Origin of the sequence: Empedobacter sp. UBA5924, assembly GCF_002431085.1 — a bacterium.
Classification (GTDB): Bacteria; Bacteroidota; Bacteroidia; order Flavobacteriales; family Weeksellaceae; genus Empedobacter; species Empedobacter falsenii_B.
The window spans coordinates 115,343-204,536 of the sequence record NZ_DJDM01000017.1 but is presented as its reverse complement, the minus strand read 5'-3'; the positions used below and the strand labels follow the sequence as shown (position 1 = coordinate 204,536).

The following is an 89,194-nucleotide window of genomic DNA, read 5'->3' as shown; positions in this document are numbered from 1 at the left end:
TCGAATCCAGTAGGGACCACAACAGAACTTCTTTCAAGAAATTGAAAGGAGTTTTTTATTTATTATTTTTTGTAATTTTATATAAATCAATTCTTATGAAAATTACAAAACTAGTATTACCATTATTTCTTTTACTTTCATGTTTCACTTTCTCCCAACAAAAAAGAAAACAACTTTACCTCCACCTAAAATAAAGAAAGTTCCACCTTTACCAGCTCCTCCAAAAGCTAAATTATACGAGCCAACTTTTGACAACGAATACTTTATTTGGAAACTAGAAAAAGACACGTTATTACCTGCTGAATCCCCTTATGAAATAGTTTTACAAGTCAATGATTACTCAGCTTTTATGAGAATAAATAGTTACCCAGAAGAAACTGAATATAAATCAAAAGTAGTATCCATTAAAAATGGTGATATTATCTCTAGAACAATATTAATGCAGGCTAATAATTATGACGTTGAAATAAAAAATAATATTCTAGAACTGAAAAATCGGAAAACGAATGAAGTTGTAAAGTTTAAAATTATAAAAAAGAGTGGAAAAATTATACAGTTACAAGATCTTAACTCTAAATTAATCTTTACAAAAGATGATAAATACGAATATTACGCTCCGCCTTCTTTGTAACTATAAAAAACTCCGATAACAAACTTCCTTCATTTAACTTGTTCTGAATTGATTAATAGTTGATTTTTCATTTCTTCATTAATATTAAAGATTGTTTTGTAGACCAAAAGGATTATATTACGATTAAATCATTCGTATTATTTTGCTTTATTGCTACGAATATTTCTAAAATATCATTTTGAATATCAATAGAACCTTTATTAACGATTGAAATTATATCGTCTAAAGAAATACTTTTATTTATAAAACTCTCGTCATAAGAACAGCTTTTGACATGATAGATTGCAACATATTTAGATAAATCATTCATGTCACAACTTTCAGTCAAAAGATTAAACCAACTATTCATCAAAATCAATTCTTGTACAAATAAATATAATAAAAAATCCCTCAGCGCTTGAACTGAGGGATTATCTTTTTAAAATCTTAATCTTACACCATTTTCGGTTGTAAATGCTTTTTTACGGAAAAGAAACAAAGTAAGTCCTCCAATAAAAATAGCCGAATCTGCGATATTAAATACAGGCTGAAAGAACTTATAATGTTGTCCGCCTATAATTGGAATCCAAGAAGGCCAATCGAACTCCACAATTGGGAAATAAAGCATATCTACGACACAGCCTGTAAACCAACCAGAATAACCAGCAAAGTTTGCTTGTGCGACACCTTGATATCCTACCCAATCCTGAAACATTTCATTGTAAGTAGTTCCTTTATCGAAAATAACGCCATAAAAAATTCCATCAAGTACATTCCCTATTGCACCTGCCAAAACAAGCGCAATCGGAATGATAAAGAAGTTATTATTTAGTTTTTTCGACCATGCATTAATATAGTAGATAATCATTCCGATTAAAGCAATTCGTAAAAGTGATAAAACTATTTTTCCTGTTTCTCCTCCGAAATGCATTCCATATGCCATTCCAGGATTTTCTACAAATGCTATTTTAAACCAACCCAAAACATCTACGTCTTCACCTAAAAAAAAGTGTGTTTTTACGTAAAATTTTGAAATTTGATCAATGATTAAAACCAAAATGGTAATGAGTACTACTTTTTTCAAAATACTTGATTAACGTTGCATATTTTTAGCTTCGATGCTTAATGTTGCATGCGGAACTAATTTCAAACGATCTTTGTTAATTAATTTTCCTGTTACACGGCAAATACCGTATGTTTTGTTCGAAATACGTAACAATGCATTTTTCAAATCACGGATAAATTTATCTTGGCGTGCTGCTAATTGTGCATTTTGTTCTTTCGACATGGTTTCAGAACCTTCCTCAAACGCCTTGAACGTTGGAGACGTATCGTCAGTACCATTGTTACTATCGTTCGTGTAAGCTTCTTTCAATAATTCGTAATCTTTTATCGCTTGATCTAATTTGTCTTGAATTATTGCTCTAAACTCTTCCAACTCTGCATCAGAGTACCTTACTTTTTCATCTGTTGTTGCCATACGCTTACAGTTTTGTAATCGCAATTTGCGTCATCAATCCATTAATTTCAACCTCTGCCCCATTTGCAACTAGGTCTTGTAAAACAAGATCTTCGGCTAATGTCTCAGAACAAATGTAATCTTTGTTTTGCTCGACTGCATTTACGATTGATTCATCATTTTTTAAGTTAAGTATAATTTTGTCGGTTACTTCTAGTCCGGTTTCTTTACGTAGATTCTGAATTCTATTTACCAATTCACGTGCAACACCTTCATTAATTAACTCTTCTGTCAATTGTAAATCAAGTGCTACTGTCAATGTAGAATTAGAAGCTACAGTCCATCCTGGGATGTCTTTTGTAGCGATTTCAAAATCTTCTAAATCTAAAGTTAATGTTTTGTTGTCAATTAACAAATCTATTTTACCTGATTGCTCTAATTTAACAATTTCTTCATTCGTCAATTCTGCTGTAGCAGCCGAAATAGCTTTCATTTCTTTACCATATTTTGGACCTAAAGTCTTGAAATTAGGTTTAATAGATTTTACTAAAAGATTTGATGCTTCTTCGTTTGTTAAAAGTTGAATTTCTTTAACGTTAACTTCTTGTTTCAATAATTCTGATACAGCTTCCAAATTAGCTTTCATCGTATCATTCAATACAGGAATCATTACTTTTTGTAATGGCTGACGTACTTTGTTATCACTCAATTTACGAAGTGATAAAATCATACTTGTAGCCGTTTGTGCTAAATGTGTTTGTTCTTCTAATTCTGCTTTAATTAAAGATTCCTCTACAAGTGGAAAATCTGCTAAATGCACAGATTCTGCAGGATTTTTACCTGTAGCTGCATTCAAATCTTTGTACAAACGATCCATGAAGAATGGTGCAATTGGAGAACCTAAAATTGAAACCGTTTCTAAAACTTTGTACAATGTTTGGTAAGCTGCAATTTTATCTTTCGAATAATCACCTCTCCAGAAACGTCTTCTTGATAAACGTACGTGCCAGTTTGATAAATTATCTATCACAAATTCTTGAATAGCACGAGCCGCTTTTGTTGGTTCATAATCTGTTAAAAAGGCATCAACTTTTTTCGTTAATGTATTCAATTCAGAAATAATCCATTGATCTAATTCAGCTCTTTCATTTACAGGAATTTCTTCTTCTTCAAATGTAAATCCGTCCACATTCGCGTATAATGCGAAGAATGAATAGGTATTATATAATGTTCCGAAGAATTTACGACGAACTTCGTCCACTCCAGCAATATCAAATTTTAAGTTTTCCCAAGGTTGCGCATTCGCAATCATGTACCAACGTGTTGCATCAGGACCATAAGTTGCCAATGTATCGAATGGATCGACAGCATTCCCCAAACGTTTTGACATTTTTTGACCATTTTTGTCTAATACCAATCCGTTTGACATTACATTTTTATATGCTTTCGAATCAAAAACTAATGTTCCGATTGCGTGTAATGTATAGAACCAACCACGTGTTTGATCGACACCTTCTGCAATAAAATCAGCTGGATACATTGTTCCATTATCAATCAATTCTTTATTTTCGAATGGATAGTGAACTTGCGCATAAGGCATTGCTCCAGAATCAAACCAAACGTCAATCAAATCCGCTTCGCGTTTCATTGGTTTTCCTGATTCAGAAACTAATGTAATTTCATCTACTACATTTTTGTGTAAGTCAATTAAATCATAGTTTTCTTCTGTCATATTTCCAACTTCGAAATTTTGGAAAGGATTAGAAGTCATTACGCCTGTCGCAATTGATTTTTCAATTTCAGCAACTAATTCTTCTACGGAACCAATTACTGTAACTTCATCCCCTTCTTCAGTTCTCCATATTGGCAATGGAATTCCCCAATAACGAGAACGAGATAAATTCCAATCATTGGCATTTTCTAACCAGTTTCCGAAACGTCCTTCTCCAGTCGCTTTAGGCTTCCAATTGATTTCTTTATTCAATTCAACCATACGATCTTTCACATCCGTTACCTTGATAAACCAAGAATCTAATGGATAATATAAAATAGGTTTGTCTGTTCTCCAACAATGTGGGTAACTGTGTTTATATTTCTCTACTTTGAAGGCTTTGTTTTGCTCTTTTAATAAAATCGCGATTTCTACATCAACCGATTTTTCAGGAGCAGTTCCATCATCGTAATATTCATTTTTTACATATTTACCTCCATAACCTTCTGGTAAATCAGCCACAAAACGACCTTGTAAATCTACTAAAGGAACAGCATTTCCATGCGTATCTAATACCAACATTGGTGGAACACCAGCTTCTTTTGCAACACGCGCATCATCCGCACCAAAAGTAGGCGCAGTATGTACGATACCTGTACCATCTTCTGTTGTTACGAAATCTCCAGGAATTACTTGGAAAGCATTCTCTGCATTTTCGTAAGGCAACGCCCAAGGTAATAGTTGCTCATAACGAGTTCCAACAAAATCAGCACCTTTGTATTCTCCTACAATTCTATAAGGAATTGTCTTATTTCCTGCCGCATAAACTTTAAAATCTTCTTCTGTTTCTGCTAAGAAATATGGTTTACCGAATTGTTTAGCAACCAATGGTTTTCCTAAAATTACGCGAATTGGCTCGAATGTATATTGATTGAATGTTTCAACTACAACATAATCGATATCTGGACCAACTGTTAACGCTGTATTTGATGGCAACGTCCAAGGTGTTGTTGTCCAAGCTAAGAAATACACATCTCCATCAAAATTATTGAATAGAGTCGTAGAATCTTTCTTTACTTTAAATTGAGCAACAATCGTTGTATCCGTAACATCTTGATAAGTTCCTGGTTGATTTAACTCGTGTGAAGATAAACCTGTACCAGCTTTCGGAGAATATGGTTGAATTGTATAACCTTTGTACAACAAATCTTTGTTATAGATTTGTTTCAATAACCACCAAACAGACTCCATATATTTTGGTTTATACGTGATATATGGATCTTCCATATCCACCCAATAACCCATTTTTTCAGTCAAATCATTCCACAAATCTGTGTAACGCATTACTGTACGTTTACACGCTTCGTTATATTCTTCAATTGAAATTTTAGTTCCAATATCTTCTTTGGTAATTCCTAATTCTTTCTCAGTTCCCAATTCTACTGGTAAACCGTGCGTATCCCAACCCGCTTTACGGAAAACTTGTTTTCCTTTCAACGTTTGGTAACGACAAAATATATCTTTGATAGAACGTGCTAAAACGTGGTGAATCCCTGGCTTTCCGTTTGCAGAAGGAGGACCTTCATAGAACACAAAAGATGGATTTCCATCACGCGTAGAAATACTTTTCTCGAAAACATTATTTTGTTTCCAATCTTCTAACGTTTCTTTTGAGACTTGTACCAAGTCTAAGTGCTTATATTCTCTAAACTTTTTTGCCATCGAATTCTTTCTTATTTCTTCTAAATCAAGGAGTGCGAATATAAGAAATTTTTACATATTTTTATTGTTATAGAAACGAAAATCATATTAATAATTGCTTAAATTTATCCCAATATTACAGATTTAACAATTCTTGAATAAAAATCAGATGATTTCAGATTTAATTCAGGATTAAACAAATAATTAACAACAATTTTTAAAGATATTTTTTCGATGAAAAAAGGCTTCAAATATTACTCAATTCTATTTCTAATTTTGCTTTTTGCAAGTTGTTCCAAAAACGAAGATTATACGGTTTTGATTCCTACAGATGTAGATTTTGTTGCGTTGATAAATCCAAAATCAATTGCAGAAAAAGGTAATTTTCAGAAATTAGAACAATATAAAATTTATCAATTAGCCGAAGGCGAACTTAAAAATCAAGATCCAACTTTTGATCAATTATTAAATGATATCAAAAACAATCCGACTTCAGCAGGCATAGATATTATCAGCCCTATTTACATTTTTGGACAAAAAATTAATGAAAAAAATATGGTTGCGTTGATTACAAATATGCGTGACAAAGATCAATTTGAAAAACATTTATCAACCATTTACAAAGGTTTATACAAAAAAGATATTTCGTTTGAAAAGAAAGATGGTTTTACAACAATTTCTGGATTCAATAAACCGTTTATGGCTTGGAACAAATCTCAATTTTTATTGATTGTTTCTGAATTTGGTGTTGGAGAAAAAGCGATTCAAGATTATTTCGCGAAAATTATCAACGACAAACATTCACTTGCGAAAGAAAATAACAGCTTTGGAGATTTTGTTAAAAACTCGCAGGATATCAACATTTGGTACACTGGAAATTTCTTGAAAAACTTCTCGAAACATGAAAGTTCTGAAAAGAAAAACCTTGATTTCACAAAAAGTTCTTGGGTCAATTTTATTTCATTTACTTCGGACGGAATTAGTTTTACACAGAAATTTCATCCAGATGCGATTACAAAAGTTAAATTACAAAAACATCCGATGTGGAAATCAAAAATCAATACTGATTTTTTCAAGTATTTTCCTGCGCAAAGTTACATGAACATTGGACTTGGAATTTATCCTGCCAACACGCGTTATGTGTTCGAAAATCAGAATTTCTTGACTACTTTTTTAGAACAATATGAAATTGATTTGAACAAATTAGAACAAAGTTTTGAAGGCGAAGCTTTGTTTAGTGTATATGATTTTGAGATCGGAAAAGCATTTAATCCAAATGACTTTTTTGGGAAGAAAGAAGCTTTTATCAAGCAAGTTGTTTATCCTCAATTTGTTTTGGGAGGAAAAATGAAAAACGATCTTTTCTTCAACGAATTTATTAAATCTCATCAAGAAAATATTCAGAAAATTGGACCTTATTACATGTTACCAATTTCGACAAATATGAAGATTTATATGACATACAAAAACAATTTGATGTACATCACAAATAATCAATCGATTATGAATCAATATTTGAACAAAATGGTAAGTTCTTCAAATTTTGTCACAACAGGATACGCTACAAACGCTTCAAATCCAATGTTTGGTTACGTGAATCTAAATTTTGATCAATATCCAAAAGAAGTTCAAAAATATATTTATCAACAAATTCCGTTCGGAAACACGAAAGAAATGCAAACGGTTTTATCTTATTTTGATCACATCGATTACCGCGTTTCGAATGAATACACAAAAACAGGAAAAATACATATGAAAAAGACGGATAAAAATAGTTTGGAAGTGATTTTCTTACTTTTGGACCAAGCTTATTCACTATTTTTCAATCAAGCTGCACAACAAAATGGAAATTAAAATCAGTCAACTTGTTCCGCATCCTTTGAAAGAATTTGGGTTCGAACAATCTGAAATTTGGAAAAATACATACACTTTTTCAAGCGGAAATATTTATCAAATCGTTGCACATTCTGGTGTTGGAAAATCGACGTTGATTAATATTTTGTACGGTGATAGAAAAGATTATGACGGAGAAGTTTTGTTTGATGGACAAAATATTAAGAATTATTCTTTGAATGATTGGACAAAAATTAGACGCGAAAAAATTGCGTATGTTTTTCAAGGTTTGCATTTGTTTGAAGAATTAACTTTGATGGAAAATATCCAATTAAAAAATGTATTAACACATCATCAATCCGAAAATCAAATTATTGAATGGATTGAAAAAGTTGGTTTAAAAAGTCATTTACATCAAAAAGCGATTCATCTTTCTTATGGTCAACGTCAACGAATTGCTGTGATTCGCGCACTTTGTCAACCATTTGATTTTCTACTTTTGGACGAACCTTTTAGTCATTTAGATGAAGTGAATCAACAACTTTTGACTGATTTAGTTACCAAAGAAGCTGCAAAAAATAACGCTGGAATCATCTTTACAAGCTTACACGAAATTCACGATAAACGCCTTTCAAATGTCATTCAACTCTAAAAATTTAATTGAAAAATTGGTTCGTAAAAACCTAAGTTTCTTGCGAATTACAACCTTTTGTTTTTTCTCTATTATCGGATTTTTCATCTTGATTTTGGCTGGAACAATTTATTTGGATTATGCCAAAAATTTTGGAGAAGATAGTTCAGTTTGGAAAGCAAATTATGTGGTCTTAAACAAAAAAATATCGTCTTTACAAACGTTGACTGGAGAAAAACCAAGTTTTAGTGAAAATGAAATTAACGATTTGAAATCGCAAAATTTTGTAGCAAAAGTCGGAACATTCAAAAGCAGTCAATTTCCTGTGAAATTACAAGTTGGTGGAGTTGCTGGAATTCGTGGTTTTTCGACTGATTTATTTTTTGAATCTGTTCCAGAAGACTTTATTGATGTAAAAGAATCTGATTGGAAATGGAAAGAAGGACAAGATTTTATTCCGATTATTATTCCGAAAAGTTATTTGAATTTATACAATTTTGGTTTTGCAACAAGTCAAGGTTTACCACAAGTTTCGGAAGGATTATTTACTAAAATTCCTTTTCAATTGATTTTAGGAAAAGGAGAAAATCAGAAAGTATATCAAGCAAGAATTGTCGATTTTACGACTAAAATTAATACCATTTTAGTTCCCGAAAACTTTTTGGAGTGGGCAAATCAAACGTATGCGCCTCAAAAAAATACAGAACCTTCACGAATTGTTGTTGAAACAAAATCTCGAGGAGATGAAAATGCTTCGACTTATTTTGAGCAACAAAATTATGATATCAACAAAGATGAATTGAAAAATAATGAATTGACATATTATCTAAAATTAGCTTTTTCGTTGGTTTTATTTATTGGTTTAATCATTGTTTTTGCAGCTATTTGGTTGATGATTATCAATTTTCAATTGATGATTGAAAAGAATAAACAAAAAACGAAAGATTTATTTTTGATAGGTTACAACATCAATCAATTGGCTCGTCCGTATCTTAAATTTTCGATGATTTTTATGTTAATCAGTTATATTATTTCGATTCCATTGGTTTATTGCGTCTTGAATATCATCAAAGAAAAAGTCGGAAAATTTATGGCAACAGAAACTTCTCACATTTGGGAAGTGTTCAGTTTTGGATTAATCGTCGTGATCATTTTATTCATCATTAATAAAATAATTTTGACACAATCCATCAAAAAAATTGCTTTGAAAGATTAATACTAAATTTTATAAAAACACAAAAAAGGATTCTGAAAATTTTCAGAATCCTTTTGTTTATGCTTAATATTCTCGATTAGAACGAATATCCAACTCCTACAGAAAACGAATGATTTTTTACATCTCCAACTTCTACATTGTTATTGTTTTTATTATCTCCTATTTTAGTTAATCCCATATAATATCTCGCTCCAACATTGATATTGTCTGTTACATTATATCCCAAACCGAAGTTAACACCAAAGTCAAAGTTTTTTACATCATCTTTTACATCAAACTTTTGTTCTGTTGTGTAAACGGTATTATTCGCATATGTACTTGTAGATTGTTTGTTGCTCGCATACAGATTAAATCCAAATTGAGGTCCAGCCTCTATATTAAAACGAGATGCAGCAGGATAGTATTTGAACATGATTGGAACTTGAATATAATCTAAAGTCGTTTTGTTTTTACTTTTTACAGTTGTATTTCCTACTTCCATTACTTCGTCTTTGTACTTCCCTCCCATTCTTGTAAAATTTACCTCTGGTTGAACTGCAAACTGTTCTGTAAGTGGAAAATGTCCATAAAGACCTGCGCTAAAACCTACTTTATAATCATTATCATTTACATCTTTTCCGTTAAAAGAAGACATATTTACACTTGATTTAATACCAAATTGTGACGATGTTGTTTTTTCTTGTGCGCTCAAACTTACAACTCCTAACATTGCAGCAGCAATAAAAAATATTTTTTTCATCTTTTAAATTTTATAGTTCTAATTATGATGTATGCATAATTTCAAGTCTTGTGCCAAATAATGTTAAAAAGTAGTACTACAAATATTAATTAACTCATTTTAAATATATTAATCATTTAATTTTAACATTCTTAAAAGCATATTAATAAAAAAAAGCTACATCTTTCGATATAGCTTTTATAAATTATACGTTATTTTTTATTTAGAATTTATAAGCGAAACCAACTGCTACTGCACTTGAAGCAGCATCAACATTACCTAAATATGTTTCTCTTTTAGATTCTAAACCTTTGTAAGCAGCATAGACATCAAAATTAGCACCTGAATAACCTACTTTTGGTTGGTAATATAATCCTCCTTTCCAGTCGTCACCAGTTGCAAAAGCATAACCTAAATCTGCTCCTAAGAAAAAGTTTTGAGCAACATCAAATTTAGCAGAAGCCGCTAATGGAATAAATCCATAATCCTCTCCTCCTAATAAATCTTTATAATCACTATCTGCAATAAAGTGATCATATCCTGTTGCAACCCCTAATCTTACATTAGAAGCTACTGGATGTAAGTAAGCTAAATCAACACCAAGATTGAAAGAAGAATAATCTGCCGCATCACCTACTGGAATACCAATATGAACACCTCCTTCTATACCTGTTGTTTGCGCTGAAACTCCTACCATACCTGCTACTGCGAAAGCAGCTGTTAATAATACTTTTTTCATTTTTATAATGTTTTAAAATATTTACAATTTTGTTAAACTTATTTGCATAATTTCAATTTATGTGCCAAAGTTAAAAACTAGATAATGATAAAAAATACTAAAATTAACAATAACCTAATATTCAGAACTTTATTTCACAAAAAAAGCTCCAAAATAATTTTTGGAGCTTTTCTGTGTTTATTGATTTGACTTATTGTCCGACCATTTTGTATAAAATATTCTGTTGTTGTTTCGCATAATTGGTATCAATTTCTGCAGCTACACCAATCATTTCGTCTAAATAATTAAACTGATTCATGATTTTTGCTTGATCAGCTGCGTCAACTTTTCCATCTGCCACTACTTCTTTATATAAGGTTTCGAATTTCTTTAAAACAGGATTATAAGCAGATTCAAAAACTTTCAATGCTTTGTCTTTATCACCTCTTTCTCCTAATGCAGAAGCTTCGTTGTAGATTGACATCATCAAATCATTTTTAGCTGCTGCTAAATCTGAACCAATTGAATATCCTTTTCCTGAAGGTAACGACTCGAAAAAAGCAATTTTTGCATTAGCTTCTTTACGAACATGCGCAAACAATTCTTGTGCTTTTTTATCCTCTCCAGCTTTCAAATAAATTCCAGCAATTCTACTTACTCCATAACCAATATCGTATTTCGCTAAAGCAGGAATTTCTAACATTACTTTATCTAAAACTGCAATTGCTTCTTTTTTGCGTCCTGCATTCAATAAATCATCTGCTAAACGTACCGCAGTATTTCTATATGAAGATGTGTAGTTACGCTCTGTCAAACTAAATGAAGCATCAGGATTATTGTATCCAGACCATTTATACGAATTGAATGTTCTTAACAACATGTCATTATCAGAAGCTCCAATAATTCCTCCTTTACCAAAAGGCGTATAAATAGGAACTAATTTATAACTCATCCCTGCATTCAATAAATAATCATTCATGTAGAATGTATTTTCTGGATCAGAAATTCCTCCACCACTAAAGTAAATAGGACGATCCCAATTGTATTTCGCCATCATTGACAACAACAATAAATTGTTTTTGAACAAACTTGACGCTTTGATATTAATTGTGATTGAATCAACCATTTTATCGGCATCTTTTGCACTTACAATTCCATATTTTAGCGCGTTTGCTTTATTTACAGGAACAACAATTTTAGAAACAGGTAAATAATTTGCTCCACCAATTGGATAACCAAAATAATCTGCTAAAGCTTGTTTCTCTGGTGATTTATTATCTAAAATAAAATCCATTGCTTCTTTAGCAGTCATACTATCTGTTGTGATATATTTTTGCAATGGTTTTAAACTTTTATAAACTGACATCACTTGGTTTGGATCAATTTCAGGATCAGATAAATACTGACCAACTTGCTCGATTGGCATTTGACTTAACGTTTCTAATGTTTGATTAGACCCTGGTTTAATGAAACCATTTATTTGATCAAAAATATTTTTAATTGAACCTCCAACAACAATAATTTGATCGTTAGTTCCAGATTGATAATCTTTCGGTTTCAAATCACTTGGAAGTGGTGCTGCATTGTACGTTCTGCGTAATAATTGCTCTAAATTCCATGGAGAAGCTGCCAATGTTAAATTCGCAATTTTTACATCATCACGGAAATTTTCGGTTTCTTGTAATCCCCAAAGCGGATAAGTATCATTGTCACCATAGACAAAAAGAATGGCGTTTTTATCGAGCGGATTCAGATAATTGTACGCCAAAGAATAAGCTACAGAACGCTCTGAACGATCGTGATCGTCCCAGTTTTGAGCACCCATTAAAATTGGAATACCAGCTAAAATTACAATCGTTCCAATTGCTAAAGACGGTTTCAATTCTTTCTTCATCAATTTTTGAAGTAATAAATAAACTCCTTGCACACCCAATCCTGCCCAAATCGCAAATGCATAGAAACAGCTTACTAATGCATAATCACGTTCACGAGGCTCGAAAGGTTTTACAGATGTATAAAAGATGATTCCGACACTTGTTAAAATAAACAATGACAACAATGACCACCAGTTGACAAAGTTTCTGTTTAATTGTGTAAATAATCCGATTAAACCTAAGAATAATGGTAACATGAAATACACATTCGTTCCATCATTTCTATATTCATCTGGTAATTTTGATTGATCACCTAAACGTGGATTATCAATAAATGGAATTCCTGAAATCCAGTTACCTTTTGTAATCTCGAAATTACCTTCTAAATCATTTTGACGACCAGAGAAATTCCACATAAAGTAACGGATAAACATATAGTTGATTTGGTAATCAATAAAGTAATTAAATTGTTCACCAAATGTAGGTGGTTCGATATCTAAAATCTCACCATATTTCTTAAGTTCTGCAACTTTTAATTGTCTGTTTTGACGTTTCTCTACTAATTGCGCGTACATTTGTTGCGCTTCTTTATCCCCTGCATATTGTGCATTCAAAGAGAATTTTGGAAAAGCATAAACTGCTGCATAATTCTCCATCACACCTGGGTCTGGACTGAACATTTTAGGGAAAAACTTCACATATTTATCTTCATATGTATAATCTAAACGATCCGAAACTTTCAAATATTTTCCTGTACGTTTATCCTTAATATATTCAGAACTACGAACTGTACTTTCTGGTGCTCCGTTAGTATCACGCTTGATTCCGTCACTTGCAATATGAGCCGTAAAAACTGGTCCGTACATCACAGGCCAAGAACCATATTGTTCACGATTAAAATAATCTAAAACACCCAAAGCTGTATCAGGATCATTCAAATTCATGTGAGGATTTGCGTTTGCACGAATCGGAATAACTAACCAACATGAGAAACCAATCAACATAAAAATCACACACCACGAAATTGTATTCAATAATGCTGAACCATATTTCTGAGTTAATTTAATCGCAAAATAGAAAACTGCAATTAAAATAATAGTGGCGATAATTGTTCCTGAATTAAAAGGCATTCCCAAATTATTTACTACATAAATCTCTGTTCTTCCAAAGAATGTCATCACAACTGGGAAAATTATTTTGAATACAAAAGCTAAGATAATCAACGTAATTACATTTGTGATTAAGAAACTTTTGATTGTAAATCTATATTTTCGAGCATAATATACAAAACAAACTGCTGGAATTGCTAGCATTGCCATTAAGTGAACACCAATCGATAAACCAATTACCAACGAAATAATTACTAACCATTTGTTTCCTCTAGGTGTATCTGCTACTTGATCCCATCTTGTAATCAGCCAAAATAATAGCGCAGTAAAGAAAGATGCCATTGCATAAACTTCTCCTTCTACCGCAGAAAACCAGAATGTGTCGCTAAACATAAAAATTGCAGCTCCAACTAATCCACTTCCTAATGTTATAATTTTTTGAGAAGCATTTAGTTCAATCGCATCAACATTCATTGGTTCTTGCGTTTTTGCAAACATTTTTCGAGCAAAATATGTAATTGTCCAAAACAAAAACATAATTGTTCCTGCACTATACAAGGCAGATGTACTGTTGATTAATATGGCGTATTTGCTTCCGTCACCAAAAGCTAAACCAGACCAAACTGCTCCCATTATTTGGAACAAAGCTGCCCCTGGTGCATGCGTAATTCCCAATTTTGCTGATGATACAATGTACTCACCACAATCCCACAAACTCAGGTAACGCTCCATCGACGCCAAATACAATATTGTCGCTATCAAGAACATCGCAACACCCAAGATGTTGTTCCACTTTTTGAAATTTATATCCATTTTGTTTTAATAAACTATCTTGCGAAAATAAGATAAAAAATTGATATAGCTTAGGATTGAAATGATTAAATTCTGATTAGAATCTCATCTAAACAATATAGATTTATCGAATATTTTAAAATTAATTTTAAAGTTTCTAATCGATTCATTTACATATTAACAAAACATCAAATCCTACAAAATAAAGATACATTTTATCAAATAGTTTTGATTCTAAACTTTTTTCATCTAAATTTGCAATGCAAAAAGCAATGCCTTTAACAGACAAAATTCTACAAACGGGCTTCACTTTTGACGATGTGTTATTAGTGCCAGCCTACTCAGAGATATTACCGAACCAAGTATCTCTACAAACAAGATTCACAGACAATATCACACTTAACATTCCGATAGTTTCTGCTGCGATGGATACTGTATCCGAAGCAAGATTAGCAATTGCATTAGCGCGTGAAGGAGGTTTATCTTTCGTGCATAAAAATATGTCTATCGAAGAACAATCGAACGAAATTGATATGGTAAAACGTTCAGAAAACGGTATGATTTCTGACCCAATCACATTATCGCGTCACCACACATTACAAGATGCTGTTCATTTAATGGAGAAATATAAAATCTCTGGATTACCAGTTGTGGAAGATGATAGAACATTGGTTGGTATTATAACAAACCGTGATATTCGTTACCAAGAAAACTTTGATCAATTGGTCGAAGATGTCATGACAAAAGAAAATATCGTTACATCTGATATTGATACTGATCTTAAAAAAGCGAAAGAAATTCTTTCTCGTTACCGCATCGAAAAATTACCAATCGTTGACGAAAACAATAAATTAATCGGGTTAATTACGATTAAAGACATTGACAATTTAACAGAATTTCCAAATGCATGTAAAGACTCTAAAGGTCGTTTACGTGTTGGAGCTGGAGTTGGTGTTGGAAATGATACGTTAGAGCGTGTTCAAGCCTTGGTTAATAAAGGTGTTGATATCGTTGCTTTAGATTCTGCACATGGACATTCTGCAGGTGTAATTAGTAAAGTCGCTGAAGTAAGAAATGCTTTTCCTGGATTAGATATCGTAGGTGGAAACATTGTAACTGCCGAAGCTGCAAAAGCATTAATAGATGCTGGTGCAAATGCTTTAAAAGTTGGTGTTGGACCTGGTTCTATTTGTACAACTCGTGTTGTAGCTGGTGTTGGAGTACCTCAACTTTCTGCTATTCATGATGTACATTCTTATGCAAAAACAAGAAATGTATCAATTATTGGAGATGGTGGAATCAAATTATCAGGTGATATTGTAAAAGCAGTTGCTGCTGGTGCAAACGTGGTGATGTTAGGAAGTCTATTCGCAGGAACGGATGAAGCACCAGGAGAAGAAATTATTTTCCAAGGACGTAAATTCAAAGCCTACCAAGGAATGGGTTCTTTAGCTGCAATGAAACGTGGTTCTAAAGATCGTTATTTCCAAGCCGATGCGAAGAAATTAGTTCCAGAAGGTATTGAAGGTCGTGTTCCTCACAAAGGTTCTATTGCAGAAGTTGTTTACCAACTATGTGGTGGTTTGCGAGCTGGAATGGGATACTGTGGAACTCCAACTATTCAAGATTTAATTGAAAACGGAAAATTTGTTCGTATCACAGGTGCAGGTTTAAATGAATCTCATCCGCATGATGTTGTGATTACAAAAGAAGCTCCTAATTATTCGAATTAAGAATTATCAATATATTAAACAAAATAGCAAGCTAATTGGCTTGCTATTTTGTTTTTAAAACGATATATCCTGTTTTAAGTGTCTCTTTATCATCTTTTATTATAAACCAATAAGTCCCTGTTGGCAATACAAAATTATTATGTTTACCGTTCCAAGGCAAAATATCATTTACGATTCCATTCGCAACTATTTTACCATATCTATCAAAAATCTGAATTTTAGCATTTTTATAAAAATCTTTATTTCTCAAACTCCAAGTGTCATTAATTCCATCACCATTTGGTGATAAAAAATTGAAGCCGTTTGCAATATCAAAAGGTATAGGTCCAAAAACACAACCTAATTTAGTTTTATACCAAATACTAATTAAATCTGCTGTTTGATTGAAAAATGTACCACTATTCTGAAAAGTAATGCCATCTAAAGAATAACTATCAATATTAGCATTTGGAAAAGGAATTATCGTAATACTATTAGAAGTTGCAGTTACTTTTTCTATACGCGATCTTTCTTTCTCCGGAATCACATTAATTTTGAGACTTGATTTACAACCCAAATCATTATCAAAATAGACAATCCACTCTCCCAAGGCATCAACTTTCACTTCTTTTTTAGTTGATTTTAAATCTCCATTAAAATACCATTCGTAATTAGATTGATTATCTGGACCATTAACCACAAAAGGAGTTCCACAAAACTCAAATTCAGTTTTATCCATTTGAGTGGAATAATCTTTTAATTTTAGCTCTATTACAGAATACGATACACATTGCTTTGAAAAATCTTTAAACGATATTTTCAAATAAACTTTATGCTCCTCTGTTGGATGAATCAGATAATTTCTCCAATCAGATTCTTGGATTAGATTCTTATCCAAAGTCATATCCAGTTGAGTTTTATAAAGACTAAATACTAAAATTCGTTCATCTGTAGGTACATTTATAAATGCTTCAATTAAAGAAATTTTGGTTAAATCATACTTTTCATAATTTGCTTCTATACAACCAAAAATAGATTCGCCGTTTAATCCAGGTGGGGTTCTATTCCTATTGTAAATGACTTGAACTGGAAAAGTTTCTATCGGATTATGTAACGTATTCTCTATAAATTTAAAATAAAATATCTTCCTTTCTTTATCTCCATCATCTATTGTAAAAATCCTTTTCACTCTAGGATATTCTATTGTAAAATTAGAATTTTTATAAACACGCCCGTTGTGTGTATATTTTATAGGATCTAAAGTTGGGTTTTGTCTATAAAATTCCGCTTGAATTTCATCTAGATCTGTAGGTGTTTCTATGATTAAATCATTATTAAAATTATAACCTAAACATTTATTAATTTCTACCTTTCTTATAGTCGATTGACCTAAAACAGTACATAGTATATTAAAACAACTTATAAAAAAAACAAACCTTATACCTTTCATAAACATTATCTTCTAGTGAAATTACGATTTTTTTTTCATAAAAAAACAGCTACTTCAGTAGAAGTAGCTGTAAAGTATTAAGAAAAATGTGATACTATTATTTAGCAAAAAATAATTTAGAATCAATTTCATCACCATTGCTTAATTTAGATGAAGCATCTTTATAATTCGCTCCATTTAACGATGGTTGTGTAATTGGATAACGTACACGTGCTGGCAAGTCTTTAGCAACAACATTACCTGACATTAATGGAGTAAATGTATAAGTAGCTCCATTATTATCTTTTGCTGTTTGACCTGGTAATAATAAAATTCCTCCATTTGGATAACCTGTTCTACGGTATTCATTCCAAGCTTCAGCTCCTTGCATGTATAATGCAATATATTTCTGCGTAATAACGTTTTCTTGATTTGCAGCTGGTAATGCATTTACATAAGCTGTAGCTTTAGTTGCATCAACACCCCATTTATCCATAGAGGCTTGTACACCTGCTTTATAATGAGTTGCATCCCATCCATTAATTTCTGATAAGATAAACTCTACTTCAGCATATTCCATTAATACTTCAGCAAAAGTAGGCGTCATTACATACTTAGAAGTAAATGAAAGTTTAGCTGTTTCATTATTTAGTGATAACATTGTATCTGGAAGACCATAAGGCATACCTTGATATTTTGTTAGATCATCAGTATCAGAATATGATGCTGGATATACTTGAGACTTTTTAAGACCAATAGGTGCTGCATAAACTTGTAAACGAGGATCCACTCCAAAGTTTTTTGTTGATTGACCTTTTAACAAGTTAATAAACTGTTTATTCGTCGCAAAATCTGTACGCATACTTCCTGTAAAGAAAGTTGCCCAAAATGGAGATCCTTCTGCAGCAGAACTACCAAAGTTTTGAGCTGCATTATCATCATTCGATGTAAATACTCCTTTTGCAATTGCATCTGTGATATGAGCGTTTGCTGAAGGCAATTTAGCTTTTACACGGTTAGCAATTCTTAAACGCAAAGAGTTTGCAAATTTTTTCCATTTAGCAACATCTCCTCCATAGATATTATCCCCACTAGAAAAACCAGACGCATTCACATCCAATTGCTCTGATGCCTCTTTTAATTCTTTTAACAAATCTTCATAAATAACTTGTTGAGAAACATATTTAGGTGCAGCGTAATCATCAATTTGTAAAGCTTGGAAATCTGCATTTTTATTCCCGTGAGACCAATATGGTACATCACCAAAACTTGACACTAATTGATCAAATGTATATGCTAACATTATTCTTGAGATAGCAATTTGATTATCTAAATCACCATACTGTCCCATTTGAGCTGCAGTCTCTGGATTTGTACATTTATCAATAATATCTTTAAAGTTAGATGCTGATCTATATAAAGCATTCCAACCTCCTGAAGTTTGAGTATCACGATATTGATACTTATCTTCTTCAGTATAGTTAATTTGTGCTGTATACTGCATCCAAGGCATTGACATACGTGCAGACCACCAACCATCTCTTGCTGTTGACATTAAATATCTTGTAGCTCCATTAAAAATAGTATATGTAGGTACAATTTCAGGGCTATTCGGATTTTCATTAAGCTCTGCTAATCCATTATCACAAGAAGTGAACATTGCAGTAGAACCTAATAAAGTAGCCATTAATAAATATTTTCCGATATTCTTTTTCATAACTCTTTTTCTAAATTAAAATTGTAATTTAAGATTCATACCAAAAGATCTTGTTGAAGGTAAAGACCCTCCTTCTAATCCTTGTACATTTCCTGAACCTCCTGTAGCAACTTCTGGATCAAAATTCTTATTATCTAACCCCCATGTAGCTAGATTTCTTCCAAATGCAGATACAACTACATTAGAAAATGGTCCAGCCCATTTTTTAGGGAAAGTATATGATAAAGTAACCTCTCTTAATTTGATGTAATCAGAATCAAATACGTTTTGAGATGTTGGTCCTGAATAATAATTTCCAAAATATGAAGATGCATCAACAACTTTTGTATTTTCTGCTGTATTTGTTACTGTATAAGTTCCATCTCCATTTGATTTTACTGAACCAGTAACACCCTGAGAAATTACACCGTTTTCACGCACTCCATTTGCTGCTGTTTCTTCTAACATACCTGAGTACATACCCCACATATTTGTTAAAGCAAAGTATTTACCTCCTTTTTGCACATCTACTAACGCAGATAAAGAAACACCTTTGTAAGTAAATGTGTTACGGAATCCCATGTTATAGTCAGGTAAAACAGAACCTAAATTCTTAACGCCAGAAGATAAATACAATCCGTTAGCCCCAACTACTTTATTACCTTGATCATCATAAATAAAGTCAGTTCCACGGATTTGACCATATTTAGAACCTAACATTGCATAAACCCCAGCTTTAAATGGTGCTTGAGCTAATGTAATAGATTGTAAGTCTCCGTATAATTCTACAATTTTGTTATCATTTTTTGCAAAGTTCCATGCAAAATCCCAAGAAAATTCTTCAGTTTGGATTGGTGTAATCTTCACCATTGCTTCAATACCTTTATTTTCCATTACCCCAGCATTATACCATTTAGCAGTAAACCCAGTTTCAGCAGGAGTTGTATTTTGTACAATTAAGTCGTTTGTTTTTTGTTGATAATAAGTAACATCAAATCCGAAACGATTTTTAAAGAATTGCATTTCTAAACCAACCTCCCAAGAATCTACCATCTCAGGTTTCAAATTTTTATTTGCTTTAGCTAATGGTAATAAATAATAAGGATCTCCTAAATTTGTAGTTCCTGTAAACGTAGAATTAGCATATGTATCAATTAAATTGAAAGGATCTGTATCATTTGCTACACGAGACCAACCTCCACGAATTTTACCAAATGTTAACCAATCTTGTTTAATCAAGTTTGAGAAAACAAACGCTCCAGATACTGAAGGATAAAAATACGAGTTATTTGCTTCTGGTAAAGTAGATGACCAGTCATTACGAGCTGTTACATCTAAATAGAATACATCATAGAATCCAAAAGAAGCACCTGCAAATACAGAATTTACTCTTTTCTTAGATCTATAATTAGATACAGTTGGTGATGCCATTGAGTTAGACAACGAATATAAATTTGGAACAACTAATCCTCCTGAAGTAGCTGCATTTACATTAGATCTTGTCTCATGACGTCTATTAACCCCTGCGAAAGCATTCACACTAAAATCAGTCCATTTCTTTTCATAGTTTAAACGCCCTTCGTAGTTCATCTCTGTAAATTGACGAGTATATAAACTATATCCTGATGTCGCTTGAGATCCTACTGCAACTCTTTCTTGAATTTGTAAGTTATAATGATCTCCATAAACAGCTCCAGTTGCATACAACCCTGGTAAGATGTCATATCTTAATTTTACGTTTCCATAAAAACGATCACGTCTATCGTCAGAAGTATTCTCATTAATAATCCAATATGGGTTATCAGAATATAATGGTGTGGCATTATTCCAAGCAGTTCTGTTCCAAGATAATTGTTCTCCTTTACTGTTTTTATAATTTTTTAAAGCAGCAAAATCTAACGAACGTTGTCCCCATTGATAGAACTTCTGAATAACTGAATTATCTCCATATCCAAACTCAGGACGATTAAATCCATCTGTTCTCACATAATTCATATCTCCAGAAACCTGAAATTTATCTCCAAATTTGTTATCAATCCCTAAATTAAGAGTTGTTCTTTTTAATGATGAATTAGGAATAATACCTGATTGATTAATGTTAGATATTGCTAATTTTGCATTCGTATTTTCATAAGATTTTGAAAAACTAGCAGAATTAGTATAAGTAATACCTGTATTATAGAATGAATCTACGTCATGAGCTGGAGCTTTCCATTCCCTTGCAACCATATAGTTTGTTGGATCTTCAGGATTAAATGCATTCCAATGAAGAACCATTTGACCATTATATTTTGGCCCCCAAGATTCATCCATTTGATACTCTACAATATTATATTGTTTTCCATCTACTGTAATTTTACTAAACGTATCCTTAGATCCACCTCCATAAGATTTTTGAAGCTTAGGACTAATTGCTACTTGATCAAATGAAACCCCCGTGTTAATAGTTATTTCATCACGACCTTTTTTACCTTTTTTAGTCGTAATCATAATTACACCATTAGCACCACGAGACCCATATAAAGCAGATGCTGGACCACCTTTCAATACGTTGATTGATTCAACATCATCAGGGTTCATATCAAAAGCCCCATCTCCATAATCGCGACCTCCACTACCACTTGAAGCACCAGAACCATTAACGTTGTTGTTACTCATTGGTATACCATCGATAACTATCAATGGTCTATTTTCTCCAGTAATAGAACGTAACCCTCTAAGAACAATACGAGTAGACCCTCCTAAGTTACCAGAGTTGTTAGAGATTGACAAACCTGCAACATTTCCTGATAAGGAATTTAAAGGGTTGCTCCCTCTTGCAGCAGAAATCACATCTCCTTTAACTTCTTGCGAAGCATATCCTAATGATTTTTTTTCACGTGTAATACCTAATGCGGTTACTACAGCCCCTTCTAACTCTACTGTATCAGAAGCTTTAAGAGTTACTTTATATTCTGAACCAGCACCAACTGAAAAAGTTTGAGTTGGTAATCCCATTGCTTCTACTGTTACTAAATCTCCTTGTTTAGCTTCAATACTAAACACCCCATTTTCGTCAGTGTAAGCTTCTTTTCCTGATGTTGTTTTTACAACAGCATCAGCTACTGGAAGTCCATCAGAGTCTGTTACAGTTCCTGTAACAGTCTTTTCTTGCGCATATAATGAAGTTCCTAAAAGAATACCTCCTAATACAAACAAGTTTTTTAAATTTCTCCTCATCTGTTAAAACATTTTTAAAACTTTCATAAACTTAAGATTTCTATAACATTTACAAAACTTTTTTATGCTAAATTTTGATAACTTTGTTAAAAATATAAAAAATTGTACAAAGTTTTATCAAATCACGAATATGAAATAGGTTGCGATGAAGCAGGAAGAGGATGTTTAAGTGGTCCGGTTGTAGCAGCAGCCGTTATTTTGGGAAATGATTTTGAAAATGAAATTATTAATGATTCAAAACAATTATCTGAAAAGAAAAGAAATTCGTTGAGAACATTTATAGAAGAAAATGCTAAATATTGGGCAATTGGAATTGTTTGGCCAAATGAAATTGACGAAATAAATATCTTAAACGCTAGTTTTTTGGCTATGCATCGAGCAATAGATCAATTAGATTGTCCGAAAGATTTGATTGTTGTTGATGGAAATCGTTTTAATAAATATCATGATGTCTCACACGAGTGTATTATAAAAGGTGATTCAAAATATATGAATATTGCGGCAGCATCTATTTTAGCAAAAACGTATCGTGATGAATATATGGAAAAAATCCACGAAGAATTTCCAATGTACGATTGGAAAAAAAATAAAGGTTATCCAACAAAAGCTCATCGCTTAGCAATAAAAGAATATGGAGCTACTCCTTATCATAGAATGACATTTAAATTATTACCAGATCAATTAAGCTTAGATTTATAGAAAATAAAAATGAGAGCATTATATAATGCTCTCGTTTTATATATAATATTATATAACGTTATTCTAAATCCTCACAACATCTGGAACTAATATCTCATACTTCCCTCCGTTTCGCATAACATCGCGAACAATACTTGAACTGATGTAAGCTTTACCAGAAGATGTTAATAAAAAGATTGTTTCGATATTATGATTGGTAATTGCTCGGTTTGTGTGCGCAATCGCTTTCTCAAATTCGAAATCGGCTGGATTACGAAGTCCTCGTAAAATAAATTGTGCATTTACTTCATCACAAAAATCGACAGTCAGACCTTTGTAAGCCATTACTTCTACATTTTCGAATTTCGCAACCGAATCTTCAATAAACTTAATTCTTTGCTCCAAAGAGAACATATAATTCTTTGATGAATTTGTACCGATAGCAACAATAATCTTGTCAAATAAAGGAACTGCACGCTCTATAATATCTAAATGCCCTAAAGTAATTGGATCAAAAGATCCAGGAAAAACGGCTATTCTATCCATGCTGAAGGTCTATTTAAAGCAAATTCTATTTCACTATCCATCAAATCTTCCAAAGCAATTCCTGCATGAGCAGCTTGCTGAGGAAAAATACTTGCAGGAGAAAAACCTGGCAACGTATTCATTTCAATAAAATGCGGCTCTCCGTTTACAATAATATATTCTGAACGCGAAAAACCAGACATATTAATACATTTATATGCTTTAGCCGCAATTTCTCTTACTCTTGCTTCAACTTCTGGTGTTAAACGAGCTGGTGTAATTTCGTCAGACAAACCATTATATTTTGCATCATAATCAAAAAATTCTGTGTGCGAAACAATTTCTGTAATTCCCAACACCATTGTTTCTCCTTTGTAATTTAAAACTCCGACCGATATCTCAGTTCCATCTAAGAAAGATTCGATCAAAACTTCTTTATCTTCAAGAAAAGCTTTTTGCATTGCAGCTTCAAATTCATCTTCTTTATGAACTTTCGAAATTCCTAAACTAGATCCTGAACGATTTGGTTTCACGAAACAAGGTAAACCAACTTGATCGATAATTTCTTTTGCAGAATATTGATCTCCTTGATTAAGATAAATTGATTTCGCGTGTGGAATTCCATATTTACTCAATACTGCGATACAATCTTTTTTATTAAATGTTAAGGCAGATTGATAAAAAGGGCATCCATTGTATGGTAAACCAATCATTTCAAAATACGCTTGCAAATAACCATCTTCGCCTGGCGTACCATGAATTGTATTAAAAACGACATCAAACGTAATTTTTTCTCCATTTTTTTCAAATGAAAAATCACCTTTATTGATTGGATATTTTTCGCCTTCAATTTCGGCAAACCAACCTTCTTTTAAGATTCGAACCCTTGTTCTGTCGTACTTTTCTGGATTTAGACTTGAGTAAATTAACTCGCAACTTTTCAACGAAATCACGCTTTCATCCGTATATCCACCTGCTACAACTGCTACTCTTAACATGTTTAATTTAAAATTTATTCAAATATAGAACTTTGACATCAATCATAAATATTATTTTTAAACTATATTTGTGCGACAATTTATCATTTCAATGAAAGGAGTAAAATCAATCATTCAAGTTTTGCTGAATGTAGCTATTGTAATAGCGCTATCATTTGGGCTTTACCATTTTATTTTTAACATTTGGTTAGATTCGTATACAAATCACAATGAATTTGTTGAAGTTCCGGATTTATCTAAAATGAATATTACTGATGCTACAGCTAAGTTAGAAGAACTTGGTTTGACATACGAAGTAGATAGTTCTCGTTTTGATCCAAATACGAAACCTTTTGCTATTATGGATTTTTATCCTGCAGCAGAATCGCGTGTAAAAGAAGGTCGTCGTATCTTTATTAAGTCAAATCCGAAAACATATCGTCCAGTTGAATTACCAGATTTAGTTGGAAAATCAAAACGTTTAGCCTTTACACAATTAGAAATTTCTGGTCTTAAAATTGGAAAAATAATTTACGAACCAGATTTAGCAAAAGATGCAGTTCTTAAAATATTATACAACGGAAAAATTGTAAAAGCAGGAGAACAATTACCTCGTTTTGCGACAGTTGATTTGGTATTAGGACGCGGAATGTTATCTGGTGTTAGAATGCCTAATTTGGTTAATTTAACATTGACAGAAGCTAAAAAATCAATCAAAGATAATTTCTTCGAGATTGGTCAAATCAAATTTATTGGAGCTTCTCATGATACAATCAACGCAAGAGTTGTTTATCAATTCCCATTTGCTACGGATACTTACGATCAAGGTCAACCAATTGATATTTGGTTATCAACAGAACCTCGCGATAAAATTAGAACGCAGTTAAAAGAATTGGATGTTCAGTACAAAAACTTTGGCGAAGATACAATTAGCGGTTCTCAATATAGAGATATTATAACACAAAAAGCTGAACAGCAGATCAAAGATATGCAACAACAGCAACAACAAAATAATCAGCCTACAGAGCAACAAAAGCCTACAGAAGCGCCTAAAGCTCCAGAAGAGATTATTATAGAATAGAAAGAGAATAAATGACAGAAGATTTAGAAGATTTCTTACAAGAGGAAAACGACAATAAATTATACGAGCATTTTTCAATAACGGTTGACAAAGGTCAATCGTTATTGCGTATAGATAAGTTCTTAATGATTAGAATTGAGAACGCAACAAGAAATAAAATTCAACAAGCAGCCGATAACGGAAACATTTTAGTGAACAATGAATCTGTAAAATCGAATTACAAAGTAAAGCCTGGAGATTTTATTCAGATTATGTTAGAAACTCCTCCACGCGAGAATGAAGTTATAGCAGAAGATATTCCAATCAAAATTATTTACGAAGATGATCAAGTTGTCGTAATTGATAAAGAACCTGGAATGGTTGTACACCCTGGACATGGAAATTATACAGGAACTTTGGTAAATGCCTTAAAGTTTCATTTTGATAATTTACCATCAATGTCAGATCAGATGGAACGTCCTGGTTTGGTACACCGTATCGATAAAGACACAAGCGGACTTTTGGTTATTGCGAAGACAGAAGTTGCGATGACAAGTTTAGCAGAACAATTTGCAGCTCACACAACAGACCGTTTATACAATGCTTTGGTTTGGGGAGTTTTGGCAGAACAAGAAGGAACAATTACAGGACATATTGGTCGACACTTAAAAGATCGTATGCAAATGGCAGTTTTTCCTGATGGAGATCAAGGTAAACATGCTGTGACACATTATAAAGTAATGGAGAATTTTTCTTATGTTACATTGGTCGAATGTAAATTAGAAACTGGTCGTACACATCAAATTCGTGCGCATTTCAAACATTTGGGTCATCCATTATTCAATGATGCTCGTTATGGTGGAGATCGCATTTTGAAAGGAACAACATTCAACAAATACAAACAGTTTGTTGACAATTGTTTCGCTGCTTGTCCTCGCCAAGCTTTACACGCACGCACATTAGGATTTGATCATCCTACAACAGGAGAACGTATGTATTTCGAATCCCCGATGCCTGCTGATATGATAGATATTTTAGAACGTTGGAGAAATTATTCGGCAAACTCTGTTCATGCAACAGAACCTGAGGAAAAAATTGATCGCAACGCAAAAGAAATGGAATAGATTTATTTTTAATTATAAAGCACTTCTACGGAAGTGCTTATCTATTTCTATATAAAAACTTACACGATTTTAATCAATGAATTTTTCAGAATTAAATATAATTGAACCAATTTTAAAAGCAATTGATGAGGCTGGATATACAGAACCAACCGAAATTCAAGAGCAATCTATTCCTTTAGTTTTAGAAGGAAATGATATTATTGGTTGTGCACAAACAGGAACAGGAAAAACAGCATCTTTCGCAATTCCTATTCTACAAAACTTAACAAATTCTCCGAGTAAAGGAAGAAAAATTAGAACATTAATTTTAACGCCAACACGTGAATTAGCCATTCAAATCAACGAAAGTTTTAAATTATATGGTAAAAATTTACCATTAAAACATTTAGCGATTTTTGGAGGTGTTAATCAAAATCCACAAATTGGAGCCATCAAAAATGGTGTTGATATTTTAATTGCAACGCCTGGTCGTTTGTTGGATTTGATTGGACAAGGACATTTAAAAATTAATCAAATAGAGATTTTTGTTTTAGATGAAGCCGATCGTATGTTGGATATGGGATTTGTTCATGAAATCAAAAAGATTTTAGAAATCATTCCAAAAGAAAGACAATCACTTTTCTTCTCGGCAACGATGCCAAAAAACATTCGAAAATTTTCTCATTCAGTTCTTCGTCGTCCAAAAGAAGTCAGCGTGGCACCTGTTTCTTCGACTGCCGAAACAGTTGAGCAATTTGTTTATCATGTAGACAAAGACATGAAAGTAAAACTTTTGGTTAGCATTTTAAACGAGCATCCAGAAGATCGTACCTTGATTTTTACACGTACAAAACACGGCGCAAATCGTTTGGTAAGACACTTGGAAAAAGCAGGAATCCCTGCTGCGGCAATTCATGGTGATAAATCTCAAAATGCAAGACAACGTGCTTTAAATGATTTCAAAGAAGAAAAATTAAAAGTATTAATTGCCACTGATATTGCTGCTCGTGGAATCGATATTGATCAATTACCTTATGTGATCAATTACGAATTACCGAATGTTCCTGAAACATATGTACACCGAATCGGACGTACTGGTCGTGCGGGACGCGAAGGAAAAGCAATTTCTTTATGTGCTGCTGACGAAAGAGGTGATTTGGCAAATATTGAGAAATTGATTGGTAATTATGTGACGGTGATTAAAACACCAAAAGAGTTTTATAAATTACCTGACGCAAATAGTAACAATAATAATTTCAAGAAAAATAATACAGGTTTTAAACCCAAAAAAGATACGAAACCAAAGAATCCTCATCGAGGAAGAAGAAAATAAAGCAAAAAAAAATCACTTCGAAATGAAGTGATTTTTTTTATATTTTTCATAGTTGAGTTAAAATTATTTCTCATCAGCATATTTATCTACAATCATGCTCAATGCGCCATCAGTTGTAATATTACACGCCGTTCCAAAACTATCCTGCAATGCGAAAATAGTCAAGATTAGAGCTACTCCAGCTTCATCAAATCCTAAAACATTTGAAATTAATCCTAACGAAGCGACAACTGTTCCACCTGGAACTCCTGGTGCACCAACTGCAAAAACGCCTAAAAGCAAAACAAAAGTTACCATTGTTCCTAAATCAGGAATATGACCATACAATACTTGCGAAACCGTCATCACAAAGAAAACTTCTGTCAAAACCGAACCACATAAATGTGTATTCGAGAAAAATGGAATCGTAAAATTAGCAATCGTTGGTTTAATTACTTTACTATCGTCAACTGCTTTCACAGCAATACCCAAAGATGCAGCAGATGACATTGTTCCAACAGCCGTTAAATAGACAGGAGGATAATGTTTTAGTAGTTTGAATGGATTTGTTTTATGATAAAATCCTGCGATTGTATACATTAATGTCATCCAAATAAAATGACCAATAATAACGATTAAAATTACTTTCAAGAAAACTGGTAATTGTTTTTCAATAGAACCTTCATAACTCAAAATTGCAAAATTTGCAGCAATGAAAAAAGGTAAAATCGGAATCAAAACTTTATTTACCAAAAGAATTACAATATCTTTGAATTGATCAAAAATCTTTTCTAATTCCTTCGCTTTTGTAATCAAAATTCCCATTCCTAGCATCAACGAAATAACCAACGCTGTCATCACCGAAAAAATTGGCGGAATATCTAATTGAAATAAAATTTTTGGAACTTCTCGCAACGAATCCACTGAAGTTGGAATAGATAAATTTGGAATGATTTGATAACCTGCAATCATCGAAAATAACCCCGCTCCTATTGAAGATAAATATGCAATTAATAATGAAAAACCTACTATTTTAGCAGAGCCTTCGCTTAATTTCGTAATTGAAGAAACGATAAAACCAATCACAATTAACGGAACCAAAAAGAAAATTAATTGCCCTGTAAAATATTTTAAGGATAAAACAACTTGAATTGTATTTTCGTTCAGATAATTTCCTAAAACCAAACCGGCAATCACACCCAAAAGCAATCGAAATAATGTATTGCTCGCAATCTTTTTTAACATTTGACACAAAATTTGCGACAAATATAAACTCTATTAATTTAATAGACTAAATATATTTTTGGAAATATTTAAATTTTTTCACTAAATTATATGACATTAAAAAATACACTATCACTCTGATTTCTATTTATAATCTTTTCATATCACTCTGGTTTGCCCAAGAGTCATTATTTTAACACTCCTCTCTCACAAACTGAATTGCTAAATTCAGCGCATTATTGGAAACAATTTTAATGAATTCTTCTCGATCTAAATAGGGATAAAAATATTTTTTATTCAATGTTGAATGACCATTTGTAACAGAAATCCAAACCGTTCCAACTTCTTTTCCATCTTCGCCTTTGTTTGGACCAGCGACACCAGTTGTAGAAATACTAATATCCGTTTTTAATTGATTTCGAACACCTTTAGCCATTTGTTCAGCAACTTTTTCCGAAACAACTGTAAATTCATCAATATCAGATTGATTTACATTGAGCAAATTTACTTTTACCGAAGTGTCGTATGAAACAATAGTTCCGAAATAATAAGCAGAACTTCCCGAAACAGATGTGATCAAACTTGCTATATTTCCTCCAGTACAACTTTCGGCAGTCGAAATTGTCAATCCTTTTTCTTTTAAAACATCACCCAAAACTTGTTGCGCATTTCCTGAATTTTCAGAAACTAGAAATTCTCCTGCAATTAATTTGAATTGATTAATCTGATGTTGAATTTCATTTTGTAAAAATTCTTTATCTGTTCCAAACGCTGAAAATCGTAAATCAATAGAAGTTCGATTCGGTAAATACGCCAAATGAATAAATTCGGGCAAATTATTTTCCCAATCTTCTAACAAAATTGCTAAATCACTTTCAGGAATTCCACTCACCAAAATATCACGATGAACAATAATTTCTGATTGAAATTGGTCTTGTAATTTTGGAATAATTTCGTCACGCATCAAACCTTTCATTTCAAAAGGAACGCCTGGTAAATTGATGATAATTTTATCATTAATTGTAGTCCAAAGACATGGTGCTGTTCCATATTTGTTCTGAATAAATATAGACTTTTCTGGAATTAACGCTTGATCTTGATTCAAACTATTTAACTCTTTTGAGTAACCTCTGGCAACAAATAATTGAACAATACTTTCTAAAATTTTAGGTTCTTGAACCAATTCACAATTTAAAAATTGACACAAAGCTGCTTTGGTTTTATCATCTTTTGTCGGTCCTAAACCTCCTGTTACAATTACAATATCTGATTTTGATATGCTACGTTGAAATCCTTCAATTATATGTTGCAATTCATCTTTTACAGAAATAATTTCTTCCACTTCAATCCCAATCGTATTCAATTGTTTGGCGATAAATGCAGAATTAGTATCTACAATTTGACCAATTAATATCTCGTCACCAATTGTGAGTAATGTCGCTTTAATTTTCATACATAAAAAAACTTGCTTAAAGTTAAGCAAGTTTGATTTCATTATTTATATGATTTTATTTTCTATCTACACCTTGATTATGTAATTCGCGCTGTTTTTGATTATCCTCTTCAATCATTCTCATAAATTCTGAATAGGATACCTTTTGTAACTTATTATTTATTGTAAAAATTGGTGCTTTTTTTAATTCTTTTTTCTTTGTCGCATTCCACGAAATCATCACTTCTACATCATCTTTCGTGTATTTATAATTCAATTCTAAAATCAAACCTTTTGTACCATAATATTTATCTGGCGAATACGAATAAGGAATTGAAGGCGCATACCAAGCAATAACATCAACATCTTTGTATTTCCCGATTGCTTCTTTGGTTTCGATTCCAAGAATAGTTTTACTTTTTCCAGTATCAGTAAAATTTACATAATTAAGCGAATCATAAATGATCATTTTCTTTACAAACAAATCTGTTTCATTGTAAAAAACTTTCTCTTTGTAATCAAAAATTGGTTTTTCTCCTATATCTGGACTAATTCCCATTGAACCTCCTTGTGCTTGTTGAGAATTATCTATTTTTTGAATATTCACTGATTGACTTTGAGTTTTATTATAGGAAAATTGATAATTAATCGAAGGAATATTTTTAGACATTTCTAAAACTTCGTCTCTTTGTTTTTGATCTGGATAATATTGTTTCAAATTTTCTAAAGCTTTATCCGTAAAATGAATTTGAGGTTGAACTTCGTATTCAATTTCATAAAATTGAGCATTTGCGATACTAGAAATCAGAATAATTAGTGCGATTATTTTTTTCATTTTAGTCCTTTTTTTCTATTCCTTGATTGTTAGCGTCATTTCTTTTTTTATCAAGGTCATCCCAAATTCTCTCTAATTCATCGCTCGAAACTCTATTTCCTTTTGTCGGAACAATAAATTTGAATTTAGGTTTTTCTTTGATGTAATTTGCTTTATAAACTCCAAAATATTTCCCCATTCCATCTTCATAAGAAATTTCAAGATCAAGGACTAAACCGCCTGGACTTTTGAAATTAATAAGCATCAAATCTGTTTTAATTTCTGGAACAAACCAAGCTACAAATATTCTGTCATTAAAATTTGCTGTTGCTTTTTGTACTTTATATCCGAGAATATTTTTTGTTTCATTTGATAATTTCCAATCAAGATTATTTATATTATCGTAAACAATATATTTTTTTCCATAAACATCTTGTTGCATCAACGTTTCTTGTTTTGCATGATTGAAATAAGTTGTTCCAAAATACATATATGGTGCACTTTTCTTGATAAAAACAATCTGTCCTTGCCCATTCTGAACTTTTGGTAATTCAATTACGTTTGCTTCATCTTTATTCAAAATAAATTTAAAATCTAAAGCAGGAGGATTTTCATTCTGATAGATATTTTGTTTTCTTACTTCAGGATCAGAAATCTCTTTATAAAAATCTAAACCTTTTTCATTGTATTTTACTTTAATCTGAGTCTCATATTCTACTTCATAAAACTGAGCTTGCGCAAAACTAGAAATGATGATAATTAGTGTTAATAGCTTTCTCATATTTATTTTTTATCAATTCCTTGAGTGTTATTATACATTTCGTTACGTTTCTTGTTGGCTTCGTCATAAATTTTTGCTATTTCTTGTTGAGATACAATAGGTAATTTTGAAGCTTTATCAGCTTTAAGAGGATTTTTGAATTTATATTTTTTTACATTTGGTTGAATAGCTTCTACACGAATAATATTATCCATTCGTCCAACTTTTTCACTTTCAACAAATAAATTCATCTCTAAAACAAATCCTTCAATTGGTTTTACATTTATCGGCATAAAATCAAAATCAATTTCTTTGGTATACCATGCTTCTACTTTATATTTTTTAAAATCAGAAGTTGCTTTATAAACTTTATAACCCAATATTTCTTTTGTTTCGTTTGAATATTCCCAAACTAACTCTTCTATTGGATTTTTGACAATATATTTTTTACCGTAAACATCTTCTTCTTTATAATTTTCATTCAATCTAAAATCTGAATATGTCACTCCTAAAGGCAGTCCTACAACTGATTTTTTAATTTCTCCCTGATAATTTTGATCGTTATTAATTTTTTCTTGTTCAACAGAATTTTGCTCATTTTTAGAAGAATAAATTAAAAAATCTATTGGTTTTGGATTTTCATTCTGTTCAATATTCCATTTTCTTTGTTCTTCATTTTTAATATCTGAAAAAACTTTTTCAATATATTCTGAAGTATACTTTGTATGATGTTTAAATCTTACTTTCACTTCATAAACTTGCGCTTGCGCAAAACTTGAAAAAATGATAATTAGTGTTAAGAAGTTTTTCATAATTGTAATTTATATTTTAAAAATAAAAAAAAAAGTTACAAATCATTGCAACTCTTCTAAATATTAAATTTAAATTATTTTTATAAAATATGTTTCTCAGCGTGGTAAGAAGAACGAACCAATGGTCCAGATTCTACATGACGGAATCCTAATCCACGAGCGAAATCTTCGTATTTTTTGAATTGTTCTGGCGTGATAAATTCTTTCAAAGGCAAATGTTTTTTCGTTGGTTGTAAATATTGACCAATTGTAATGACATCTACATTTGCATCAGCAACTTCCTGAATTGTTTCAAAAACTTCGTCTTCAAACTCACCTAAACCAAGCATAATTCCAGTCTTTGTACGATGTTGACCTGCTTCTTTTGCATAACGTAAAACTTCTAACGAACGATCATATTTCGCCTGAATACGAACTTCGCGCGTTAAACGACGAACCGTTTCCATATTATGAGAAAGTACTTCTGGAGCAGCTTCTACAATACGATCGATGTGTTTTTCGATTCCTTGAAAATCTGGAATCAAAGTTTCCATCGTTGTTCCTGGGCTAATTCTACGAACAGCGTGTATTGTTTCTGCCCAAATAATAGAACCCATATCTTTTAAATCATCACGGTCAACAGAAGTTAAAACCGCATGTTTTATTTGCATTAATTTGATAGAACGCGCTACTTTTTCTGGTTCTGCCCAATCAACTTGCTCTGGACGACCAGTTTTTACACCACAAAAACCGCATGAACGCGTACACACATTTCCCAAAATCATAAATGTCGCAGTTCCTTCACCCCAACATTCGCCCATATTAGGACAACTTCCACTTTGGCAAATGGTGTTCAATTTATATTTATCAACTAAACCTCTTAATTCGCGATGTTTTTTTCCCGTAGGCAATTTTACACGCAACCATTCAGGTTTTTTTACTCTTCCATCTGGTAATAGCTCAACACTCATACATTACTTTTCTGATTGGCTAATTTACAAAGTTTTTTCGAAAGCTATTACATCCTAAATAAATGTAATAAAAATATAGTTTTTAACATTTTTTGGAATATTATTTGGATTTTAATCAGTTAAAATCAATAACAAATGAAAAAATCAATTATCCTTACACTTATTTTTAGCTCAGTAATTTATAGTTGCGAAACAAAGACAGATAAAGAACTTATAAAAACTGAAGAAGCAACAACTGATCATAAAGATTCAACTATTCAAAAAGAACCAATAAACTCATCAGATACACATATTATTGATACGCATAATGCGAAAACTTCTATTGATTGGGTAGGAACTTATGATGGAATTTTACCATGTGCTGATTGTGCTGGAATTAAAACAACTGTAACTTTAAATAAAGATGAAACTATAAAAGTAGTTTCTGAATATATGAAAGGGAACCAAAAATTAATAGATGAAGGTCATTTCCAATGGACTGCTGATAATAATGCTTTGTATTTAGATACAAAAGATAAAAATCGACATTTTTATAGAGTAGGTGAAAATAAACTAATTATCCTATCTCAAGAAGGTGAAGATATCAAAGGTCCATTAGCAGATAAATACATTTTATTAAAAAAGTAAGATTATTAAATCAATATGAAAGACAGTAATTAAGCTGTCTTTCATATTAAAATAAGTTTAATTGTTGCGATTCTAATTCTAACAAAAATTTTTTGCGTTTCTTTCCGCCAGCATATCCAGTTAACGTACCATCTGAACCAATTACGCGATGACAAGGCACTACGATTGCAATTTTGTTTTTTGCGTTCGCATTTGCAACTGCTCGTATCGCTAATAAATCTCCAACAGCTATCGATTGTTCTTTGTATGATCTTGTTTCTCCAAATGGAATTTTGATTAATTCGTTCCAAACTTTTTTCTGGAAATCTGTTCCAATCAAATCAAGTGGAATGGTAAATTCTTTTAAATTTCCTTTAAAATAATCGTTCAATTCATTTTCTAAACGATTCAAAATATCATCATCCTTTTCAAAAATTTCACCCAAGTTTTCTATTTCTTTGAGTTGTTTTTCGGTCGATTTTCCATCAAAAAACTCTAACATACAAATTCCTTTTTCCGACTTTATTGCAAGCATTTCTCCAAGAGGTGTTTGTATTTTTTTTGAGTGAAACATTTTATAAAATTTTAGTTGAAAGTTAGAAAAATATAGTCGTAATTTGGTATCAAATTTGTTGTTAAAAATATCATAAAATTAATTTATGAAAAAATCTATATTCGCGAGTATTTTCGCATCCTTCATTATATTCTCTTGCCAATCAAAAGGTGTTCAACAAGAACAAAAAAACAATAGTATTGATAATGCTATTCCTGCTATTGTAGCTATGGCAGAACATAATTCTAAAAACTCTTTGAATTGGGTAGGAAAATATGAAGGAATTTTACCTTGTGCCGATTGCGAAGGAATAAAATATATTGTTGAATTGAAAAAAGATGGTAACTTTTTTATTGAGCAAGAATATTTAGGAAAAGAAACAGTTTATCAAGACGAAGGATTTTATAAATGGGATGCTTCTGGAAATGTTTTACATTTAAATTCTAATGTAAGTCCATTAGTGTTGAAAGTTGAAGAAAATAGATTGAAAGTTTTGGATCAACAAGGAAAAGAAATTACAGGAAATTTGAAAGATAAATACATCTTGAAAAAGACTAAATAATAAAAAATAAAAGGCAATCTCGATTACGGATTGCCTTCTATTTTTGAAATTATTTTAGTTCAATAAATGATCTTTTGTTAATTTTTCAAAAACTTTAATTACACCAATTACTTGAATTTCTTCTTGTAAATATTCTTCAAAAGTAAAATAGTTGTAAGCTTCAATTTCATTTGTTGGTTTTATTTCTTCGTTCAAATCGTACAAAAAACAATCTTGTTCCATCAAAAGATCCTGTTCTCCATATGCTTCAGCTGTAATATGACAATAAAAATTGAGCTCTTCTCTTACCAAATCCAAACTCAATTCTTCTTTTATTTCTCTTACCAAAGCTGTTTCAGAATTTTCACCTTTATCAATTTTTCCACCTGGTAAATACCACGCTTTTTTATTTTTGCTAAATGTCAAAAGCAGTTTATTATTTTTAATAACTAATAAACCCGCTGTTGGTAATTGAATCATCTTTTATTTTTCTAAACTTTTTTGCCATTCCCAGGCAGTACGCATACTTTCTGATAATTTTGTTTCAGGTTTCCAACCCAATTCTTTTTCTGCTAAAGAGTTATTTGCATAAGCTTCGATAATATCTCCTGCGCGACGCTCTTTGATTTCGTATTTCAATTTCAAATCATTGGCATCCTCAAATGCGTGAACAACTTCTAAAACCGTAGATCCTGTTCCAGTTCCAAGATTAAAGAATTCTAGCTTTGCTTTATTTTTATTTTCGATCAAACGAGTTACGGCTTTTACGTGTGCATCAGCCAAATCATTTACATCGATATAATCACGAATTGCCGTTCCATCACGCGTTGGATAATCATCTCCCCAAACCGATAATGCTTCTCTGATTCCAGCTGCAGTTTGTGTAACATAAGGAATTAGATTATTTGGAATTCCTTTTGGTAATTCTCCAATTTTAGCAGTTGGATGCGCACCTACTGGATTGAAATAACGTAAACAAATCACATTTTTATCAAATGCTGCTGAGAAATCTTCTAAAATTTCCTCTCCCATTTGTTTCGTTTTTCCATAAGGAGATTCAGGTTTTTTCAGTGGAGTTTGCTCGTCAATAGGCATTTTATCCGCTTGTCCGTAAACTGTACAAGACGAACTAAAAATAATATTATCTGTATCAAAATCTTTCATCGCATCCAAAAGATTAATCAAACCTAAAATATTATTACGGTAATACATCAACGGTTTTTCAACAGATTCTCCAACTGCTTTATGCGCTGCGAAGTTGATAATTCCATCTATTTTATTTGTTTTGAAAAATTCGTTTACTTTTTCTTGATCTTTTAAATCAATCTCGAAATAAGTTGGTTTTGTTCCAGTAATAGAAGTAATTTTATCCAACACACCAATTTCTGTGTTCGATAAATCGTCTATGATCACAACTTCATAACCTGCATTTTGTAAAGCTACAACTGTGTGCGAGCCAATATAACCCAAACCTCCAGTTACTAATATTTTACTCATTTTTAATATTTAGTTTTTATAGTGAAATCAAATTTAGGAAAATAAAAAAGCTTCTGAAACTAATCAGAAGCTTTTTCGTATTATTTTTAGGATAAATTATTTTCCAAAAAATTCGCGAACAGCAGAAGTGATGTAAGCCAATTGCTCCTCATCTAACTCTGTGTGCATTGGTAAAGACATTACTTCTTCTACCAATTTGTTTGTATTTGGAAAATCTGCATCATTATAATGCCCGTTATCATACGCTTTTTGTTTGCGTAATGGAACAGGATAATAAATCATCGCAGGAATTTCTTTTTCAGTCAAGAAAGCTTGTAATTCATTACGTTTACCATTTGTTACACGTAACGTATATTGATGGAATACGTGAGTTGTGTCTTCTCCTTTTACAGGCGTTAATAATGCATCAATATCTTTAAAAGCATCTGTATAATAAGCCGCAGCTTTGTTACGAGCAGCGTTATAATCATTTAAGAAAGGTAATTTACGACGTAAAACTGCTGCTTGAACAGAATCCAAACGAGAGTTAACACCAACTTCATCGTGGTAGTAACGTTTGTACATTCCGTGATTTACAATTCCACGTAAACGATGTGCAATATCATCATCATTTGTAAAAATTGCTCCACCATCACCATAACAACCTAAGTTTTTTGAAGGAAAGAAAGATGTACAACCAATGTGACCAATTGTTCCAGCTTTTCGACCTTTGTAATCCGCTCCAATAGCTTGTGCAGTATCTTCTACAACATATAAGTTATGTTCTTTTGCAATTGCCATAATCTCGTCCATATTCGCACATTGACCAAATAAATGAACTGGAATAATTGCTTTTGTTTTTGGCGTGATTGCCGCTTTTAATTTTTCTGTATCAATTGTAAAAGTATCATAATCAACGTCAACTAAAATCGAATTTAATTTCAATAAATCAACAACCTCTACTGTTGCAGCAAATGTAAAATCTGCCGTAATTACTTCATCACCTGGCTCTAAACCTAAGGCCATCAAAGCAATTTGCAACGCATCAGTTCCGTTTCCACAAGGAATTACGTGTTTTACATTTAAGTAATTTTGCAATTCAGTTTCGAATTGTTTTACTTCTGGTCCATTAATAAAAGCAGCCGAATCCAAAACATTCAAAATTGCTGCATCAACGTCTCCTTTTATTTTTTGATATTGACTTTGTAAGTCAACCATTTGTATTTTTTTCATAACTTAATGAATCTTTCAAAATCTACAACTTTAAAAAGTCGTTATTATTACAACAAATGTACAAAAAAAGCTCATTCTAAATTTTTAACTTTGCAACATTGTGCAAGGATTTTATAACACATCAATTAAGGCGTACGGAATGGCGCTAAAATTGGCTTCGAATTTTAACGAAAAAGCAAAACTTTGGGTAGATGGAAGAAAAAATTGGGAAGAAAAAATAGCTTCTAAAATTTCAGAAACCGATAAAGTTTTGTGGGTACATTGTTCATCTTTAGGCGAATTTGAACAAGGTAGACCAGTGATCGAAGCATTGAAAGAAAACTATCCAACACATAAAATTGCTGTTTCATTTTTCTCTCCTTCTGGTTATGAAATTAGAAAGAATTATCAAGGCGCAGACGTTATTTTTTATTTGCCTTTGGACACAAAATCAAATGCAGAAAAGTTAATAAAAGTGCTTCATCCAGAAATTTTGATTTTGGTGAAATACGAATATTGGTTTAATTTGATTATCGAATTACATCAGCAAAACATTCCTACAATAGTGGTTTCGTCAATCTTTAGAGAGAGTCAAAATTTTTTCAAAAAAGACGGAAATAATTGGTTTGCGAAAAAATTAAGTTTGATAAATCATTTCTTTGTTCAAAATCAAAAATCAAAAGATTTACTGGATTCAATCAATATCACACAAAATACAATTGCAGGCGATACGCGATTTGATCGTGTCAAACAGATCATTCATCAAGATAATGAATTGGATTTTATGAATGATTTTAAACAAAATTCGAAATTAATTGTTGTTGGAAGTTCTTGGCCAAAAGATGAAGAATTATTTGTGAATTTAATCAACCAAAAATTAAATAATGATTGGAAAATTGTTTTTGCACCACATAATTTGAATAATGCTGAAATCAATTCTTTTCAGAATAAAATCAACCAAAAAGCAGTTAAATTTTCTGATTTAGAAAAAACATCCAATCAAGAGTTAATCGATTCGAAAATATTTATTCTAAATACAATTGGTATTTTATCAAAAGTCTATTCTTATGCAGATATTACCTATATTGGCGGAGGTTTTGGTGCAGGAATTCATAACACGTTAGAAGCTGTAACATTTGGAAATCCTGTCGTTTTTGGTCCTAAATACAAGAAATTTCAGGAAGCTGTGGATTTGATAGAAGTTGGCGGAGGATTTTCTATTGCTAATCGACATGAATTTGATACAATTATGAATCGTTTGATGAACGATGAAAATTTCCGAAAAGAAAGTGGAAAAAAAGCTGGAGATTTTGTTCAAAATTCACCAAATGCAACTAAAATTATTTTAGAATATTTAGATGATATTTGTAAATCTTAAAATTTTATCAATTTTTAACAAAAAAGGCACAGAAATTGTGAATCAAAAAAGCATTATTGATTTTTTTAAAGTGTAAATCAATCTTCTGTATGAATAAAACTTTACTTTTGAATTAATTATTATAACTCAGACTTAAGTAATAAAAAAATGAAGAAACTTATTTTAGGAATAGCACTTTTCGGTGGATTAAGTGCAGCAAATGCGCAAATTGATTTAGGAGTAAAAGGAGGTCTTAACTTCCCGACTTTATCTGGTGATTCAAGACAAATATATCAAAATCAAACTAAATTCAGAACTGATTTTTATGTGGGAGGTTATGCCAACTATAAGATAACGGATCAAATTAGTTTTCAACCAGAGTTATTATATTCTAAACAAGGAGCTGGATTGAAAACAAATGATAACTCAAAAGCTAAATTAATTACACATAATATTAATATTCCTTTAATGGGACGTTATGAAATTATGGATGGATTAAATGTTGAATTTGGTCCACAATTAGGTTTCTTAGTTTCTGCTAAAAAGAAAACTGAAGAAGGAAAAATTAATGAAAAAGAAAAATTTGTAGATAATTTCAAAACATTTGATTTCGGATTAAATTTTGGTGCTGCTTATAAAGTAAGTGATGAACTAGAAATTAATGCTCGTTTTACGAAAGGTTTGTCAAACATCAACAATTATTTCCCAGAAGTAATGAACGACAATTACAAAATTACAAACACATACTTTAGTGTTGGTGTAGCATATAAGTTAATGGAAATGTAATTGCTTTAATTAAAAAAATTAGAAGGAGCTTTTTGCTCCTTTTTTTGTGCTTAATCGTTAAACAATTCTAAAACAATTTTGCCTTGTTAAATTAAATTCTATATTTGTAGTAATAAAAATACAGTTGTAGATATGAATGTTAAATTATCAAGAAGAGAAGAGGAAGTAATGGAAGTTATCTGGAGCGGAAAACAAGTTTTTGCGAAAGATATTATCGATTCTTATGACGATCCAAAACCTGCGAATACTACAATTTCTACCTTATTAAAAAGGATGCACGACAAAGGTTATATTGATTACGAGCAAATGGGAAACTCGCGACGATACTATGCTTTGGTGAAAAAAGATGATTATTTTTCGAAAGAAGTAAAAGGAATGATTTCGAACTTCTTTAATAATTCGGCAACACAATTTGCTTCATTTTTTGCAAAATCGAACAATATGTCGGTCGAAGAATTAGAAAAATTACGTGATATAATTGACAACGAAATAGATCGCAAAAAGAAATAACCTATGGTTGCTTTTTTTATAAAATTTATTCTTTGTTCCGGATTTTTATATTCGTTTTATAAACTTTTTTTGGAACGCGAAAGCATGTATAAAATCAATCGTTTTTATCTGTTGTTTTCGTTGATATTTTCGTTAATCGCGCCTTTGTACAAAATTGATTTGCCTATCACAGCGACAGAAACAAATATTTCGCCCGAATTATTGGCTTTTCTAATGCAAAACCCTGAATTGTTGCAACAAGAAAAAGGAATTAATTTTGGTGATATTTTGACTGTTATTTACATTTTGGTTGGCGTAATATTTCTTGTAAGATTTATCTACAATTTGTACGAATTGATGTTCAAAATTAAGACTGAGGAAAAAATCAAAGATCAAGAAATTACATATATTCTTGATTTAGATTCGAATCAGCCGTATAGTTTTTGGAAATATATTTTTATTCCGAAAAAGCAACTAAAAAGTTTACATCAAAATTTAATTGATCACGAAAAAGCGCATTGCATTCAGAAACATAGTTTGGACATTTTGTTAATTGAAATTTTTCAAATTCTTTTTTGGTTCAATCCGTTTATTTATTTCTATAAAAAATCAATCAAACTAAATCACGAGTTTTTGGCAGATGAATATGTATTGAAAAGAAACTCAGATTTAAAAACTTACCAACATCAAATTTTGGATTGTATTGCAACGCAAAATCCATCGATGATGGCAAGTAATTTCAATTTTATTCTAACTAAAAAACGCCTGCTTATGATGACAAAAAATACATCAAAACGAAAAGTGAAAATTCTATCTTTTGCTTCGTTGCCTTTTATATTGAGTGCTTTTGTACTTTTTAGTCAAAAATCGTTTGCGCAAGAAGTTGAGATAAAAGCTCAAAAAGTGGAACAAGCGTTGGAAAAACCTGTTCAATCGCAAGCCGAAATTCTTCTTGGACAAGCAACTACTTTGAGAGATTCGCTTCTCAAAACAGATCAAGCTAAAACAACAACTCCAATAGAAAAAGTGTTTACGAAAGATGAGTTAAAAACGATTTTGAAAAGTAATGAGCAAAACAAAATTATCTTGAATGATGCTGGAGATATTATTCTGAATGATTCTATCAAAATAAAAGATATTGTCTTGAAAAAAGAGTTGGCTCCAACGATTTTATATGGAACGGACGGAAAAATTTTGCAAAAAATTGATCCCAAAGAAATAGAAAAAGTTTTTGTAAAAAGTAATGAAGGTTTGATAGAAATTATCAAAAAAGATTCAAGTATCATCAAAATTTTCAATTCAAAAAAAGACATTCCGAGTATCAATAAAAAAGTAAAAACAGCTAAAATGCCAACAGTACAAAATAATATTACGTTGAAAAATGGTTATTCTATTTATACAGATAAAAATGGTGTTGAGCACAAAATTATTAGTTCTGAAATTGATAGAGTTTATATAGAGAATCAATTAAAATCAAAAGGAATTGATAATAGTTATAGTTTAAGTTTTTCAAAAAATAAAGTAGTTGATAATACAGAAATAGAAAAACAAGTAAAAAATGCGCAAGCAAGAGATTATGATATTGCAGCTGTAAAAACGGATACTAAAAATCCGTGGGCAATTACAGTAGAACCGCATTCTGCAAGAGAAGTAACGAAATTTAAAGTTGATCCCAAAAATCCCGAAATACAAAAATTAGGTACTTTTACTGTAAAAACATTTTATTCTGAAGATCCAAAAGAAATGAGTAAACATCTTGAGGAGAAAAAGAAAGAACTAGAATTACAAGAAAAAAATACTAAACAAATGCTAAAAGAGATTGAAAAAAGGCAAAAAGAATTAAAAAAAGAAATTAAGAAATAATAAAAATTTCATAGTATTTATAACATATTCAAAAAAAAGGGAAACTCGTTCAGGTTTCCTTTTTTAGTACGTCATGTTTTGGCATTCTGATTTTCTATTTTTGAGAAGATTGTTTAACTTTCCTAAAAATTAAGAATTTGTTACAAGCAGGCGATTTCAAAATTTACAATGCTTCCGCTGGAGCAGGTAAAACTTACACATTGGTAAAGGAATTTCTTTCGTTGTTATTGACGAATGAAAGCGATTATCATTTCGAGCATATTTTAGCCATTACATTTACCAATAAAGCGGCCGGCGAAATGAAGGAACGTATCATCGAAACTTTAGAAGAAATTGCCAAAAACCCTAATCCAAAAGAAGATGGCTATATTCTAGAATTAGCTTCAGAACTGAATTTGAAGCCTGAAATCATTAAGACAAAAGCATACAATATTCTGATTGCGATTCTTCATAATTATTCCAAATTTTCGATTTCTACGATTGATAAATTTAATCTTCGATTGATGAAATCTTTTGCACAAGATTTGGGTTTATCAATGAATTTTGATGTCGAAATGAATACGAATGAAATCATTAATGAATCTGTTGATTTGTTGTATTCAAAAATTGGGGAAGACGAAAAACTAACGCAAACAATGATCAAAATTGCGTTGGATAATATGGACGCAAATAAATCGTGGGATATTCGAAAAACGCTTTCTTCAGACACTTCGGACATTTCTAATGATAGACATTTACAAGATTTAGAAAAATTAAAAAACATTTCGTTAGACGAATTTATTCGTTACCGAAAAGTTATTTTTGATGATATAAAAACTTTGAAAGATGGTTTGATTACAATCGGAAATGAGTTTTTCGAATTGCTTGCAAACAATGGAATTTCGGTAAATGAATTACCAGGAAAAAGTCGAGGAATTGCTGCTTTTTTCCAGAAATTAAAAAACTTTGATGGTTTTGGTTTGATTTTACCAACCGATGCGAATACAAAAGATATTTTGGAAGAAGGTTATCTTTCGAAAGTGAAAGATGTAATAGCAGAATCTATTTTTCCTCAAGTGAAAGATTTGTTCGAAAAAGCTGCGAACATCAATGATCACTTACTTTTGTTAACCTCAATTCAAAAAAATATATCCTCAATTTCGTTGATTAATGAAGTTGAAAAATCATTGGATTCGATCAAAAAAGATTCAAATGTTTTATTGATTAACGAATTTAATACCATTATCAGTAAAAATCTGCAACAACAGCCAGCCAATTTTATTTACGAACGAATTGGTTCGCGCTACAATCATTATTTTATTGATGAATTTCAGGATACATCGACGTTACAATGGAATAATCTGAATCCGTTGGTCGAAAATGCGCGTGCGCAATCTGACACGATTATGTTGGTTGGCGATGCAAAACAGTCTATTTATCGTTGGCGAGGTGGAAATCCTGCACAAATGATTGATTTAATCGATCGAAAAGAGGAAGAAAATATTAAAGTTGAAGAATTAGAAAAAAACTGGCGAAGTCACGAAAATATTATTCAATTTAACAATGAATTGTATTCGTTTATCGCGCCACAACTCAATTTGCCGAGTTTTCAATATTTGTACGAGATTGGAAATAAACAATTAACTAATCATCAAAAAGATGGTTTTGTCAAAATAAATTTCATTGAGCAAGAAGGTCGTTCGAAAGATTTATTTAAAGAACAAAATTTAGAATTAGTTCTTAAAACAATTGAAGATTGTCGAGCAAATGGTTTTTCATTAAAAGATATTGCGATTTTGGTTCGTAGTAATGCGCAAGGGATTTTGTTAGCGAAATATTTGACCGAAAATAACTTGGTTGTGATTTCAAATGAAGCTTTATTGTTAAAAAATTCTTTCGAAATTCAATTGATTGAATATTTGTTCAAAATCACATCAAATCCACAAGACGAACAATCAAAAATTCGTTTTTTGATGGTGGCTTATGAATTAGAATTATTCAAAACAGATGATTTAACAATCGCAGTTGAAAAAGCCTTAAAAGGTGATTTGCCAAAGTTTTTAAAATTAACCAAATCACTTGGAATTGATTTAGATTTTATTCAAGATCAAAACCTTTCATTATACGATTTCACCGAAAAAGCGATTCGAACTTTACATTTACAAGAGCGTTCACCAGCTTATATTTTGAGCTTTTTGGATGTTATTTTAGAATATTCATCAAAAAACGAATCTGATCTTAATTCATTTCTTGAGTTTTGGTCAACAATCAAAGATAAAGCGAGTATCAAAACACCAAAAGGTGTCGATGCAATTCAGATTATGACGATCCACAAGTCAAAAGGATTAGAATTTCCAGTTGTAATTTTGCCATTTTTGGATTGGCAAAGTAAGAATTCTAAAATTTGGATTCCATTACAAAAAGATGAGGAAAATCCGTTCGAAACATTTTATGTTGGAATTAATAATGAATTAAAATCAATCAAAAATGAAGCGATAAAATCGAAGATTGACGAAGAAGAGAATTTGGTTCAATTGGATGAAATTAATACACTTTATGTTGCAACAACGCGCGCAAAAGAGCAATTGTATATGATTGCGCTAAAACCAAAAGAATCTTCGAAATCAAAAAATATTGCAAACTACTTGCACGAATTTGTTTTCAGTAAAGGTTTTTCTGAGGATGAAGTTATTTTGAAAGGTTCTCCAGAACGAATTTCAACCCCTAAAATCATAGAAAACTCTTCAGCTGAGTTAAAAATTTATTCTTCGGATTGGAATACGCGTTTAGTGATTAACACCAATTCAGAAAAAGCGCAAGAAAAGTTAAAATTCACCGAATTTGGAAATACAGTTCATAACATTTTATCGCAAATTGTTACACAAAATGATTTACCAAAAATCATCGAAAGTGAAAAACAGCGTGGTACAATTTCAGTCGAAAATGTAGAACATCTGCAAATAACCTTGCAAAATTTATTACAAGATGCTAAATTAGTTCCATATTTTGCTGAAGGTTTAACGGTTTTGAATGAACGCGATTTTATTGATGAAAATGGACAAATTTTCAGAGCAGATCGTGTAGTAATTGATGCAGAAAATAATTGTTCGATTATCGATTATAAAACTGGTCAACCCGATTTAGATCATCATTTTCAAGTGAATAGATATGCCGATTTTTTTAGAAATTTAGGTTATAATATTCAAACCAAAATCTTGATTTATATTGATGATGAGCAGCAAAAAATAAATGTTGTAGAGGTATTTTGATGAATGAAAATGTAAAGTTAAAATTAGCGAGTTTACCCGAAACGCCTGGTGTTTATCAGTATTATAACAAAAGAGGAGATTTGTTATACATTGGTAAAGCGAAAAACTTGAAACGTCGCGTGAATTCGTATTTCAATAAACAACACGATTCGAAACGTTTGCGTGTTTTGGTGAGTAATATTGATAACATCGAAACAATCAACGTAAATTCTGAATATGACGCGTTGTTGTTGGAAAATAATTTGATTAAAGAGCATCAACCACGATATAATATCCTGTTAAGAGATGACAAAACCTATCCTTGGATTTGCATCAAAAATGAACGATTTCCACGAATTTTTTCGACTCGCAATGTAATCAAAGATGGTTCGGAATATTTTGGACCATATTCTAACGGAAAAGCGATGAAAGTTTTGTTAGGTTTGATCAAAGAATTGTATCAACTAAGAACATGTTCGTATGATTTGAGCGAGAAAAATATTGAAAATCACAAATTTAAAGTTTGTTTGGAATATCATATTGGTAATTGTCTTGGACCTTGTGAAGCTTATCAAACCGAAGAAGAATACAACGAGCAAATTTCGGCAATTCGTAATATTATCAAAGGAGAATTTAATGAAGCAAAACAATATTTGGTCAATCAAATGACAAAATATGCATCGGATTTGAAGTTTGAAAAAGCGCAAATGATTAAAGAAAAAATTGAAGCGTTGCAGAATTATCAATCTCGTTCTACAATTGTTTCGCCTACGATTACCAATGTTGATGTTTTTTCGATTACGTCGGACGAAGAATATGCCTATGTCAATTTCATGAAAATTTATCACGGTGCAATTATACAGTCGCATACAGAAGAATGGAAAAAGAAATTGGATGAAACAGACGAAGATTTATTGGAACGTGCAATTATTGATTTTTCAGATCGATTTAATTTAACTTCGAAAGAAATTTATGTCCCGTTCGAATTGAGTTTAGAAATTCCGTTCAGAAAAATTACAGTTCCAAAAATTGGCGATAAAAAACATATTGTCGATTTATCGTTAAAAAACACACGGATTTATCGTTTAGAACAGCTCAAACAAACTAAAATCGTCGATCCTGATCGTCATACAAATCGTATCATGAATCAGATGAAAGTTGATTTGCGTTTGCCTGTAGAACCTCGACATATCGAAGGTTTTGATAACTCTAACATTCAAGGAACGAATCCAGTTTCGGCTTGTGTAGTGTTCAAAAATGGAAAACCAAGTAAGAAAGATTATCGCATTTTCAATGTTAAAACTGTAGAAGGGCCAAATGATTTTGCAACTATGGAAGAAGTGATTGAAAGACGATATTCAAGAGTTTTGGCTGAAGGAGAATCTTTGCCTCAATTAATTTTGATTGATGGTGGAAAAGGACAATTAAGTTCTGCTCTAAAATCGATTGATCGTTTAGGGTTACGTGGAAAAGTTTCCGTGATTGGAATTGCGAAACGTTTGGAAGAAATTTATTATCCAGACGATCCTTATCCGTTATATTTGGACAAAAATTCTGAAACCTTAAAAGTGCTTCAACATGTGCGAGATGAATCGCATCGATTTGGAATTACGCGTCACCGAAATCGTCGAAGTAAAAACGCTTATAATTCGGTTTTGGAAGAAATAGAAGGTGTCGGTCCGCAAACAATTAAAGAATTATTAACAAAATTTAAATCGGTCGAACGAATAAAAAATGCATCTTTGTTAGAATTAACCGATTGTATAGGAAAATCTAAAGCAAAAAAAATAAAAGATTATTTTTCGAATGATGAAAAATCTACTAATTGACAGAGATTTAACGTCTCTTTTGAACAATCCAAAGTTACAAGCTACTTTGGCAATTGTTCCTATCACTTTATTTATACTTGGCTTGTTAAGTTATTTTGGAATTTTTTATTCGATGTTTAGCACGCTCGATGCGCAGCTAGGACATTTAGGAAGTTCTAAATCACTATTGAGTGCCTTATTAGGAAATCTTATCATTTTTATCTTTTTGGTATTGATGAGTTTTTTCACTGGTGTGATTTCTTTTGTTTACTTTATTGTGCATGCTTTAAAGAATCCAAATTTGATAAAAAGTGATGATCGTTTGGTCTGGATTACGATTATTATTTTTGGAAATGGAATAGGAATTTTTGTCTATTGGCTAACTCAAATCAAGCGAAAAAAGCCTCGTCCAATTATTGATTTATACACAGACGATATCTAAAAATATAAACTGTTTTACTAAATTGTAAAGCAGTTTTTTTATGAATTATTTCAAAAATTTGTACCTTTTAACTACAAATCAAAACAACATGAAAATAGTAGAATTATTAGCAAAAGAATTGCAAAACGAGTATCAAATTACCAAAGAATTTATTGCAAGATTTCCTGAGGATAAAACGACATACAAACCTCATGAAAAAAGTATGGATATTACAACTTTAACAAATCATGTGGTTGAAATATTTGCTTGGCCAGCTTTGATCTTAACAACTGATAAATTAGATTTTGCAGCAGGGGATTACAAACCGACAAAATTTACCTCTATTGAAGATTTACAACAAAAATTGGATGATGATTATGAATTAGGAAAAGCGGCGTTAGAGAATGTGAACGAAGATCATTTATCAAAAAGATGGCAAGTTACAGAAGGAGAAACTGTTTTTGCAGATTTTACAAAATATGAAGCAATTCGTCATGCTTTAAATCAAATTACACATCACCGCGCTCAATTGGGAGTTTTTTATCGCTTACTTGGAATAGATTTACCTTCGAGTTATGGACCAAGTGCTGATTCTCAAAAGTTTTAAAAAATAAAAAAGACCTCTAATAGAGGTCTTAAAATCATAATTAGTGTTAATTGTATTACTGATCAGTAATATTATTATCTCAAAAATATAACATATATCATATTTAAGCAAATCTAAGTTATGTTTTTTTTAAGAAATATTAACAATTTTATAATATTCGTAGTTAATAATCTATTTTATTAATTTTATCTAAAAAAGACATCAATAAATGTATCAATTAATATGAATTCATAAAAAAAGCTTTCGAAATCCTCGAAAGCTTTTTTGTATTTTGACTTTATATTGTTTTAAACAAAAGGAGTTTTTACAACTTCTGCTAATACATTTTTATCACGAATTTGAATTCTAATTGTTGTTCCAACTTTAGCAAAATCTGTATGAACATATGCTAAACCAATTCCTTGTTTCAACATTGGAGACTGCGTTCCTGAAGTCACAATACCGATTGTATTCTCGTTGTCATCTACAACTTTATAATCGTGGCGAGGAATTCCTCTTTCGATCATTTTGAAACCAACTAATTTCTTCTCAACTCCAGCTTCTTTTTGAGCTTTCAAAATATCAGAAGAAATAAAGTTTGTATCCAATTTCGTTACCCAAGCAAGACCAGCTTCTAATGGAGTTGTGTCATCGTTGATATCATTTCCGTATAAACAGTAACCTTTCTCTAAACGCAACGTATCACGAGAAGCTAAACCGCAAGGCTCAATATCGAAAGATTTTCCAGCTTCCATTACTTTGTCCCACATTTCGTTTGCTTGCTCATTCGCGAAATAAATCTCGAAACCTCCTGAACCAGTATAACCAGTTGCAGAAATAATCACATTTTCCATACCTGCAAACGTACCAATTGCGAAATGATAGAACGGAATTTCAGCTAAATTAACATCTGTCAATGCTTGCATCGCTTCAATTGCTTTTGGTCCTTGGATTGCTAACAAAGACATCTCATCAGATTTGTTTGTTAATTCTGCACCAAACGTATTGTGTTTGTTCATCCATTCCCAATCTTTATCGATGTTAGATGCATTTACAACTGCCATCCACTCATCATCAGAGATTTTATAAATGATTAAATCATCTACAATTCCTCCTTTTTCGTTTGGCATTGCATTATATTGAGCTTGACCAATAGTAACTTTCGTTACATCATTCGTCAATAAGTGTTGTAATAAGTCTGTTGCTTTTTCTCCTTTTACAAAAAATTGTCCCATGTGAGAAACATCAAAAACGCCAACTTTTTCTCGAACAGCAAAATGTTCTTGGTTAACACCTGCGTATTGCACTGGCATTTCATATCCAGCAAAAGGAACCATTTTCGCACCTAAATCTTTGTGCTTTTGGTTTAATGCAGTTACTTTCATTGTTTGTTTGCTTTGATAAGTTTATAATTCTCCCAAAAATAAGGAATTAATTGTTAGGAAAATTTCTTTAATAGAAGATTATCTAATTTTATGAATAATTTTTAAATTCCCTTCCGTCGCTTTATACGGCTCGAAACGCATAACCGATTTTCCTTTACCAAATTTGTTCATAAACTTTTCGTTTATTTTTCCTGATAATTTCAATGGTTGACAACCTTCGCAAGGAATAATCAAAATGGTATCGTTTGTTTTACCTTTTACTTTTACAATTTCGTACGAATAATCTGTATCCAAACGAGAATTAATAACATTTTCAATTGGTTTATTAAAGCTCTCAATAAAGAAAACGCGTCGATCTTTGTTGCTTCCAATAATAATTGCAGCACCAACTAAAATCAATAAAACGACAATTGATATGGTCAAAATTTTTTTAAAATCCATCTTTTTGGTTAATTCGTAGATTAAAAGTAATAATTCATTCCGAATGAAAAAAATATTCGTTTTATTTCCTATCTTTTTACTTCTATTTACATTGACAATGAATAGTTGTACAAAAGCAAAAATATTAAAAGAAAAACATTCAATTTCATTACAAAATATCCAAAATGGAGATTTGATTTTTGTTGGTGCGCAAACAGAAGAACTTTCGGGCGCGATAAATAGAGTGACAAAAATAAATGACGAAACCAATTTTGATCATGTTGGTTTAATCGAAAAAACTGATGATTCTATTTTTGTTCTACATGCTGCTCCAATGGGCGGATCGCAACGAGAGGAAATTCATCATTTTTACATTTCTCAAACCGAAAAGAATAATAAAATTGTCATTTATCGTCTCAAAAATGAATATCAATATACAATTCCTCATGCAATTGAAAAAGCTAAAACAATGCTCGGAAAACCTTATAATTGGTTATACATTTTGAATGATGACGAATTATATTGTTCAGATTTTGTGGAAAGAGCTTTTCGTGATGATACTATTTTTGAATTGATTCCCATGAATTTCAAAAACAAAGAAACTGGAATTATTGATGATTTTTGGATAGATTTCTATCGTAAAAAAGGAAAAAAAGTTCCGCAAGACGAACCAGGAACAAATCCAAATCAATTGGCAACTTCTAAGAAATTAATTAAGGTTGGTGAGGTGAAGTTTTAAAATGAAACTCTGAAACAAATTCAGAATGATTCATAGAATCTTTATAACAAATAAATTAATCCCTACTTTTACCACATGAAACAAAATATCATTTATAGTATCATTTTCTTTTTCGTGTTATTTGGACTAAAATATTTGTTCGATAAAAGCGATGTGCAAACAATGTTGGTTTATTCGGCAATTGGAACGGTTATCTTTTTTATTTATCGAGTTGTCATAAGAAAAATGTTATACAAACAAAAAGACCAAGAAAACTAATTTCCTTGGTCTTTTTTTATTGCTTGCATTGCTTCTTCAATGTGCGTTTCGGCTACATTTGAAACAATGTGTTTAATTAATTTTCCTTGTTTATTGAATACAAAAGTTTCTCGCGGTGTGATTAAGCCAAATTTCTTTTTGATTCCCAACAACTTCGACAACTTTGCTCCTTTATCAGAAAGCAACGGAAAGTTTAATTGATGTTTTGTATAAAACTTCTCGTGAGAAGAAGTTGATTGTCCATTTATTCCGACAATCACAGCGTCTAAAGCATTGAAATCTGCATTTACATCACGAAATTGACATACTTCTTTTGTACACATTGGCGTAAAATCCATCGGATAAAAGAATAAAACAAAATATTTTTTGTATAAAAATTCGTCCGAATTAAACCAATTTCCTTTGTTATCCTCCAACGAAAAAGTTGGAATGTGATCGCCTAATTTCATTCGCCTGCGTATTCTACAAAATTACGTGGAGTTTCGTATAAGGTTACTTTCAATTCTAAATCAGTCGCTAATTTTGCTCTAATTTTATTCCAAATCAAAATCACAATATTTTCGGCAGTTGGATTGATAGTTTTAAATTCTTCAATATCAACATTCAGATTTTTATGATCCAAATAATCTTCAACTTCAATCGCAATAATTTTTCGTAATTCGTCCAAATTCATCACAAAACCAGTTTCTGGATCAACTTCGCCTTTCACCGCCACAATAATTTCGTAATTATGCCCGTGATAGTTTGGATAAGAACATTTTCCGAAAACTTCAAAATTTTGTTCGTTGCTCCAATTCTTGTTAAACAATCGATGCGCAGCATTAAAATGTGCTTTTCTGTTGACAGTAACCTTCATCTGTATAAATTTTTATTCTTCGATATACGAAACGTAATGTTCAAAAATTATTTTGAACCAAGCTGTATAATTCTGAGGATTTTTTTTCATATCTTTTTTCAAATCATCCAATTCTACCCAACGATAGGCCATCACTTCGTCAGGATTTAGTTTTGGTTCATCATCAAATGTTCCGATAAAAACATGGTCTAATTCATGCTCGATCAAATCATTTTCTAATTGCGCTTTGTAAATGAAATTAAATTTATATTCTAATTCGCAATCAAATCCCATTTCCTCTTCCAAACGCCTGTGTGCCGCTTGTTCGTAGGTTTCGTTATCGCGCGGATGACTACAACATGTATTCGTCCACAACGTTGGCGAATGGTATTTGCTCGCAGCTCGTTGCTGAATCATTAATTCTCCTTTGGAATTGAATACAAAAACAGAAAATGCACGATGCAACAAACCAGCTACATGAGCCTGTTGCTTCTCCATCAATCCTAATTTTTGATCGTCCTGATCAACTAAAACTACAAATTCTTCCATTAAATAAACAAAAATAACCTTTTCTATAGGATTAAAAAAGAAGTTCGATTTCTTTGTGCTTAAATTCTCTCAATTCTTGATTGATTTCTATCAGTAAATTTCCCGCTTCATTTACATCTCTAATAATTCCGTCCACTTCTATCCCATCTAATCTAAAATGCGAAATTTCATCTTTTCTAAACAGATTATCTAAATAAGTTTGATGAATTTGTTCAAAATTTTTCTGTTCTAAAATTGAATATTCATTTTCGAAATAATGTATTAAATCTGCCAAAATTTCCTCGATGTCATATTCTTTGTCAGTTACTTTTCGAATAGATGTTGCTTTTGGTAAGTGATTAAAATCAGCTTGATTGACATTAATTCCTATTCCGATTACAGAATTCATAATTCCATTGGAACGATGATTTTCGATTAATATTCCACAAACCTTTTTATCATTTAAAATGATATCATTTGGCCATTTTACGTTAGATTTTGGATGAAATTGTTTTAAAAATAGACAAATAACATTCGAAATCCATTCGTTAAAATAAATTAATTCTTGAAAACTATAATCCGTTTTCAGCAAAAAACTAAAGGTTAAATTTTCTCCAGCGACAACTTTCCACTCATTTCCTGCGTAACCTTTTCCTTTTGTTTGATTTTTAGCATGTATGACAGTCCAACTATTGGCATCTTTTTTGGACAAATCCACCAAGAACTCATTCGTATTAGGCAAAGAATCAAAACTAATTAAATACATTTTTTTTACTATTTTTATAGAGTGGTTAAAGTTATTTTAAAAAGTTTAAACTTTAATAAGGATTCACTAAATTTGCGAATTACAAAATAAAAGATGATAGATACTCAATATACAAAAGACTTGCTAGATAGCATTGTTGACGGAATTACAAATGTTAAAGGAGAAGAAATTACAATTCTAGATTTACGCGAAATTGAAAATGCATTTTGTCAATACTTCGTTATTTGTACCGGAAACTCGAATACACAAGTTAGTGCTTTAGCAGGTTCGATTGAAAGAACTGTAAAAACAGAAATGTCAGAAAGACCTTTTCATGTAGAAGGAACACAAAACAATCAATGGGTTTTGTTGGACTACACAAATGTTATTGTCCATATTTTCCAAAAAGAATACAGAGAATATTACGATATCGAAAGTCTTTGGGGTGATGCTGTAGAGACGCGTATCGAAATGGAATATTAATCATAACTGAAACCAAAAAAAAATTGAAAAAAAATAATTTTAAACCTTCGGGGTTTAATCCTACATGGATATATGCCATTATTGGATTATTACTGATTGCATTTCTATTATTTTCTGATAACATTGGAGGTGCCGGCGGAACTACTAAAAATATAGACCGTACGACTTTCCTTTCTTATGTAGAAAAAGGTTACGTAAAAGAAGCGAATCTAGAAAAAGAATCAGGACGTGTAAGTGTATATTTAACGGACGCAGCTCTGAATACTGAAGAATTTAAAAAGTTTAAAAAATCAAACGAAACTTTAAATCCTTTTGCTACAGGCGCTCCAAACTTTATTTTCAATGTTGCTGATGCAGGAAATTTTGAAAAAGACTTTTATGCTAACGTAGAAAAGAGTCCGAATAAAACTGCCGTTCTTAACACACAAATTTCAAATGGTTTTGGAAGTTTGTTTATGAATCTTTTCATTTCATTAATTTTCTTCGGATTAATCTACTTCTTACTATTTAGACGAATGGGCGGAGGCGGATCTGCTGGAGGTGGCGGAGGAATTTTCTCTGTCGGAAAATCAAAAGCGAAATTATTTGAAGGTGATGATCATATCAAAACAACTTTCAAAGATGTTGCAGGTTTAGAAGGTGCAAAAGAAGAAATCGAAGAAATCGTTGAATTCTTGAAACATCCAGAAAAATTTACAAAATTAGGTGGACGTATCCCAAAAGGAGCCTTATTAGTAGGACCTCCAGGTACAGGTAAAACCTTATTAGCAAAAGCTGTTGCTGGAGAAGCAAAAGTTCCTTTCTTCTCGTTATCAGGATCAGATTTCGTAGAAATGTTTGTGGGGGTTGGTGCATCTCGTGTACGTGACTTATTCAAAAATGCAAAGGAAAAATCTCCTTCAATTATCTTTATTGATGAGATTGATGCCATTGGTCGCGCACGTGGAAAATCAAACTTTACAGGTTCTAATGATGAACGCGAAAATACATTAAACCAATTATTAACAGAAATGGATGGTTTCGGAACAGAATCTAACGTAATTGTGATTGCTGCAACGAACCGTGCTGATGTATTGGATAAAGCATTGATGCGTCCAGGTCGTTTTGACCGTATTATTCATGTTGATTTACCTGAATTAAACGAACGTAAAGAAATCTTCGCCGTTCACTTACGTCCATTAAAATTAGGTGAAGATGTTGAAATCGAATTTTTAGCAAAACAAACTCCAGGTTTCTCTGGTGCAGATATATTCAATGTTTGTAACGAAGCAGCTTTAGTTGCTGCTCGTAAAAACAAAGACGTCGTAGAAAAACAAGACTTTTTAGACGCTGTTGACCGTATTATTGGTGGATTAGAGAAGAAAAGTAAAGTGATTAAACCTTCTGAGAAAAAACGTATCGCTTATCACGAAGCTGGTCACGCTACAATTGGTTGGTTAACAGAACACGCTGCTCCATTGGTTAAAGTAACTATAGTTCCTCGTGGACGTTCGTTAGGTGCCGCTTGGTATTTGCCAGAAGAAAGACAAATTACAACGACAGAACAATTGTTAGACGAAATGTGTATGACAATGGGTGGTCGTGCTGCTGAGGAAGTTGTTTTCAATAATATTTCTACTGGTGCATTAAGTGATTTGGAAAAAGTTACAAAACAAGCTTCTGCAATGGTTAGTATTTACGGATTGAACAAAGAAGTTGGTAATGTTTCTTATTACGATTCATCTGGACAAAATGAGTATGGTTTCAGCAAGCCTTATTCAGAACAAACTGCTCAGGTAATTGATAAAGAGGTAAAAACAATGATCGAAGCTCAATATGATAGAGCAAAAGATATTTTACGTGAACATCGCGATCAATTAGATGTTTTAGCTCAAAAATTAATTGAGAAAGAGGTGATCTTTAGAGAAGATTTGGAAGAAATTTTCGGACCAAGAAAATTTGTAAACGAATTAGATCAAATCGAAGAAAAACAAGAAGAGGCTATAGAAGCTGATTCAGAACAAGTTGTTCAACCAGAATCTGGAAATGATATTTAATCAAATTCATTCAAAATAATAGAAAAAATCGTCCAAATAGGACGATTTTTTTTTTACTTCTTATTATATTGTTAAAATTTATTACCTTTAGGCTGTAATTGATTAATTTCATATAAAATCATGAGTTTTCATGTGGAAAGCAATTAAAAACCTACTTAAAAAAGCTACTGAAAAATCAGCAGAGAATTCAGATGATAATCAAATTGATTTATTTCATCCAAATTATGCTGACCAAAAAATTTCTATAGATGAAGTATTTGCTACAAATTTTAATGTAGGTGGTGGACATTTTTTATTTTGTGATAATATAGAGGAGGCTTCTAAAAACCTTAAAGAGATTGTCAATTACGAAAATGTAACCGAATTAATTTGTCCTGATCCAAATTTACAACAGGTTCTTAATTCAGTCAATATTCCTTTTGTCGAAAATCCATGCGACTCTCGTTATACGCTTAGTTTTCTTAGTTGCGAATTTCTGATTGCTTTTGATGGAAGTATTATGTTATCGGCGCATCAAACTTATGGTAGAAATATTGCTGATTTTCCGTCAAATTTTATTATCTATGCACGCCCGTCACAATTAGTGGAAAATGTGAGTGTGGCATTACAGAAATTACGAACATTAAAAAAAGATAACCTTCCATCTAAAATAACTTCGATTCGAGGAAAAAATATGCACAAATTTCCCAACGTAGACAACGCGAAGAATATTTATTTGTTATTGGTTGAAGATTAGCTATGAAAAATTTAGCAATTAGAGCTTTCTCTGGACTTATTTACGCACTTATTATATTTTTCGGGACAACGATAGATCCAAAAGGTTTGATTGTTTTGATGATGGTTTTTGGACTTTTTTGTTTGTACGAGTTTTTTAAAATCACTAATCTTACCAATAAACTTTATCAATTAGGAGCACTTTTAGCTGCCTTAGTTGTTTTTGGATATTATGGAAAAGAATTTTTAGAAGCTTTCGAAACTTCAAATCATTACTATTTTCATTTAAAAAGTTTGTACTTCATCATTCCAGTTTTATTTGTTTTTAGTATTTATATTATTTTCAAATCAACCAATGAATTATTGAACGATTTTGGAAAAGCTACTTTAGGTTTAACATACGTTATCGCACCATTTGTCTTAGCATTAACTTTACCTAGTTTTGATTATAATTTAGGTGAAAAAGTGATGCATTACGAAGTGTTTTTCGTTTTCTTATTACTTTGGAGCAGTGATACATTTGCATATTTAACAGGAAACTTAATTGGAAAACATAAATTAGCACCTAAAATTTCGGGAGCAAAAACGTGGGAAGGTTTTTTTGGAGGAATTATTTTCACCATTATCGCTGGATTCTTAATTCAGAAATATTTTGGAGAGAACTTGCACGGAAACTGGATGATTATTGGTTTGATCGTTGCAGCATTAGGTCCATTGGGAGATTTGACAGAATCTAAATTAAAACGATTTTTCAATGTAAAAGACAGCTCTAACCTTATTCCAGGACATGGCGGTTTTTTAGATCGATTAGATAGTTTTATATTTGTCGTACCATTTGTTTATTTATATTATTTATTAGTATATACTTTATGAAACTTCACAGAGAAGGAACAGCAATTTTGATAGGTTGCTTAATTTTATTTGCAATCGCTACAGGAGTATTACATTACTTTTTTCCTGTATATGGTTTTTACTTTGCCTTACCATTATGGATACTTTACGGATTTATCGTTTGGTTTTTCAGAAACCCAATTCGTGAATCAGATTCGTCAGAAAATTGCGTAATCGCACCAGTTGATGGAAAAGTTGTTGTATTAGAAGAAGTATTTGAAAGCGAATTTTTGAATCAAAAATGTATTCAATTATCAATTTTCATGACGCCTCTTAACGTACATGTAACGCGTTATCCTGTGAATGGAAAAGTGATTTATTCGAAATATCATCCAGGAAAGTTTTTGGTTGCATTTCATCCAAAATCATCAGAATTGAATGAAAGAACAACTGTTGTTGTAGAGAATGCAGATCATACAAAAGTTCTTTTCAGACAAATTGCAGGTGCAGTTGCACGAAGAATTGTTTGTTACAGTAAAGAGAATGACGATGCTGTTGCGGGTAAAGAATATGGCTTCATCAAGTTCGGATCGCGTGTTGATATCTTTTTACCACTTGATACTGAGATTAATGTAAAGGTTGGAGATAAAACAAAAGGTGGAATTCAGAAAATTGCACAATTGAAATAAATCAGTTAGTTGAACTCAATGTTTTTAACTAATTTTGTCAAAACAATTATAATAATATACCCATACAATAAATTTTGTAAGACATGAAAAAATTAATTCTTTTAGTAGCTGTTGCAGCATTCGCTACTTCTTGTAACTCTAAAGCAAGTGTAAATCACGGAGTTCTTCCAGTTGTTCACGAACCAGCTACTGCAGAAGAAATGCACCACAAATCTGAAGCTACTCACGAAGGTCACGGAAAACATGAGGAAGCTGTTGAAGAAAAACACGAAGAAGTGAAAGATTCTACAAAAACGGCAGAAACTCCGAAAGTTGAGAAAAAAGATACTGTAAAAGCTGGTCATTAAGATTCAGCTTTTTTTGTTTTTATAGATTTATAATCTGCTTATTATCACCTATTAAATAATTTTTATTTTTAGGACGAATATAAAATAAACGTGAAGAAGAGTTGTTTTCAGAAATGATTGATAATATCTCTTGATAAGTAAAAAAACTTGCATCAATTGCAATTTCATTATTTGATAAAGATTTGAAATCTGATTTCTTATCAATCCAAAATAAATTTTCTGCTTTTACTTCTATTTTAGAAGTATTATTAGGTGAATGTAAAGAAAATTTAAATAATTGAATTAAATATTTAATCAAAATTCCCGAACGTAAAAGTTGATAATGCAACCAATTTTTTTGATAATATTTTGCTAAGAAAATCATCATGGCTTCAAAAAAATGTTTATAATATTTTTTATCTTTTTTCGTACTTTCTCCCTTGTAATGTAAAACCGTTATATCTCCTTTATAATAATTTTTATAACCAGCCAATTCTGCACTAAAAGACAAATCTATATCTTCTCCATACATAAAATAACGTGGATCAAATCCTCCAATTTCCTGATAGATTTTCTTCGTGGTGAACATAAAAGCACCAACTAAAATTTCGCAAGGAGCAATTTCAAATTCATCAACTTCTAATTTGTAATAATTATTTTTTTTTGAATGATTAAATCGACTATACAACTTAGAAAATGAATTTTTAGCTGTCGGAATATTACGTTTTGATTCTGGATGAAAATTTCCGTTTGTATCTATCATTCGTACTCCCACAAAACCTATTTTTTCTTTTGACTGATGAAATTCAATCAAAGATTCGAATAAATTCTCTGGAATAATTGTATCTGGATTAAGAATCAGAATATATTCTCCCAAAGCATTCTCAACCCCAATATTATTCGCTTTTGCAAAACCAAGATTTTCATTCTGAAGTAAAAAATTTACAGTAGGAAAAGTTTTTTTTAGGAATATAAAATCAATTTCCGATGAATCATTATCAATTACAATTATTTCGCCATCTACATTTTTTAAAGCTTCCTGACACGAATCAAGACAAAGCTCTAAATGTTTTGGCGCATTATAACTAACAATAATTATCGATAATTTCATCTAAAATTTATTTTCTGAATATGGGATTCGATGTTGTATAGAACGAACTAGCGTTGCTTCGTCCGCATATTCTAACTCATCTCCTACACCAAGACCTCGCGCAATAGTAGAAAAAATAATTTCGGCATTCTTTAATTGTCGGTACAAATAGAAAACAGTTGTATCTCCTTCCATTGTCGAACTTAAAGCAAAAATTATTTCCTTCACATTTTCATTTTGAACACGATCAACCAACGTTTGGATATTCAATTGACCAGGTCCAATACCTTCCATTGGAGAAATCTTTCCTCCTAAAACGTGATATTGTCCTTTAAATTGTCCTGTATTTTCAATCGCCATCACATCACGCACATCTTCCACGACACAAATTATAGTTTCTTCTCTCAATGGGTTGTTGCAAATATCACAAACCTCATCATCAGAAATTGTATGACAATGTTGACAATATTTAACATCATCTACCAAATGAGAAAGCGCTTCGGACAAAGCCGTCGTTTGAGATTTGGGACGATTTAACATATGTAAAACAAGTCGCAAAGCTGTTCTCTTTCCTATTCCTGGCAAATTTGACATCTCTTCTACAGCTCGCTCTAAAACCTTGCTTGGGTAATTCATTCGTTCAAAAAATTATAGACAACAAATTTACAATTTTATCTTCGGAAAATTAATCTATCATCATTCACTCAAAAATATTAAATTTGGGCTTATTTACTAAATAAATTATGAACTCAACAATTTTACTACTTTGTGTTATCGTATACTTTGTAGGACTTTTAGTGATCTCTTACTTCACCAGTCGAAATTCTGACAATCAATCTTTTTTTAACGGAAACAAAAAAAGTAAATGGTGGTTGGTGGCTTTCGGAATGATTGGGACAAGCCTTAGTGGCGTTACTTTTATTTCGGTTCCGGGTACGGTCGGAAAATTAACTGGTTCCGAATATATTTACGGAGGATTCGAGTATTATATGATGGTTATCGGATTTTTTCTTGGTTATTTTATCGTCGCGGGGGTATTACTTCCACTCTATTACCGAATGAATCTAACCTCAATTTACACCTATTTAGGAAAACGTTTCAATGTTGAAGCACATAAAATGGGATCGGTTTTCTTTATTATTTCTCGTGGAATTGGCGCAACAGCACGTTTATATTTAGTTGTAAATGTGTTACAAATATTTTTATTAGACAATTTAGGCGTACCATTTTGGGCAACAACATTTGTCTTATTATTGATGATATTATTATACACGTTCGAAGGTGGAGTAAAAACAATTGTCGTAACCGACACCTTGCAAACATCATTTATGATCATTAGCTTGATTGCTTGTATTTGGTTTATCCTTTCGCATCTTAATTTATCTGTTGGTGAAGCTTACGATAGGATGCAAGCCAAAAACTATACCCATTTCATTAATCTTGATCCAAATTCGAAAACTTATTTCTTAAAAACAATTTTGGGCGGAATGTTTATCACAATTGCGATGACTGGTCTTGACCAAGAAATGATGCAAAAAAATATTTCTGTTGATAATCTTCAAAACTCAAAAAAGAATATGTTGACGTTTGCTGGAACATTATTGATTGTTAATTTAGCATTCCTATTTTTGGGTGGATTGCTTTATTTATACGCAATGAGTGAAGGTGGTTTTTATACTGCTGATGGTTTCTTTATGGAACAAGGCGGACAAAATATTATGGGTGATGATATGTTTCCTGCGCTTTCGCTTTTAGGACATCATTTCCCAATGATTATTTCTGTAATTTTTATTATCGGATTAATTTCTGCTTTATTTCCTTCTGCCGACGGAGCTTTAACGGCGGTTACAAGTTCATATTGTGTCGATTTATTAAACATCAACGAAGACAAAGAAAAATCAGAAAAAGAAAAGAAAAAGATTCGTATTCGTGTTCACTTAATTTTCACGGTAGTTTTCTTTATCTTGATTATGGTTTTTAAAACGATTAACAACAAATCAATTGTTTATCTTGTGATGGAAATTGCAGGTTATACATACGGACCGTTATTAGGATTGTTTGCTTTCGGTATTTTAACGAAACGTAACATTTACAAAAAATATTCAATTATTACAGTTGCGATTTTAGCGCCTATTTTCACCTATATCATCAACGAATTAGTGATTAATTTTACCGATTACAAAATTGGTGTTGAATTAATCATTTTAAATGGTTTATTAACCTTCATCGGTTTATGGTTGGTAAGCTCTAATCGTCAAAAAGAATTAAATTAAAAATGGAAAAGAAATTAAAATTAATCTGGGATTTTTATGGTCCCGATGCTATACCAACTGCAAAACATCATGCAATTCACTTGAAACAATATGCAGAAAAAGAAAAGTTACAAAGTACATTTTCTGAATTTGTAGAGGTTGAACCAGAATATGCAGTTGCTTATTTGGTGGTGGTAGAATCTGAAATGATACAAGTCCGTGACGCTTTGATACCTCATCGTGGCGAATGGCATGTGGAAGAAGAATAAATAAAAAAGACGAAGTTTTGCTTCGTCTTTTTTATTAAAAAACATCTCTCTGTACCCTTTACAATTAGAAGATTACAAAAAGATAAATAAACGTTGTAAAACTCTTGCCTTCTTATTAACTAACTTCAAGCTTCTTCTTTATAAACTTCAGCGCTGGTTTTTATAGTCTCATAAGTAGGTTAGCTATTATTACCGATTATTCTCCCCAATTGTAGTGATTTATGTTCTACGATTTTTTTGCCCTACAAAAAAGAATTATTTTTGTTCAAATTTTTATAAACAAACAATGACACTTCAAGAACTTCAAACACAAGTACAACAAACAAGGAGAGATATTTTGAGAATGGTACATGCCGTAAATAGTGGACACCCAGGTGGATCATTAGGTTGTGCAGAATATTTTGCTGCATTATACGGTAAAATCATGACTTACTCTACAGACTTCTCTATGGACGGAAAAGGAGAAGATTTATTCTTCTTATCAAACGGTCACATTTCACCAGTTTTCTACAGCACATTAGCTCGTTCAGGATTCTTCCCTGTTAGCGAATTAGCTACATTCAGAAAATTAGATTCTCGTTTACAAGGTCACCCAACAACACACGAAGGTTTACCTGGAATTCGTATCGCTTCTGGATCTTTAGGACAAGGTTTATCAGTTGCTTTAGGTGCTGCTCAAGCAAAAAAATTAAACAACGACGATAAATTAGTTTACACATTACATGGTGACGGTGAATTACAAGAAGGTCAAGTCTGGGAAGCTTTTATGTATGCTGCTGGTAAAAAAGTGGATAATGTAATTGCAACGATTGACTACAATGGTCGTCAAATTGATGGTGATACAGACCACGTTTTACCATTAGGAGATTTGAAAGCTAAATTAGAAGCTTTTGGATGGATTGTTTTAGAAGAAAAAGATGGAAATAACTTAGAAAAAGTAATTGCTATTTTAGAAGAAGCTAAAACATTAACAGGAAACGGAAAACCAGTTTCAATTTTATTACACACAGAAATGGGTAATGGAGTTGATTACATGATGGGAAGCCACTCTTGGCACGGAAAAGCGCCTAACGACGAGCAATTAGCTTCTGCATTAGAGCAAAATCCTGAAACTGAATTGACAGATTATTAATAATTTCAACACAATCAAAATACTATGAAAACGTTATTTTATTCTATACTTACGCTTTGTTCTTTAACAGCCTTTGGGCAGGAAAAAACATATTCTTTTGACAAAAAAGTATCGTATAAAATCAATTTACCAGAAGAATATCAGACTTATTTAGATGGTCAAAAAGATTTATTTTTTGTAACCTATATTTCTAAAGACGCTGTTTTAGGAACTTCGGAAGGAGGTCCTTATACTTCAGGAAGCTTTAATAAAGATGCTTTCTTTATCAACAACAGCAAGTTTTTCGAAGTATATGCCAATTCATTAGAAAATCAATTATCGATAAAAGCCCCTTATTATTACGAAGGTATATCGGATGATAGTTTAAAACCTTATTCAGATAACTTGTTCGAGAAATTTATTTCAGTTAAAAATCTAAATTCATCTACAACGATCAATGGATATAAGTGTAATGAATACGAATTAACATCTAAAACAGATTTCGAAACAAAATCTTCTACATTATGTGTTGATGAAAAAAATGCAATTAATAACGTTGCGATTATGTTTCCTCAAACAAAATTGAAAGGGCTTTTAATTAGATATGACGCAGGAGATTTTAATGGATTAACGATTCAAAATATTGCAAATTCTAACGTAAAAGTAACTTTTGATGAGAAAAAAGAAATCGAAAGTTTTACTAACGAATTGGCAAAAAAGAAACAAGAATACGATAACATGATGTCGTCTGTAGATACGGCTTATGCAGCCGAAGCAGTAGCTTATTCACCAGACAATCGTTACGAGGATCCTATTATTAATTATTACAATTATCAAACATCAGAAAGTGATAACGTAAATAGTCTTTTTGGAACTGTTGCTTCATTAAATTATAGCTTGATTTATAATGATAGTGATTATGATGGAAATCCTGATATAGAGCGTTCTAAAGCTTTGGCAACTGCGCAAGGTTCTACAAATCAATTGGTAAAACAATTCAAAAAGAATAAATTAGCAAACAAAAGCGAAGTAAAAGAATTAAATAACCTTTTCAAAACGTATTTCGATGATGCTAAAAAGTTTAAATTAACAGAAGTTTCAACAGATTATGATGAAGCGGCTGTAGCAGTAGATTCTGCTGTTGCTGCAACAGAAGTTAGTTTAGCCGAATATTATGATCCTTATACATCTGCTTACAAAACGACAGATATTAGCAAAATCGATTTGGCAATCGACAATCCAGACATTCAAGATTTCATGAAAGTTGCACCAGAACATTGCAAAAATTTGAAAGCTAAAATTCCGACTTTTACAGATAAAGATTTAGGAAATTTGGTTTACAATTACGCAGGACAAGTGTGCGATATGTACATTTATCAAAGCGGAAGTGTTGCTCTTTCGGGAACAATTGATGCAATAAGAAAAAGTGTTTTAGAAATCAATAACAAATATGATAAACTGAAAAAAGAAGACAAAGATAAGTTAACTACTTTCTTGAATTCTTTGGATTAATACTTATCAAATCAATTCGATAATGAAAAAATCAATCAGTTTTATATTAACGCTTTTTACATGTTTAACTTTCGCTCAAATGCAATCGTATAAATTCGAAAACGTTATTCAATATCGTATCAAAAGTGATTTCTATTCAGATTTTTTGGACATTTTATCAACCAAAGATTACAAAGCACATTTGATGATTACGCGAACACCGATGGGAAACTTCGCTTCATTAAAAGTAAACGACAATATGTATTCTGTTTACAGCGAAGAAGAAAATCCGAAGGTTTTTAAAATTGATTTCGAAGGCACAAAAGATTTATTAGGAAATTCTTTTTTAGCGACTAATAATCCAAGTTTAACAAATTCCGCAATCGGAAATAGTTATGTTGCGAATAGAACTGGTCAAAAAGAAACGATTCTAAATAAACAATGTGAAGTGTATAACATTTTCAGAAAAGATAATGACAACGACAATGGTACAGAAATTTGCATCGATACAAATTCTAACATCAACACCGTTCCGTTTATCAATTCTGAACTAAATTTGAAAGGCTTGATTTATCGAGTTGGACATAATATTGTGTTAGAAAATGTTGAAATCTTAGAAAATTGGATAAAAAAGAGCGCCGAAGAGGAAGAAGAAATTAATGTTTCGCCAAATGATTTTATTTATCAATTTGATGAAAAAACAGAAGTAGAAAAATACAAAAACGAATACAAAAAACAAAAACAATGATAGACTTAACATACACAGAAAAAAAAGATACACGTAGTGGATTCGGAGATGGATTGACAGAGTTAGGAAGAACAAATCCTAACGTTGTTGCATTGTGTGCTGACTTGATTGGTTCATTGAAAATGGATCAATTTATCAAAGAAAACCCAGAGCGTTTTTTCCAAATTGGTATTGCTGAAGCAAACATGATGGGAATTGCTGCAGGTTTGACAATTGGAGGTAAAATTCCTTTCACAGGAACTTTCGCTGAATTTTCTACAGCTCGTGTGTACGATCAAATTCGTCAATCTATCGCTTACTCTAACAAAAATGTAAAAATCGCTGCATCGCACGCTGGTTTAACGTTAGGAGAAGATGGTGCAACTCATCAAACATTAGAAGATATTGGTTTGATGAAAATGTTACCAGGAATGGTGGTTATCAATCCTTGTGATTACAATCAAACTAAAGCGGCTACAATTGCTGCAGCTGAATATGAAGGTCCTGTTTACTTACGTTTCGGTCGTCCTGCTGTTCCAGTTTTCACACCAGCTGACCAAAAATTTGAAATTGGTAAAGGTATCTTAATGAACGAAGGTTCTGATGTAACAATTGTTGCGACAGGTCACTTAGTTTGGGAATCTTTGGTTGCTGCTGCTGAGTTAGAAAAAGAAGGAATTTCTTGTGAGGTGATCAATATTCATACAATCAAACCATTGGATGAAGAAATTATCTTAAACTCTGTAAAGAAAACAGGAAAAATTGTAACAGCTGAAGAACATAATATTTTAGGTGGTTTAGGTGAATCTGTTGCAAGAGTTTTAGCTCAAAAATTACCAACAAAACAAGCTTTTGTTGCGGTTAATGATAAATTCGGTGAATCTGGAACACCTTCAGATTTAATGAAAAAATATGGAATCGATTCTACTGCTGTAATCGAGAAAGTAAAATCTTTACTTTAATTCCATCATAATATTAAAAAGGAGCTAAAAAATTTAGCTCCTTTTTTTATAGGTTAAATATAAAATAGGTTGGTTGAAAAAGCAAAACTGCTTTAATCCTATATATATTTTGCAAAATTAGTTTATATTACTAACTTAAAAAATACTCATTTAATGGTATTTTATTAACTTTTACTTGTAAGCATATGAAAAAAGCAAATCAAAAATCTATTACTGAATATGCAAGTATTGTAAAAAAACTATGGAGTGAAAATACAGATCGTAGAACCTTAAACGAAAAAAATGAGAGTTTTCAATCGATTAATGATTATTTACAAACTTTAAGAAGTCTTGCTCTTGGTGAATCTTTTATGTATTTCATCAATCCTAATTCTGCAACATTCGAATATGTTTCTCCTCAATGCGAAGATATTTTGGGTTATCTTCCTGACGAATATACAGCTGAATTATGTGTTCAAATGGTACATCCCGATGATTTGCAACATGTGATTGATATTCAGCAACGAATTGCAAATTTTAGTATGGAAATTGTTCCAGAAGAAAGAATCAATTATAAATTCACCTATGATTTTCGTGTGATAGATAAAAAAGGTGAAATTCATCAAATTCATTTGCAACATTTCTTTTACGAATTAAGTAAGAATTTTTTACCAAATCGAGTTTTTTGCTTAGCGACTGACATCACACAAATAAAGGTTGGAGGGAAACCGACCATGCATATTTACAACATCAAAGATGGATTGAATAATCTTCTTAATTCAAAAACAAATTCATCTTTACAACTTACAAAAAAAGAAACGGAGATTATAGAATTTCTGATCAAAGGTTACACAAGTCAGGATATTGCTGATGCAATTGGCTTAAGTAAACATACTATTGATACACATCGAAGAAATATTTTGAAGAAAAACGATTGTTCTAATACATCAGAATTATTTAGTCTTTACTTCAAAAAATAGAAAAAAGCAAGCCGATAAGCCGGGTTCTGTCACCTTAATAAATCAAGATGCTTTGTCATTTATCTAGTATTTTAGTTACCTAAAATATCAATCTGCCTACCCCCCAGCAACGAACGAGTAGCTCTTAACTGCTGGTATACATGGCATTGCTCCGCATAGAGTTTACCTGGTTTCACTACAGCCGAACTGTACATACTTTCTGTTGCACTTGTCCTCGCCTCTCGACGGACGGGCGTTACCCGCTATGCTTACTCTTTGGAGCCCGGACTTTCCTCTTCACATACATGAAGCGACAAAGTGGCTTGCTGAGCGCAAATGTACGGCAAAAGTTACCGAAATAAAAAAGGCTTGAACATTTTTGTTCAAGCCTTTCTATTATAGAAACTTAGAAATTATTCTGATTTTTCTTCTTTCGTTTTTCCTTTTACAGAAATTTTAACGCCATCTTTTGCTTCATTTAAGTCAAGGATTAATTCATCTCCTTCACTAATTACAGCGTTGATGATTTCTTCTGCCATTGGATCTTCGATGTATTTCTGAATAGCACGTTTCAACGGACGAGCTCCATAATCTTTATCAAATCCTTTGTCTGCGATAAAATTCTTCGCTTCCTCTGTTAATTCAATATGATAATTTAAAGCTGTTAAACGCTCTATTAAACTTGCCAATTCAATATCGATAATTTTCATGATATCTTCTTTTGTTAATGAATTAAAGAAGATAATATCATCAATACGATTCAAAAATTCTGGCGCGAAAGCACGTTTTAAAGCTGTTTCAATTGTTGATTTTGCGCGTTCATCGGCAGAATCTTTCTTAGATGAAGTTCCAAATCCGACACCATCTCCAAACTCTTTCAATTGTCTTGTACCAATGTTAGACGTTAAAATGATAATCGTATTACGGAAATCAACTTTACGACCTAAACTATCAGTTACATGACCATCATCCAAAATTTGTAATAAAATATTGAATACATCTGGATGCGCTTTCTCAATCTCATCTAACAAAATTACCGCATATGGTTTACGACGAACTGCTTCAGTCAATTGTCCACCTTCTTCGTAACCAACGTAGCCCGGAGGTGCTCCAACTAAGCGAGAAACGGCAAATTTCTCCATGTATTCTGACATATCGATACGAATTAATGCATCGTTAGAATCAAAGATTTCTTTCGCCAAAACTTTCGCTAATTGTGTTTTACCAACACCCGTAGTTCCTAAGAAAATGAATGAACCAATTGGTTTATTTGGATCTTTCAAACCTGCACGATTACGTTGAATTGCTTTCACAACTTTCGTTACCGCTTCATCTTGACCAATTACTTTTCCTTTCATTAACTCATTCATCTGAGCCAATTTTTTCAATTCTTTTTCAGCTACACGATGTACAGGAACGCCAGACATCAACGAAACAACTTCCGCTACATTTTCTTCTGTAACTGTTTCACGATTCTCTTTCGATTCTTGTACCCATTTTGCTTGCTCACGTTTCAAATCACTTTCTATTTGTTTCTCTGAATCACGTAAACGAGCAGCTTCTTCGTATTTTTGAGATTTTACAACTTTCGTTTTCTCTTCGCGAACTTCTTCTAATTTTGCTTCAAGATCTAAAATTTCTTGAGGAACTTTTATATTCTTGATATGCACGCGAGAACCCGCTTCATCTAAAGCATCAATCGCTTTATCTGGCAAGAAACGATCTGTAATATAACGTGTTGTCAAATTTACACAAGCTTGCAACGCTTCATCTGTATAATTTACATTATGATGCGCTTCATACTTATCTTTGATATTATGTAAAATCTGTAATGTTTCTTCTGGAGTTGTTGGTTCAACCATCACATTTTGAAAACGACGAACTAATGCACCATCTTTTTCAATATATTGACGATATTCGTCCAACGTTGTTGCTCCAATACATTGTAATTCACCACGCGCCAAAGCAGGTTTGAACATGTTAGAAGCGTCTAAAGAACCCGTAGCTCCTCCTGCTCCAACAATTGTATGTAACTCATCAATGAAAAGAATAATATCATCATTTTTCTCTAATTCATTCATGATTGCTTTCATACGCTCTTCAAATTGTCCACGATATTTAGTTCCAGCAACTAATGATGCTAAATCTAATGTTACCACACGTTTGTTGAACAATACGCGCGAAACTTTACGTTGTACAATTCTTAACGCTAAACCTTCTGCAATTGCAGATTTACCAACACCTGGCTCTCCAATTAACAATGGATTGTTCTTTTTACGACGAGAAAGAATTTGCGAAACACGTTCTATTTCTTTTTCGCGTCCAACTACAGGATCTAATTTTCCTTCTTGCGCAATCGCTGTCAAATCTCGTCCGAAATTATCTAAAACTGGTGTTTTACTTTTCGAAGTAGGTTTACTTGTAGATGCACGCTCAAAATCGTTATCAGAATCACCTCCATCAAAAGATGGATTTTCTGCACGAGGAGATTGAATTTCCTCATCTTGAAATTGAAATTTGAATTCCTCCTTTACTGTATTGTAATCAATATCCAACTTATTCATCAATTTTGTAATCGGATCGTTTTCATTACGAAGAATACACAATAATAAGTGAATTGTATTTACAGTCGGACTTTTAAACAATTTTGCTTCTAAGAATGTTGTTTTCAACGCTCTTTCAGCTTGTTTTGTCAAACTCAAATTTTTTATATTATTACCTGGAGTTTCTTTTGCTGGGTTTAGGTTTTCTATTTTTTGACGCATTTCGTCTAAATCGACATTCAATGCTTCTAAGACAGAAATGGCTTTCCCTTCACCGTCGCGAATAATCCCCAACAGAAGGTGTTCCGTTCCTATTTGGTCGTGGCCTAATCTCAACGCTTCTTCCTTACTATAAGAAATAACGTCTTTTACTTGTTGTGAGAAATTATCGTTCATTTTATTATTTAAGCTGTCTTTAACAAATATAATTATTCTGATAGACTATAGCATAAATTATGCCTATGTCCGAAATGATTTGATGATTCCTTAAAATAACGAATTATTGTCTATTAATTTCAAAATAGCTGACAATATTTCATATCAATTCTTAAAGAATTCATAATAATTTGAGAGATAGATGTCGTTGCTAAAAAATCGTACAAATCACCTTTTTTCATTTTCAAATCATCGTGAAGTTCTAAAATTTCTTCGGATTTTAAATCATTATTTTGATTAAAAATTTCATCAATTTCATTTCTTCTTTCAGGACTGTACAATGTCGACGAACACCATGTCACAATTTTTTCTTGCGAAATATCTTTTACGCTCAGTTTATTTTCATTCCAAAACAAAAGGTAAGCATTTTTAGTTAGTCTTTCAAAAACAAAAATTGTAAAAGGTGCGATTCCTGACAAATTTTCCGAATTAATAAACTCATTTACAGAATTATATTTCAATAAATCTAATAAAATAATTCCTCTACTTTCTCTGTATTTTTCTTTGAAATGCATTGGTTTTTCGATTCCTCCATTCAAAATACACGCAACATATTGTTCCGAATAAAAAATCCAAGTTCCATTTGCGCGCTCATCTACAGGCGAAAAATAAGTTTTATCAAAACGCTTTTGCTCCACAATCTCTTTAGAAGAAGAACGATTTATTTCCTCATCTCGGTTGTGCGTCAACACAAATTCATCCTCATTTCTGTAAAAACTGATTATACACATCTCATTTTTCAATTTAGTTCAAATGTAAAAATTTATCTTTGCAAAGAATTATGAGTATTCAGAAAACTATAGCGCATTCCTTTGATGAAATGAAATCGATTCTTTTGCAATTTGACGATCTGTCTTTTCAAAAGGAATTAGAAATCATTTCTGGTGCTTCTGTTGGTCAACATTTTCGTCATATTATCGAGTTTTATTCGTGCTTTTTACAAGCGCAAAAAAACAATTGTATTTGTTATGATGATAGAGAGCGAAATCGTGCTTTAGAAAATTCGGTTGTTGAAAGTTTGAATACGCTGAATCATCTAAAATCACAAATAGAACGTTTAGATTTAGAAAAAACAATTCAGCTAAAACAGAATTATTACGGAGAGAATTTCACAATTAATACCACAAATTATCGCGAATTAATGTATTGTTTTGATCATAGCATTCATCATTTTGCGTTGATTAAAATTGCGATCGAAACTCATTTTTCAACGATTAAAATTCCACAAAATTTTGGAATTGCATCTTCTACAATTGCTTTTCAAAATCAAGAAAAATGAATCCGAAAATAACAAAATGGACACGATACGAATTTTGGCCATTCTGGTTATTTTATGCGCCATTGACACCTTGGTACATTTATAAAATCTTTCAAACAGGCGCTCCAGCTTACTTTTGCTCGGCAAATCCTACAATGAAATGGGGCGGATTTATTGATTATTCTAAAATTGATTTACTCAATCAAATTGATAAAAATTATAAGCCAAAAACCATTTTTTTTGAAGAATTTACAACGCAAGAAATTCCGTTTGATTTTCCTTTTATTGCGAAACCAAATCTTGGTGAACGTGGAATTGGTGTTGAATTAATCAGAAATAAAATTGATTGGAAAAATTATTTAGAACAAAATAATCGCGATTTAATTTTACAAGAATATATTCAATCAAACTTTGAATTTGGTGTTTTCTATGTTCGATTACCAAAAGAAAAAAATGGTAAAATACTTTCTATAACAGCTAAAGATTTTTTGACGTTTACAGGTGATGGAAAATCAACATTGAAAGAATTAATCGAACAAAATTTAAGAGCTTTTTATCGAAAAGAGTATTTGTTTAAACGTTTTCAAAACGAACTAAATTCAGTTCTGCAAAAAGATGAAAAATTATTGGTTGAACCAATTGGAAATCATAGTCGAGGTACAACTTTTTTAGACGGATCCTCTCTAAAGACATCTAAATTAGAAGAAACTATAGATCAAATTGCAAAAAAAATTGATGGTTTTTATTATGGACGAATCGATTTGAAAGCAAAAAGCTTAGAGGATTTTCAGAACGGAAATTTTGTCATACTCGAAATTAATGGTGCAAATTCTGAAGCGACTCATATTTACGATCCGAATTTTAATTTGATAAAAGCTTATAAAGAAGTGATTAAGCATTTGAATTATCAACATAAAATTGCTATCCAAAATCATCAACTTGGTGTAAAATGGACCGATTGGAAATTGCTCGCAAAAGAATTATTGAAGCGTAGAAAAGCTTAATTTGACCAAAATTGGCAGAATTTCTGGAAAGGAATAAAGATTGAAAGATGTTTTCGAAACCAATTTTATGAGTTATCCTTTTCCAAAGAAAACTATTATAATTCCTTTGCTACTACTTATCCCAATGTGGATTATCTTTTTGTTTCAACAAAACGGATACAATTTAGATAGTTGTTACGGCGTTATTCCGAGAACTTTCGTTGGATTGAAAGGAATTCTGTTCTCGCCTTTATTTCACTCAGGTTGGAAACACATCATCAGCAATACTTTTCCGTTAGCTTTTCTTAGCTTTATCGCACTTTTGATGTACGATAGATTGGCTTATTACGTGATATTCTTTGGTTGGATTTTATCAGGAATTATTCTTTGGATCATTGGAAATCCACCTTTTTTAGATGATAATGTAAGTTGTCATATTGGAGCAAGTTCTATCGTTTACTTACTGGCTTCATTCATATTTTTTAGTGGTATCATTAGAAAAGAACGTGGTTTGATGGCGATTTCACTAATCATTATTTTATTATACGGCGGAATGATTTGGGGAATGGTTCCTCAAGAAATTTTACCGCAGTTAAAAACAGATACAAGTAGCAATTCTATTTCTTGGGAAGGACATTTGAGTGGATTTATCTCGGGTGCATTTTTCGCTTATCTGTTCAGAAATATTGGTCCGCAAAAAGAAATTCCGAAATGGGATCAAGAAAATTATTATGACCCGAAAGCTGAGCGTTTATGGGATATTTACCAAGAACAAGAACGTTTGAAAGCTGAATATCTTGAATCTTTGGATGAGAAAGATGATAAAAATATTGAACCAAATTATCAAACAAAAACCCCTGAAAATTAATTTTCAGGGGGTTTTATTTTTTCAAATTCTTCTTAGAAAGGCATTCCAGGAATGTTTGGTAAATTTTCTTGAGCTGTTTTTTTCGCTCTGTCAATTGCTTCTGTTTTTACTTGTTCCAACGCTTTGTTTAACGTCATCACTAACAAATCTTCAATTTCTTCTTTTTCCATTCCTTCAGCAAGTTCAATATCTTTTATTGTTGCTAATTTAGACATTGTAATTTTTACTTTTCCATCGTTAGAAGTCGTTGTAAAAATTTCTCCATCTAATTCATTTTTCAAATCAGAAAATTTATCTTTAAATGAATTGATTTTTCCCATCATTCCCATGATGTCTCCAAAATTTCTAAACATTTGTCTTTATCTTTAATAATTAGTTATTCGTGTAGTTTTTTCCACAATAAATCTTTCAATTCTGTGATTCCTTTTCCAGAAACAGACGAAATAAATATCGTATCAATATCAGTTGGTAATTGTGCTTTAATCTCAGCTTCCAATTCATCATCTAACATATCTGACTTAGAAATAGCTAAAATTCGTTCTTTATCTAACAATTCAGGATTGAATTTTTTCAATTCATTCAACAGAATTTCATATTCTTTTTTATAATCTTCTGTATCGGCAGGAATTAAAAATAATAAGTTAGAATTACGCTCAATATGACGCAAGAAACGATGTCCAAGACCTTTTCCTTCTGCCGCACCTTCGATAATTCCAGGAATATCTGCCATAATAAATGACTGATGATTACGGTATTCTACAATTCCCAAGTTAGGTGTTAACGTTGTAAATGCGTAATCTGCAATTTTTGGTTTAGCAGCCGAAACAGCTGATAATAAAGTAGATTTTCCTGCATTTGGAAAACCAACTAAACCAACATCTGCCAAAATTTTCAACTCCAATGTAACTTGACGCTCGTCACCATCCAAACCTGGCTGTGCATAACGAGGCGTTTGACGCGTTGCAGAACGGAAATGCCAGTTTCCTAGCCCCCCTTTTCCTCCTTGCGCAATAATTAATTCTTGCCCATTTTCTGTTACTTCGCCAATAATATTTCCTTCGTCATCTTTGGCAATTGTTCCGATCGGAACTTCCAAAATAATATCTTCACCGTCAGCACCAGTAGAACGAGATTTACCTCCACGTCCACCGTTTTGCGCACGGAAATGTCTTTTGAATCGAAATTCTAACAAGGTCCAAAGATTTGAGTTTCCAAGAAGCGTGATATTTCCTCCACGTCCACCATCTCCACCATCTGGTCCACCTTTGTCAATATATTTTTCGCGATGCAAACTTGCTGAACCCGCACCTCCATGTCCGGCTCTACAATTTATTTTTACGTAGTCAACAAAATTTGATTGCATAATTTTTCTCTTTTAATTAGTCTGCAAAAGTACAATTTCTAATTTGTTTATTAAAATCTTGTATTATCTATTTTGAATGAATAATTTATAATGACTCAGATTTTTATTTATATTTATTCAATTAATTAACACACTATCATGAATACTAAAAAAATTTGTCCGAATATACTGATGACTAACTTCTGAAAAAGCAAAAACAAACCAAAACAATGGTAATTACTTTTGGATGTTTGATGTTTTTGATTTCTATCTTCTTGGTATATTCAGCAATAAAATCAAAAAATTATGCATTAATTGCCGTTGCTTGCAGAACTTCAACTACTTTGATGCCTTTGGTCATAAGGCTTTCTATGATTAACAAAGAAATAAAATCGCGCCAAAAATAGATTCAATAGTATGAATAACGAACATTTACAACGATTACTTCCTTTTGGTTATATTTATTTAGTCATCATGGGAATTATTAAAGAATCTATTTTTTACTATCAATTGGATATTAATATTCTGAAATTTTCGAGCATTATGGATATCTTAATAAGTCCAATTTCTGAAATTACCGCACATCCTTTCCTACTAATCTTTTTTATTCTTCTTATTTTTCTACTTTATAGTTTTAAACAGTATTCATTGAAACATCCAGAGAAAAAATTCATTAAGAAATATTATAAGATTAAAGAAACTGATAACCTCACGAATGAAGAATTCACTAAGAAAATTAATCAAAATTCAATTGAATTCTTTTTTGTTATGCTGATTTGTTTCTTTTTAGGTTTTGGAATTGGTGGTGGTAATTTTTTATCAAAACGAATAAAAAATGGAGATTTAAAATTCGAAAAATATGGACAAACCTTAACTTTCAATTCTGGTGAGAAAAAAGAAATCTACCTTATCAATACCAATAGTCTCTACTATTTTTAAGTTGGAAAAGGTCAAAAAACTGTTGAAATTTCTCCAATTAGCACAATACAATCAATCACAAAAAATAAGTAATCAAAACATATTTTTATAATGAATAGGATTGATTAATTTTGTAGCATGTACAAACAATTCAAAAACATTTTATTTCAATTACAACCCGAAGATGCGCATCATTTCGTTACGCGAAATCTAAAAAATTATGCTGCATTTCCTGGAGTTGGAAAATTATTAGATAAATTTTATCAATACAATCATCCAAGTTTAGAACGAGAAGTTTTTGGAATTAAATTCAAAAATCCAATTGGTTTAGCTGCTGGTTTTGATAAAAATGCTGAATATATTGAAGAATTGAACCACTTCGGATTTGGCTTTATCGAAATTGGAACCGTTACACCAAAACCTCAACCAGGGAATGATGCGCCGCGTATGTTTCGTTTGGTAGAAGATGAAGCGATTATCAACCGAATGGGATTTAATAACAAAGGTGTTGATTTTGCTGTTTCGAAAATTAGAGAATTAAAAAATCGTGAAAACTATATTATTGGCGGAAATATTGGTAAAAACAAATTGACACCAAATGAAGATGCTGTTGACGATTACATCAAATGTTTCAATGCATTGTTTGATTATGTTGATTATTTTGTAGTCAATGTAAGTTCTCCAAACACACCTGGATTACGCGATTTACAAGAAAAAGAACCTTTATTGTACATTCTTAATTATTTGCAACAATACAATAATCAAAACGAAAAACCGAAACCAATTTTACTTAAAATCGCACCAGATTTAACAGATTCTCAATTGGACGATATTATAGATATTGTATTAGAATCTAAAATTGCTGGAGTGATTGCTACAAATACAACCATTTCAAGAGAAGGATTAAAATCTGATCCAGAAATTGTAAAAGAAACTGGTGGAGTTTCGGGAAAACCACTTAAAAATCGTTCAACAGAAGTGATTCGTTATCTTTCTGAAAAATCGAACAAAGCATTTCCTATCATTGGAGTTGGCGGAATTCATACAGCCGAAGATGCTAAAGAAAAACTGGAAGCTGGTGCAAGTTTGTTACAAGTTTATACAGGTTTTATTTATGAAGGTCCTGCTGTTGTAAAAAACATTTGTAAAGGCTTGGTTGAAGGAAAATAGAAAAGTCATTCTGATGTCGGTTCTTCATTTCACAAAAAGCTACATTCAGAAATGATAATAATAAAAAAATGCTCCTTTAATTAAAAGGAGCATTTTTAGTATTATGTAAAAGTTGTTCTTATAAAACTTCTTTAATTGCTGCGTTCAATTTTTCGGTAATATCTTCAATAGAACCTACTCCATCAATCTCAACCCATTTTCCTTGCGCTTTGTAGTGTTCTGCTACAATTGCAGTTTTCTCGTAATATTCTGTAATACGATCACGGATAATTTTTTCGTCCACATCATCAGCACGACCAGAAGTTTTTCCGCGTTCTAATAAACGTTGAACCAAAATTTCGTCATCCACAACTAATGCTAATGTAATCGAAACTTCGCTTTCGTATTTATCTGCTAAGATTTTATCTAAAGCTTCTGCTTGAGATGTTGTACGTGGATATCCATCAAAAATGTATCCTTGCGCATTTGGATTGTTATCTAAATGATCAACCAACATATTTGTTGTTACCTCATCTGGAACTAATTGTCCCTTGTCCATGTAAGATTTCACAAGAGCGCCTAATTCTGTTTCATTTTTAAGGTTGAAACGAAATAAGTCTCCAGTAGAAATTTGAGGAGTTTGGTACTTTTCTTCTAAAAATTTAGCTTGTGTTCCTTTACCACTGCCAGGAGGTCCGAACAATACAATGTTTAGCATTTTGTTTTAATGTTTTATTTGATAAATATCTGGTAAATTTCTTCCTAATCCGTCAAAATCTAATCCATAACCTACTACAAATTTATCAGGAATAGAAATTCCTACTAAATCTACTTTTAAATCTTTTTTGTAAGCATCTGGCTTAAATAATAAAGTTGCTACTTTTAATGATTTTACCTTTTTCTCTTTCAAGATTCGGTGCAACTCTACTAACGTATTACCTGTATCTACAATATCTTCTAAAATAATTACGTGACGTCCTTCAACATTCATCGGAATATCCATCTCAATAGTAATTTTCCCTGTTGATTCTGTTCCTTCGTAAGATTTTAATTTCAAGAACGAAATCTCACATTCTCCTTGATATTGTTTTAAGAAATCGCTGAAGAACATTACAACTCCGTTTAATACACCAACAAAAATCGGTCTTTCGTCTTTGTATTCTTCGTAAACTTCGTTTGCCATATTTTTGATGGCGTGTTCTATTTCTTCAAAAGCGATGTACGGAATAAATTTTTTACCGTGAATTTCTATTTCTTTCATTGTTTGAGATATTCAAATATATACTTTTTTTGATAAAGTTTAAAACATTTATCTATTTTATTAGATTGTCATTGAGAAAATGCGTGTTTCTGGCTCGTTATCTATCATTCTCTTATCGAATGTCATACACACATTTCGAACGTATGGACGTCCTTCTTCTTTTACGATCAAACCATTTTCTACAAATTCAATCAAATTATCGTCAACCATATCTTGTAACATAGTTTTGATACGATCTACATCATCAAATTTCATGTTATCATCAGCCCAAGAAGTTTCTAAATTACACATTAAATTTAGAATATGACGACGCATAATCAAATCTTCTTCTGATAATATATGTCCTTTGAAAACGGATAATTCTCCGTTATTGATTGATTTTTCGTACTCTTCTACTGTCTTCTCGTTTTGTGCAAAACTATACCAAGAATCACTGATAGAAGAAACTCCTAAACCAACCATTAATTGTGTTTTCGAAGAAGAATATCCCATAAAATTACGATGTAATGTATGGTTTTTCATCGATTGATACATCGAGTCTTGTTCTAAGGCAAAATGATCCATTCCAACTTCGAAATAGTTCATTTCCTCGAACATTTTCTTTCCTTCTTCATATAATGCACGTTTCAATTCTGGTGAAGGCAAATCATCGTCCTGAAAACCACGTTGTCCAACACCTTTTATCCACGGCACATGCGCATAACTGTAAAACGAAATACGATCTGGATTTAATTCTTTTGTCAAATTAATAGTTTCCATCATTCCTTCCATTGTTTGATGTGGAAGACCAAAAATCAAATCGTGAGAAATCGATGTAAAACCAATTTCGCGCGCTTCTTCGGTTGCTCTTTTCACATTCTCGAAAGGTTGAACACGATTGATCGCTTCCTGAACTTTCAGATCATAATCTTGTACACCATACGAAATACGTCTAAAACCTAAATCGTATAAAGCCTGTAAATGTTCTCTTGTTGTGTTATTTGGATGACCTTCTAAACTAAATTCGTGTCCTTCAGCTACATCCGCATATTCAAAAATACCATCAATTAATTTCTTCAAATTTTCTGGAGAAAAAAACGTTGGTGTTCCTCCTCCTAAATGAATTTCTTTAATTTTTGGTCGAGATGAAAATAAATCCACATATAATCTCCATTCTTTCAAAACTGTATCAATATACGGAACTTCTACCGAATGTTGTTTCGTAATACGTTTGTTACATGCACAAAACGTACACAACGACTCGCAATAAGGTAAATGAATATAAATTGATATTCCTTCTTCTACATTACTTTCATCGAAAGATCGTTGAAAAGTTTCAATCCAACCTTGTTTAGTAAAATCATCATTGTCCCAAAACGGAACAGTTGGATAACTTGTGTAACGAGGTCCTGGAATATTATATTTCTGAATTAAATTATCCATTATCTAAAAAAATTAAAAATACTTAATCAACTTGACTAAGTATTATTTAATAAATTTTCTTTAAAAATTATTTTTATAGAATTGCCTGACGAACTCTAACTAATTTAGTTAATAAGTCTTCTAACAAATCTAATTGTAACATGTTTGCACCGTCACTTTTTGCATTTTTAGGATCTGGATGCGTTTCGATAAAAATACCATCAGCACCAACAGCAATTCCAGCTTTAGCAATCGTTTCGATTAATTCTGGCTTTCCTCCTGTTACACCTGAAGCCTGATTTGGTTGTTGTAAAGAATGTGTGATATCTAAAATAACTGGTGCATAATTTTGCATCACAGGAATTCCACGATAATCTACCACTAAATCTCCGTAACCTAACATTGTTCCACGCTCGATAATTGCAACATTACTATTACCAGAATCTGTTACTTTTTCTACAGGAAATTTCATTGCTTCTGGCGAAAGAAATTGACCTTTCTTCAATGTAACATGTTTCCCTGTTTGTGCAGCTGCAACCACTAAATCGGTTTGACGAACCAAGAAAGCAGGAATTTGTAACACATCTACATAAGCCGCCGCCATTTCTGCATGAAAAGGTTCATGGATATCTGTAGTTGTTGGAACATCAAAAGTTTCTCCAACTTTTTGAATAATTTTCAATGCTTTTTCATCTCCAATTCCTGTAAAACTATCAATACGAGAACGATTTGCTTTTTTGAAAGATCCTTTAAAAACATAAGGAATCTCTAATTTATCAGTAATTGTTACTACTTTTTCAGCAATTCTCAAAGCCATATCTTCACTTTCGATGGCACATGGACCAGCAAGTAAAAAGAAGTTTGGCGAATCTTTGTGTTTTATCTTTGATAAAGTTTCTATCATTGTGCAAATTTACACAAAGTTATCGACTTATTTTTCATAATTTTGCCTATACTTTATCATTCTTATTTATCGTTTTATGGATTTTTTATCTAACATTGGTATAGCTGATATTTTTGGCTATCTTGCTTCAGTCTTTATTGTACTAGCATTCTTTTTTTCGAAGATTACAATTATTCGCATTATCAATGCAATTGGTTGTGTATGTTTTGTAATTTATGCTGCTATGATCGAGGCTTGGCCAGTCCTTATTCCAAATGCGATTTTATTTTTAGTTCAGGCGTATTATATCGTCTTCAAACCTGGAAAATAATCTTAAAAACCATAAAATTGAAAATCCTATCTGCTGTACTAAATAATATTGAAACGGATCAAAGATTAGATAAAGTTTGCCATTCTTTGTTAAAATTTGGGTACGATGTAGAATTGATTGGCGCGACTATAAACGGGAAACCAGAATTGAATAAACCGTACAAGACATTTTTGATGGAACAAAAAAATCAATCAACAATGAAAAAGTATGCAGAATTCAATTACAAATTGTTTTTCACTTTGCTTAAAAAAGCGGATAAACAAACTATTTTATTAGCGAATGATTTGGATAGTTTACTTCCTTTTTATTTGGTTAGTAAAATAAAGAACCTTCCTTTAGTTTTTGATAGTCACGAAATTTATTCAGAATTACCATCATTACACAATCGTCCTAAAACAAAAAAAGTTTGGAAAACTTTAGAACGTTCTCTTGTTCCAAAAATCAAGTATTTTTATACAGTAAGTGATGGATATGCCAATTGGTTTCGCAAGGAATATGGTGCTAATCCGGCTGTGATTAGAAATGTTCCCAACCGAACAAAACTTAACGATAAACAAGATTTAATTTTCTTTCGCTTACCCGAAAATCCAACAAACGATAAAATATTATTGTATCAAGGCGCAATTAACATGAGTCGAGGAATTGACAGAATGATTGAAGCGTTTAAACACATCGATAATTGTCAATTTTGGATTGCTGGCGAAGGACCTAAAAAAACTGAATACGAACAATTGGTAAAAGATTTGAACTTGACTAATCGCATTCATTTTTTAGGAAATATTCCCCCAAAAACTTTAAAAACTATAACACCTTTAGCTGATGTAGGAATGAGTATGGAAGAAGATTTAGGATTAAGCTATCGCTACGCTCTACCGAATAAATTATTTGACTTTATTCAAGCTAGAGTACCAATTTTAGCAACAAATTTACCTGAAATCAAAAAAATGGTTGAAGAATATAAAGTTGGAAAAGTGATTGACAACCACGATCCAAAACATTTGGCTGAAAAACTACAAGAAATCTTAAACGAAGGAAAAAGAAGTTACCAAGAAAACCTTGCAAATGCTGCACACGAACTTTGTTGGGAAAATGAAGAATTAAAATTGAAGGAGATTTTTGAAAAAATAAAAAAGTAGATTAAATTTTAATCTACTTTTCTTCTTTTTTATAAATATGTGGATTTTCCACTACTCCTTTTTTAAATACTTTTCTAACACCCATTCTTAAAGCATTATCAACTTGTAAAACTTGATCCAAAACCTTTTGCTCTGGACGACCTCTAAATGAAGTTACATGAAAAGAATCTGTTTCTCTTAAAGGTTCTTTAGAAAAATAATAATTTGAAACACATTTTCTAAAATCTTCAAACTTTATAGGCGAAACCGAATGCAAAGAATCATTATGCGTTGCCATAACTGCTAATCGATTGAATTTACTAAAAATTGTAATTTGATCTTTTTTTAATCCATTTGGCCAAATTTCCAAGTTTCCTCCGTATTCTTCTTTCCAATCTGGCGTTACATAATACAACAGATTCAACACACGCCACAATTCCCTTTTCGCATCATGAGAATTATCCAAATGAGGCTGCAAAAATTGACGATTTCCCATCATAGACAAACCTCCAGCATACAAAGAAGAATCTGGAATAGGTTGCTTTATTTCACAAATTTCAGCAATCAAATTTACGATTCTCTCATCTTGAAAAGCATAAATAATTTCCTCTAAAATAGGATGATATTGATTCATTTGAACTGCAATATATTTATCTTCTTTCAAACTTTTTTTCAACACCATTTCTTTTTCTTGTGGAAAAACTTGATTTACCTCTAAAGCTAATTCTTCTGGCAACAAATCATCAACCCAAAAATAACCGATCTTATCTTTACTACTATTGTATTGTTGACTTATTTCTTCCTTTTGATCAATTAATCGTTGTAAAATTATATCTGCATATTGATTTCTGTTCATAATCATAAAGTTAATTAAAAATTTGTTTCAAAATAATTTCTGCATTCAATTTATCATTCAAATCATATTCAAGCGTATCAATATATTCTTTTGACGCTAAAAAAGGTTGATTTTTTAAATGATTAATAGCTTTTATCAGCTCTGATTTACTCGAAACTTGAACACAAAGTCCACTAATTTTCCCATCATCTATCACATTTTCATTTATTATCGAAAAACGACTATTGAATAATGCATTTATCACTTTTAGTTTTGTTCCTGATTCCTGAAAAGACCATGCTATATTGAGATGTGCTTTTTCGAAAAGATTTTTCAAATGATTAAAATCTTTCAATTTAACAAATTGTATATGTGGATGATTTTTAATTTTTGCTTTTACCCAATTCTCTCTAGAACCTGAAGCAATAACGAAAGGATAATCAATTACTTTAAACACTTCTATCAAGAAATCGACTACTTTACAATTGTCCGAAGCTCTCAAATCTCCATGATATAAAGCAAATTCTCCTTTCTCACTTAATGATTCAAAAGTTTCATTTCCGTGAAAAACAGGAACAAATTTTCCTTTATTATATTTTTCTTGAATATAATTTTGTTCAAATTTAGAGAGTGTAAAAACTTCATCAAACTGATGAATAATATTTTCGTATTGAATATATTTTTTTGCCTCAATATAAAACAATGCTTTTTTCACTAGATTCTTTTCGCTTTCTGCTAATCCAGAAAAATAATTTTGTTCAATATTATGTAGTCGCAAATATTTAGAATAACCTTCAAGGTTGTATTTATTCAAAATAAATGTTGTTTTTAGACTTTCAAAAAAAATAGGTGCTTTCAACGATTTAATTCGTTCATACAATAATTTGCTATCCCTAGATTTTACTGAAATAGGATATTTCTGAAAAATATAATAAGGCTTTTGATCTATTGGATAAAAATAAACTTCTTTAGCATATTTTCTTAAAACATCGCTTTCTGTTTCGTTAAATCCAAACAAATGTAAATAAATCTCAACCCCAAGTTGATGAAATGCTTTCAATTTATAAAAAACGTCTATAACGCCTCCATAATTGGGAGGAAATGGAACATCCATACTTATAAAATGAAGTTTTCTACCTTGATACATTAGTTAATTATTTAACAAAAAAAAGAGTCTACAACTAAGTAAACTCTTTCTTTAAAATTATATTGTGTAATTTATCTTATTCTGATATCGCTTCTGCAACTTCAAATAATCTTCCGTCTTCACAACGCACCTTACGCGCAGGATAACGACGAATAATTTCGTAATCGTGTGTAGCCATCAAAACTGCACAATTATTTTCTTTCGATACTGACAGCAACAAATCCATAATATCATTTGATGTTTCTGGATCTAAATTTCCTGTTGGCTCATCGGCTAAAATTAATTCAGGATGATTTAACAATGCACGAGCTATAGAAACACGTTGTTGCTCACCTCCAGAAAGACGGAACGGCATCATTTTCTTTTTAGACAACATCCCTACCGAATCTAAAACCTCATCAATACGTTTATCGATTGTAGCCTTATCCTTCCAACCTGTTGCTTTCAACACGAACGTCAAATTTTGTTCTACCGTACGATCTGTTAACAATTGGAAATCCTGGAAAACAATTCCTAAATGTCTTCTAAGATCAGGAATTTTACTTGTTTTCAGTGATTTCAAATCCATTCCAACCACGGAACCTTGTCCTGATTGAAGCGGCAAATCACCATAAAGCACTTTCAATAAACTACTTTTTCCACTTCCTGTTTTCCCTATTAGGTAAACAAATTCTCCTTCGTTAAGTGTGAAATTAACGTCAGATAATACTAAATGATTTCTTTGATATATAGATGATTGACTTAACTCAATTACATTTTTAGCTTCCATACTTTCTACAGTCTTTAAAACAAATGTAAAAAAAAAGCTTGAAAGAACGACCTTCAAGCTTATTTTTTATGAATTGTAGCGATTATCTTTTAGCTCTTACTTCACTAACAGTTAATGCTTTTCTTCCTTTCTTTCTACGAGCAGCTAATACTTTGCGCCCGTTTTTAGAAGCCATACGCTCACGGAATCCGTGTTTGTTTCTTTTTTTTCTGTTACTTGGTTGAAATGTTCTCTTACTCATCTTTACTAAGTTTCTAATCCATTACTCGAATGGGTTGCAAATATACAGTTATTATTATTAATTCAAAAATCAAATTGATAGAAAATTACAAAAAAGCTGAATTAATAGTAAACCGCGTTCCGTTCTACACTTTGTAATTTTCGAAGTGCAAATATAAAAACATTTTTTTGTTAAGCAAGAGAAAATTAAAACAATAACAATTAAAACTTATCAACAATATCATTTGCGAAGATCAAACGAAGCTATTTTTAGAAGGATTAGAAAAGTTTCCTTAAAACTTTCATAAAACATCAAATATCTTGTTTTTATCAGTCTTTTTTTAGCTTAAATTTCGTATATTAGCCACCTTATATAACAAAACAATATGACTGAAGGAGAAAGACTAATCCCAATTAACATTGAGGATGAAATGAAATCCGCTTACATCGATTATTCGATGTCGGTAATCGTATCTCGTGCGCTTCCGGATGTGCGTGATGGCTTAAAACCTGTACACCGTAGAGTATTATTCGGAATGTATGAATTAGGTGTTTTTTCTAATCGTTCTTACAAAAAGTCGGCACGTATTGTAGGGGAAGTTTTAGGTAAATTTCACCCACACGGCGACAGTTCTGTTTACGACACAATGGTACGTATGGCGCAACCTTGGTCTTTGCGTTACTTATTAGTTGACGGACAAGGTAACTACGGTTCTGTAGATGGTGATCCACCTGCTGCAATGCGTTATACTGAAGCAAGACTTCAAAAAATTTCAGACGAATTATTAGCTGATTTAGATAAAGAGACAGTTGACTTTCAACTAAACTTTGACGATACTATCCAAGAACCTACTGTATTACCTACTCGTGTTCCAAACTTATTAGTAAATGGTGCATCTGGTATTGCGGTTGGTATGGCAACAAATATGGCGCCACATAACTTAACAGAAGTTATTGACGGAACAATTGCATACATCGACAATCGTGAGATTACAATTGACGAATTAACACAATACATCAAAGCGCCAGACTTCCCAACAGGAGGTACTATCTATGGCTATGATGGTGTAAAACAAGCTTTCGAAACTGGACGTGGACGTGTTGTTTTACGTGCAAAAACTAATTTCGAAGAAGTACATGGTCGCGATTGTATTATCGCTACAGAAATTCCTTACCAAGTTAACAAGGCAGATATGATTGCAAAAACTGCTGAGTTGGTAAAAGATGGTAAATTAGATGGTATTTCTGAGATTCGTGACGAATCTGACCGTAAAGGTATGCGTATCGTTTATGTCCTTAAAATGGATGCGGTTCCTAACGTCGTTTTAAATAAACTATATAAATTTACTCAATTACAATCATCTTTCAGTGTAAATAACATTGCGTTGGTAAAAGGTAGACCAGAGCAATTGAATTTGAAAGACATGATTTATCATTTCGTAGAACATCGTCACGAAGTGATTGTTCGTCGTACGGAATACGAATTGAGAAAAGCGCAAGAAAGAGCTCATATCTTAGAAGGTTACATGAAAGTAATCGGAACACAAGATGATCTTGATCGTGCAATTAAAATCATTCGCGAATCTGCAACACCAGACGAAGCGCGCACAGGATTAATGGAAGCTTTCGAGTTATCAGAAATTCAAGCACGTGCAATCTTAGATTTACGTTTACGTACATTGACTGGTCTTGAGATTGATAAAATTCGTGAAGAGTACGAAGAAATCATGAAAATGATTAACCATTTGAAAGATATTTTAGCAAACGAAGATTTACGTATGCAAATTATCAAAGATGAGTTATTAGAAATTCGTAAAAAATATGGTGACGAACGTCGTACAGATATCGATTACGCAGGTGGAGACTTAAATATCGAAGATTTAATTCCTGATGAGCAAGTTGTTTTAACGATTTCTCACATGGGTTACATCAAACGTACACCACTTTCTGAATACCGCAAACAATCTCGTGGAGGAGTTGGTAATAGAGCCGCTACAACACGTGACGAAGATTTCTTAGAGTATATGGTTTCGGCATCTAACCACCAATACATGTTATTCTTTACAGAAAAAGGAAAATGTTATTGGATGCGTGTGTACGAAATTCCAGAAGGTTCTAAAACATCTAAAGGTCGTGCAATTCAGAATTTGATTAACATCGAGCCAGATGATAAAGTAAAAGCATATATCCTTACACATGATTTAATGAACGAAGAATACGTAAATAATAATTACGTAATCATGGTAACTAAAAATGGTATCATCAAGAAAACATCTTTAGAAGCTTATTCTCGTCCACGTGTTAATGGTATCAACGCAATTACTGTTCGCGAAGGTGACACATTATTAGAAGCTTTATTAACAGATGGTAAATCTCAAATTATGATCGCTTCTAAATATGGTAAAGCTATCCGTTTCGAAGATGAGAAAGTTCGTCCAATGGGTCGTACTGCTTCTGGTGTTCGCGGAATCAACTTAGGAGATCAACCAGATAATGAGGTTATCGGGATGATTGTTGTGACTGATGTAGAAAAAGAAACTGTATTAGTTGTTTCTGAACAAGGTTACGGAAAACGTTCTTCTATCGAAGATTATCGTGAAACAAATCGTGGAGGTAAAGGTGTAACAACACTTAATATTACTGATAAAACAGGAAAATTAATCGCGATTGAGGCTGTTACAGACGAAGATGATTTAATGATCATTAATAAATCTGGAGTTGCTATTAGAACTGGTTTAGATGAAATTCGTGTAATGGGTCGTGCAACACAAGGTGTTCGATTGATTAACTTGAAAAAGAACGACGAAATTGCAGCAATTGCAAAAGTACAAGTTGAAGAAGAATTGGAAAACGAAGTAGAACTTGATGAAGAAGGAAATCCAATTGTTGTAGAAAACACAAACGAAAACAACGAAACTCAAGCAGAAGAAACGCCTGCTGAGGATCCAAATAATGAATAATCAATGAAAAAATTATTATTTAGTTTAGGATTAGTTTTAGCAATGTCGACATCATTCGCTCAAACTAACACAGAAGAATTAACGACAGAACCTACAGTTTTAGCTGAAAAATATAATAAATCAGCAAAAGAAAACTTAGCAAAAGGTGACGTTACAAAAGCAAGTCAAGATTTAGCAAAATTATCTAAATACGAAAACGGTAAAGTTTGGCAAGTCAAAAATAAAGACTCTAAAAAAGACGAATTTTACTATTCTCAAGCCGATTTAGATAAAGCTACAGCTAGTGGTAATTACGCAAAAGCGAAAGAAGTTGCTTTACAACCAAAATATGGTTTCTTGTTGCAATCTGAAGTTTCTAATTTAGCAAACAAAGAATTAGACGCTGCAAACAAAGCAATGGACGCAAAACAATTTACTGAGGCTGGAACAAAATTCTTAAATGTTTTCAACTTAGTTGAAGCTTTAGGTACAAAAGAAGATATCTATAAATATCAAGCTGCAATCTGTTTTTACAACGCAGCTGATTATGATAAATCGTTAACGATTTTGAAAGAATTAGCGGCAAAAGGATTCACTGGTAAATCAGCTAATCAAACAAAAGATTACAACCGTGACATGTATGTTTTAGCACTTAATGGATTGTACAATGCGAAAAAATACGATACTATCGTAGAAGAAGCAACTACAAAATATCCAAAAGATGCTGACATCAACAATATCGCAACTGGAATTTACCAAGTTTCTGGAAACTCTGATAAAATGACAAAACGTATCGAAGAAGCGATTAAAATTAATCCAAACGATGCACAAAATTATTACAACTTAGGAGTTTTATATTTAGATGACGCTTCTAAAGCAGAAGAATCTAAAAACTTGTTCAAAAAAGCGATTGAATTAAATCCTAAACATTTCGAGTCTTACAACAATTTAGTTTTAGCTATTTTGCAA

General features: G+C 31.8%; 86 protein-coding genes and 1 other RNA gene (1 of these 87 only partly in view). 44 read left to right on the top strand and 43 right to left on the bottom strand.

The annotated features are described in order from the left end of the window. Positions 1-139 precede the first annotated feature (139 nt). On the top strand, positions 140-631 hold the full coding sequence (locus B3792_RS04775) for a hypothetical protein (protein ID WP_286494701.1): 492 nt from the start codon (positions 140-142) through the stop codon (positions 629-631). A 112-nt stretch (positions 632-743) separates the two neighbouring features. On the opposite strand, the gene B3792_RS04770 is transcribed toward B3792_RS04775, so the two are convergent. The 4 genes from B3792_RS04770 to ileS all read right to left on the bottom strand — a co-directional run bounded on the left by B3792_RS04770 (position 744) and on the right by ileS (position 5,502). Beyond that, positions 744-941: a hypothetical protein gene (locus B3792_RS04770; RefSeq protein WP_286494702.1), complete on the bottom strand. Its 198-nt coding sequence runs from the start codon at positions 939-941 to the stop codon at positions 744-746. A 108-nt stretch (positions 942-1,049) separates the two neighbouring features. After that, positions 1,050-1,694, bottom strand: a complete 645-nt coding sequence (locus tag B3792_RS04765) for a lipoprotein signal peptidase (protein WP_038331916.1) — start codon at positions 1,692-1,694, stop codon at positions 1,050-1,052. A gap of 9 nt (positions 1,695-1,703) precedes the next feature. After that, positions 1,704-2,090, bottom strand: coding sequence for a TraR/DksA family transcriptional regulator (locus B3792_RS04760; protein WP_038331914.1), 387 nt, complete (start codon positions 2,088-2,090; stop codon positions 1,704-1,706). 4 nt (positions 2,091-2,094) lie between these two features. Further along, the gene (gene ileS / locus B3792_RS04755; RefSeq protein ID WP_291069000.1) at positions 2,095-5,502 is read right to left on the bottom strand and encodes an isoleucine--tRNA ligase; all 3,408 of its coding nucleotides are present in this window, start codon (positions 5,500-5,502) and stop codon (positions 2,095-2,097) included. Positions 5,503-5,715: 213 nt separating this feature from the next. Here ileS and B3792_RS04750 point away from each other — a divergent pair, with 213 nt between their 5' ends. The 3 genes from B3792_RS04750 to B3792_RS04740 are packed head-to-tail and all read left to right on the top strand — an operon-like array spanning position 5,716 to position 9,161. Beyond that, entirely contained in the window at positions 5,716-7,335 is a 1,620-nt protein-coding gene (locus tag B3792_RS04750; RefSeq protein WP_291047100.1) for a DUF4836 family protein, read from the top strand. After that, the gene (locus tag B3792_RS04745; RefSeq protein ID WP_291047101.1) at positions 7,325-7,966 is read left to right on the top strand and encodes an ATP-binding cassette domain-containing protein; all 642 of its coding nucleotides are present in this window, start codon (positions 7,325-7,327) and stop codon (positions 7,964-7,966) included. Before B3792_RS04750 ends, B3792_RS04745 begins: the two co-directional genes overlap by 11 nt. Next, on the top strand, positions 7,950-9,161 hold the full coding sequence (locus B3792_RS04740) for an FtsX-like permease family protein (protein WP_291047102.1): 1,212 nt from the start codon (positions 7,950-7,952) through the stop codon (positions 9,159-9,161). The genes B3792_RS04745 and B3792_RS04740 overlap by 17 nt, the downstream gene beginning before the upstream one ends. A 76-nt stretch (positions 9,162-9,237) precedes the next feature. Here the strand turns inward: B3792_RS04740 and B3792_RS04735 are convergent, their stop codons facing one another. The 3 genes from B3792_RS04735 to B3792_RS04725 form a co-directional block, all read right to left on the bottom strand. Next, entirely contained in the window at positions 9,238-9,900 is a 663-nt protein-coding gene (locus tag B3792_RS04735; RefSeq protein WP_291047103.1) for a porin family protein, read from the bottom strand. 202 nt (positions 9,901-10,102) lie between these two features. Beyond that, entirely contained in the window at positions 10,103-10,618 is a 516-nt protein-coding gene (locus B3792_RS04730) for a hypothetical protein (RefSeq protein ID WP_291047104.1), read from the bottom strand. A gap of 190 nt (positions 10,619-10,808) precedes the next feature. Beyond that, positions 10,809-14,393: a DUF2723 domain-containing protein gene (locus B3792_RS04725; RefSeq protein WP_291068998.1), complete on the bottom strand. Its 3,585-nt coding sequence runs from the start codon at positions 14,391-14,393 to the stop codon at positions 10,809-10,811. 251 nt (positions 14,394-14,644) lie between these two features. On the opposite strand from B3792_RS04725, the gene guaB reads away from it, so the two are divergent. Beyond that, on the top strand, positions 14,645-16,105 hold the full coding sequence (gene guaB / locus B3792_RS04720; RefSeq protein WP_291047161.1) for an IMP dehydrogenase: 1,461 nt from the start codon (positions 14,645-14,647) through the stop codon (positions 16,103-16,105). Between the two features lie 43 nt (positions 16,106-16,148). Here the strand turns inward: guaB and B3792_RS04715 are convergent, their stop codons facing one another. The 3 genes from B3792_RS04715 to B3792_RS04705 all read right to left on the bottom strand — a co-directional run bounded on the left by B3792_RS04715 (position 16,149) and on the right by B3792_RS04705 (position 22,428). After that, complete coding sequence (locus B3792_RS04715; RefSeq protein WP_291068995.1) at positions 16,149-17,540, bottom strand: T9SS type B sorting domain-containing protein; 1,392 nt, start codon at positions 17,538-17,540, stop codon at positions 16,149-16,151. Between the two features lie 91 nt (positions 17,541-17,631). Then, entirely contained in the window at positions 17,632-19,230 is a 1,599-nt protein-coding gene (locus B3792_RS04710) for a SusD/RagB family nutrient-binding outer membrane lipoprotein (protein ID WP_286494709.1), read from the bottom strand. 15 nt (positions 19,231-19,245) lie between these two features. Beyond that, positions 19,246-22,428 (bottom strand): SusC/RagA family TonB-linked outer membrane protein, encoded by a 3,183-nt coding sequence (locus tag B3792_RS04705; RefSeq protein WP_286494710.1) that lies wholly within the window; start codon positions 22,426-22,428, stop codon positions 19,246-19,248. Between the two features lie 102 nt (positions 22,429-22,530). Between B3792_RS04705 and B3792_RS04700 the strand changes: the two genes are divergently transcribed. Further along, positions 22,531-23,127, top strand: a complete 597-nt coding sequence (locus B3792_RS04700; protein ID WP_286494711.1) for a ribonuclease HII — start codon at positions 22,531-22,533, stop codon at positions 23,125-23,127. A gap of 63 nt (positions 23,128-23,190) precedes the next feature. Here B3792_RS04700 and coaD read toward each other — a convergent pair whose 3' ends face one another. Together coaD and B3792_RS04690 are read right to left on the bottom strand one after the other, a co-directional pair. After that, positions 23,191-23,652, bottom strand: coding sequence for a pantetheine-phosphate adenylyltransferase (gene coaD, locus B3792_RS04695; RefSeq protein WP_115001540.1), 462 nt, complete (start codon positions 23,650-23,652; stop codon positions 23,191-23,193). Then, entirely contained in the window at positions 23,640-24,629 is a 990-nt protein-coding gene (locus tag B3792_RS04690; RefSeq protein WP_115001541.1) for a D-alanine--D-alanine ligase, read from the bottom strand. Before B3792_RS04690 ends, coaD begins: the two co-directional genes overlap by 13 nt. Before the next feature lie 91 nt (positions 24,630-24,720). On the opposite strand from B3792_RS04690, the gene B3792_RS04685 reads away from it, so the two are divergent. From B3792_RS04685 to B3792_RS04675, 3 genes are all read left to right on the top strand, one after another. Continuing rightward, positions 24,721-25,689: a PASTA domain-containing protein gene (locus B3792_RS04685; RefSeq protein ID WP_286494713.1), complete on the top strand. Its 969-nt coding sequence runs from the start codon at positions 24,721-24,723 to the stop codon at positions 25,687-25,689. Between the two features lie 11 nt (positions 25,690-25,700). Beyond that, entirely contained in the window at positions 25,701-26,792 is a 1,092-nt protein-coding gene (locus B3792_RS04680) for an RluA family pseudouridine synthase (protein WP_115001543.1), read from the top strand. 76 nt (positions 26,793-26,868) lie between these two features. Next, positions 26,869-28,104, top strand: coding sequence for a DEAD/DEAH box helicase (locus tag B3792_RS04675; protein WP_286494714.1), 1,236 nt, complete (start codon positions 26,869-26,871; stop codon positions 28,102-28,104). A 63-nt stretch (positions 28,105-28,167) separates the two neighbouring features. On the opposite strand, the gene B3792_RS04670 is transcribed toward B3792_RS04675, so the two are convergent. From B3792_RS04670 to lipA, 6 genes are all read right to left on the bottom strand, one after another. Next, on the bottom strand, positions 28,168-29,328 hold the full coding sequence (locus B3792_RS04670) for a dicarboxylate/amino acid:cation symporter (RefSeq protein WP_286494715.1): 1,161 nt from the start codon (positions 29,326-29,328) through the stop codon (positions 28,168-28,170). Between the two features lie 172 nt (positions 29,329-29,500). Then, positions 29,501-30,760 (bottom strand): CinA family nicotinamide mononucleotide deamidase-related protein, encoded by a 1,260-nt coding sequence (locus B3792_RS04665; protein WP_286494716.1) that lies wholly within the window; start codon positions 30,758-30,760, stop codon positions 29,501-29,503. Between the two features lie 55 nt (positions 30,761-30,815). After that, a complete protein-coding gene (locus tag B3792_RS04660) occupies positions 30,816-31,574 on the bottom strand; it encodes a GLPGLI family protein (RefSeq protein WP_038331875.1) in 759 nt (252 codons plus the stop codon). 1 nt (position 31,575) lies between these two features. Further along, positions 31,576-32,334, bottom strand: a complete 759-nt coding sequence (locus B3792_RS04655; RefSeq protein ID WP_286494717.1) for a GLPGLI family protein — start codon at positions 32,332-32,334, stop codon at positions 31,576-31,578. 2 nt (positions 32,335-32,336) lie between these two features. Further along, positions 32,337-33,125: a GLPGLI family protein gene (locus tag B3792_RS04650; protein WP_125348637.1), complete on the bottom strand. Its 789-nt coding sequence runs from the start codon at positions 33,123-33,125 to the stop codon at positions 32,337-32,339. An 80-nt stretch (positions 33,126-33,205) separates the two neighbouring features. Then, the gene (gene lipA / locus B3792_RS04645) at positions 33,206-34,075 is read right to left on the bottom strand and encodes a lipoyl synthase (protein WP_280036882.1); all 870 of its coding nucleotides are present in this window, start codon (positions 34,073-34,075) and stop codon (positions 33,206-33,208) included. Positions 34,076-34,210: 135 nt separating this feature from the next. Here lipA and B3792_RS04640 point away from each other — a divergent pair, with 135 nt between their 5' ends. Further along, positions 34,211-34,702, top strand: coding sequence for a copper resistance protein NlpE (locus B3792_RS04640; RefSeq protein WP_286494718.1), 492 nt, complete (start codon positions 34,211-34,213; stop codon positions 34,700-34,702). 46 nt (positions 34,703-34,748) lie between these two features. On the opposite strand, the gene B3792_RS04635 is transcribed toward B3792_RS04640, so the two are convergent. Beyond that, positions 34,749-35,255, bottom strand: coding sequence for a methylated-DNA--[protein]-cysteine S-methyltransferase (locus B3792_RS04635; protein ID WP_286494719.1), 507 nt, complete (start codon positions 35,253-35,255; stop codon positions 34,749-34,751). Positions 35,256-35,340: 85 nt separating this feature from the next. Here B3792_RS04635 and B3792_RS04630 point away from each other — a divergent pair, with 85 nt between their 5' ends. Next, positions 35,341-35,796 carry a copper resistance protein NlpE gene (locus B3792_RS04630; RefSeq protein ID WP_219033668.1) on the top strand — a complete coding sequence of 152 codons (456 nt, stop codon included), beginning with the start codon at positions 35,341-35,343 and terminating at the stop codon, positions 35,794-35,796. Positions 35,797-35,850: 54 nt separating this feature from the next. Here B3792_RS04630 and B3792_RS04625 read toward each other — a convergent pair whose 3' ends face one another. The 3 genes from B3792_RS04625 to B3792_RS04615 all read right to left on the bottom strand — a co-directional run bounded on the left by B3792_RS04625 (position 35,851) and on the right by B3792_RS04615 (position 38,484). Continuing rightward, positions 35,851-36,255 carry an NUDIX hydrolase gene (locus tag B3792_RS04625; RefSeq protein WP_221854189.1) on the bottom strand — a complete coding sequence of 135 codons (405 nt, stop codon included), beginning with the start codon at positions 36,253-36,255 and terminating at the stop codon, positions 35,851-35,853. Positions 36,256-36,258: 3 nt separating this feature from the next. Further along, the gene (galE, locus tag B3792_RS04620; protein ID WP_286494720.1) at positions 36,259-37,272 is read right to left on the bottom strand and encodes a UDP-glucose 4-epimerase GalE; all 1,014 of its coding nucleotides are present in this window, start codon (positions 37,270-37,272) and stop codon (positions 36,259-36,261) included. 96 nt (positions 37,273-37,368) lie between these two features. Further along, on the bottom strand, positions 37,369-38,484 hold the full coding sequence (locus B3792_RS04615; protein WP_286494721.1) for a DegT/DnrJ/EryC1/StrS family aminotransferase: 1,116 nt from the start codon (positions 38,482-38,484) through the stop codon (positions 37,369-37,371). 100 nt (positions 38,485-38,584) lie between these two features. Between B3792_RS04615 and B3792_RS04610 the strand changes: the two genes are divergently transcribed. From B3792_RS04610 to B3792_RS04575, 8 genes are all read left to right on the top strand, one after another. After that, a complete protein-coding gene (locus B3792_RS04610; protein ID WP_291047107.1) occupies positions 38,585-39,841 on the top strand; it encodes a 3-deoxy-D-manno-octulosonic acid transferase in 1,257 nt (418 codons plus the stop codon). Between the two features lie 147 nt (positions 39,842-39,988). Continuing rightward, entirely contained in the window at positions 39,989-40,606 is a 618-nt protein-coding gene (locus B3792_RS04605; RefSeq protein WP_171622884.1) for a porin family protein, read from the top strand. A gap of 132 nt (positions 40,607-40,738) precedes the next feature. After that, the gene (locus B3792_RS04600; RefSeq protein ID WP_171622883.1) at positions 40,739-41,116 is read left to right on the top strand and encodes a BlaI/MecI/CopY family transcriptional regulator; all 378 of its coding nucleotides are present in this window, start codon (positions 40,739-40,741) and stop codon (positions 41,114-41,116) included. A gap of 84 nt (positions 41,117-41,200) precedes the next feature. Continuing rightward, positions 41,201-42,958, top strand: a complete 1,758-nt coding sequence (locus B3792_RS04595) for a M56 family metallopeptidase (RefSeq protein WP_291068993.1) — start codon at positions 41,201-41,203, stop codon at positions 42,956-42,958. 137 nt (positions 42,959-43,095) lie between these two features. Then, positions 43,096-46,206, top strand: coding sequence for a UvrD-helicase domain-containing protein (locus B3792_RS04590; protein WP_291064600.1), 3,111 nt, complete (start codon positions 43,096-43,098; stop codon positions 46,204-46,206). Further along, positions 46,206-48,014, top strand: a complete 1,809-nt coding sequence (uvrC, locus tag B3792_RS04585) for an excinuclease ABC subunit UvrC (RefSeq protein ID WP_291047110.1) — start codon at positions 46,206-46,208, stop codon at positions 48,012-48,014. The genes B3792_RS04590 and uvrC overlap by 1 nt, the downstream gene beginning before the upstream one ends. Then, positions 47,995-48,435, top strand: a complete 441-nt coding sequence (locus B3792_RS04580) for a hypothetical protein (protein WP_257467985.1) — start codon at positions 47,995-47,997, stop codon at positions 48,433-48,435. The genes uvrC and B3792_RS04580 overlap by 20 nt, the downstream gene beginning before the upstream one ends. Positions 48,436-48,523: 88 nt before the next feature. Further along, positions 48,524-49,021, top strand: coding sequence for a DinB family protein (locus B3792_RS04575; RefSeq protein WP_125348619.1), 498 nt, complete (start codon positions 48,524-48,526; stop codon positions 49,019-49,021). Positions 49,022-49,308: 287 nt separating this feature from the next. On the opposite strand, the gene gcvT is transcribed toward B3792_RS04575, so the two are convergent. Both gcvT and B3792_RS04565 read right to left on the bottom strand, forming a co-directional pair. Then, positions 49,309-50,385, bottom strand: a complete 1,077-nt coding sequence (gene gcvT / locus B3792_RS04570; protein ID WP_291047111.1) for a glycine cleavage system aminomethyltransferase GcvT — start codon at positions 50,383-50,385, stop codon at positions 49,309-49,311. A 78-nt stretch (positions 50,386-50,463) separates the two neighbouring features. Further along, positions 50,464-50,826 carry a hypothetical protein gene (locus B3792_RS04565; protein ID WP_219033679.1) on the bottom strand — a complete coding sequence of 121 codons (363 nt, stop codon included), beginning with the start codon at positions 50,824-50,826 and terminating at the stop codon, positions 50,464-50,466. A gap of 43 nt (positions 50,827-50,869) precedes the next feature. On the opposite strand from B3792_RS04565, the gene B3792_RS04560 reads away from it, so the two are divergent. Together B3792_RS04560 and B3792_RS04555 are read left to right on the top strand one after the other, a co-directional pair. Next, on the top strand, positions 50,870-51,544 hold the full coding sequence (locus tag B3792_RS04560; RefSeq protein ID WP_257467987.1) for a YiiX/YebB-like N1pC/P60 family cysteine hydrolase: 675 nt from the start codon (positions 50,870-50,872) through the stop codon (positions 51,542-51,544). A gap of 75 nt (positions 51,545-51,619) precedes the next feature. Further along, positions 51,620-51,802 (top strand): hypothetical protein, encoded by a 183-nt coding sequence (locus B3792_RS04555; RefSeq protein WP_219033680.1) that lies wholly within the window; start codon positions 51,620-51,622, stop codon positions 51,800-51,802. On the opposite strand, the gene B3792_RS04550 is transcribed toward B3792_RS04555, so the two are convergent. The 4 genes from B3792_RS04550 to B3792_RS04535 are packed head-to-tail and all read right to left on the bottom strand — an operon-like array spanning position 51,799 to position 53,931. Then, complete coding sequence (locus tag B3792_RS04550) at positions 51,799-52,251, bottom strand: peroxiredoxin (RefSeq protein ID WP_219033681.1); 453 nt, start codon at positions 52,249-52,251, stop codon at positions 51,799-51,801. The genes B3792_RS04555 and B3792_RS04550 overlap by 4 nt on opposite strands. Then, on the bottom strand, positions 52,248-52,658 hold the full coding sequence (locus B3792_RS04545) for a 6-pyruvoyl trahydropterin synthase family protein (protein ID WP_291068990.1): 411 nt from the start codon (positions 52,656-52,658) through the stop codon (positions 52,248-52,250). Before B3792_RS04545 ends, B3792_RS04550 begins: the two co-directional genes overlap by 4 nt. A gap of 12 nt (positions 52,659-52,670) precedes the next feature. Further along, complete coding sequence (gene idi / locus B3792_RS04540) at positions 52,671-53,186, bottom strand: isopentenyl-diphosphate Delta-isomerase (protein WP_291061479.1); 516 nt, start codon at positions 53,184-53,186, stop codon at positions 52,671-52,673. Between the two features lie 31 nt (positions 53,187-53,217). Next, complete coding sequence (locus B3792_RS04535) at positions 53,218-53,931, bottom strand: biotin--[acetyl-CoA-carboxylase] ligase (RefSeq protein ID WP_291068988.1); 714 nt, start codon at positions 53,929-53,931, stop codon at positions 53,218-53,220. Between the two features lie 93 nt (positions 53,932-54,024). Here B3792_RS04535 and rsfS point away from each other — a divergent pair, with 93 nt between their 5' ends. The 6 genes from rsfS to B3792_RS04505 all read left to right on the top strand — a co-directional run bounded on the left by rsfS (position 54,025) and on the right by B3792_RS04505 (position 59,010). Beyond that, positions 54,025-54,393 (top strand): ribosome silencing factor, encoded by a 369-nt coding sequence (rsfS, locus tag B3792_RS04530; RefSeq protein WP_038331822.1) that lies wholly within the window; start codon positions 54,025-54,027, stop codon positions 54,391-54,393. A gap of 23 nt (positions 54,394-54,416) precedes the next feature. After that, positions 54,417-56,429, top strand: a complete 2,013-nt coding sequence (gene ftsH / locus B3792_RS04525; protein WP_221854183.1) for an ATP-dependent zinc metalloprotease FtsH — start codon at positions 54,417-54,419, stop codon at positions 56,427-56,429. A 130-nt stretch (positions 56,430-56,559) separates the two neighbouring features. Beyond that, entirely contained in the window at positions 56,560-57,165 is a 606-nt protein-coding gene (locus B3792_RS04520) for a hypothetical protein (protein ID WP_219033684.1), read from the top strand. Between the two features lie 2 nt (positions 57,166-57,167). After that, on the top strand, positions 57,168-58,016 hold the full coding sequence (locus tag B3792_RS04515) for a phosphatidate cytidylyltransferase (protein WP_291047112.1): 849 nt from the start codon (positions 57,168-57,170) through the stop codon (positions 58,014-58,016). Further along, on the top strand, positions 58,013-58,663 hold the full coding sequence (locus B3792_RS04510; protein WP_038331813.1) for a phosphatidylserine decarboxylase family protein: 651 nt from the start codon (positions 58,013-58,015) through the stop codon (positions 58,661-58,663). The genes B3792_RS04515 and B3792_RS04510 overlap by 4 nt, the downstream gene beginning before the upstream one ends. Positions 58,664-58,746: 83 nt before the next feature. Beyond that, positions 58,747-59,010, top strand: a complete 264-nt coding sequence (locus B3792_RS04505) for a hypothetical protein (RefSeq protein ID WP_280062888.1) — start codon at positions 58,747-58,749, stop codon at positions 59,008-59,010. Positions 59,011-59,029: 19 nt separating this feature from the next. Here B3792_RS04505 and B3792_RS04500 read toward each other — a convergent pair whose 3' ends face one another. Together B3792_RS04500 and recR are read right to left on the bottom strand one after the other, a co-directional pair. Further along, positions 59,030-60,100, bottom strand: coding sequence for a glycosyltransferase family 2 protein (locus B3792_RS04500; RefSeq protein ID WP_291047113.1), 1,071 nt, complete (start codon positions 60,098-60,100; stop codon positions 59,030-59,032). Beyond that, positions 60,101-60,715 (bottom strand): recombination mediator RecR, encoded by a 615-nt coding sequence (gene recR, locus B3792_RS04495; protein WP_180905071.1) that lies wholly within the window; start codon positions 60,713-60,715, stop codon positions 60,101-60,103. Positions 60,716-60,822: 107 nt separating this feature from the next. Between recR and B3792_RS04490 the strand changes: the two genes are divergently transcribed. The 7 genes from B3792_RS04490 (at position 60,823) to B3792_RS04460 (ending at position 67,850) form a co-directional block, all read left to right on the top strand. After that, positions 60,823-62,352 (top strand): sodium:solute symporter, encoded by a 1,530-nt coding sequence (locus B3792_RS04490; protein ID WP_291047114.1) that lies wholly within the window; start codon positions 60,823-60,825, stop codon positions 62,350-62,352. Positions 62,353-62,354: 2 nt separating this feature from the next. After that, a complete protein-coding gene (locus B3792_RS04485) occupies positions 62,355-62,600 on the top strand; it encodes a hypothetical protein (RefSeq protein ID WP_125350517.1) in 246 nt (81 codons plus the stop codon). Positions 62,601-62,886: 286 nt separating this feature from the next. After that, entirely contained in the window at positions 62,887-63,732 is an 846-nt protein-coding gene (locus B3792_RS04480; protein WP_125350518.1) for a transketolase, read from the top strand. Between the two features lie 24 nt (positions 63,733-63,756). Then, positions 63,757-65,223: a hypothetical protein gene (locus tag B3792_RS04475; protein ID WP_219033689.1), complete on the top strand. Its 1,467-nt coding sequence runs from the start codon at positions 63,757-63,759 to the stop codon at positions 65,221-65,223. Positions 65,224-65,245: 22 nt separating this feature from the next. Continuing rightward, a complete protein-coding gene (locus B3792_RS04470) occupies positions 65,246-65,950 on the top strand; it encodes a hypothetical protein (protein ID WP_180905074.1) in 705 nt (234 codons plus the stop codon). Further along, positions 65,950-66,891 (top strand): transketolase family protein, encoded by a 942-nt coding sequence (locus tag B3792_RS04465; RefSeq protein WP_180906861.1) that lies wholly within the window; start codon positions 65,950-65,952, stop codon positions 66,889-66,891. The genes B3792_RS04470 and B3792_RS04465 overlap by 1 nt, the downstream gene beginning before the upstream one ends. 185 nt (positions 66,892-67,076) lie before the next feature. Beyond that, positions 67,077-67,850, top strand: a complete 774-nt coding sequence (locus tag B3792_RS04460; protein WP_291068986.1) for a LuxR C-terminal-related transcriptional regulator — start codon at positions 67,077-67,079, stop codon at positions 67,848-67,850. Here B3792_RS04460 and rnpB read toward each other — a convergent pair. From rnpB to B3792_RS04445, 3 genes are all read right to left on the bottom strand, one after another. Then, positions 67,850-68,159, bottom strand: an RNA gene (gene rnpB / locus B3792_RS04455) — RNase P RNA component class A. The two genes, B3792_RS04460 and rnpB, sit on opposite strands and share 1 nt — an antisense overlap. A gap of 83 nt (positions 68,160-68,242) precedes the next feature. Then, a complete protein-coding gene (locus B3792_RS04450; RefSeq protein WP_125350523.1) occupies positions 68,243-70,768 on the bottom strand; it encodes an ATP-dependent Clp protease ATP-binding subunit in 2,526 nt (841 codons plus the stop codon). 119 nt (positions 70,769-70,887) lie between these two features. After that, entirely contained in the window at positions 70,888-71,538 is a 651-nt protein-coding gene (locus tag B3792_RS04445) for an NRDE family protein (protein ID WP_115001619.1), read from the bottom strand. 50 nt (positions 71,539-71,588) lie between these two features. Here B3792_RS04445 and B3792_RS04440 point away from each other — a divergent pair, with 50 nt between their 5' ends. From B3792_RS04440 to B3792_RS04430, 3 genes are all read left to right on the top strand, one after another. Next, positions 71,589-72,086, top strand: a complete 498-nt coding sequence (locus B3792_RS04440) for a hypothetical protein (RefSeq protein WP_125350525.1) — start codon at positions 71,589-71,591, stop codon at positions 72,084-72,086. Further along, complete coding sequence (locus tag B3792_RS04435; protein ID WP_180905076.1) at positions 72,083-73,069, top strand: hypothetical protein; 987 nt, start codon at positions 72,083-72,085, stop codon at positions 73,067-73,069. The genes B3792_RS04440 and B3792_RS04435 overlap by 4 nt, the downstream gene beginning before the upstream one ends. Positions 73,070-73,136: 67 nt before the next feature. Beyond that, positions 73,137-73,916, top strand: coding sequence for a rhomboid family intramembrane serine protease (locus tag B3792_RS04430; protein WP_291068983.1), 780 nt, complete (start codon positions 73,137-73,139; stop codon positions 73,914-73,916). Positions 73,917-73,948: 32 nt separating this feature from the next. Here the strand turns inward: B3792_RS04430 and B3792_RS04425 are convergent, their stop codons facing one another. Both B3792_RS04425 and obgE read right to left on the bottom strand, forming a co-directional pair. Further along, positions 73,949-74,269 (bottom strand): YbaB/EbfC family nucleoid-associated protein, encoded by a 321-nt coding sequence (locus tag B3792_RS04425; protein WP_291060570.1) that lies wholly within the window; start codon positions 74,267-74,269, stop codon positions 73,949-73,951. 23 nt (positions 74,270-74,292) lie between these two features. Then, positions 74,293-75,279, bottom strand: coding sequence for a GTPase ObgE (gene obgE / locus B3792_RS04420; protein WP_115001628.1), 987 nt, complete (start codon positions 75,277-75,279; stop codon positions 74,293-74,295). Positions 75,280-75,488: 209 nt separating this feature from the next. Here obgE and B3792_RS04415 point away from each other — a divergent pair, with 209 nt between their 5' ends. The 3 genes from B3792_RS04415 to B3792_RS04405 all read left to right on the top strand — a co-directional run bounded on the left by B3792_RS04415 (position 75,489) and on the right by B3792_RS04405 (position 77,346). Further along, complete coding sequence (locus B3792_RS04415; RefSeq protein ID WP_181816329.1) at positions 75,489-75,665, top strand: hypothetical protein; 177 nt, start codon at positions 75,489-75,491, stop codon at positions 75,663-75,665. Positions 75,666-75,675: 10 nt separating this feature from the next. After that, the gene (locus B3792_RS04410; RefSeq protein ID WP_291052573.1) at positions 75,676-76,197 is read left to right on the top strand and encodes a hypothetical protein; all 522 of its coding nucleotides are present in this window, start codon (positions 75,676-75,678) and stop codon (positions 76,195-76,197) included. A 117-nt stretch (positions 76,198-76,314) separates the two neighbouring features. After that, positions 76,315-77,346, top strand: coding sequence for a quinone-dependent dihydroorotate dehydrogenase (locus B3792_RS04405; RefSeq protein ID WP_291052576.1), 1,032 nt, complete (start codon positions 76,315-76,317; stop codon positions 77,344-77,346). 118 nt (positions 77,347-77,464) lie between these two features. Here the strand turns inward: B3792_RS04405 and B3792_RS04400 are convergent, their stop codons facing one another. The 4 genes from B3792_RS04400 to kdsA form a co-directional block, all read right to left on the bottom strand. Then, entirely contained in the window at positions 77,465-78,043 is a 579-nt protein-coding gene (locus B3792_RS04400) for an adenylate kinase (RefSeq protein WP_125350758.1), read from the bottom strand. Between the two features lie 6 nt (positions 78,044-78,049). Continuing rightward, positions 78,050-78,586: a hypoxanthine phosphoribosyltransferase gene (gene hpt, locus B3792_RS04395; protein WP_038333090.1), complete on the bottom strand. Its 537-nt coding sequence runs from the start codon at positions 78,584-78,586 to the stop codon at positions 78,050-78,052. A 60-nt stretch (positions 78,587-78,646) separates the two neighbouring features. Further along, positions 78,647-80,008 (bottom strand): oxygen-independent coproporphyrinogen III oxidase, encoded by a 1,362-nt coding sequence (gene hemN / locus B3792_RS04390; protein ID WP_115001634.1) that lies wholly within the window; start codon positions 80,006-80,008, stop codon positions 78,647-78,649. A gap of 73 nt (positions 80,009-80,081) precedes the next feature. After that, the gene (gene kdsA / locus B3792_RS04385) at positions 80,082-80,891 is read right to left on the bottom strand and encodes a 3-deoxy-8-phosphooctulonate synthase (protein ID WP_038333085.1); all 810 of its coding nucleotides are present in this window, start codon (positions 80,889-80,891) and stop codon (positions 80,082-80,084) included. 76 nt (positions 80,892-80,967) lie between these two features. On the opposite strand from kdsA, the gene B3792_RS04380 reads away from it, so the two are divergent. Together B3792_RS04380 and B3792_RS04375 are read left to right on the top strand one after the other, a co-directional pair. Then, the gene (locus B3792_RS04380; protein WP_052217635.1) at positions 80,968-81,201 is read left to right on the top strand and encodes a hypothetical protein; all 234 of its coding nucleotides are present in this window, start codon (positions 80,968-80,970) and stop codon (positions 81,199-81,201) included. A gap of 17 nt (positions 81,202-81,218) precedes the next feature. Further along, positions 81,219-82,337: a glycosyltransferase gene (locus tag B3792_RS04375; protein WP_291068980.1), complete on the top strand. Its 1,119-nt coding sequence runs from the start codon at positions 81,219-81,221 to the stop codon at positions 82,335-82,337. Between the two features lie 13 nt (positions 82,338-82,350). Here the strand turns inward: B3792_RS04375 and B3792_RS04370 are convergent, their stop codons facing one another. The 4 genes from B3792_RS04370 to rpmH all read right to left on the bottom strand — a co-directional run bounded on the left by B3792_RS04370 (position 82,351) and on the right by rpmH (position 85,308). Next, positions 82,351-83,172 carry a 2OG-Fe(II) oxygenase gene (locus tag B3792_RS04370; protein WP_291068978.1) on the bottom strand — a complete coding sequence of 274 codons (822 nt, stop codon included), beginning with the start codon at positions 83,170-83,172 and terminating at the stop codon, positions 82,351-82,353. 10 nt (positions 83,173-83,182) lie between these two features. Continuing rightward, positions 83,183-84,298, bottom strand: a complete 1,116-nt coding sequence (locus tag B3792_RS04365) for a hypothetical protein (protein WP_291068976.1) — start codon at positions 84,296-84,298, stop codon at positions 83,183-83,185. A gap of 76 nt (positions 84,299-84,374) precedes the next feature. Next, on the bottom strand, positions 84,375-85,067 hold the full coding sequence (locus B3792_RS04360; protein ID WP_038333079.1) for a cell division ATP-binding protein FtsE: 693 nt from the start codon (positions 85,065-85,067) through the stop codon (positions 84,375-84,377). A gap of 82 nt (positions 85,068-85,149) precedes the next feature. Further along, positions 85,150-85,308 (bottom strand): 50S ribosomal protein L34, encoded by a 159-nt coding sequence (rpmH, locus tag B3792_RS04355; RefSeq protein ID WP_019974979.1) that lies wholly within the window; start codon positions 85,306-85,308, stop codon positions 85,150-85,152. Between the two features lie 364 nt (positions 85,309-85,672). Here rpmH and gyrA point away from each other — a divergent pair, with 364 nt between their 5' ends. Next, the gene (gene gyrA / locus B3792_RS04350) at positions 85,673-88,246 is read left to right on the top strand and encodes a DNA gyrase subunit A (RefSeq protein ID WP_219033702.1); all 2,574 of its coding nucleotides are present in this window, start codon (positions 85,673-85,675) and stop codon (positions 88,244-88,246) included. A 3-nt stretch (positions 88,247-88,249) separates the two neighbouring features. Then, positions 88,250-89,194: the 5' portion of a tetratricopeptide repeat protein gene (locus tag B3792_RS04345; RefSeq protein WP_221854161.1), read on the top strand. Its footprint extends 252 nt past the window's final position; only the first 945 of its 1,197 coding nucleotides appear in the window; its start codon is at positions 88,250-88,252; its stop codon lies beyond the right edge, outside the window.

What these genes read in the sequence shown, in the direction of transcription:
- B3792_RS04475 (WP_219033689.1), top strand. Translation starts at nt 63,757, where the DNA reads ATGAAAACGTTATTTTATTCTATACTTACGCTTTGTTCTTTAACAGCC.
- B3792_RS04680 (WP_115001543.1), top strand. Translation starts at nt 25,701, where the DNA reads ATGACAGAAGATTTAGAAGATTTCTTACAAGAGGAAAACGACAATAAA.
- B3792_RS04425 (WP_291060570.1), bottom strand. Translation starts at nt 74,269, where the DNA reads ATGTTTAGAAATTTTGGAGACATCATGGGAATGATGGGAAAAATCAAT.
- B3792_RS04750 (WP_291047100.1), top strand. Translation starts at nt 5,716, where the DNA reads ATGAAAAAAGGCTTCAAATATTACTCAATTCTATTTCTAATTTTGCTT.
- B3792_RS04500 (WP_291047113.1), bottom strand. Translation starts at nt 60,100, where the DNA reads ATGAAATTATCGATAATTATTGTTAGTTATAATGCGCCAAAACATTTA.
- B3792_RS04555 (WP_219033680.1), top strand. Translation starts at nt 51,620, where the DNA reads ATGAAACAAAATATCATTTATAGTATCATTTTCTTTTTCGTGTTATTT.
- B3792_RS04460 (WP_291068986.1), top strand. Translation starts at nt 67,077, where the DNA reads ATGAAAAAAGCAAATCAAAAATCTATTACTGAATATGCAAGTATTGTA.
- B3792_RS04615 (WP_286494721.1), bottom strand. Translation starts at nt 38,484, where the DNA reads ATGAAAAAAATACAAATGGTTGACTTACAAAGTCAATATCAAAAAATA.
- coaD (WP_115001540.1), bottom strand. Translation starts at nt 23,652, where the DNA reads ATGGATAGAATAGCCGTTTTTCCTGGATCTTTTGATCCAATTACTTTA.
- B3792_RS04485 (WP_125350517.1), top strand. Translation starts at nt 62,355, where the DNA reads ATGGAAAAGAAATTAAAATTAATCTGGGATTTTTATGGTCCCGATGCT.
- B3792_RS04690 (WP_115001541.1), bottom strand. Translation starts at nt 24,629, where the DNA reads ATGTTAAGAGTAGCAGTTGTAGCAGGTGGATATACGGATGAAAGCGTG.
- B3792_RS04565 (WP_219033679.1), bottom strand. Translation starts at nt 50,826, where the DNA reads ATGGATTTTAAAAAAATTTTGACCATATCAATTGTCGTTTTATTGATT.
- B3792_RS04705 (WP_286494710.1), bottom strand. Translation starts at nt 22,428, where the DNA reads ATGAGGAGAAATTTAAAAAACTTGTTTGTATTAGGAGGTATTCTTTTA.
- B3792_RS04430 (WP_291068983.1), top strand. Translation starts at nt 73,137, where the DNA reads ATGAGTTATCCTTTTCCAAAGAAAACTATTATAATTCCTTTGCTACTA.
- hpt (WP_038333090.1), bottom strand. Translation starts at nt 78,586, where the DNA reads ATGAAAGAAATAGAAATTCACGGTAAAAAATTTATTCCGTACATCGCT.
- B3792_RS04635 (WP_286494719.1), bottom strand. Translation starts at nt 35,255, where the DNA reads ATGTTTCACTCAAAAAAAATACAAACACCTCTTGGAGAAATGCTTGCA.
- gyrA (WP_219033702.1), top strand. Translation starts at nt 85,673, where the DNA reads ATGACTGAAGGAGAAAGACTAATCCCAATTAACATTGAGGATGAAATG.
- B3792_RS04715 (WP_291068995.1), bottom strand. Translation starts at nt 17,540, where the DNA reads ATGTTTATGAAAGGTATAAGGTTTGTTTTTTTTATAAGTTGTTTTAAT.
- B3792_RS04440 (WP_125350525.1), top strand. Translation starts at nt 71,589, where the DNA reads ATGAGTATTCAGAAAACTATAGCGCATTCCTTTGATGAAATGAAATCG.
- B3792_RS04605 (WP_171622884.1), top strand. Translation starts at nt 39,989, where the DNA reads ATGAAGAAACTTATTTTAGGAATAGCACTTTTCGGTGGATTAAGTGCA.
- B3792_RS04665 (WP_286494716.1), bottom strand. Translation starts at nt 30,760, where the DNA reads ATGAAAATTAAAGCGACATTACTCACAATTGGTGACGAGATATTAATT.
- B3792_RS04580 (WP_257467985.1), top strand. Translation starts at nt 47,995, where the DNA reads ATGAAAAATCTACTAATTGACAGAGATTTAACGTCTCTTTTGAACAAT.
- idi (WP_291061479.1), bottom strand. Translation starts at nt 53,186, where the DNA reads ATGGAAGAATTTGTAGTTTTAGTTGATCAGGACGATCAAAAATTAGGA.
- B3792_RS04625 (WP_221854189.1), bottom strand. Translation starts at nt 36,255, where the DNA reads ATGATTCAATTACCAACAGCGGGTTTATTAGTTATTAAAAATAATAAA.
- gcvT (WP_291047111.1), bottom strand. Translation starts at nt 50,385, where the DNA reads ATGAAAGTAACTGCATTAAACCAAAAGCACAAAGATTTAGGTGCGAAA.
- kdsA (WP_038333085.1), bottom strand. Translation starts at nt 80,891, where the DNA reads ATGATAGAAACTTTATCAAAGATAAAACACAAAGATTCGCCAAACTTC.
- B3792_RS04445 (WP_115001619.1), bottom strand. Translation starts at nt 71,538, where the DNA reads ATGTGTATAATCAGTTTTTACAGAAATGAGGATGAATTTGTGTTGACG.
- hemN (WP_115001634.1), bottom strand. Translation starts at nt 80,008, where the DNA reads ATGGATAATTTAATTCAGAAATATAATATTCCAGGACCTCGTTACACA.
- obgE (WP_115001628.1), bottom strand. Translation starts at nt 75,279, where the DNA reads ATGCAATCAAATTTTGTTGACTACGTAAAAATAAATTGTAGAGCCGGA.
- recR (WP_180905071.1), bottom strand. Translation starts at nt 60,715, where the DNA reads ATGAATTACCCAAGCAAGGTTTTAGAGCGAGCTGTAGAAGAGATGTCA.
- ileS (WP_291069000.1), bottom strand. Translation starts at nt 5,502, where the DNA reads ATGGCAAAAAAGTTTAGAGAATATAAGCACTTAGACTTGGTACAAGTC.
- B3792_RS04660 (WP_038331875.1), bottom strand. Translation starts at nt 31,574, where the DNA reads ATGAAAAAAATAATCGCACTAATTATTCTGATTTCTAGTATCGCAAAT.
- B3792_RS04365 (WP_291068976.1), bottom strand. Translation starts at nt 84,298, where the DNA reads ATGTATCAAGGTAGAAAACTTCATTTTATAAGTATGGATGTTCCATTT.
- rsfS (WP_038331822.1), top strand. Translation starts at nt 54,025, where the DNA reads ATGATAGATACTCAATATACAAAAGACTTGCTAGATAGCATTGTTGAC.
- B3792_RS04655 (WP_286494717.1), bottom strand. Translation starts at nt 32,334, where the DNA reads ATGAGAAAGCTATTAACACTAATTATCATCATTTCTAGTTTTGCGCAA.
- B3792_RS04710 (WP_286494709.1), bottom strand. Translation starts at nt 19,230, where the DNA reads ATGAAAAAGAATATCGGAAAATATTTATTAATGGCTACTTTATTAGGT.
- B3792_RS04470 (WP_180905074.1), top strand. Translation starts at nt 65,246, where the DNA reads ATGAAAAAATCAATCAGTTTTATATTAACGCTTTTTACATGTTTAACT.
- B3792_RS04505 (WP_280062888.1), top strand. Translation starts at nt 58,747, where the DNA reads ATGAAAAAATTAATTCTTTTAGTAGCTGTTGCAGCATTCGCTACTTCT.
- B3792_RS04370 (WP_291068978.1), bottom strand. Translation starts at nt 83,172, where the DNA reads ATGAACAGAAATCAATATGCAGATATAATTTTACAACGATTAATTGAT.
- B3792_RS04550 (WP_219033681.1), bottom strand. Translation starts at nt 52,251, where the DNA reads ATGAAATTAGGCGATCACATTCCAACTTTTTCGTTGGAGGATAACAAA.
- B3792_RS04545 (WP_291068990.1), bottom strand. Translation starts at nt 52,658, where the DNA reads ATGAAGGTTACTGTCAACAGAAAAGCACATTTTAATGCTGCGCATCGA.
- B3792_RS04435 (WP_180905076.1), top strand. Translation starts at nt 72,083, where the DNA reads ATGAATCCGAAAATAACAAAATGGACACGATACGAATTTTGGCCATTC.
- B3792_RS04595 (WP_291068993.1), top strand. Translation starts at nt 41,201, where the DNA reads ATGTATAAAATCAATCGTTTTTATCTGTTGTTTTCGTTGATATTTTCG.
- B3792_RS04675 (WP_286494714.1), top strand. Translation starts at nt 26,869, where the DNA reads ATGAATTTTTCAGAATTAAATATAATTGAACCAATTTTAAAAGCAATT.
- rpmH (WP_019974979.1), bottom strand. Translation starts at nt 85,308, where the DNA reads ATGAGTAAGAGAACATTTCAACCAAGTAACAGAAAAAAAAGAAACAAA.
- lipA (WP_280036882.1), bottom strand. Translation starts at nt 34,075, where the DNA reads ATGAGTGTTGAGCTATTACCAGATGGAAGAGTAAAAAAACCTGAATGG.
- B3792_RS04775 (WP_286494701.1), top strand. Translation starts at nt 140, where the DNA reads ATGTTTCACTTTCTCCCAACAAAAAAGAAAACAACTTTACCTCCACCT.
- galE (WP_286494720.1), bottom strand. Translation starts at nt 37,272, where the DNA reads ATGAGTAAAATATTAGTAACTGGAGGTTTGGGTTATATTGGCTCGCAC.
- B3792_RS04770 (WP_286494702.1), bottom strand. Translation starts at nt 941, where the DNA reads ATGAATGATTTATCTAAATATGTTGCAATCTATCATGTCAAAAGCTGT.
- B3792_RS04640 (WP_286494718.1), top strand. Translation starts at nt 34,211, where the DNA reads ATGAAAAAATCAATTATCCTTACACTTATTTTTAGCTCAGTAATTTAT.
- B3792_RS04415 (WP_181816329.1), top strand. Translation starts at nt 75,489, where the DNA reads ATGGTAATTACTTTTGGATGTTTGATGTTTTTGATTTCTATCTTCTTG.
- B3792_RS04380 (WP_052217635.1), top strand. Translation starts at nt 80,968, where the DNA reads ATGGATTTTTTATCTAACATTGGTATAGCTGATATTTTTGGCTATCTT.
- B3792_RS04725 (WP_291068998.1), bottom strand. Translation starts at nt 14,393, where the DNA reads ATGGATATAAATTTCAAAAAGTGGAACAACATCTTGGGTGTTGCGATG.
- B3792_RS04480 (WP_125350518.1), top strand. Translation starts at nt 62,887, where the DNA reads ATGACACTTCAAGAACTTCAAACACAAGTACAACAAACAAGGAGAGAT.
- B3792_RS04600 (WP_171622883.1), top strand. Translation starts at nt 40,739, where the DNA reads ATGAATGTTAAATTATCAAGAAGAGAAGAGGAAGTAATGGAAGTTATC.
- B3792_RS04410 (WP_291052573.1), top strand. Translation starts at nt 75,676, where the DNA reads ATGAATAACGAACATTTACAACGATTACTTCCTTTTGGTTATATTTAT.
- B3792_RS04560 (WP_257467987.1), top strand. Translation starts at nt 50,870, where the DNA reads ATGAAAAAAATATTCGTTTTATTTCCTATCTTTTTACTTCTATTTACA.
- B3792_RS04405 (WP_291052576.1), top strand. Translation starts at nt 76,315, where the DNA reads ATGTACAAACAATTCAAAAACATTTTATTTCAATTACAACCCGAAGAT.
- B3792_RS04745 (WP_291047101.1), top strand. Translation starts at nt 7,325, where the DNA reads ATGGAAATTAAAATCAGTCAACTTGTTCCGCATCCTTTGAAAGAATTT.
- B3792_RS04650 (WP_125348637.1), bottom strand. Translation starts at nt 33,125, where the DNA reads ATGAAAAACTTCTTAACACTAATTATCATTTTTTCAAGTTTTGCGCAA.
- B3792_RS04740 (WP_291047102.1), top strand. Translation starts at nt 7,950, where the DNA reads ATGTCATTCAACTCTAAAAATTTAATTGAAAAATTGGTTCGTAAAAAC.
- B3792_RS04735 (WP_291047103.1), bottom strand. Translation starts at nt 9,900, where the DNA reads ATGAAAAAAATATTTTTTATTGCTGCTGCAATGTTAGGAGTTGTAAGT.
- B3792_RS04685 (WP_286494713.1), top strand. Translation starts at nt 24,721, where the DNA reads ATGAAAGGAGTAAAATCAATCATTCAAGTTTTGCTGAATGTAGCTATT.
- B3792_RS04510 (WP_038331813.1), top strand. Translation starts at nt 58,013, where the DNA reads ATGAAACTTCACAGAGAAGGAACAGCAATTTTGATAGGTTGCTTAATT.
- B3792_RS04630 (WP_219033668.1), top strand. Translation starts at nt 35,341, where the DNA reads ATGAAAAAATCTATATTCGCGAGTATTTTCGCATCCTTCATTATATTC.
- B3792_RS04450 (WP_125350523.1), bottom strand. Translation starts at nt 70,768, where the DNA reads ATGAACGATAATTTCTCACAACAAGTAAAAGACGTTATTTCTTATAGT.
- B3792_RS04490 (WP_291047114.1), top strand. Translation starts at nt 60,823, where the DNA reads ATGAACTCAACAATTTTACTACTTTGTGTTATCGTATACTTTGTAGGA.
- guaB (WP_291047161.1), top strand. Translation starts at nt 14,645, where the DNA reads ATGCCTTTAACAGACAAAATTCTACAAACGGGCTTCACTTTTGACGAT.
- B3792_RS04400 (WP_125350758.1), bottom strand. Translation starts at nt 78,043, where the DNA reads ATGCTAAACATTGTATTGTTCGGACCTCCTGGCAGTGGTAAAGGAACA.
- B3792_RS04575 (WP_125348619.1), top strand. Translation starts at nt 48,524, where the DNA reads ATGAAAATAGTAGAATTATTAGCAAAAGAATTGCAAAACGAGTATCAA.
- B3792_RS04535 (WP_291068988.1), bottom strand. Translation starts at nt 53,931, where the DNA reads ATGTATTTAATTAGTTTTGATTCTTTGCCTAATACGAATGAGTTCTTG.
- B3792_RS04360 (WP_038333079.1), bottom strand. Translation starts at nt 85,067, where the DNA reads ATGGAAGCTAAAAATGTAATTGAGTTAAGTCAATCATCTATATATCAA.
- B3792_RS04515 (WP_291047112.1), top strand. Translation starts at nt 57,168, where the DNA reads ATGAAAAATTTAGCAATTAGAGCTTTCTCTGGACTTATTTACGCACTT.
- uvrC (WP_291047110.1), top strand. Translation starts at nt 46,206, where the DNA reads ATGAATGAAAATGTAAAGTTAAAATTAGCGAGTTTACCCGAAACGCCT.
- B3792_RS04670 (WP_286494715.1), bottom strand. Translation starts at nt 29,328, where the DNA reads ATGTTAAAAAAGATTGCGAGCAATACATTATTTCGATTGCTTTTGGGT.
- B3792_RS04730 (WP_291047104.1), bottom strand. Translation starts at nt 10,618, where the DNA reads ATGAAAAAAGTATTATTAACAGCTGCTTTCGCAGTAGCAGGTATGGTA.
- B3792_RS04760 (WP_038331914.1), bottom strand. Translation starts at nt 2,090, where the DNA reads ATGGCAACAACAGATGAAAAAGTAAGGTACTCTGATGCAGAGTTGGAA.
- B3792_RS04520 (WP_219033684.1), top strand. Translation starts at nt 56,560, where the DNA reads ATGTGGAAAGCAATTAAAAACCTACTTAAAAAAGCTACTGAAAAATCA.